This window comes from Streptococcus sp. DTU_2020_1001019_1_SI_AUS_MUR_006 (assembly GCF_032340315.1).
Taxonomy (GTDB): Bacteria; Bacillota; Bacilli; order Lactobacillales; family Streptococcaceae; genus Streptococcus.
Window position 1 is genome coordinate 1,346,545 of the sequence record NZ_CP135436.1, and the last position, 115,343, is coordinate 1,461,887.

Genomic DNA, 115,343 nt, shown 5'->3' on the forward strand with positions numbered 1-115,343 from the left:
TAAGTTGCCAGTTGTTCCTTCTAATATGCAGACGATCTTGGATGAAGATGTTGCTGAACAGCTTGCCAAGGGTGGCTATTTCTACATCATGCACCGTTTTGATGAAGCTGGACGCATTCCTTTTGTGAAACGCATGCATGAAAAAGGTTTGATTGCTTCTATCTCTGTTGGTGTTAAAGATTACGAATATGACTTTGTTAGTCAATTAAAGGAAGATGCTCCTGAGTACATCACTATTGATATCGCTCATGGTCATGCTGACAGCGTGATTTCTATGATTCAGCACATCAAGAAAGAATTGCCAGAGACTTTTGTAATCGCTGGTAACGTTGGGACTCCAGAAGCTGTGCGTGAACTTGAAAATGCTGGTGCGGATGCGACTAAGGTTGGTATCGGTCCTGGTAAGGTTTGTATCACCAAGGTCAAGACTGGTTTTGGTACAGGTGGTTGGCAATTGGCTGCTCTCCGCTGGTGTGCTAAGGCTGCACGTAAACCGATTATCGCTGATGGAGGGATTCGTACACATGGAGATATTGCTAAATCTATCCGTTTCGGTGCAAGTATGGTTATGATTGGTTCTTTATTTGCAGGCCATATCGAAAGCCCTGGTAAAACTGTCGAAGTCGATGGTAAACAATTTAAAGAATACTATGGTTCCGCTTCAGAATACCAAAAAGGTGCTTATAAGAATGTCGAAGGTAAAAAAATCCTTCTTCCTGCTAAAGGACATTTGCAAGATACCTTGACTGAGATGGAACAGGATTTGCAAAGTTCGATTTCTTATGCTGGAGGTCGTAAAGTTGCAGATCTTCGTCACGTTGACTATGTCATTGTGAAGAACTCTATCTGGAATGGAGATGCTCACTAAAAATATGATTACTTATTTATGCCGCGAATTGGCGTGGCGTTTCTACAAGGTACCGTAAATACCTAACAATGAGTAAGCTGCAGAGATATAAGAATAGGTGTTGAATCTATTTCTTTGTTTTCCAGAGGCTTACTTGGTAAGTCTCTTTTTATTTCGGAGGTTATTGTGAAATTATTAGAAGAACGAATTTTAAAGGACGGAAACGTTCTTGGTGAGAATATTCTTAAGGTGGATTCTTTCTTGACCCACCAAGTTGATTATTCCTTGATGCGAGAAATTGGTCGTACTTTTGCAGAGCATTTTAAAAATGCTGGTATTACTAAAGTCGTAACCATTGAGGCATCTGGAATTGCCCCAGCCCTTTATGTGGCTGAACAGTTAGATGTTCCCATGATTTTTGCTAAAAAGGCAAAAAATATTACTATGAATGAAGGAATTTTGACTGCTGAAGTTTATTCTTTCACTAAACAAGTAACAAGTACCGTATCTATTGCAGGTAAGTTCTTATCTCCTCAAGATAAAGTATTGATTATTGATGATTTTTTGGCTAATGGCCAAGCAGCTAAAGGTCTGATTCAGATTATCGAGCAAGCTGGAGCTACAGTTGAAGCCATCGGAATTGTGATTGAAAAATCCTTCCAAGATGGTCGTGAACTGCTAGAAAAATCAGGTCATCAAGTAGTATCACTCGCGCGATTAGAGCGTTTTGAAAATGGAAAAGTTATCTTCAAGGAGGCAGATATCTAATGAAGCAACAGGAAAACCACTCACAGGCAGCCGTTCTTGGTTTGCAACATTTGTTAGCCATGTACTCAGGTTCAATCCTGGTACCAATCATGATTGCAAGTGCTTTAGGGTATTCAGCTCAACAGTTGACCTACCTTATTTCAACAGATATCTTTATGTGTGGGGTGGCAACTCTTTTACAATTGCAACTCAATAAACATTTTGGTGTCGGTTTGCCTATTGTTCTTGGGGTAGCCTTCCAGTCTGTTGCTCCTCTTATCATGATTGGTCAGAGTCATGGTAGCGGTGCTATGTTCGGAGCTTTGATTGCTTCAGGGATTTATGTTATCCTGATTTCAGGTATCTTCTCTAAGGTTGCCAATCTTTTCCCTGCAATCGTAACTGGTTCTGTTATCACAACAATCGGATTGACCTTGATTCCAGTTGCCATCGGAAATATGGGAAATAACGTTGAAAAACCAACTGGTCAAAGTTTAGCCTTGGCAATGATTACTGTTCTCATTATTCTTTTAGTTAATATTCTTACAAAAGGATTTATCAAATCTATTTCCATTTTGATCGGTTTGATTGCAGGTACCATTATTGCTGCTACTATGGGCTTGGTTGACTTCTCTCCAGTAGCAGAAGCTCCACTCGTTCATATCCCAACTCCATTCTACTTCGGTGCTCCACAATTTGAGATTTCTTCTATTGTAATGATGTGTATCATCGCTACTGTATCTATGGTAGAATCAACTGGTGTGTATCTTGCCCTTTCTGATATTACTAAAGATCCAATCGATAGCACTCGTCTTCGTAATGGTTATCGCGCTGAAGGTCTTGCTGTCTTACTTGGTGGACTTTTCAATACCTTCCCTTATACAGGATTTTCACAAAACGTAGGCTTGGTGAAACTTTCAGGTATTCGTACTCGTTTGCCAATCTACTATGCAGCTGGTTTCCTTATCTTACTTGGTCTTTTGCCTAAGTTCGGTGCCTTGGCACAGATTATTCCAAGCCCTGTTCTTGGTGGAGCTATGCTCGTCATGTTTGGTTTTGTTTCGCTACAAGGGATGCAAATCTTGGCGCGTGTAGACTTCGAACACAATGAACACAACTTCCTCATTGCAGCAGTTTCTATTTCTGCTGGAGTGGGATTAAACGGAAGCAATCTCTTCAATACTTTACCGACTGAATTACAAATGTTCTTCTCAAATGGTATTGTCATTGCAAGTACAGTAGCCATCGTCTTGAATGCTATTTTGAATCGTAAAAAATAAAAATAAGTGAGAAGGATAGAAATATCCTTCTCATTTTCTTTTTTAGAGCTTGAGTATTGTTTATAGAGTCCTTTTTATGGTAAAATGGTTCTATGAATGAAAGAATGAAAGAGCTCGTTGAACTGCTCAATCGCTATGCGACAGAGTATTATACAAGTGATAATCCATCTGTATCTGATAGTGAGTATGACCGTCTTTATCGTGAATTGGTAGAGTTAGAAAAAGCTCATCCTGACCAAGTTTTACCAGAAAGTCCGACACATCGTGTTGGTGGAAAGATTCTTGATGGGTTTGAGAAATATAGTCATCAGTATCCTCTTTATAGTTTGCAGGATGCTTTTTCACGTGAAGAACTGGATGCCTTTGATGCGCGTGTTCGTAAAGAATTGGATGATGTCACTTATATTTGTGAGTTGAAGATTGATGGTTTATCGATTTCCTTGACTTATGAGCAGGGAATTTTTGTTGCTGGGGCAACTCGAGGTGATGGCTCCATCGGTGAAAACATCACTGAAAATCTTAAACGAGTGAAAGACATTCCGTTATCATTACCAGAAAAATTAGATATTACTGTTCGTGGTGAATGTTATATGCCGAGAGCTTCTTTTGACCAGGTCAATCAATCTCGTCAAGAAAATGGGGAGCCAGAATTTGCCAACCCAAGAAATGCTGCTGCAGGAACCCTTCGTCAGTTAGATACAGCAGTAGTATCCAAACGTAATCTTGCAACCTTCCTTTATCAGGAAGCTAGTCCTTCAACTCGGGATAGTCAAGAGAAGGTTTTGAAACATTTAGAACAATTAGGCTTTGTGGTTAATCAAAGACGTCTATTAGCTCATAGTATGGATGAGGTTTGGGCGTTTATTCAAGAAATTGGTCGAGAAAGAGATCAGTTGCCTTATGATATCGATGGAGTTGTGATTAAGGTCAATGATCTAGCTGGTCAGGAGCAACTAGGATTTACAGTCAAAGCACCTAAGTGGGCAGTCGCTTATAAATTCCCAGCAGAAGAAAAAGAAGCGAAACTTCTTTCTGTTGACTGGACAGTAGGACGTACAGGAGTTGTGACTCCGACTGCTAATCTTACTCCAGTGCAACTTGCAGGTACAACTGTAAGTCGTGCAACTCTTCATAATGTTGACTATATCGCTGAAAAGGATATCCGTAAGGATGACACAGTCATTGTCTATAAGGCAGGGGATATCATTCCAGCTGTTCTACGAGTGGTAGAATCCAAGCGAGTGTCAGAGGAAAGACTAGATATTCCAACAAACTGTCCAAGTTGTGACAGTAAGCTTTTGCATTTTGAAGATGAGGTTGCCCTTCGTTGTATCAATCCGCGATGCCCTGCTCAAATCAAGGAAGGCTTGACGCACTTCGCATCCCGTGATGCTATGAATATCTCTGGCCTTGGTCCATCAATCGTTGAGAAACTATTTGCAGCCGATTTGGTTAAGGATGTTGCAGATATTTATCATTTGACTGTGGAAGATTTGCTCTTGCTAGATGGTATCAAGGAAAAATCTGCTCAAAAGCTCTACCAGGCTATTCAAGCATCCAAAGAAAATTCTGCTGAAAAACTCTTGTTTGGTTTAGGGATTCGTCATGTTGGAAGTAAGGCAAGTCAGTTGCTTTTACAACATTTCCATTCAATCGAATCGCTAGCACAAGCCAATCCTGAAGAAATTGCAAATATTGAAAGTTTGGGGAGTGTCATTGCTCAAAGCTTACAGACCTATTTTGCTACAGAGGGTTCTGCAATTCTTTTAAGGGAATTGAAAGAATCAGGTGTTAATCTAGACTACAAAGGACAGACAGTTGCAGCTGATGCAGCCTTGTCTGGTCTGACTGTCGTTTTGACAGGTAAGCTAGAGCGTCTTAATCGCTCAGAAGCTAAAAATAAATTAGAAAGTCTAGGAGCCAAGGTTACTGGTAGTGTGTCTAAAAAAACAGACCTTGTTGTAGCAGGAGCAGATGCAGGAAGCAAGCTCCAAAAAGCACAAGAACTGGGAATAGAGATTCGTGATGAAGCTTGGCTTGAGAGTTTGTAAGCTATGAAAGAAGTAAAAAAACGCGCACGTCTCATTTATAATCCGACCTCAGGCCAGGAAATTATCAAGCAAAATATCGCAGAAGTTCTAGAAGTGTTAGAGAGTATAGGCTATGAAACAAGTGCTTTTCAGACCAAACCTGAATACTTATCAGCCCAGAAAGAAGCAGAAAGAGCTGCAAAAGCTGGATTTGATTTGGTTTTGGTAGCTGGTGGCGATGGTACTATCAATGAAGTGGTTAATGGAATTGCACCTCTGGAACATCGTCCAAAGATAGCCATCATTCCTACTGGAACTACCAATGATTATGCAAGAGCATTGAAAATCCCTATGGGGGATCCAGTTGCTGCAGCGAAGATCATTGCTAAAAATGAAACCAAGCAAATTGATATTGGTCGTGCCTTTGGTGATAAGTATTTCATCAATATTGCTGCGGCAGGAGCTCTTACGGAGTTAACTTTTAGTGTTCCGAGTGAACTAAAGACGCGTTTGGGTTATCTGGCCTACGTTGCTAAAGGCTTCGAGATGTTTCCAAAATCCAAAGCCCGTCCTGTTCGTATTTACCATGATTGGGGAATTTTTACAGGAGAAGTTTCTCTTGTCTTTGTTGCCTTGACCAATTCTATCGGTGGATTTGAGCAATTCGCACCTGATACCAAGCTGGATGATGGCAATTTCACGCTTATTCTAGTAAAGACGGATAAAATCCTAGATATGTTGAGTCTGCTAGTTCAGGCTATGAACGGAGGCCAACACGTTTCAGATGTCAATGTTGAATATCTGAAAACTAGTAAACTCCGAATTGAAACTTTGGATCAGAAAGAGCCATTTATGCTTAATCTTGATGGAGAATACGGTGGCGACACACCAGTAGATTTGGAAGTGTGCCATAATCACATTGAGTTTTTTGTGAATCGTGAGGCGATTGATCAAGAAATTATGATTAACATATAAAATCAAATTTAATTTAGAAATTAGGGAGAAACATGTACAATTATCCTGTACTTATTCATTACCATCGTAAGGATGAAGCCTATGATGCTTGCAGTTTCAGTAAAAAGCCTGTGGATTCAGTAGAGCTTATCAAAGAAGAAGAATATTTTGGAGCTAAATTTTCACTGACTCAACCTGGTGAAGTGGTACTTGAGACCATGACTTTTACTGTTGAAAAAGATGGTGTCAGCAAAGAATATCCTATTCGCTTCAATTATTATCCGCTTTTGACAGAGGTTTGGATTTTGGATGGAGATGATACTGTTTATTATTCTGAAAATCCAGCCATTGCAAGTCCCCACTATAAAGACCAAAATCCTTTTGCCTTCGACAAGGCTATTAATAGTGCTAGTTTTGACCATCACTGGGGTTATCAAGGAGACTTGGGATGTCAGGTTACTGAAACTGAAACAAGCTTTAGCCTATGGGCACCAACAGCTACAGCTGTCCAAGTAGTAGTCTATGAATCTGCAAGCAATGACGCCCCTATCCTTAAAACTTTTGAAATGGAGCGTGGAAATAGTTATTCCTATAGCCACAAGTATAATACCATTGGAGTTTGGGGTTTAACAGTCCCAGAAAGCCTAGCAGGACGTGCCTACCACTACCAGATTGATTTTCCTCATCACCAGTCATTAACTCGTGATCCTTACACCATTGCAACGAGTCCTGATGGAAAACGTTCAGCCATTGTCTCAAATCAAGATCGTCATGTCGAAGGTTTTGAGGTTAAGCATGGTACAGAAGCAACTTGGCGCTTGGAAAATCCTTGCCAGGCTGTAGTCTATGAAATGCATATCCGTGATTTGACTAAGTCTGAAACTTCTGGTGTTACACCAGAATTAAGAGGGACCTTTTTAGGTGCAGCGCAAACTGGAACGGTCAACCAATTTGGTCAGTCAACTGCGTTTGACTACATCAAAGAACTTGGTGTCAACTATGTTCAGCTACAACCAATTGCTGACCGTCATAAAGAATACGATGCTGATGGAAATGTAACTTATAACTGGGGATATGATCCACAAAACTACAATGCTCCAGAAACTAGCATGTCTACAAATCCAAATGATCCAGGTCAAGCTATCCGTGATTTGAAAGCCATGGTCCAAGCTTATCACGATGCTGGTATCGGCGTTATTATGGATGTTGTATACAATCATACCTTCTCAACCGTTGATGCACCATTTCAAACAACGGTTCCTGATTATTATTATCGAATGAACCATGATGGAACCTACCAAAATGGAACAGGAGTCGGTAACGAAACTGCCAGTGAGCATGAAATGTTCCGTAAATATATGATTGATTCTCTTCTCTACTGGGTAAAAGAATATAATATTGACGGTTTCCGCTTTGATTTGATGGGAATTCATGACGTCAAAACCATGCAAATGATTCGTTGGGCTATGGACGAAGTCGATCCGAAAATCATCCTGTATGGAGAAGGTTGGGATATGGGAACAGGTCTTGCTCCTTATGACAAGGCTAAGAAAGACAATGCCTACCAATTGCCAAACATTGGATTCTTTAATGATAATCAACGTGATGCGGTCAAAGGTTGTGAAGTCTATGGCTCTATCAAATCTGGCTTCGTCAGTGGAGCAGGTACTGAGCCGATTGTCGCAAAGGCTATCCTTGGAAGCCGAGAGCTTGGTTCATACCTTAGTCCAAACCAAGTCTTGAACTATGTAGAAGCCCACGATAACTACAATTTACATGATTTACTTAAAACCCTTCATCCGATGGAGGGTGATAAATGCATCATGAAGAAAGTAGAAACAGCAACGGCTATGAACCTCCTCATGCAAGGGATGGCCTTCATGGAACTGGGGCAAGAATTTGGCCGTACTAAACTCGTAGCTACAGGCGAAAATGGAGAATTGACTCACGCAGATCGTGAGCGAGCAATGAACAGTTACAATGCTCCTGATAGCGTCAACCAAGTCAACTGGAATTTGATCAATGAGCGTCAAGATAGTATCGAGTTTGTTCGTCAGATTATCCGACTTAAAACACAAACCAGTGCCTTTTCCTACCCTACTTATGAAGAAGTCTACCGTCATGTCTTTGTTCACACAGCCATTGAAAATAGTGGTTGGATTGTCTACGAGATTCATGGTGGCGAAGAGCACTTCTTGGTTGTATTCAATGCCAAAGGAGCTTCATATTACTATGAAAATGCAGGAAATCTTGAAATGCTAGTTACAAATAGCCGTTCTAACCAAGAAAATGTTATTGACGACGTCAGTGTGGCAGTTATGAATGTTTTATCCTAAAAAATAACCTAAAACTCAAGATTTATGCTTGAGTTTTTTAATATTTCTAGACATAAAAATAAAAATGGAACAATTACTAAAAATAGTTGAAAATTTCAGAAAATTTGGTAAAATTATATAAAAAGAGTTATCTACGAATATTATGTTATCAAAATCTAAAAATGTTCAGTTTTTAAGTAAGTTGTTTTATATATAGATAATGAGAGTTATTTTTGTAACAGTAGCTAATAGAAAATTCCATCGCTTATCATCATTTATGAAAATTTTAGAAATGTTAAGATAACTATATGAAGATTTTCGAAAAAAATTTTAGTAGAATTCGGAAATTAGTTGAAAGTTTTCTTAAAAGATAGTATAATAAAGACATAGAAAACGCTTACAATAAAAGGGGGATTCAATGGATAAATTTGAGGCTTTAAGAACTTTTACTAGTGGCGAAAATTTTCATCTTCAGCACTATTTGGGAGCGCATCGTGAAGAAAGAGACGGTGAGTATGGCTATACATTCCGTGTCTGGGCGCCAAATGCGCAGGCTGTCCATCTAGTTGGTGATTTTACTAACTGGGCTGAAAATCAAATCCCCATGGTTCGTAATGAATCTGGAGTTTGGGAAGTTTTTACAACTTTAGCTCAAGAGGGACATATTTATAAATATCATATTACTCGTGCTAACGGGCATCAGCTTATGAAGATTGATCCCTTGGCAGTACGCTATGAAGCACGTCCGGGTACAGGAGCTGTTTTAACAGAAATTCCTGAAAAAAAATGGAAGGACGGGCTCTGGTTAGCTCGCAGAAAACGTTGGGGATTTTTCGAAAGACCGGTCAATATCTATGAGGCACATGCAGGATCTTGGAAGAGAAATCCTGATGGAACACCTTATAGCTTTGCTCAACTCAAAGAAGAGCTCATTCCCTATCTCGTTGAGATGAACTATACTCACATCGAGTTTATGCCTCTGATGGCTCACCCTCTCGGTTTGAGTTGGGGCTATCAGCTCATGGGCTACTTCGCTTTAGAGCATGCCTATGGTCGTCCTGAAGAGTTTCAAGACTTCGTTGAGGAATGTCATATCAACAATATCGGTGTAATTGTGGACTGGGTGCCAGGTCACTTTACAATCAATGATGATGCTTTGGCATACTACGACGGTACACCAACTTTTGAATATCAAGATCATAATAAGGCTAACAACTACGGTTGGGGAGCACTCAACTTCGACCTTGGTAAAAATGAAGTCCAATCTTTCTTGATTTCTAGTATTAAGTTCTGGATTGATTTCTATCACCTAGATGGGATTCGTGTGGATGCCGTAAGTAATATTCTCTATCTAGATTATGACAATGCTCCATGGACACCAAATAAAGACGGTGGCAATCTCAACTATGAAGGCTATTATTTCCTACAACGTTTGAACGATGTGATTAAACTTGCTCATCCGGATGTTATGATGATTGCAGAAGAGTCTTCTTCAGGTACCAAGATTACTGGCATGAAGGAAATGGGTGGACTTGGATTTGACTACAAGTGGAACATGGGTTGGATGAATGATATCTTACGTTTCTACGAAGAAGATCCCATTTATCGCAAGTATGACTTTAATCTTGTGACCTTCAGCTTCATGTATGTCTTTAATGAAAATTATCTCCTACCATTCTCACATGATGAGGTTGTCCACGGTAAGAAGAGTATGATGCATAAGATGTGGGGGGATCGTTACAATCAATTTGCAGGCCTGAGAAATCTCTACACCTATCAAATTTGTCACCCAGGTAAGAAATTACTCTTCATGGGTAGCGAATTTGGTCAATTCTTAGAGTGGAAGTCAGAAGAGCAATTAGAGTGGTCTAACCTAGAAGACCCAATGAATGCTAAGATGAAATATTTCACATCACAGCTTAATCAATTCTACAAAGACCACCGTTGTCTTTGGGAAGTGGATACAAGCTATGATGGGATTGAAATCATCGATGCAGATAATAGAGACCAAAGCGTTCTATCCTTTATCCGAAAAGGTAAGAAAGGCGAGATGCTAGTCTGTGTCTTCAATATGGCACCAGTTGAACGTCCTGATTTTACAATTGGTCTTCCAGTTGCAGGGATTTATGAAGAAATTTGGAATACAGAGTTAGAACAATGGGGTGGTGTGTGGAAAGAGCATAACCAAACAGTTCAAACTCAAGAAGGATTGTGGAAGGATTATGAGCAGACTTTGACATTTACCTTGCCAGCTATGGGAGCAAGTATTTGGAAAATCAAACGTCGCATAAAACCTACTAAAAAAGTCGCTAATAAAACTCAAAAAGGAGTAGAAAATGAAGAATGAAATGCTAGCTTTAATCCTTGCTGGTGGGCAAGGAACTCGTCTCGGTAAACTCACTCAAAGCATTGCTAAACCTGCCGTGCAATTTGGTGGGCGCTACCGTATCATTGACTTCGCTCTTTCAAACTGTGCCAACTCTGGTATCCATAATGTTGGGGTTATCACACAGTATCAACCACTAGCACTCAACAGCCACATTGGTAATGGTTCTAGTTGGGGTCTAGACGGTATTGACACAGGTGTTTCTATCCTTCAACCCTACTCTGCAAGTGAAGGAAACCGTTGGTTTGAAGGTACAAGTCATGCCATTTACCAAAATATCGACTATATCGACAGCATCAATCCTGAGTATGTTTTGATTCTTTCGGGTGACCATATCTACAAGATGGACTACGATGATATGCTCCAATCACACAAGGACAATAATGCCAGCTTGACAGTTGCTGTCTTAGATGTGCCACTTAAAGAAGCTAGCCGTTTTGGTATTATGAATACAGATGCTAATAATCGTATTGTCGAATTTGAAGAAAAACCAGCTGAACCAAAATCAACTAAGGCGTCAATGGGTATTTATATCTTTGATTGGAAACGACTTCGCAATATGCTAGTTGCAGCTGAAAAGGCTAATATTGATATGTCAGATTTTGGTAAAAACGTTATTCCAAACTATCTTGAAACTGGTGAAAGTGTCTATGCTTATGAGTTCAATGGATACTGGAAGGACGTTGGTACTATCGAATCACTCTGGGAAGCAAATATGGAATACATCTCTCCAGAGAATGCTCTAGATAGCCGTAACCGTCAATGGAAAATTTATTCTCGTAACCTTATCGCTCCACCAAACTTCCTTGGAGAATTCGCTCAAGTAGAAGACTCTCTTGTAGTGGACGGCTGTTACGTAAATGGTACAGTGAAACACTCTATTCTTTCTACAACTGCTCAAGTTCGTAAGGGAGCAGAAGTTGTTGATTCTGTTATCATGAGTGGAGCAGTTATCGGTAGAGGTGCTAAAATTACACGTGCAATCATCGGTGAAGGAGCAGTCATCGCTGATGGTGTTGAAATTGATGGTACAGAAGAAGTACAAGTAGTCGGATATAACGAAGTAGTGGGGGTAGCAACAGATGAAGATTGATAAATATTCAGCGATTTTAGGAAATACCGTTGGTTTCCATGATATGTCAACCTTGACAAGTAACCGTCCAGTGGCAACTTTACCATTTGGAGGAAAGTATCGTTTGATTGACTTCCCGCTTTCAAGTTTAGCTAATGCAGGCGTTCGTAGTATCTTTGGAATTTTCCAACAAGATAACATCAGCTCTGTATTTGACCATATTCGTTCAGGTCGTGAGTGGGGCTTGAATACACTTCTTAGTCACTACTATCTTGGAATCTACAATACTCGTGTAGAAAGTAGCACTGTTGGTAAAGAGTACTATCAACAACTTTTGACTTACCTAAAACGTTCAGGTTCAGACCAAACCGTTTCCTTGAACTGTGATGTTTTAGTAAATATCGATCTCAATCAAGTTTTCCATTTGCATAATACAACAAAATCACCGATTACAGTAGTTTATAAGAAATTACCTAAGAAGGACATTTCAGAAGTAAATGCTATCCTTGATATTGATGAAACTGACCATGTAGTTTCCCACAAACTTTTTGATAAAAAATCAGACCAAGATTTCTACAATATGTCAACAGATATCTTTGTTGTAGACACTCAATGGTTGATTAAGCGTTTGGAAGAAGAAGCTCAAAAAGAGCATCCAGAAAAATTACGTTATGTTCTTCGTGATTTGGCAGCCAAAGAAGGTGCTTTTGCATATGAATATACAGGTTACCTAGCAAATATTCATTCAATAGAAACATACTATCAAGCGAATCTAGATATGCTGAATCAGCAAAAATTCTACTCTTTGTTCTCACCAAATCAAAAGATTCATACTAAAGTTAAAAACGAAGAACCTACCTACTACGCATCTGGTTCAAAAGTGAACACCTCTCAATTTGCTTCTGGTAGTATCATTGAAGGTGAAGTGGATAAATCTATTATTTCGCGTAATGTTCGTATCAATAAAGACAGCTTGGTTAAAGAGTCTCTTATCTTCCCTCGTGTTGTCGTTGGAAAAGGTGCACAAGTTGAGTATGCAATTGTTGATAAGGGAGCTGAAATAGCTGAGGGAGTTGTTATTCGAGGTACAGCAGAAAAACCTGTTGTTATCAAAAAAGGTGAAAAAGTAACAGAGGACATTCTTTCATGAAAATTTTATTTGTAGCAGCCGAAGGAGCCCCTTTTTCTAAAACAGGTGGCTTGGGAGATGTTATCGGGGCTCTTCCAAAATCATTAGTTAAAGCTGGTCATGAAGTTGCTGTTATCTTACCTTACTATGACATGGTAGAAGCCAAGTTTGGTGATCAAATTGAAGATGTTCTCCAATTTGAAGTATACGTTGGTTGGCGCAGACAATTTTGTGGAATTAAGAAAACTGTTTTAAACGGTGTTACTTTCTACTTTATTGACAATCAATATTATTTCTTCCGCGGACATGTGTATGGAGATTTTGATGATGGTGAACGTTTTGCCTTCTTCCAACTTGCAGCCCTAGAAGCTATGGAGCGTATCGGATTTATTCCTGATGTCCTCCACGCTCATGACTACCATACAGCAATGATACCTTTCTTATTGAAGGAAAAATACAGATGGATTCAAGCTTACCAAGGAATCAAGACTGTTTTGACCATTCATAACTTGGAATTTCAGGGTCAATTCTCTGAAAGCATGCTTTGGGACTTGTTCAGGGTTGGATTTGAGCGCTACGCTGATGGAACAGTTCGTTGGAATGATTGTCTTAACTGGATGAAGGCTGGTATTCTCTATGCAGATCGTGTATCAACTGTGTCGCCAAGCTATGCTTATGAGATTATGACTACAGAGTTTGGTTGCGGTATTGATCAGATTCTTCGTATGGAATCTGGTAAGGTTTCTGGTATTGTTAATGGTATTGATACTGATTTATACAATCCAGAGACGGATGCTTTACTTGAGTATCATTTTAATAAAACTGATCTGTCAGGTAAGGCTCAAAATAAAGCGAAACTTCAAGAAAGAGTTGGTCTTCCAGTACGTCCTGATGTGCCAATGATTGGTATCGTGTCACGTTTGACTCGTCAGAAGGGCTTTGATGTGGTGGTTGAAAGCCTGCATCGTATGCTTCAAGAGGATATTCAAATTGTTCTCTTGGGAACTGGAGATCCAGGATTTGAACAAGCTTTCTCTTGGTTTAGTCAAGTATTCCCAGAAAAACTTTCTGCCAATATTACTTTCGATGTGAAATTAGCTCAAGAGATTTATGCAGCATGTGATATTTTCCTTATGCCAAGTCGTTTTGAACCCTGTGGACTTTCACAAATGATGGCCATGAGATATGGTACGCTTCCTTTAGTAAACGAGGTGGGTGGACTTAGAGATACTGTTCAAGCCTTTAATCCAATTGAAGGAACAGGTACAGGCTTTAGCTTTAACAACCTAACTCCATACTGGCTCAACTGGGCATTGCAAACAGCTTTGGATGTTTATCACAACCATCCTGATGTTTGGAAAAATATGCAAGTTCAAGCGATGGAATGTGATTTCTCTTGGGATACAGCCTGCAAGTCATATCTTGATTTGTACCACAGTTTAGCAAATTAAATAGTTAAAATCGTATGATATCTTCATACGATTTTTTGAGATGATAAAAGTAAGGGACTTAAATGAAAAAATTGAGAGGACTTTGTGTACTGGATGTTGATGGGACACTGATAGAAGAGGAAGTTATTGATTTATTGGGGAAAGAGGCAGAGTGTGAAGAAGAAGTAGCCCTACTGACTGCCCAAGCTATGAGGGGAGAACTAGATTTTGAAGAAAGCCTGAGAAAACGTGTTTCTTTATTACAAGGACTATCTGTAGATACTTTTGATAAGATTTATCATGAACTACACCTTAGTAAAAATGCTGCGCAATTTATTAACACTCTGCAAAAAAATCAGATAGAAGTGGGTCTAGTTTCAGGTGGATTTACACCTGTTGTTGAAAGATTAGCAAAAGATTTAGGGATTTCATTATTTGCTGCTAATCAACTGGAAATCAGAGATGGTCATTTAACTGGAAATCTTGTTGGTCCTATTATCAGCAGAGAAGTTAAAAAAGAAACCCTAGTAAGATGGGCTGATGAATTAGAGGTACCAATTGATAGAACAATTGCTATTGGAGATGGAGCTAATGATTTAGCAATGTTGAAGAGAGCTGGAATCGGCATTGGCTTCTGTGCCAAAGAAATCGTGAAAGAGGAAATTCCCCTTCAAATTGAAGATAGAAATTTAACAAAAGTATTGAATCTGATAGATTTCCTTTGATTAGAAAGATGAGTGTATGAAAATTGTTATAGCACCTGACTCTTTTAAGGAGAGTCTCCCTGCAAGTGAAGTAGCTAAAGCTATTAAACGAGGCCTTAAAAAGGTTCTACCTGAATCGAAATGTTTGCTCTTACCTGTTGGCGATGGAGGAGAAGGAACAGTAGATGCCATTAAAAATTCACTTGGTCTTGTAGAAAAAACTGCTTTAGTGACAGGTCCCTTTGGAGATGAAGTTCAAATGACTTATGTTCAAAAAGGAGAACTTGCTCTGTTCGAGGTGGCCGATTTAGTTGGGCTTGCTAAAATTCCTATAGAAAAACGAAATCCACTGAAGATTCAAACAAAGGGGATTGGTCAACTGATCCTTTATTTAATCGAACAAGGAATGAAAGAGATCTATATCGGAGTTGGTGGGACATCCAGTAACGATGGTGGAATTGGGATTGCTGCAGGACTCGGATATCAGTTTTATAATGAAAACGGAATGGAACTTGAGGCTTGTGGCCAGTCCTTATTTGAAGTAAGTAAGATTTTGGACAAAAGTGTCGTTACCATCCCTGCAGATGTGCATATCAAAATCTTAGCAGATGTGACCAATCCACTCTGTGGAATTCGCGGTGCCACCTATATATTTGGGAAGCAAAAAGGGTTGGAACCAGCTAAATTCCAAGACGTTGATATTGCTATTGAAAACTTCTATCGTAAAGTTGCCCATGAAATTCTAAGTCTTGAAGGAGCTGGAGCAGGTGGTGGTATTGCGGCTGGATTGTGTGCCTTTGCTGGAGCAGAGATTGTATCTGGTATCCAAACTTGTTTGGATTTGATAAACTTTGATGAACAGGTTTCAGATGCAGATCTAGTTATTGTTGGTGAAGGTAGGTTAGATTCTCAAAGTTTATCTGGTAAGGCTCCAATCGGAGTAGCAAAAAGAACACCAAATGGTGTTCCAGTTATTGCTATTTGTGGTAGTTTAGCTGAGGATTTACCGCCCTTGCCATATGAAAATCTCGTTGCTGCCTTTTCAATACTAGAAAAAAGCGAACCGCTTGAGAATAGTCTAAAAAATGCAGCTATCTATTTAGAAGATACAGCTGCAAACATTGGTCAAATTTTAGCTTTGAAGAAAAATTAACCAAACCACTTTTTCCAAAGAGAAGTAGGAGCTTTTTTCATCTCTTTTTCCTGCCATAAGTCTGAAAAGGCCTTTCTGAGGTCTTTTTCACTTGTTTGAACAGGGGCATCGCTATGGATAACTAGGCCAAAAGGAGAAGAGTTATGATCTTCAGAAACGATGGTCGCTTGGCAGTCAGCATCTTTGGATTTTTTTAGATAAAAAACTTGTTTATCAAACTCTACCTGAGGAGAAATTTTGACAAATAGAAGTTGAGTCTCTTTTTTTAGACTCTCTAAAATAGATACATAACCCTTTTGAAATTTATCATCATTAGCTGTTTCAAGGTCTGCATATCCAAGGACACGTTCCTCGAAAGTTCCGAGAAAACGTCTCTGTTCATCTGGATTTAGTTTAAGCCCACCATGAGCTTTTTCTAGGATTTGTTTTGATACATCAGTCATAAAAATAGTATATCATAAAATAAAGGAGAAAACAGATGAAAGAAAGCGATTACTTTATAAACTTAAGGAAAATTTGCACAAAGATAACGTTTTTCCTTGAAAAAGGAGTCTTTTTAAGGTATCATAGAGGTGTAAAAAATTTAACTCAATAAGGAGAGTAAAAAATGTCAATTATTACTGATGTTTACGCTCGCGAAGTCCTAGACTCACGCGGTAACCCAACACTTGAAGTAGAAGTTTACACTGAATCAGGTGCTTTCGGACGTGGTATGGTTCCATCAGGAGCTTCTACTGGTGAACACGAAGCAGTTGAACTTCGTGATGGTGACAAATCTCGTTACGGTGGTCTTGGTACACAAAAAGCTGTTGACAACGTAAACAACATCATCGCTGAAGCAATCATCGGCTACGATGTACGTGACCAACAAGCTATCGACCGTGCTATGATCGCACTTGACGGTACTCCTAACAAAGGTAAATTGGGCGCTAATGCAATCCTTGGTGTGTCTATCGCTGTAGCTCGTGCTGCTGCTGACTACCTTGAAATCCCACTTTACAGCTACCTTGGTGGATTCAACACTAAAGTTCTTCCAACTCCAATGATGAACATCATCAACGGTGGTTCTCACTCAGACGCTCCAATCGCTTTCCAAGAATTCATGATCGTACCTGCTGGTGCACCAACATTCAAAGAAGCTCTTCGTTGGGGTGCTGAAATCTTCCACGCTCTTAAGAAAATCCTTAAATCTCGTGGTCTTGAAACAGCCGTAGGTGACGAAGGTGGATTCGCTCCTCGTTTCGAAGGAACTGAAGACGGTGTTGAAACTATCCTTGCTGCTATCGAAGCTGCTGGTTATGTTCCAGGTAAAGACGTATTTATCGGATTTGACTGTGCATCATCAGAATTCTACGATAAAGAACGTAAAGTTTACGACTACACTAAATTCGAAGGTGAAGGAGCAGCTGTTCGTACTTCTGCAGAACAAATCGACTACCTTGAAGAATTGGTAAACAAATACCCAATCATCACTATCGAAGATGGTATGGACGAAAACGACTGGGATGGATGGAAAGCTCTTACTGAACGTCTTGGTGGTAAAGTTCAATTGGTTGGTGACGACTTCTTCGTAACAAACACTGCTTACCTTGAAAGAGGTATCGCTGAAGGCGCTGCTAACTCAATCCTTATCAAAGTTAACCAAATCGGTACTCTTACTGAAACATTCGACGCTATCGAAATGGCTAAAGAAGCTGGTTACACTGCCGTTGTATCACACCGTTCAGGTGAAACTGAAGATTCAACAATCGCTGACATCGCAGTTGCAACAAACGCAGGACAAATCAAGACTGGTTCACTTTCACGTACAGACCGTATCGCTAAATACAACCAATTGCTTCGTATCGAAGATCAACTTGGTGAAGTAGCTGAATACCGTGGATTGAAATCATTCTACAACCTTAAGAAATAAAATAGTTCAGTGAACTATTTTATCCCGAACCTTGAAACTCAAAAGTTCGGCTCTTGATTAAACAAGATTTAAGCCCCTCGGATTTTATCCGAAGGGCTTTTTTTCTGTTCGAGGGGCAAAATTTTTGTAGAAACAAACTGTATTTTTGCCATTCTAAGTGGGAAATAAAGATTTTTAAGCATATTTTTGGTATAATAATACCCAGGAAAAACTAGAGAAAAGAAGGAGGTAGAGATGGAAAAGTATTTATCGGTAGCAACGTTGACCAAGTATTTAAAAATGAAATTCGATAAAGACCCCTACTTGGAACGGGTCTATTTAACTGGTCAAGTCTCTAACTTCCGCAAGCGTCCAACGCATCAGTATTTTTCTCTTAAGGATGATCGTGCAGTTATTCAGGCAACCATTTGGTCAGGTATTTATCAGAAACTAGGTTTTGATTTGGAAGAAGGGATGAAGATCAATGTAGTTGGTCGTGTTCAAGTCTATGAGCCAAGTGGAAGCTATTCGATTATTATTGAAAAAGCTGAACCAGATGGTGTTGGTGCCTTGGCTATCCAATTTGAACAACTTAAGAAGAAACTGGCAGAAGAAGGTTTGTTTCAAGAGCGATTTAAACAATCTTTACCACAATTTTCAAAAAAAATAGGTGTGGTGACCAGCCGTAGCGGAGCTGTCATTCAGGATATTATTACGACAGTTAGCAGACGCTTCCCTGGTGTGGAAATTGTCTTATATCCTACTAAAGTTCAAGGTGAGGGTGCTGCAGAGGAAATTGCTCGTAATATAACTCGAGCCAATGAACGTGAGGATTTAGATGTTCTGATTATTGGACGTGGTGGTGGATCCATTGAAGATCTTTGGGCCTTTAACGAAGAGATTGTAGTTCGCTCTATCTTTGAATCACCGTTACCCATCATTTCAAGTGTGGGTCACGAAACAGATGTCACTTTGGCTGATTTTGTTGCTGACAAGAGAGCGGCAACGCCGACAGCTGCTGCTGAACTCGCTACACCAGTAACTAAGTTAGATCTTTTGGCCTATCTTCAGAATCAAGAAAAACGAATGACTACAGCAGTTAAGCATACCTTGTCAAAGAAAAAAGAAGCTTTGAGAATCCTCAGTCAATCGGTCATCTTCAGACAACCAGAGCGTTTATATGACGGTTATCTACAACGCTTGGATCAGTTACAGCTGCGACTGAAGCAAGGATTGAATGCTGAATTGGTTCGTAATCAACAAAAGGTGCAAGAACAAGTCCACCGTTTGGAACAATTATCACCAATCATCAAAATCCAGCGTTATCAGGATCATATCCAGCAATTAAAGAAACTGCTGCGAAGCCAGATGGCTGTGACCTATGATGCAAAAGTAGCAGAAGTAAAACGTCTATCAGAAGCTCTCCTTATGCTAGATACTAGTCGAATTGTAGCCAGAGGTTATGCAATTGTCAAAAAAGGAGAAGTCGTAGTCGCTTCTGCGAAAGATTTGAAAGAAAATGACCAAGTATCACTGTTGATGCGGGACGGTCAGGTAGAATTAGAGGTTAAAGATGTCAAAACAAAAGAAATTTGAGGAAAATCTAGCAGAACTTGAAACGATTGTTCAAAGCTTAGAAAATGGTGAAATTGCTTTGGAAGATGCTATTTCAGTTTTTCAAAAAGGAATGCTCTTATCCAAAGAATTGCAGGCAACACTTGATAAGGCTGAAAAGACCTTGGTCAAGGTGATGCAAGAAGATGGAACAGAAAGTGAACTGGTATGAACAAGCAGGAAAAACTAGCTTTGGTCGAGTCAGCTCTTGAAGACTTTTATGGCAACCAACAATTTGCATCAAACTTAAGAGAAGCCGTTCTTTATTCCATACATGCAGGTGGTAAAAGGATTCGCCCCTATCTACTTTTAGAAGTTTTGGAGTCCTTGCAGGTATCTATTGCACCAGCCCATGCACAGGTTGCAGCGGCGCTAGAGATGATTCATACAGGAAGTTTGATCCATGATGATCTTCCTGCTATGGATAATGATGATTTTCGTCGGGGGCGTTTGACCAACCATAAGGTGTATGGTGAAGCTCTAGCTATTTTAGCAGGGGATGCGCTTTTTTTGGATCCCTATGCTTTAATTGCTCAAGCTGATTTGCCGAGTCAAACAAAGGTTGATTTAATAGCTAATTTATCACTTGCTTCTGGAAGTATGGGAATGGTGGCTGGACAAGTTTTAGATATGGAAGGCGAAGGAAAACACTTGAATTTAGAAGAACTTCAGACTATCCATGCTAATAAGACCGGTAAACTTTTAGCATTTCCTTTCCAAGCGGCTGGAATCATTGCTGAATTGGATGGAAATCTTCAGAAGCAGCTTAAAACAGTTGGCGAGTTGATTGGCCTGGCTTTCCAAGTGAGAGATGATGTGCTTGATGTTACAGCAAGTTTTGAGGAAATCGGCAAGACACCCCAGAAAGATTTGCAATCCGAAAAGTCAACCTATCCTGCTTTGTTGGGATTAGATCAGGCGATAGCATTTTGCAATCAAACCTTGGATCAAGCTAATGCGAAACTAGAAGAGATTAGCCGAGTTGTGAGCTTTGATAAGGAACCAATTGTGAAAATAGTAGAAAGTTTGAGAATCAATGGCTAAGGAAAGAGTAGATGTATTAGCTTACAAACAAGGTTTATTTGAAACGAGAGAACAAGCCAAACGAGGTGTTATGGCTGGTTTGGTAGTTGCTGTTATAAATGGCGAACGATTTGATAAACCAGGAGAAAAAATTCCTGACGATACAGAGTTGAAACTCAAGGGCGAGAAACTTAAGTATGTCAGTCGTGGTGGCTTGAAACTTGAGAAGGCGCTAGATATTTTTGATCTATCAGTTGAGGGAAAAACGACCATTGATATCGGAGCTTCAACTGGAGGTTTTACGGATGTCATGTTGCAAAATGGTGCTAAACAAGTTTTTGCAGTTGATGTTGGTACTAACCAACTGGCATGGAAATTACGTCAAGACCCTCGTGTTGTCAGTATGGAGCAGTTTAATTTCCGCTATGCTGAAAAGACCGACTTTAATCAGGAACCAAGTTTCGCAAGTATCGATGTCAGTTTTATTTCCCTAGGCCTTATTCTGCCAGCTTTGCACCGAGTTTTAGCTGATCAAGGGCAGGTTGTTGCTCTAGTTAAACCTCAATTTGAGGCTGGTCGAGAACAGATTGGTAAAAATGGCATTATCAGAGATGCCAAAGTTCACCAAAATGTTTTAGAATCAGTTACTAAAATGGCAGTTGATGAAGGATTTTCAGTCTTAGGATTGGACTATTCTCCTATTCAAGGTGGTCATGGGAATATCGAGTTTTTGGCCTATTTGCGAAAAGAAGATCACGCAATCAATCAGGTTACTTCTGAAATAGAAAAAATAGTGGAGAAAGCACATAGAGAATTTAAAGATGAATAAAAAAGAGAGACTTGAGAAGATTAGAAGATTTGTTACAGATTATCAAATCGGCACACAGGAAGAAATCGTTGAACACTTGAGAGAAGCGGGTATCTCTGCTACTCAAGCAACAGTCTCCCGAGATATTAAAGAATTAGGTATTGTAAAAATTCCATTGAAAGACAATACTTACATTTATGAATTACCAAAATCAATCGTTAGAAGCTTGCAATTGGCAGAAAACAATATTGTTCATGCTGAACGAATGGGATATATGATCAATTTGCAAGTCATTCCAGGAAATACTGTTTTCGTTAAGAGTCAGTTGATGGCTGTTTTTTCTGACCAAATTTTTAGCTGTATTGCTGATGATAATTCCATCTTGATGGTATTGAGAAGTGAAGAAACAGCCAAAGATATTTTTGAGCAAGTTAAAAATTGGTAGGATTATATGTTACTGGAAATTTCGATTAAAAATTTTGCTATCATCGAATCAATTTCTCTGAATTTTGAACAAGGGATGACAGTTTTAACTGGTGAAACAGGTGCGGGTAAATCAATCATTATTGATGCTATGAATATGATGTTAGGAGCTCGAGCTACAACAGAGGTTATTCGTCATGGGGCTCCCAAAGCAGAAATTGAAGGTCTTTTTTCAATTGAAAGTACTCGCGCGCTAGAAGAAATTTTTGATGAACAAGGATTAGAATTGAGTGATGAAATCATTATTCGTCGCGAAATTTTACAAAACGGTCGGAGCATCAGTCGTGTCAATGGACAGATGGTTAATCTTTCAGTATTAAGGACGATTGGTCAACAGCTAGTTGATATCCATGGTCAACATGACCAAGAGGAGTTAATGCGCCCACATCGACATATCCAGATGTTGGATGAGTTTGGGGACACTTCTTTCTTTGAAGTAAAAGAAGCCTATCAGATGAGCTTTGATAACTATCGCCGTATGCGTAAGCAAGTGCTTGACATCAAAAAAAATCAGCAGGAACACAAGGCTCGTATTGAAATGTTGGAATTTCAGATTGCTGAGATTGAAGCAGCTAATTTGAAAGCTGGTGAAGATATTGTCCTTAATCAAGAAAGAGACAAACTACTGAACCATAAACATATTGCCGATACTTTAACAAATGCTTATAGTATGCTTGATAATGAAGAATTTTCAAGCCTTGCAAATGTTCGTTCGGCCATGAATGATATGGAAAGTCTTGAAGAGTTTGATCCAGAGTATCGTGAGATTTCAAGCTCCCTTTCTGAATCCTATTATGTTCTAGAAGATATAACCAAGCGATTGGAATCCATTATCGATGATTTAGATTTTGATGGTAATCGTCTGATGCAGGTTGAAAGTCGACTAGATTTGATTCATACCATTACCCGTAAGTATGGTAGTAGTGTAGATGATGTCCTTGAATACTTTGCCAAGATTACAGACGAATACAATCTTCTAACAGGAAATAATCTATCTTCTGAAGATATGGAAATCGAACTCAAGAAACTTGAAAAAAATCTTGTGGACCTAGCAGGTCAAGTTGCTCAGGCTCGCCATAAAATAGCGAAGGACTTAGAAGCTGAAATCAAGCAAGAATTGCAAGACCTTTACATGGAGAAAGCACAATTTCAAGTTCGTTTTAGTCAAGGAAAATTCAGTCGTGAAGGTAATGAGAGTGTTGAATTTTACATTTCAACCAATCCTGGAGAAGATTTTAAACCTTTAGTAAAAGTAGCTTCTGGTGGAGAGTTGTCTCGTCTCATGCTAGCCATTAAGTCTGCCTTTTCTCGAAAGGAAGGCAAGACTAGCATTGTCTTTGATGAAGTAGATACGGGAGTTTCAGGTCGTGTAGCTCAAGCCATCGCACAAAAAATTCACAAAATTGGACAGCACGGTCAAGTATTAGCTATTTCTCACCTTCCTCAAGTTATTGCGATTGCAGATTATCAGTTCTTCATCGAAAAGATTAGCAATGAATATTCGACCGTTTCAACAGTTCGCTTGTTAACAGTTGAAGAAAGGATTGAAGAAGTCGCTAAGATGTTGGCTGGAGAGAATGTGACAGAAGCAGCATTGAATCAAGCGAGAGAATTATTACAAAGTAAGGAGAAATAAATGACAGACTATTATGTAATTGGTGATGTCCACGGAAAAGCTGGAATGTTAGAAGACTTACTAAAAACATGGGATGGCAAGACTCAATTGCTCTTTCTTGGAGATTTGATTGATAGAGGAGAAGATAGCCGCCGTGTTCTTGAAATGGTCAAGGACTTGGTAGAAAATCAAGGAGCGATTTGCATATCAGGAAATCACGAGTACATGTTTTTAACTTGGTTGGATAATCCTGAAGAAAGCTATGACCACTATCGTCGTAATGGCGGGGATACAACTATTAATTCTATTTTGGGGCGTCCACTGGATGCACCAGTAGATGGAGTAGCAGATGCTAAGCGTGTCGAGACTGAAGCAGCCGACTTAGTGGAGTTTATCCGTCAGATGCCTTTTGTGATTGAAACAGATAAGTATATCTTTGTTCATGCCGGTATTGATTTGACTTTGGATGATTGGCACGATACTACTGACTATAAGAAGGTATGGCTCAGAAAACCATTTCACGAAGCAGCCAATCATACTGGAAAAACCATTGTCTTTGGACATACACCAGTCTATGGTTTGTTGGATCAAAAACCTGGTACATCTGAACTTTGGATGACAGAAGACGGTAAGATTGGAATGGATGGAGGAGCTGTTTACGGCGGTGTCCTTCACGGTATTGTCTTTACCGACCAAGGTATGACAGAACACTATTTTATCGAAAATGACGGCTTTGTTGCTGAAGATTAGTACTCCTAACAGGGTATGGTCTTGTCAAAATGTTAAAAACAATTTATAATTAATAGATACCCTGAAAGGAAGAGAATGATGAACTTAGAAGAATTGAAAAAACGACAGGAGAAGATTCGTAACTTCTCTATTATCGCCCATATTGACCATGGAAAGTCAACACTAGCAGACCGTATTTTGGAAAAGACAGAGACAGTTTCCAGTCGTGAAATGCAGGCCCAACTTCTTGATAGTATGGATTTAGAGCGTGAGCGTGGAATTACTATCAAGCTTAATGCTATCGAGCTTAATTATACAGCTAAAGATGGTGAGACTTATATCTTCCACTTGATTGACACACCTGGACACGTGGACTTTACCTATGAGGTTTCACGTTCCCTAGCTGCTTGTGAGGGTGCTATCTTAGTAGTCGATGCCGCCCAAGGGATTGAGGCTCAAACACTGGCAAACGTCTATCTTGCTTTGGATAATGATTTGGAAATTCTTCCAGTTATCAATAAGATTGACCTACCAGCAGCAGATCCAGAGCGCGTGCGAACAGAAATTGAAGATGTTATTGGTCTAGACGCTAGCGAAGCAGTGTTGGCTTCAGCCAAGGCGGGTATCGGTATCGAAGAAATTCTCGAGCAAATTGTCGAAAAAGTACCAGCACCAACTGGTGACGTGTCAGCACCATTGAAAGCTTTGATTTTCGACTCAGTTTACGATGCTTATCGTGGGGTTATCCTCCAAGTTCGTGTTATGGATGGGGTAGTCAAACCAGGTGATAAGATTCAGCTAATGAGTAATGGTAAAACCTTCGATGTAACTGAAGTCGGAATCTTCACACCTAAAGCTGTAGGACGAGACTTCCTTGCGACAGGTGACGTTGGTTATATCGCGGCTTCTATCAAGACGGTTCAGGACACACGTGTCGGTGATACAGTAACCTTGGCGATAAATCCAGCGACTGAACCACTTTCAGGATACAAGCAGATGAATCCAATGGTTTTCGCAGGTCTCTATCCAATCGAGTCAAATAAATACAATGACCTTCGTGAAGCTCTTGAAAAATTGCAACTGAATGATGCTAGCTTGCAGTTTGAACCAGAAACATCCCAGGCTCTTGGATTTGGTTTCCGTTGTGGTTTCCTTGGACTTCTTCATATGGATGTTATTCAGGAACGTTTGGAACGTGAGTTTAACATCGACCTCATCATGACAGCTCCGTCTGTTATCTACAAGGTTAATCAGACTGATGGTGAGTCTATGGATGTGTCTAACCCATCCGAGTTTCCTGATCCTACAAAGATTGCAACTATCGAAGAACCTTATGTTAAGGCGCAAATCATGGTACCGCAGGAGTTTGTCGGAGCAGTAATGGAATTGGCTCAACGCAAGCGTGGGGACTTTGTAACTATGGACTATATTGATGATAATCGTGTCAATGTCATCTATCAAATCCCACTAGCTGAAATCGTCTTTGACTTCTTTGATAAGCTCAAATCTTCAACACGCGGTTATGCAAGCTTTGATTATGAATTATCAGAGTATCGTCCATCTAAGCTGGTGAAAATGGATATCCTTCTTAATGGTGCTAAGGTGGATGCTCTTAGCTTTATTGTTCACAAAGACTTTGCTTATGAACGTGGGAAACTCATTGTTGATAAGCTCAAGAAAATCATCCCTCGTCAACAATTTGAAGTGCCGATTCAAGCAGCTATTGGGCACAAGATTGTGGCTCGTACTGATATCAAGGCTCTTCGTAAGAACGTACTTGCTAAGTGTTACGGTGGTGACGTTTCTCGTAAACGCAAACTCCTTGAAAAACAAAAAGCTGGTAAGAAACGCATGAAAGCCATCGGTTCTGTAGAAGTACCACAAGAAGCCTTCCTCAGCGTATTGAGCATGGATGAAGAATAGTTGAGCTCTCAAGAAAAAATAAGATAAATATAAAATAATGATTTTTTAAGAGGCTGGGTAAAAAGTCAATTTTCTCCGAAAATGAAAAAATATAACGCATAGTATCAAGGTTTTCAACATCTGATATTATGCGTTTTTCTGATTTTAAAGATTTTTTGCCCATCCTCTTTTCTTAATGTTTGACAAACGCGTCAACCTCAAGTATAGCAGATTGAACTTGGAATAGTACACTAAAGATTCTAAAACATTTTTAGAAATTGATTTGACTTTCCTAATCTCTTTGTTCATGTCTTATTTCAATCAACTATACAAGTTTGGGAATCGGTATTTCTGGGCGGAAGGTTATTATGTGAGTACAGTAGGTCTCAATGAAGCCACAATTAAGAAATATATTCAAGATTAAAGAAATTATCCAGTGGATGATTTCTAAACGAGTATGAAAATTTGAAAATAAGTAAAGCATGATCTATCACTAGATAAATTGAGTGTAAAAGAATATGAGGATCCCTTTAGGGATAGTAGCAAGTAATACTCACGCCTTTTTAAGAGGCAAGTGACGAGTCAAGAGCAATGAGGCTTGAACAAGGTGAAAGCCAGCGTCTTTAGGCGCTGGCTGGTAATTTGGGCTTATAGCGTTAGTGCAAACCACCCGTTAGATGGGTGGTTATGTTTTTTTGATTTTTTTCAATTTTTATTCTACAATAAAATTATATGAAGAGAAGGCGGTAACAATATGCTTAATGCGAAAATTTTTTATATATTTTTATTTTTGATCGTTGTCGAAACTACAGGCTTGTTGTTGTTGAAAAGAGGTCTCGAAATGGGTTATTTAGACACAAAAGCTATTATCCTCGCAATTTTTTCATTTGCTTTTTACAACCTATGTTCATTCGTTTGGGTCTACTTTACAATAAAAAACAATAAAAAATAAATAGACGTATTTTTAGTCAGAACCTCTCAAAAAACGCATTTTCTTGCACCTGCTCCGTAAATGTGTTATACGGATTCTGCGAAAAAGTGATAGTTTTCTAAGCCATGAGCAATGGAAAAGCACCAGCAGTACGAATGCTGAGGCTTTTTTTACGTGGTTGCAAATCACGTCCGGCCCAGTGGCACTTAATCATCACCTTTCTTATCTAGCCAGACATAAGAAACTCAAATAGTAGGTTCAGATGATTATCGCTATGTAAAAATTCCTAAATCATGGGTTCATTTCAAAGAAATTGAAGGTGGAGATGATATTCAGTACTGTGATGGGACGGATGTCAATATTGTAACTCTCAATACCTTTAAACCTTAGCAGTTTGGTATTAGTGAAAGTGAATATGCAGCTCTTGAAACTGTTCAAATTTCAACTAGCATTTATGAATCTAAACAGAAAAGTCAAGACTTTTCCAAGGTATGGGGGTCAAAATCAACTATCGGAGGCTATGAGGCATACGTAGTAAACTGTATTGCGAAGAATGGTAAATATCTAATTATCTGGGTATTTAAATCCGATGATGGCAAGTTTAGATACGTTTCTCTCGAAGGTGTTCCAGAGGTATTAAAAAATCTCCTTCCAATGGTTGAAGAAAGTTGGACCAATAAAAAGAGTTAATATCGTGAAAACAGGAGGCATTCCTGTTTTTTGTTTTACTTATTAAGAAATTTATAAAAAATATGTTTGAAATTAGCAAATGTTTAAAACGTAAACAAAAAAACAAAAACCAAACAAAATACAACAAAAAAACATTGACAACGGTTTCATATAGTGTTATACTTATACCATAAAAGTTAAATGTGAAGGGAGAAGGTCATGGGATTAGATCATTTCTTTGACAAAGACTTAGTCTTTTGCTTAGAAGCAGATAATCAAAAGCAACTATTCGATCAAGTTGCAACCCTATTGGAAGAAAAGAAAGTTGTTACAGAGACCTATCGATCGGCCTTGATTGAACGTGAAAAATCGTTCCCAACTGGTTTGGATATGGAGTTTTTAGGGAAGGATTTGCCTAACGTAGCTATTCCTCATACTGATACAATTCATAATCTAACTGAAAATGTTGTCGTGGTTCGTCTGGAAAAACCAGTAACGTTCCACAATATGATTGCCCCTGATAAGGAAGTAGAAGTATCATTACTCTTCTTTATCATCAACAATTCAAGCTCAAGTCAAACAAATATTCTTGCGCAGTTGATGGACTTCTTTACAGGCAATGGTCATCTTGAAGCGCTCTCTAAGATTACGGAACCTGAAGCTTTGTTCCAATACATCTCAGAAGCGACTGCTTAATTTGTTAATAATTTTTATATAAAAACGGAGGAAATCCAAATGATTAAAATTCTTGCTGCTTGTGGTGCAGGTGTTAACTCAAGCCACCAAATTAAAAGTGCTCTTGAAGAAGAACTTTCTAACCGTGGGTACGATGTTCAATGTGATGCTGTTATGGTAAAAGATGTCAATGAAGACTTGATTAAAGGTTATGATATCTTTACACCAATCGCTGCTACTGATTTAGGTTTTGAACCAGGTATCCCAGTTGTTGAAGCAGGACCAATCTTGTTCCGTATTCCAGCTATGAGCGCTCCAGTTTATGACAATATTGAAGCAGCTATCAAAGAACATGGTCTAAGCTAATTATTAATTTGTAAATATTCCATAAAAATAAAGGGAGGAAAATTATGGATATCATTATCGAACTAGCCAATAAGCTGTTCAAACCTATCTTGGAAATGGGTGGACCGATCATCATGCTGATCATTTTGACATTATTGGCTCTACTTTTTGGAGTGAAATTCTCCAAAGCGCTTGAAGGTGGTATCAAACTTGCCATCGCTCTTACTGGTATCGGTGCTATCATCGGTATGTTAAATGGTGCTTTCTCAGCGTCTCTTGCAAAATTCGTTGAAAACACTGGTATTCAATTGAATATTACCGACGTTGGTTGGGCACCACTTGCTACAATCACTTGGGGTTCAGCTTGGACACTTTACTTCTTGCTTGTGATGTTGATCGTCAACATTGTCATGCTTGCAATGAAGAAAACTGATACACTTGACGTCGATATCTTTGATATCTGGCACTTGTCTATCACAGGTCTTTTGATCAAATGGTATGCTGACAACAATGGAGTTAGCCAAGGAGTTTCACTCTTCATCGCGACTGCAGCAGTTGTTCTTGTTGGGGTTCTTAAAATCATCAACTCTGACTTGATGAAACCAACATTTGATGACCTTCTTAACGCACCAAGTTCATCACCAATGACTTCAACTCACATGAACTACATGATGAACCCAGTTATCATGGTTTTGGATAAGATTTTTGATAAACTCTTCCCAGGTCTTGATAAATACGACTTTGACGCTGCTAAATTGAATAAACGAATCGGTTTCTGGGGATCTAAATTCTTCATCGGTTTCATCCTTGGTATCGTTATCGGTTTGATGGGAACTCCACATCCAGTTCCTGGTGTTGAAGGTGCTGATAAATGGGAACTTGTTATTAAAGGTTGGTTGTCACTTGGTTTGACTGCCGGTGTCTGCTTGGAGCTCTTCTCATTGATCGGTTCATGGTTTATCGCAGCCGTAGAACCACTTTCACAAGGTATTACAAACGTTGCTACTAAACGTCTTCAAGGACGTAAATTCAACATTGGTCTTGACTGGCCATTTATCGCTGGTCGTGCTGAAATCTGGGCTTGTGCTAACGTACTTGCACCAATCATGTTGGTTGAAGCTGTGCTTCTTTCAAATGTCGGAAATGGTATCTTGCCACTTGCTGGTATCATCGCAATGGGTGTAACTCCAGCTCTCTTGGTAGTTACTCGTGGTAAATTGCTCCGTATGATTATCTTCGGAACACTCTTGTTGCCACTCTTCCTTCTTTCAGGTACACTTATCGCACCATTTGCAACAGAACTTGCTAAAGGTGTAGGTGCCTTCCCAGAAGGTGTAAGCCAAACTCAGCTCATTACTCACTCAACACTTGAAGGACCAATCGAAAAACTTCTTGGTTGGACAATTGGTAACACTACAACTGGTGATATCAAAGCAATCCTTGGTGCTGTAGTATTCCTTGCTTTCTATATCGGTATCTTTGCTTGGTACAGAAAACAAATGATCAAACGTAATGAAGAATATGCAGCAAATGCAAAATAATTCGCTCCTAAAAATGTAAATTGTAAAAACTAGGTTGTCAGTTTCCAAGTATGGAGTCGGCAATCTAGTTTTTTTAGGGAAAAAATTAATGGAGGTAACCCTAGTGATTGAATTACAATCAGAACAGTTAAGTGTACAATTTCAGACCTTTGGAGGTGCTCTTACCTCAATAAAAGACAAGGATGGAATTGAGTACTTGTGGCAAGGAGATTCAACTTACTGGAGCGGTCAAGCACCTGTTCTATTTCCAATTTGTGGATCTGTTAGAAATGATACTGTCCTATATAATCAAGAAGATGGTAGTCAAGTAAAAGGTAAAATTCCACGTCATGGTCTAGTACGAAAAAAAGAATTTGAATTAGTGGATCAAACGGATAACTCGGTTACTTTTGCGATTGAAGACGATCAAGAAATGTATGAGAATTATCCCTATCATTTTCGCTTAGAAATAACTTATATAGTTACTGGAAAAACTATTCGTACACAGTATAAAGTTACCAATAAGGAAACAGATAAGAAAATGCCTTACTTTATTGGTGGACATCCTGGATTTAACTGTCCTTTATTTGATGATGAGGCTTATGAAGACTACTATCTTGAATTTGAAAAAGCTGAAACATGTACAGTTCCAAAACCATTCCCAGAAACAGGAATGTTAGATTTTCAAGATAGAAGTAGCTGGTTAAAAGACCAAAAAGAATTGGATCTAAACTATGATTTCTTTAGCTATGATGCTGTGACTTTAGATGAATTAGCATCTCGCTCTGTTTCTTTAAGATCACGCAAGCATGAAAAGGGATTGAAACTAGACTTTAAAGAGTTTCCAAACCTCATCGTTTGGTCAACTCTCAATAAAGGTCCCTTCCTTGCTCTTGAACCTTGGTCAGGTTTGTCAACATCACTCGAAGAGGGCGATCATCTAGAAGATAAGAAAAATGTTCGAATTTTAAATCCAAGTCAAAGTGATCAAATTGGTTTTGACATAGAAATTTTCTAAAAAATAAACAAAAACAAACACAAACTGTTGACTTTTTTAAACAATAGTAGTATATTATGTTTAGAAAGAACAATTTGTGTTTGTTTTAACAAGTTATTCTTCCAATTTCTCCAAGGAGAAGTTACAAAGAGTGATTAGATGAATCATTCTTAAACTAAAATAGTCAACAAAAACTACCAGTAACTACTTGGTAATGGTCATTTTCTTTCCAGAACCAAAAAATTTTTACTGGTCTATTATAAAAAAGGAGTATACAATATGTCTATTGTTATTGGTGCAGATGCTGCAGGTTTGAGATTGAAAGAAGTCGTTAAAGATTTCTTGGAAAAAGAAAACTTCCACGTTGTGGATGTTACAGCTGAAGGTCAAGACTTCGTTGATGTAACTCTTGCAGTTGCTGAAGAAGTTAAAAAAGAAGAACAAAACCTTGGTATTGTCATTGATGCTTATGGTGCTGGACCATTTATGGTTGCAACTAAAATCAAAGGAATGGTTGCTGCAGAAGTATCTGACGAACGTTCAGCTTATATGACTCGTGGTCACAACAACTCACGTATGATTACCATGGGTGCTCAACTTGTTGGTGACGAATTGGCTAAGAACATTGCTAAAGGTTTTGTAAATGGTAAGTATGACGGCGGTCGTCACCAAATCCGTGTCGACATGTTGAACAAAATGTGCTAATACTCTTCAAAAATCAAGATAATCTGTCGTCAGCTCACTTTAGCTAACCTCAGTTATGCTCGCAGCTCGCTTCCTAAGCTAATCTTGATTTTTCTTGAGTAAGGATAAATGATATTAGATTTATATAATTAATCGGAGGGAATAACTAATGAGAATTGCAATTGGATGTGACCACATCGTAACAAATGAAAAAATGGCGGTTTCAGAATTTTTGAAATCAAAAGGACATGAAGTCATCGACTTTGGTACTTATGACCACGCTCGTACCCACTACCCAATCTTTGGTAAAAAAGTTGGTGAAGCAGTAGTTAGTGGCCAAGCTGATCTTGGTGTATGTATCTGTGGTACTGGTGTAGGTATCAATAACGCTGTTAACAAAGTTCCAGGTGTTCGTTCTGCTTTGGTTCGTGATATGACAACAGCTCTTTACGCTAAAGAACAATTGAATGCCAACGTTATCGGATTTGGTGGTAAAATCACTGGTGAATTGCTTATGTGCGATATCATTGAAGCTTTCATCAATGCTGAATACAAACCATCTGAAGAAAATAAAAAATTGATCGCTAAAATCCAACACGTTGAAACTCATAACGATCATCAAACAGATGCCAACTTCTTTACAGAGTTCCTTGAAAAATGGGATCGTGGTGAATACCACGACTAAGAGGTGACTTATGATTTTAACAGTCACAATGAACCCATCCATTGATATTTCCTATCCTTTGGATGAATTGAAAATTGACACTGTCAACCGTGTTGTAGATGTAACTAAAACGGCTGGTGGTAAAGGTCTTAACGTTACTCGTGTCCTATCAGAATTTGGTGACTCCGTAGTCGCAACAGGACTTGTCGGTGGTAAACTTGGTGATTTTTTAGTAGAAAATATTGATGATAAAGTAAGCAAACGTTTCTTCTCAATTCAAGGTGAAACCCGTAACTGTATCGCAATTCTACATGGAGAAAACCAAACAGAAATCCTAGAAAAAGGTCCTGAAGTTCAAGAAAAAGAAGGTCAAGATTTCTTGGCTCATTTCAAAGAACTTTTAGAGACTGTAGAGGTAGTGGCCATTTCAGGTAGTCTACCTGCAGGACTTCCAGTTGATTACTATGCTAGTTTAGTTGAACTTGCGAATCATGCTGGGAAACCTGTTGTATTGGACTGTTCAGGCGCTGCACTTCAGGCAGTTCTTGAGTCTCCACATAAACCAACAGTCATCAAACCAAATAATGAAGAATTATCTCAACTTTTAGGAAGAGAAATTTCTAAAGACTTGGATGAATTAAAAGAAGTTCTTCAAGAACCACTATTTGATGGAATCGAGTGGATTATCGTTTCCTTAGGTGCTAACGGAGCATTCGCTAAACACGGTAACACTTTCTACAAAGTAGATATTCCAAGAATTCAAGTAGTAAATCCAGTCGGTTCTGGCGATTCTACAGTGGCAGGTATTGCTTCAGGTCTTTTCCATAAAGAAACGGATCAAGAACTGTTGATCAAGGCAAATGTCCTTGGTATGCTTAATGCTCAAGAAAAAATGACCGGTCATGTCAATATGGCTAACTATCAAGGTCTATATGACCAATTAATTGTAAAAGAGGTATAAAATGGTTTTAACAGAAAATAAACGCGCTTGTATGCAAAAACTCTCTGATGAGAATGGTATCATCTCAGCTCTTGCTTTTGACCAACGTGGTGCTTTGAAACGCCTTATGGCTCAATACCAAACAGAAGAGCCAACAGTAGCTCAAATGGAAGAACTTAAAGTTTTGGTAGCAGATGAGTTGACTAAATACGCTTCATCTATGCTTCTTGACCCTGAGTATGGACTTCCAGCTACAAAAGCTCTTGATCCAAAAGCTGGTCTTCTCCTTGCTTATGAAAAAACAGGTTACGACACAACAAGTACAAAACGTTTGCCAGACTGCTTGGATGTTTGGTCTGCAAAACGTATCAAAGAACAAGGTGCAGATGCTGTTAAGTTCTTGCTTTACTATGATGTAGACAGCTCTGACGAACTTAATCAACAAAAACAAGCCTACATCGAACGTATCGGTTCTGAGTGTGTGGCGGAAGATATTCCATTCTTCCTTGAAATTCTTGCTTACGATGAAAAGATTGCGGACGCAGGTTCTGCCGAATACGCTAAAGTAAAACCACACAAGGTTATTGGTGCGATGAAGGTCTTCTCAGACCCACGTTTCAATATCGATGTCTTGAAAGTGGAAGTTCCAGTTAACGTTAAATACGTTGAAGGATTTGGCGATGGAGAAATCGTTCATACACGTGAAGAAGCAGCTGCTTTCTTCAAAGCCCAAGACGAAGCTACTAACCTTCCTTACATCTACTTGAGTGCAGGTGTGTCAGCTAAGCTCTTCCAAGAAACTCTTGTATTTGCCCACGAATCAGGCGCAAACTTCAATGGTGTTCTTTGTGGACGTGCAACATGGGCTGGATCAGTTGAAGCTTACATCAAAGACGGTGAAGTAGCAGCTCGCGAATGGCTTCGTACAACTGGATTTGAAAACATCGATGAACTTAACAAGGTTCTTCAAACAACAGCTACTTCTTGGACTGAACGTGTCTAAATTTCCCCCCTTTTATGTCCTAAAACCTAGCTAAAAAACTTTTAAAAAAAGTTGTATGTAAAGGTTTACAAAAAATCATTCTTGTGATATACTAAAGTCACAAGTTAATACAAAGTGAGTGTTACTAAGTAATATTAGGCATGATCACAGATGACTCAGATGTATATTTTCTGAGTTCATTTGTGGTCATTTTTTATGCTCACAAAACTTAAATAATAGGGCAAGGAGGTTGCCATGTATCGGATATTAAATCCAATGAATAACAATGTTTCTCTCGTGCGTAATAGTAAGGGAGAGGAGTTGATCGTAATTGGTAAGGGGATTTCATTCGGTAAGAAGAAGGGAGATTTGATTTCTGAGGATCAGGTTGAAAAAGTTTTTCGGATGAAAACAGAAGAGTCGCGAGAAAATTTTATGGCTCTTCTCAAGGATGTACCGCTTGATTTTATTACGGTCACTTATGAGATTATTGATAATCTTTCTAAAAAATATCAATATCCTGTCCAAGAGTATCTATACGTCACTCTGACAGACCATATCTATTGTTCTTATCAGGCTATTAGTCAAGGACGCTATAAGGATAGTAACTTGCCTGATATTTCTACCAAGTATCCTATCGCTTTTCAAATTGCACAAGAAGCTTTTGAAATTTATCGTCAAAAACTGACAGAAAATTTTCCTGAAGACGAGATCATTCGTATCGCTTATCACTTCATCAATGCAGAAGGTGAAAATGAAGTCGAAGTTGTTGAGTCGATTGATAAGAGAAAGGAAATTTTAAAGAGAGTTGAAAGCGTTTTGAAGAGTTATAAAATCCAGCGAACACCTGAAAATAATAATTTCTACGATCGCTTTATGATTCATCTCAATTATTTTTTGGATTATCTGGATCGTAGTCGCGATGATAATCAATCCTTGCTCGATATGGAAGAACATATCAAGAATACCTATCCAGAAGCATTCGAGATTGGTAGCAAAATTTATGAAGTCATTGCTCAGGAAACTGGTCTTGATCTCTGTAAGAGTGAACGAGTTTACCTGGTTCTACATATCCAACGTTTATTGTCATAACATTTATTAAAAAATATATAAGGAGAAATCTATCATGAATAGAGAAGAAGTAACATTGTTAGGTTTTGAGATTGTTGCCTATGCTGGCGATGCTCGTTCAAAACTATTGGAAGCTTTGAAGGCTGCTGAAGCAGGTGATTTTGCGAAAGCGGATAGCTTAGTTGAGGAAGCTGGTAGCTGTATCGCTGAAGCTCACCACGCGCAAACTAGCTTGTTAACTAAGGAAGCTGCAGGTGATGATTTGGCTTATAGCGTGACTATGATGCATGGCCAAGATCATCTGATGACTACAATCTTGCTAAAAGATTTGATGCATCATTTAATTGAACTTTATAAAAGAGGAGCTAAATAATGAATAAGTTAATTGCCTATATCGAGAAAGGGAAGCCTTTCTTTGAAAAACTATCTCGAAATATCTATCTTCGTGCTATTCGTGATGGATTTATCGCTGGAATGCCAGTCATTCTCTTCTCAAGTATTTTTATCTTGATTGCTTTTGTTCCAAACTCTTGGGGCTTTAAATGGTCTGATGAAGTAGTAGCTCTTTTGATGAAACCTTACAGCTACTCTATGGGGATTCTAGCAGTCTTGGTAGCTGGTACCACTGCTAAATCTTTAACAGACTCCGTCAATCGTAGTATGGAGAAAACCAACCAAATCAACTATATGTCAACGCTATTGGCAGCTATTGTTGGTTTGCTAATGTTGGCAGCTGACCCAATCGAGGGTGGTTTTGCGACAGGATTCCTTGGAACAAAAGGGTTGCTTTCAGCCTTCCTGGCAGCTTTTGTAACTGTAGCTATCTATAAGGTTTGTGTGAAGAACAACGTTACTATTCGCATGCCTGACGAAGTTCCACCGAATATCTCACAAGTCTTTAAAGACGTTATTCCGTTTACGCTTTCAGTTGTTTCTCTTTATGCTCTTGACTTGCTCGCTCGTCAATTTGTTGGTGCAAGCGTTGCAGAATCAATTGGTAAATTCTTTGCTCCATTATTCTCAGCAGCAGACGGTTATCTTGGTATTACTATTATCTTTGGTGCTTTTGCCTTCTTCTGGTTTGTCGGTATTCACGGCCCATCTATCGTTGAACCTGCCATTGCAGCGATCACTTATGCAAATGCCGAAGTCAACTTGAACCTTCTTCAACAAGGTATGCACGCTGACAAGATTCTTACTTCTGGTACACAAATGTTTATCGTCACTATGGGTGGTACAGGAGCAACTCTTGTAGTTCCATTCATGTTTATGTGGTTGTGTAAGTCTAAGCGTAACCGTGCCATCGGACGTGCTTCAGTAGTTCCAACCTTCTTCGGTGTAAATGAACCAATCTTGTTTGGTGCACCACTTGTTTTGAACCCAATCTTCTTCATTCCATTTATCTTCGCACCTATTGCAAACGTATGGATCTTTAAGTTCTTTATCGAAACTCTTGGCATGAACTCATTTACTGCCAACCTTCCATGGACTACGCCTGGACCTCTAGGTATTGTTCTTGGTACAAACTTCCAGTTCTTGTCATTTGCTCTTGCAGCATTGTTAATCGTAGTGGATATTGCAATCTACTATCCATTCCTTAAAGTTTATGACGAACAAATTATTGAAGAAGAACGTTCAGGTAAAGCTAACGATGAATTAAAAGAAAAAGTAGCCGCAAACTTCAATACTGCTAAAGCTGATGCTATCCTTGAAAAAGCTGGAGTAGAATCAGCACAAAATACAATCACTGATGAAACAAACGTACTCGTTCTTTGTGCAGGTGGTGGAACAAGTGGACTTCTTGCAAGTGCTTTGAATAAAGCAGCAGCAGAATACAATGTTCCAGTTAAAGCTGCAGCAGGTGGCTATGGAGCCCACCGTGAAATGTTACCAGAGTTTGATTTGGTTATCTTAGCACCACAAGTTGCTTCAAACTTTGAGGATATGAAAGCTGAAACAGATAAACTTGGAATCAAATTGGCTAAGACTGAAGGAGCTCAATACATCAAGTTGACTCGTGATGGTAAAGGTGCTCTTGCATTTGTTCAAGCTCAATTCGATTAACGATAGGGACTATGAAATAGTTTCCTCTCGTTACGGAAATCGCTATGTCGAATTTCCTAATCGCCTTGTTAATATTCGTCGGTAAAAAGATATCGTTTTTACCTCCTCATGTCACAATTCGATTAATAATAGGGACTATGAAATAGTTTCCTCTCGTTACGGAAATCGCTATGTCGAATTTCCTAATCGCCTTATTAATTCGTCGGTAAAAAGATATCGTTTTTACCTCCTCATGTCACTATTTGGTGACTTGGTACAAGAAGTGAGATGGAGATGGATGGCTCACTAACTCCTCTCCCCTCACTTTTCATTTAATACAATCAAGAAATAGGTGAAAAAATGACAAAAACACTTCCTAAAGATTTTATTTTTGGTGGGGCAACGGCTGCCTATCAAGCGGAAGGAGCTACCCATACTGACGGAAAAGGACCAGTTGCTTGGGACAAATACTTAGCTGATAACTATTGGTATACAGCAGAACCAGCAAGCGATTTCTACCATAAATATCCAGTAGATCTTCAGTTAGCTGAAGAGTATGGCGTCAATGGTATTCGTATTTCAATCGCTTGGTCACGGATTTTTCCGACAGGATATGGTGAGGTAAATCCTAAAGGTGTCGAGTTTTATCATAATTTATTTGCTGAATGCCACAAGCGCAATGTAGAACCTTTTGTAACCCTTCATCACTTTGATACACCTGAAGCTCTTCACTCAAATGGAGACTTCTTAAATCGTGAAAACATCGAACACTTTGTAGATTATGCTGCATTCTGTTTTGAAGAATTCCCAGAAGTAAACTATTGGACAACCTTTAATGAAATTGGTCCAATCGGTGACGGTCAATACTTGGTCGGTAAATTCCCACCAGGTATTCAATATGACCTTGCGAAAGTCTTCCAATCCCACCACAATATGATGGTTTCTCATGCTCGTGCTGTGAAATTGTACAAAGACAAAGGCTATAAAGGTGAAATCGGGGTTGTTCACGCCCTTCCAACTAAGTATCCATTGGATCCTAAAAATCCTGCAGACGTTCGTGCTGCTGAGTTGGAAGATATCATCCACAACAAATTTATCTTGGATGCTACATACCTTGGACACTATTCAGATGCAACAATGGAAGGTGTAAACCACATCTTATCAGTAAATGGTGGTAGCTTGGATCTTCGTGACGAAGACTTTGCAGCACTTGAAGCAGCTAAAGATTTGAACGACTTCCTTGGAATTAACTACTACATGAGTGACTGGATGGAAGCCTTTGATGGTGAAACTGAGATCATCCATAATGGTAAAGGAGAAAAAGGAAGCTCTAAATACCAAATCAAAGGTGTTGGACGTCGTGTATCTCCTGACTATGTACCTCGTACTGACTGGGACTGGATCATCTACCCTCAAGGTTTGTATGATCAAATCATGCGTGTTAAGAAAGATTATCCAAACTACAAGAAGATCTACATCACTGAAAACGGACTTGGATACAAAGATGAATTTGTGGACAACACTGTTTACGATGATGGCCGTATTGATTATGTGAAACAACACTTGGAAGTATTGTCTGATGCGATTGCAGATGGTGCAAACGTCAAAGGATACTTCATCTGGTCATTGATGGATGTCTTCTCATGGTCAAATGGTTATGAAAAACGCTACGGTCTCTTCTATGTGGATTTTGAAACGCAAGAACGCTATCCAAAGAAATCGGCTCACTGGTATAAAAAATTAGCTGAGACGCAAGTGATTGAATAGTACAACTAGTTATTAGGTATAGAATTTAAGCGAGGAAAGTTTATGCTAAAAGATTTTATCAAATCAATCTATGAAAAAGTTTATATTATTAACTTTGAACATTGCTCTCATGTACCATCCTTGACCAAGGAGCAACTTGCAAGTCTTGGAAAATGGTATGTCTCGACGGGTAAGGAGTGGATTTGTCATTCAGACTATGAATTTGAAGAATTTCAAAAGCTATTTTTAAATTTTGTCAACGCAGAAGATAAGGATAACATTTCCTTTGTTTCGGATTTTATGCCATTTCAACACTAAAATATTATAAAGAGGAATCTATCTCATACTAGGGGATATTCCTCTTTTTTATCTAGATTTTACCTGAAAGACAAAAAAATTCTTGACAGATTTATGTTATAGGAGTAAACTATTAACTAGTTAAATAACTGGTTAAGTACATAAAAAGGTAACTCACTCGCTCAAATCTTGTTTGATAAATAGAAAATAGAAGGAGGAGTTTTAAAAGTGAGTTATTTTTCTAAATAGATATTTAACCGGTTAAGGAAGTCTTTTAGGAAAAAGTGTAGTTCTTCTTTAACGAATAAATGAAATAGGAAGTGTGTTTAGATGAAAATCAATAAAAAATATGTTCTTGGTTCCGTAGCTCTTTTAGCCTTAAGCCTTTCAAGTTATGAATTGGGGCGTTACCAAGCGGTACAGACTAGCAAAGAGTCTAATCGTGTGTCTTATATAGAAGGGAATCAGGCTAGTGCTAAGACTGAAAATCTGACACCAGATGAGGTTAGTCAGCGAGAGGGGATTAATGCTGAACAAATTGTTGTTAAAATTACCGATCAAGGCTACGTAACTTCACATGGAGACCATTATCATTACTTTAATGGCAAGGTTCCTTATGATGCTATCATTAGTGAAGAACTTCTGATGAAAGATCCGAATTATCAGTTGAAGGATTCAGACATTGTCAACGAAGTCAAGGGTGGTTATGTCATTAAGGTTGATGGTCGCTATTATGTATACCTCAAAGATGCATCCCATGCAGAAAATATTCGTAGTAAGGATGAGATCAATCGTCAGAAGCAAGAACACGGACATGGTAGTGGAACAAAAGTTAGCAATGAAGTCACTCTAGCAAGGGCTCAGGGACGTTATACGACGGATGATGGCTATGTTTTTAATGCAAGTGATATTATTGAGGATACTGGCGATGCTTACATCGTTCCACATGGCAATCACTTCCATTATATTCCTAAGAGTGACTTGTCTGCCAGTGAATTAGCTGCGGCCCAAGCCTTCCTATCTGGTAAAGGTGGCCAAACAAGCTCAGTTGGGTATCGTCCGTCAACAAATTCTTCTAGCAGCTCATCAGAGGCATCGAATAGTAGTTCATATGGACAAACAAATCATAGTAATGTTGAGACAAATATTAGAAGATGGGCTCCAACTGTTAGCCCACAAGTGGATAATAGTTATCAAGCAAGTCCAAGTGAAGACGTATCTAGTCTTTTGAAACAACTTTATGCCTTGCCACTCAGCCAACGACATGTGGAATCAGATGGGCTTGTCTTTGATCCAGCGCAAATTACAAGAAAAACTGCGAATGGTGTTGCAGTGCCACACGGGGATCACTACCATTTTATCCCATATAGTCAGATGTCAGCTTTGGAAGAAAAAATTGCACGGATGATTCCAGTTGGTAATCAAAAAAAAGTTTCTGTTCCTGGAGCTACTAGTTTACAGCCAAATCTTATTTTGAAGCCAGTCCCTCGGCCTGTCCCAAATTTGCAACCAGCACCAGTTCCACTTCCTGATAACCATTCTAATGAGGAGCTTGCCAAACAAGTAGTCAGAAAAGTTGGTCAGGGGTATGTCCTAGAAGAAAAGGGAGTTTTACGTTATGTCTTGATTAAGGATTTGTCTAAAGAGAATCTTATAGCTTTTGAGAAAAAAATAAATAAGGTGGTTACACCATCTCATACCTTGGCGGAGAAGAAAAGCACAATAGCTCCTCGAAATCAGGAATTCTATGATAAGGCTTATAGTTTGTTGGAGAAAACGCATAGGAACCTACTTGAAAATAAGGGACGGCTATCTGACTTCCAGACTTTAGATCAATTGCTAGAAAGATTAAATGATGAACATGTAAACAAGGTAGCCTTTGTAGATGATTTGCTTAAATTTATTGCACCGATTAATCATCCAGAACGTCTTGGTAAGCCAAACTCACAAATCGAGTATAGTGACGATGAAGTTCGTGTAGCTCAGCTAGCGGATAAGTACACAACATCGGATGGTTATATCTTTGATGCCCATGATATTATCAGTGACGAGGGAGATGCTTATGTAACGCCACATATGGGGCATAGTCACTGGATTGGTAAGGATAGTTTGTCCGATAAAGAAAAATCGGAAGCTCAAGTCTATACCAAAGAGAAAAATATCAACCCTCCATCTGAAGATAGTGCTACTCAAGCAAATCCAAATGGGGAAAGCGCAGCATCCATTTACGAACGCGTTAAAGGTGAAAAACGAATTCCATTGGTTCGTTTACCTTATAATGTTGAACATACTGTAGCAATAAAAAATGGTAATCTAATTATTCCTCACAAGGATCATTACCATAATATCAAGTTTGCTTGGTTTGACGACAAATCTTATAAGGCACCGAATGGTTATAGTCTTGAAGACTTATTTGCAACGATTAAGTACTATGTAGAACACCCAGATGAACGTCCACATTCAAATGATGGTTGGGGAAATGCTAGCGAGCATGTCTTGGGTAAAAAAGATAATAGTCAAGATCCTACTAATAACTATAAACCAGAGGAAGAACCTGAAGAGGAAAGTCCTGTTGAACCAGAAGAACCACAGGTTGAGACTGAAAAGGTAGAAGCTAAGCTCAAAGAAGCAGAGGAACTATTAAAGACAGTCACAGATGCAAACCTTAAATCCAATGCTAGCGAAACCTTGGTTGGTTTGCGAAATAATCTGACTTTGGGAACTATGGATAACAATGGTATTATGGCTCAAGCTGAAAATCTCACAGCCTTACTAAAAAATAGTAAGCCTAAAACAAGTCAAAACGATTAAAATTCGTGAGTTAAAAATAACCAGTGAGAACTGAAAATGAAATCTAGTTCTCACTTTTTTCATGAAAATGCACAAAAAATATTGACATTTTAAATTTTTAGGAGTAAAATGTTTACTAGTTAATTAAATGGTTAAATACTAGTTAAGGAGTTGTTATGAAAAAAAGAAGTATCCTATGGCTCATGCTTGCCTTCCTTGCTCTCGTTTTAGGAGCTTGTGGACAGAAGATCAGTCAAGATAAGAGTGATGAAACTAAAGGGATGAAAATTGTGACCAGTTTTTATCCTATCTATGCTATGGTCAAGGAAGTATCTGGTGACTTGAATGATGTTCGGATGATTCAGTCAAGTAGCGGAATTCACTCCTTTGAACCTTCAGCAAATGACATTGCTGCCATCTATGATGCAGATGTCTTTGTTTACCATTCTCATACGCTCGAATCTTGGGCAGGAAGTTTAGATCCCAATCTTAAAAAATCTAAAGTTAAGGTTTTAGAGGCTTCTGAGGGAATGACTTTAGACCGCGTCCCAGGGCTAGAAGATGTGGAAGCAGGGGATGGAGTTGATGAAAAAACGCTCTATGACCCTCACACTTGGCTAGATCCTGAAAAAGCTGGCGAAGAAGCTCAGATTATCGCTGATAAACTTTCAGAGGTGGATAGTGAGCATAAAGAAACTTACCAGAAAAATGCGCAAGCCTTTATCAAAAAAGCTCAAGAATTGACTAAGAAATTCCAGCCTAAATTTGAAAAAGCGACTCAGAAAACATTTGTAACACAACATACAGCCTTTTCTTATCTAGCGAAGAGATTTGGACTTAATCAACTTGGTATTGCAGGCATCTCTCCTGAACAAGAACCAAGTCCACGACAACTAACAGAAATTCAGGAATTTGTTAAAACTTATAAGGTTAAAACGATTTTTACAGAAAGTAATGCTTCTTCAAAAGTAGCTGAAACTCTTGTCAAATCAACAGGTGTGGGTCTTAAAACTCTGAATCCTTTAGAGGCAGACCCACAAAATGACAAGACTTATCTAGAAAATCTAGAAGAAAATATGAGTATTTTAGTAGAAGAATTAAAGTGAGGAAAGAATGAAAATCAATAAAAAATATCTAGCTGGGTCAGCAGCTGCACTTGTTTTAAGTGTCTGTGCTTATGAACTAGGTTTGCATCAAGCCCAAACTGTAAAAGAAAATAACCGTGTTTCATACATTGATGGTAAACAACCGAGTCAAAAGGCAGAGAACTTGACACCAGATGAAGTTAGTCAGCGAGAGGGGATTAATGCTGAACAGATTGTCATCAAGATTACGGATCAAGGCTACGTAACTTCACATGGGGACCATTATCATTACTATAATGGCAAGGTTCCTTATGATGCTATCATCAGTGAAGAATTGCTAATGAAAGATCCGAATTATCAGTTGAAGGATTCAGATATTGTCAATGAAATTAAGGGTGGCTATGTGATTAAGGTTGATGGTCGTTATTATGTATACCTCAAAGATGCATCCCATGCAGAAAATATTCGTAGTAAGGATGAGATCAATCGACAGAAGCAAGAACACGGACATGGTAGTGGAACAAAAGTTAGCAATGAAGTTACCTTAGCAAGGACTCAGGGACGTTATACAACGGATGACGGCTATGTTTTTAATGCAAGTGATATTATTGAGGATACTGGCGATGCTTACATCGTTCCACATGGCAATCACTTCCATTATATTCCTAAAAGTGACTTATCAGCTAGCGAACTTGCTGCGGCCCAAGCCTTCCTATCTGGTAAAGGTGGCCAAACAAGCTCAGTTGGGTATCGACCGTCAACAAATTCTTCTAGCAGCTCATCAGAGTCATCGAATAGTAGTTCATATGGACAAACAAATCATAGTAATGTTGAGGCAAATACTAGAATATGGATCCCAAGTGTTAGCCCACAAGTGGATAATAGTTATCAAGCAAGTCCAAGTGAAGACGTATCTAGTCTTTTGAAACAACTTTATGCCTTGCCACTCAGCCAACGACATGTGGAATCAGATGGGCTTGTCTTTGATCCAGCGCAAATTACAAGAAAAACTGCGAATGGTGTTGCAGTGCCACACGGAGATCATTACCACTTTATCCCTTATTCTCAAATGTCTGATTTAGAGCAGAAGATTGCGAGAATGATTTCTGAAAATTATCAAGGAAATCATACTACTGCAGGTGGTAAAGAATTAAAACCAATTCCGACTCCAATCCCTGCTCCAGAGCCTACCCCAATACCAAGTCCACAACCTGTACCAAATCCTCAACCAGCTCCAAGCAATCCAATTGATGGAAAATTGGTAAAACAGGCGATTCGAAAGGTGGATGATGGTTATGTCTTCGAAGAGAATGGAATTTCGCGTTATATTTCTGCCAAGGAACTTTCAGCAGAAACTGTTGCAGCCATTGATAATAAACTTGCCAAACAAGAAAGTTTGTTTCATGAGTTAGGAGCTAAGAAAACCAATCTTGCATCTGCTTATCAAAAATTTTACAACAAAGTTTATGATTTACTAGCAACAGTTCATCAAGATTTGATTTCCAATAAAGGGCGCCAAGCTGATTTTGACGCTTTGGATAGACTATTGGAACGTCTCAACGATGAGTCAAGTGATAAAGTCAAGTTAGTTGATGATATCCTTGCTTTTCTAGCGCCGATTCGTCATCCAGAACGTTTAGGAAAACCAAATGCACAAATAACTTACACAGATGATGAGATTCAAGTAGCCAAGTTGGCAGGCAAGTATACAACAGAAGATGGCTATATCTTTGATCCTCGTGATATCACCAGTGATGAGGGGGATGCCTATGTAACTCCGCATATGAGCCACAGTCATTGGATTAAGAAAGATAGTTTGTCTGAAGCTGAAAGAGCAGCAGGTCAAGCTTATGCTAAAGAGAAAGGTTTGACACCTCCTTCAACAAATCATCAAAGTTCAGGAAATACTGAAGCTAAGGGAGCAGAAGCGATTTACAATCGAGTAAAAGCAGCTAAGAAGGTACCACTTGATCGTATGCCTTACAATCTCCAACATACTGTGGAAGTTAAAAATGGAAGTTTGATTATACCTCATTATGACCATTACCATAACATCAAATTTGAGTGGTTTGACGAAGGACTTTATGAGGCACCTAAGGGGTATACTTTAGAAGAGCTATTTGAAACTGTGAAGTATTATGTCGAACATCCAAACGAACGTCCGCATTCAGATAGTGGTTGGGGCAATGCGAGCGACCATGTTCACAGAAACCACAATAGTCAAACTGCTAACAATCAAACAGAGAAACCAACAGAGGAGAAACCTCAGACAGAAAAAATTGAGGAGGAAAAACCTCGCGAAGAAAAACCGAAAAATGAGAAAGCAGAATCTCCAAAACCAAAAGGACCAGGGGAATCAGAAGAAGAATCACCATCGGAACCAGAGGAACCTCAGGTTGAAACTGAAAAGGTTGAAGAAAAACTGAGAGAGGCGGAAGAGTTACTTAAAAAGATTCAGGATCCAATTCTTAAGTCTAATGCCAACGAAACTCTCACAGGATTAAAAAATAACCTGTTATTTGGTTCTCAGGACAACAATACTATTATGGCAGAAGCTGAAAAGCTATTAATCTTGTTAAAGGAGAGTAAGTAACTATACAACTATTATAGAAGATAAAAAGGGAGCAGAATATGGATTCTGTTCTCTTTTTTATGAAATTGTGTAAAAATTCTTGACATATTTTCTAAATAAAGATAAACTATTTACTAGTTAATTAAATGGTTAAATACTAGTTAAGGAGTTGTTATGAAAAAAAGAAGTATCCTATGGCTCATGATTGCCTTATTTGCTCTTACCATAGGAGCATGTGGACAAAAGACCAGTCAAGACAAGAGTGATGAAACTAAAGGTATGAAAATTGTGACCAGTTTTTATCCTATCTATGCCATGGTCAAGGAAGTATCTGGTGACTTGAATGATGTTCGAATGATTCAGTCAAGTAGCGGAATTCACTCCTTTGAACCTTCGGCAAATGATATCGCAGCAATATATGATGCCGATGTTTTTGTCTATCATTCTCATACACTAGAGTCATGGGCGGGAAGTTTGGATCCAAGCCTGCAAAAATCCAAGGTAAAGGTCTTAGAAGCATCAGAAGGTATGACCTTGGAGCGCGTGCCTGGCTTAGAAGATATGGAAGCTGGAGATGGGATTGATGAGAAGACCTTGTACGATCCTCATACTTGGTTAGATCCTGAAAAAGCTGGCGAAGAAGCACAGATAATTGCTGATAAGTTATCCGAACTAGACAGTGCTAACAAGGATACCTATCAGAAAAATGCACAGAACCTTAGTGCCAAGGCTCATGACTTAACTAAGAAATACCAACCCATCTTTGAAAAAGCAAATCAAAAGACATTTGTGACCCAACACACAGCCTTTTCATATTTGGCAAAACGATTTGGACTCAATCAGCTTGGGATTTCAGGAATATCTCCTGATCAAGAACCAAGTCCAAGACAACTAACAGAAATTCAGGAATTTGTTAAAACCTATAAGGTTAAAACGATTTTTACAGAAAGCAATGCTTCATCTAAGGTAGCGGACACACTTGTCAAATCAACAGGTGTGGGTCTTAAAACCCTCAATCCTTTAGAGGCAGACCCACAAAATGACAAGTCCTACTTAGAAAATTTAGAAGAGAATATGGCTATCTTAGCTGAAGAATTGAAATGAGGAGATTATGAAGATTAATAAAAAATATCTAGCGGGATCTGCAGTGGTCCTTGCCTTAAGTGTTTGTGCTTATGCTTTAAATAAACATCAAGCACCTGAGAAAAAAGATGACAACCGTGTATCCTACGTTGATGGTAAAGAGTCTGAAGCTAAAAAGAATGAAACTCTGACACCAGACCAAGTTAGCAAGAAGGAAGGCATAGAAGCTGAACAGATTGTTACCAAAATCACTGATCAAGGTTATGTGACTTCACACGGCGACCATTTCCATTACTATAATGGTAAGGTGCCTTATGATGCTATCTTTAGTGAAGAACTGGTCATGAAAGATCCAAACTATCAGCTGAAGGATGAAGATATTGTCAATGAGATTAAAGGTGGCTATATCATCAAAGTTGATGGCAAATACTATGTCTATCTAAAAGATGCTAGCCATGCAGATAATGTTCGTACCAAAGACCAAATTGAGCGTCAGAAACGAGAAGGCACATCAGATAGAGGAAATGAAACTAAGGAAGTCCTTGCTGCACGAGCTCAAGGCCGATATACAACGGATGATGGTTATGTCTTTAATGTTGCAGATATCATTGAAGATACAGGTGATGCCTATATCGTTCCTCACGGTGGACATTATCACTACGTTCCAAAGAGTTCACTTTCCTCAAGCGAGTTGGCTGCTGCACAAGCCTATCTGGCTGGCAGGAGAAGTCAACCGAGTGTGACGGACTATAAACCGAATCCAAGTGTTGAACCAAGTCCTCAAGCAGATAACTCAGCTACAAACAAACCAGTAGCTCAAGTGGACGACCTTCAAAGTCTTCTTGCTCAGTTATATGCTTTACCAGTTAGTCAACGCTATCGAGAATCTGATGGTTTGGTATTTGATCCAGCTAAAATTACCAGTCGTACACCATCAGGGGTGGCAATTCCACACGGTAATCACTACCATTTCATTCCCTATAGTAGTATGTCTGCTTTGGAACAAAAGATTGCTCGTTTGATGCCACTTTCAGGTCTTGTAACACCATCAAATCCTTTAGAAACTCCAAGCAAACCTAGTGGAGATCATGAGCACAACCATGACCATGAAGATGCTAATCATGACCATCATAATGATGGAGAAGAACATGATCATGGATTTGCAGCTGAGCGAGTGATTAGTGAGGATGAGCAAGGTTTTGTGGTTTCACATGGAGATCATGCCCACTATTTCTTTAAAAAAGATTTGTCAGCAGAGCAGATAAAGGCAGCGCAAGAACATTTACATGGTCACCATCAGGCAGAGCCTGTAAAACCTCTTGCCAAGACTGTAGAAAGTTTCTCTCGAGATGCCAGCGATGAAGAAAAGATAGCTTATATCTCTAAAACCTATGGTGTTCCGCTTGAAGCTATCCGAATTTCAAATGGATTCTTTGTATTTGGAAATCCAGACCAGGCTTATGACCCAACTCACATTCACCCTTATGCAGTTCGAAAAGAACACGTTCGTATTCCGCTTCAAACAGGCGATGCAGAGCTTGATTTCCTAAACGAACTCTATACAACTGCACTTCGGGATGGTGTCTCTCCATATAGTTTGCAGGTGGAAAATGGCAGCTTCGTCATTCCTCACGGAGACCATAATCACTACATTAAAGTACAGACTAAAGGTTATGAAGTGGCTTTAAAACATAAGATTCCTGCCTTGCAATCCAACTACCAACCAGGTGCCTTTGATGAAGCTACTGTTCAGAATAAAATTGATCAACTTTTAGCAGAAAGTCGCGAAGTTTACAAGGATAAACCAATTTTACAAAGACAAATTGAGCTTGCCTTGGGACAATTCTCTGAAAATATGAAGAAGCTCTCAACAAACTCTACAGCTGGTTATCTGGCTGCTTTAGATCTCTTTGACAAGCAGTATATCCATGTTGATGCTAGCGTAAAACCAACAGAAATCAGTCCTTTAGATAAGAAATATCAAGCTTTAGTAGATAAGATTAATATCTTGGATACGGATGCTTATGGACTTCCTAAGAAGGATCTCTTGGCTCAGCTCCAAGAAAATAAATTGGCTCAAGATGAGGCTGGATTAGATGCAGTAGAAGCAAAACTAGAAGCCTTACAGGACTTTAATGATCGAACTGGAGTTACAACAGTCGAGTACATTAAGTATTTCTATCAACATCTGTCAGATGGTCGTTTAAATGATACTCTTAGAAATAAGGTTGCCAACTTAACTTGGACCCTTTATCAGTCACAATCCTTCCTTAAGGCGACTGACTTAAACAAACTCTTCCCTGAAATCTATCAAACAAAATTAGAGGTAGAAGAAGCAGTGAAGAATGAATCTGTTGCTCATAAACCTTCTGAAACAATTTTAGATACTGAAAAAGTGGATGGTCACAGTGCTAAAACGGCAGTCTATGAATTTTTGAAAGGTTTGTATGATGATATTAAACCTGAGGAACAAAGTAATCATGTTCGAAAAGGTCAAGTAGTAGAACTCTTAACGAAAGCTGAAGAGTTAGTGGCTCAAGTCAAAGAAGAGGGAGTCAAAGCTTCCCTTGCTGACGAAGTGAAAAATCTGAAAGCTGCTCTAGAAAAAGACGATGCAGACCTTGATGAACTAAACACACAAGTTCAAGATCTTCTAAAACGAATTTCACAAACCATTCAGACTGAACGTGAGAATGCCAACCAAGACCCAGAGGTTTTAGTTCTTTATCAAAAACTATACAACGGAGTTATTGCCCTTCATACTTATTTAGAAATGAATAATGGTTCTGATGCTGACTTTGAAAAAGTAGATGCCTTGTTTGATAAATTGTCAGCTGCAAGCAAAGACAAGCAAGCTCTTCTAGCTCTTGCTCAAGAAATTGTCTCATTAAACCAGGAATTTCAATCTAAAGTCAAGCCAGCTGAAGTTAACACCGAAACAGCCAATAAAGAAACAAACGATAAACAAGCTGAGTCAACCTTAACTCCTGCAACTACATCTTCAGAAACAAGAGAAAAAGTAGCAGAATAACAAAAAGTTCAGTCAACTACCGTGTCAAAAGTAGATGCTGATAAAAAAAGAGGTCGGGAATTTTTTCCCGATCTCTTTAGTCTTTATAAGCTACAATTCCAATGATAGTATCAACTGCACGCTCCATGGTTTGAAGACTAACATATTCAAAACGACCGTGCATATTTTCACCACCGGCGAAGATATTTGGCGTAGGAATTCCCATAAAGGAAATCTTAGACCCATCTGTTCCACCACGGATAGGCTCAATAATTGGAGTAATATCAAGACTTTCCATTACTGATTTAGCGATGGTGATTGGAGTCATATCCTTTTCAATGACTTCCTTCATGTTGTAATATTGGTCTGTCAAAGTCAAGGTTACACGATCGCTACCAAGTTCTTGGTTCATCTTATCAGCAATAGCTTGCATGGCAGCTTTACGCGCTTCGAAGCTTTCTTTTTCAAAGTCGCGAATGATGTAGCTAGCACGCGCTTCCTCAACAGTACCAGTTATATCCATGAGATGGAAGAAACCTTGGTAACCCTCAGTCAACTCAGGTCGGTCACCAGCTGGAAGTTGATTGTGGAAGTTGATGGCTAACTGGAGAGCATTGACCATTTGTCCTTTAGCTGTTCCTGGGTGAACATTACGGCCTTGGAAGTGAAGTTCAGCTCCTGCAGCAGAGAAGGTTTCATACTGCAATTCTCCAAGAGGTCCGCCGTCAACTGTATAAGCAAAGTCAACATTGAAGTCCTCTGCATCAAATTTGTTGGCACCAACGCCGATTTCTTCATCGGGACCAAAGCCGACACGGATTTCACAGTGCTTTATTTCAGGATGAGCGTTCAAGTATTCGATAGCTGTCATGATTTCAGCGATACCAGATTTGTCATCAGCGCCGAGAAGAGTAGTTCCATCTGTAGTAATTAAAGTTTGGCCATGGTATTTCTCTAAGCTCTTAAAATCTGCTGGATCAAGTTTGAAACCAGAATTCCCAAGCTCTATAACACCACCGTCGTAGTTTTCAATAACTTGCGGGTTAACACCTTCAGCATTAAAATCAGCTGTATCCATGTGGGAGATAAAACCAATCTTACGAGTCAAACTTGGGTCGTTGGCTGGTAAGGTTCCGATAGCAAAACCGTTTGGTAGATAGTAGACATTTTGCAAACCGACACGTTTCATCTCAGGGATGAGGACATTGGTTGCGAAGTCTACTTGACTTTGGGTACTTGGTGTAGTGGTTGAATGTTCGTCAGAACGAGTATTGACTTTGACATAAGTCAAAAAACGCTCCAACAATGTTGGATATTTCATCGTAACTCCTTTTTCCTTCTTTTAAAACCATTGTATCATAGAAAGAAGAGAAAAACAAAAGTCAGAAGGGAGGTAACATTCTTATGTTAGCGTTTACTTATGGCTGTTTTAGTGATACAATAAAAAAGATAAAAATATCACAAGGATGCAAATATGAAAAAAGCGATTTTAATGATGACATTTGGTTCCCCAGAAGAGATTACCTTTGAAGGAGTAGCCGATTTTTTTACCAACATTCGTCGTGGAGTTCGACCTCAAGATCACGAGATTCAAACACTTTATGATAATTATGTTCGAATTGGAGGAACTCCACTACAAAAAATTACCCGTGAAGAAGTTGCCTTAGTAGATGCTAGATTGGGAAATGAATATAGTGTCTATTTTGCCAATAAATTTTCAACCCCTTTTATTCCAGATGTGATTCGGCAAATGGAAGCAGATGGAATTGAAAAGTGTATTTGCTTGATTTTGGAACCACACTATTCCTTTTACTCTGTCATGGGGTACGAAAAGTTTCTGGAAAGCAAACAAATTCAGTTTTTAGTTATTAAGGACTGGTATCAAGAAGAAGCCCTCTTAAACTATTGGACAGATGAAATTGCTAGGATTTTAAAAGAAAAGGTGAAACAGGATAGCTTTAAAGTCATCTTTTCTGCCCACAGTGTGCCCATTTTTGCCTTAGATTTTGGTGATCCCTATATCGACCAGATTTTCGAAAATAGCAAGTTAATTGCTGAAAAATTAGGCTTGAAACCAGAGCAATATACCAACACTTGGCAGAGCGAAAGTGATATTGGTATTCCTTGGATTAAACCAGATGTCCTGGAATATCTTAGAGAGCAGAAAGAACATCCAGAGCATTATATTTTTGTACCCATTAGTTTTATTAGTGAGCACATTGAAGTCTTGTTTGACAACGATGTGGAATGTTATGACTTGTGTCAGGAATTGGAGGTGAACTACCATCGGCCACCAATGCCAAATACAGATTCTCGTTTGATTGATGCCTTGGTCAATATTGTCCGAGCTAACGAACATAAAGAATTTAGAGAATTCCTCCCAGAAGAAGAGACCTTTGATGAATTAGTCCCTTCGGATGAAACTAAGAATATTTTAGATGAATCACAAGACTTACAAATGCCAGAATTTGTTAAAAAATTAATAGAGAAAAAAGGTCGTGAAAATGTCAAGATGCCTTATTTAATCAAAAAAATGCTTGAAAAAGCTGGCAAATTACCTAAAGACTAAGTGAAAATAGAAAAGAACTGGTAATACTCTTCGAAAATCAAATTCAAACTGCGTCAACGTCGCCTTGCCGTACTCAAGTACAGCCTGCGGCTAGTTTCCTAGTTTGTTCTTTGATTTTCATTGAGTATAAGGTTTGTTTCAGATTTCTGCTAAGGCAGTATATAACTTAGAACGTGAAAGAAAAGGCGGTGGGACAGAAATCGATAGACAAAGTCTTGATTTCGTAGTCCCAGCCCCGCGAGGATGATTAGGAGCTTTTTGGAGTCTAAAAGACGAACAAAAAGTTCAATCAGCTACCGCGTCAAATTATGATTGATAATAAAAAGTGAGGTCGGGATCTTTTTGTCCCAACCTCTTTTTAGGTGACTAGCATTTTTTTTGACCTAGTTTTGATGTTATTTACCCAGACAAAATTGGCTGAACAACTGTGTAATGAGTTCATCTGGAGCAGCATCACCAGTGATTTCTCCGAGGATTTCCCAAGTACGTGTCAAATCAACTTGAAGCAAATCAACTGGCATCCCCAGCTCAAGACCTTCGTTAACTGCTTGTAAGCTTTCGACTGCCTTTTCAATTAATGAAATGTGACGGGCGTTGGATAGATAGGTAGCATCTTGTTCAACAAGTCCTGCATTTTCAAAGAAGAGGTTATTGATGCGATCTTCAATCTTATCAATGTTTTGATTTTTGAGGACCGAAATACGGATGACATCATCTGGAAGCTCAGCAGTTTCAATCGCTTCTGGGAGGTCAGTTTTGTTGATAAGAATGATTCGATTAGTATCTTGACTAATTTCAAGAAGTTGTCGGTCTTGGGCAGTTAGTGGTTCACTAGCATTTAGAACCAGTAGAACCAAGTCAGCTTCCTTGAGAGCTTTTTTGGAGCGCTCGACACCGATTTGTTCGACGATGTCATCTGTTTCACGGATACCAGCAGTATCAATCAACTTAAGTGGAACACCGTTGATATTGACGTATTCTTCAATGACGTCACGAGTTGTACCTGCAATATCCGTTACAATGGCCTTATCTTCACGCAGGAGGTTATTAAGAAGGCTAGACTTCCCAACGTTTGGACGACCAATGATAGCCGTTGAAATACCTTCACGGAGAATCTTCCCACGACGTGCCGTTTTTAAGAGATTGGTTAAGAGTTGTTCAAACTCCAAGGTCTTTTCACGGACAACAGCAGTAGTGGCTTCTTCAACATCGTCGTATTCAGGATAGTCGATATTAACCTCTACTTGTGCTAGTGTATTGAGGATTTCCTGACGAGTATTATTAATCAAGTCAGATAGAGAACCGTCTAATTGTTTGACCGCTATATTCATAGCCTTATCAGTCTTGGCGCGGATGATATCCATAACAGCTTCAGCCTGAGTCAAGTCCACACGACCGTTGAGGAAGGCACGCTTGGTAAATTCTCCAGGTTCAGCCATACGAGCCCCTTCACGGATAGCCAGTTGGAGAATTTCATTAGTTACGGCGATTCCACCGTGAGTGTTAATCTCGATAATATCTTCACGAGTGAAGGTCTTTGGAGATTTCATAGCCCCAATCATAACCTCGTCCATGACCTTACCAGTTTGAGGGTCAACAATGTGGCCGTAGTTAAGAGTGTGGCTAGCAACCTTGCTCAAGTCCTTGCCTTTAAAGATTTTCTGCGCAATGGCAAAACTATCCGTTCCGCTTAGGCGGACTATCCCAATAGCACCTTCACCAAGCGGTGTCGAGATGGCTGCAATGGTATCAAATTCCCGTGTAATCATTTCAATTCCTTTATAGTTTATTTGTTTGTATAGACTAATATCTCTTCAAATTGTAACAAATTTTAGTATTTTCTTCAATGAATGTTACTTATAAAGAAAAGCCTAAGCAGATTGCTTAAGCTTTACTTAGTGCGCATTTCGCCTTGTGGGAAATAGGTTCCTTCAGGCATATCGTTGATAATGACATGAACAGCAGATTGAGGTGCACCAGTGTTGCGAACAACAGCTTCCGTAACTTCCTTGGCTAGGGCTTTCTTTTGCTCTAGCGTGCGTCCTTCAAATAAATCGATGCGTACAAATGGCATAATTGCGTCCTCCACTAGTTATTTGATTTCTTCTATTTTACCACAATTTGCCGTTTAAAGCTTTGAGAAAATATGGTATACTAGAATGTAGCAAAAATTTAGAAATGGACGTGAAATAGAAGCATGGCACAGTTGTATTATCGTTATGGGACCATGAACTCAGGAAAAACGATTGAGATTCTCAAAGTAGCCTATAACTATGAGGAGCAAGGAAAGGGAGTTGTGATTATGACTTCGGCTCTGGATACGCGTGACGGTGTTGGCTATGTTTCAAGTCGAATTGGGATGAAAAGACCAGCAGTTGCTATTGAGGAAACAACGGATATCTTTGGATTTATCCGAGATTTACCTGAAATGCCTTACTGTGTACTTGTCGATGAAGCCCAGTTTTTAAAGCGTCACCATGTTTACGACCTAGCTCGTGTTGTGGATGAGTTAGACATACCTGTTATGGCATTTGGTTTAAAAAATGACTTTCGTAATGAACTATTCGAAGGTTCAAAATATCTTCTGCTCTTAGCAGACAAGATTGACGAAATCAAGACCATCTGTCAGTATTGCAAGAAAAAAGCAACCATGGTGTTGCGTACGCAGAATGGTCTGCCAGTCTATGATGGTGAGCAGATCCAGATAGGTGGCAATGAAACCTATATCTCGGTTTGCCGTAAACATTATTTTGCCCCACTGATAACATCTAAAAAGGAACAAGACTATGACAATTGAACTAAGAGATGTTACAATGAAAAATTATTTTGATGTTCTGAATTTGGATGTTAAGGAATATCAAAAACAATTTATTGCTACCAACGCAATTAGTTTAGCTGAAGCATATGTCTACACAAAAAATGGAGATTTTGTAGCTCCATTGGCAATTTACGATAATAATGCAATCATAGGTTTTGTGATGTTAGCTTATGATAAAAAAATCGGAATTAGTAATGGAAATTATTTACTTTTTCGTTTCATGATTGATAAGCATTTTCAAGATCAAGGATATTTTAAACCAATTATGGATAAGGTGCTAGACTATGTTCGGACAGCGCCAGCGGGTTTATCCAATAAACTGTGGTTGTCTTATGAACCAGAAAATGAACATGCAAGATCTTGTTACCTCAGTTATGGATTTAAAGAAACTGGGGAAAAATTTGAGAACGAAGTAGTAGCAATCTATGATTTAACAATTGAGAAATAAGGAGAAAAAATGAACATCTATGATCAACTACAAGCTGTAGAAGACCGTTATGAAGAGTTGGGAGAATTGCTGAGCGACCCTGATGTGGTCTCTGATACCAAGCGTTTCATGGAGCTTTCAAAAGAGGAAGCTTCTACTCGTGATACCGTAACTGCCTATCGCGAATACAAACAAGTTCTTCAAAACATTATCGATGCCGAAGAGATGATTAAAGAATCAGGTGGAGATGCGGACTTGGAAGAAATGGCCAAGCAAGAACTCAAAGATGCCAAGGCTGAAAAAGAAGAATACGAAGAAAAACTAAAAATCTTGCTTCTTCCTAAAGATCCAAACGATGATAAGAACATCATCCTTGAAATCCGTGGAGCTGCTGGTGGAGATGAGGCAGCCCTCTTTGCTGGTGACCTTCTAACAATGTACCAAAAGTATGCTGAAGCCCAAGGTTGGCGCTTTGAAGTCATGGAGGCTTCTATGAACGGTGTCGGTGGTTTCAAAGAAGTAGTTGCTATGGTTTCTGGTCAGTCTGTCTACTCTAAACTTAAGTATGAATCAGGTGCCCACCGTGTGCAACGTGTCCCTGTGACAGAAAGCCAAGGGCGTGTTCATACCTCTACAGCAACAGTTCTTGTTATGCCTGAAGTGGAAGAAGTAGAGTACGATATTGATCCAAAAGACCTTCGTGTGGATATCTACCACGCGTCAGGTGCTGGTGGACAGAACGTCAACAAGGTTGCGACTGCTGTTCGTATTGTTCACTTGCCAACCAATATCAAGGTTGAAATGCAGGAAGAACGTACCCAGCAGAAAAACCGTGAGAAGGCTATGAAGATTATTCGTGCGCGTGTTGCTGACCACTTTGCACAGATTGCTCAAGACGAGCAAGACGCAGAGCGTAAGTCTACTATCGGTACTGGTGACCGTTCAGAACGTATCCGTACTTATAACTTCCCACAAAACCGTGTAACAGACCACCGTATCGGCTTGACTCTTCAAAAACTTGATACTATCTTGTCTGGTAAACTAGATGAAGTTGTGGACGCCTTGGTTCTTTACGACCAAACTCAAAAATTAGAAGAATTAAACAAATAATGAAATTAGCTCAAATTTTTAAAGATTTTGAGGAAAAGTTAATAGCAAAGGGAGAGGAAGCTGAAAGCCTCTCCTTTGTCTATCGTAGTCTAAAAAATCTATCTTTTACTGACTTCGTCTTTGCTTTTCAGCATGAAGCTTCAGAGGAGGAAAGCAAGTTTTTAGAGGAGATTTACACGAAACTAGCAAATCATATACCTGCCCAGTACATTATCGGTCATGCTGAATTCTTTGGGATGCAGTTAAAAGTAGATGAGCGGGTCTTGATTCCTCGTCCAGAGACAGAAGAGTTGGTGGAGCTCATCCTAGCTGAGAATCCAGAGGAAAATCTCAAAGTTCTGGATATTGGAACTGGGAGTGGAGCTATCGCTCTTGCTTTAGCTAAAAATAGACCAGATTGGACAATCACAGCTAGCGATATCTCTCAAGATGCTCTTGATTTGGCGATGGAAAACGCTAAAAATCAAGGTCTAACATTATCCTTTATTAAATCTGACTGTTTCTCCGAAATTTCTTCAAAATATGATATAATTGTATCCAATCCACCTTACATATCTCGAGTAGATGAGGCAGAAGTAGGTTTGAATGTTCTCCATTCAGAGCCACATTTAGCCCTCTTTGCAGATGAGGATGGTCTAGCGATCTATCGCAGAATTGCGGAAGAATCAAAGGACTATCTAAATGATGGTGGTAAGATTTATCTTGAAATTGGCTACAAACAAGGACAATGCGTTCCAGTTCTTTTCAAGGAGAATTTTCCCGAGAAGAGAGTTCGAACGCTCAAAGACCAATTTGGCCAAGATAGGATGGTTGTCATTGATGATGGAGAAAATTAAGAAAGAGCTTGAAAATGGTGGAGCTGTAGTTTTGCCGACAGAAACAGTTTATGGTCTCTTTGCAAAAGCATTGGATAAAAAGGCAGTTGACCATGTTTATCAGCTTAAACGTCGCCCAAGAGACAAGGCACTTAATCTCAATGTCGCAAGTTTAGACGATATCTTGAACTTTTCTAAGAATCAGCCACCTTATCTCAATAAACTGGTTGAAAGTTTTTTGCCAGGCCCTTTGACCATTATCTTAGAAGCTAATGACAAGGTTCCTTACTGGGTCAATTCAGATTTGCCGACTGTTGGATTTCGCATGCCGAGTCATCCAGTAACTCTGGACTTGATTCGTGAATTTGGCCCCTTAATCGGACCTTCTGCCAATATCTCAGGTCAATCAAGTGGAGTTACTTTTCGAAAGATCCTTCATGATTTTGACCAAGAGGTCTTGGGACTTGAAGACGATGCATTTTTAACAGGTCAGGATTCGACTATTTTAGACCTATCTGGTGACAAGGTAAAGATTCTACGTCAAGGAGCGATTACTCGAGAAGATATCCTTGCCAAGATACCAACAATTCCTTTTGAGGAGGTATGATATGCTACGTGATTTGAAAACAACAGATGTTGCAGCTATTTGTGAGATTAACAAAGAAGCTTTAGACTATTCGTTTAGTTTAGAGGAAACGTCTAGTCAACTAGATAAGTTATCTCAAGACTCTCATCACTACTTACTGGGGTTTGAGGAACCAACCAGCCATGACTTAGTTGGTTATGTTCATGCCGAGGTTTATGAATCCCTTTATTCAAAACCAGGTTTTAATATCCTAGCTTTAGCTGTTTTGCCTCAAACACAGGGTCAGGGTATCGGAAAAACTTTGCTCCAAGGATTGGAACAAGAAGCAAAAAAACGAGGCTATAACTTTATTCGCTTAAATTCTGCAGACCATCGTTTAGGTGCGCATACTTTCTATGAAAAAGTTGGTTATACCTGCGATAAGACGCAGAAACGGTTTATTCGCATTTTTTAGTTTGGATTTTATATTCTTGTTGTAAAAACAAACTAAAAGACCTGTCACACTATAAAGGAGAAGACCTATGATTTTTGACAAAGATGATTTTAAAGCTTATGACGCAGATCTTTGGAATGCCATTGCCAAAGAAGAAGAACGCCAACAAAACAATATTGAGCTAATCGCCTCTGAAAATGTTGTTTCTAAGGCTGTTATGGCAGCTCAAGGGTCTATCTTGACCAATAAATACGCTGAAGGTTACCCAGGACGTCGTTATTACGGTGGTACTGATGTAGTAGATATCGTTGAAAGTCTAGCTATTGAACGTGCAAAAGAAATCTTTGGTGCCAAGTTTGCCAATGTCCAACCTCACTCAGGAAGTCAAGCCAACTGTGCAGCTTACATGGCTTTGATTGAGCCAGGTGATACGGTCATGGGAATGGATTTGGCAGCAGGTGGGCACTTGACTCACGGAGCTCCTGTCAGCTTCTCAGGTCAAACCTACAACTTCGTTTCATATAGTGTTGATCCTGAAACCGAACTTTTAGACTTTGACGCCATCTTGAAACAAGCTCAAGAAGTGAAACCCAAACTAATCGTAGCAGGGGCTTCAGCTTATTCTCAAATTATTGATTTTTCAAAATTTCGTGAAATTGCAGATGCTGTTGGTGCTAAACTTATGGTCGATATGGCGCACATTGCTGGTTTGGTTGCTGCAGGTCTTCATCCAAGTCCAGTCCCTTATGCACATATTACAACAACAACGACCCACAAAACCCTTCGTGGACCACGTGGTGGTTTGATTTTGACTAATGACGAAGATCTTGCCAAGAAGATTAATTCTGCTATTTTCCCAGGTATTCAAGGTGGGCCATTAGAGCACGTTGTTGCTGCTAAGGCTGTCGCCTTTAAAGAGGTATTGGACCCAGCCTTTAAGGAATATGCAGCAAATGTTATTAAGAACAGCAAGGCTATGGCAGAAGTCTTCTTGCAAGACCCTGATTTCCGTATTATCTCTGGTGGTACAGAAAATCACCTCTTCCTAGTGGATGTAACCAAGGTTGTAGAAAATGGGAAAGTTGCTCAAAACTTGCTAGATGAGGTCAATATTACCCTAAATAAAAACTCAATCCCTTACGAAACTTTGTCACCATTTAAGACAAGTGGCATTCGTATCGGAGCAGCAGCAACAACTGCACGTGGTTTTGGTGAAGAAGAAAGTCGTAAAGTGGCTGAGCTTATCATTAAAGCCCTTAAAAATGCAGAAAATGAAGCTGTCTTAGAAGAAGTGAGAAGCGAAGTCAAAGCCTTGACAGATGCCTTCCCATTATAAGAGGACTAAAATTTTTATGGACATTTATATTAAGAAAGCTATTATCCATCAGTTCAGCCCGGATGACACAGAGTTGTTTCTAGTGGATAAATTTCTCAATATCACTCCAAAAATCGAAGAATACTTACGTAAGAAAATCGAACGTGTGTATTCAGATGAAGCCAAGACTGGGATTTTCGAAGAAGAAAATCCCTTCTTCAATCACATTACAGACGATTTGTTGGAGACATCGGTGACGCTGGCTAACCTCTGGAAAGAGGAATTCAGCATTTCTGAAAATCTTAAGACCAATGACTTGATTTTTGTTCAGTTTTCTAAAGAAGGAGTGGAGCATTTTGCCTTCCTACGAATTGCTCTGCGAGAAACCTTGACCCATCTAGGCGGAGAAGTTGACAATCCAATCAAGCTAACACAAAACAATCTACCAGGATTTGGTACAGGGGCTGACGAAGCCTTGGTGGTCAATCTTCAAAGCCGAAAATATCACCTGATTGAGAAACGAATCAAGTATAACGGGACTTTTTTGAACTATTTTTCTGAGAATCTGATCCAGGCTCAGCCCAAAATTTCACCTAAGAAGTCAATCAAGGAACTGGAAAAAACGGCTCAGAGAATTGCTGAAACATTTAATACAGACGATTTTCAATTTCAATCTAAGGTCAAGTCTGCTATTTTCAATAACCTTGAAGAAAGCAATGAATTGTCTCCAGAAAAATTGGCAAATGACCTTTTTGACAACAATCTCACTGCACGTCTTAGCTTTATTGACCAAGTCAAGGAAGCAGTGCCAGAGCCAGTTCAATTTGATGAAATCGATGCCAGTCGTCAATTAAAGAAATTTGAAAACCAAAAGCTTTCTCTGTCAAATGGGATTGAATTAATTGTACCCAATAATATTTACCAAGATGCTGAGTCGGTCGAATTTATCCAAAATGACAATGGTACCTACTCTATCTTAATCAAAAACATCGAGGATATACAAAGCAAATAATGTTTAAATTTATAAGAAGGGTCTTGGTGCTTGTTCTTATCTTATTTACTGGTTATAAACTTTTTCATATGTATCGGGATGTGAAGCAGGTCATGACCTATCAATCCTTGGTACGAGAGGTTTTAAGTGAGCAAGATACACCCGCAAATGAAGAACTAGTCCTGGCCATGATTTATACCGAAACCAAAGGTAAAGAAAGTGATGTGATGCAGTCAAGTGAGTCTGCCAGCGGAACTACAAATACAATCTCTGACAATAGGAGTAGTATTCGTCAGGGAATTCAAACCTTGACAGAGAATCTTTATTTAGCTCAAGAAAAGGGTGTAGATGTTTGGACTGCTGTACAGGCCTATAACTTTGGACCTGCTTATATTGATTTTATCGCCCAAAATGGGAAAGAAAATACCCTTGCCCTAGCTAAACAATACTCAAGAGATACCGTTGCTCCGATTTTAGGAAATACAACTGGAAAAACCTATCGATATGTCAATCCAATTTCCATCTTTCAAGGTGGAGAACTCTATGTGGATGGTGGAAACTATTATTATTCTAGACAGGTTCAACTAAATCTTTACATTATTAAATTTTTTAATCTATTTTTAAGCACTTAGAAGAATCTAGGTGCTTTTATAAGCTTTCTTTAAGGCTAATCGACTATCCTAGATAGGAAAAGGAGGAGCGTCCAATGAGAAAGAAATTCTTTCTGACTAGTGCTGCAGTTCTTTTAGCAGTTGCAACTTTGCAAAGCGTTCAAGCAGCCACTGATGTTCAAAAAGTAATTGATGAAACTTATGTTCAACCTGAGTACGTCTTGGGTTCTTCTCTCACTGAAGATCAAAAAAATCAAACATTAAAAAAACTCGGTTATAATGCCTCTACAGATACCAAAGAACTGAAGACTATGACGCCAGATGTCTACTCAAAGATTATGAACGTCGCCAATGACTCTAGTCTCCAGCTCTATTCATCTGCAAAAATTCAAAAATTGGGTGAAAAATCTCCACTTGAAGTGAAGATTGAAACCCCTGAAAATATTACTAAAGTGACACAAGATATGTACCGTAATGCGGCTGTTACCTTGGGTGTGGAACATGCTCGTATCACCGTTGCTGCACCAATCCCTGTAACAGGTGAAAGTGCCCTAGCAGGTATTTACTATTCACTAGAAGCTAATGGTGTTCAACTTCCTCAAGAAAATAAAGACCTAGCTCAGGAAGAACTAAAAGCCTTGTCAGACATCAACGATGAAAATAAGGACAAATCAGGCTATGATGCCAATAAACTCAATGTAGCCCTTGCCGATATCAAATCTGCTATCGCTAAAGCAAAAGAGTCCAAAGGTGAGCTTACTGAAGATGATGTTCGTAAGATTGTTGAAGATACGTTGAAAAATTATAAGCTGGATCAGGTTATAACAGGAAACCAGATCAATGTCATCATCAACTTTGCCTTCAATCTTTCAAAGAGCGATATTCTTAATAACGAAGACTTTACTAAGACGCTAAAAGATCTGAAACAAAGTATTGTTGCCCAAGCAGGAGATAGTTTCAGCAATATTGACCTTAACTTTGATGCTAATAAAGCATTGGAGGACGGAGGTAATATTCTTAGTGCTATTTGGCAAGCAATTGTAAACTTTTTCAAGAGTTTTGGTGCTTAGGGTAATTCATGGTATAATAGATGGTAACAGAACAGTTGCCGTCTTTTTTTGTCGGCTGATAGAAAGTGAAAATTATGTTAAAGAAAAATGATATTGTAGAAGTAGAGATTGTCGATTTGACACATGAAGGATCAGGTGTTGCCAAGGTAGATGGCTTGGTCTTTTTTGTAGAGAATGCTCTACCGACTGAGAAAATCCTCATGCGTGTCCTTAAAGTCAACAAGAAAATTGGCTTTGGTAAAGTCGAGGAATACCTTACGCAATCACCACATCGCAACCAAGACTTAGATTTGGCTTACTTGCGTTCAGGGATCGCCGATCTAGGTCATCTAGCTTATCCAGAGCAACTCAAGTTTAAAACCAAGCAAGTAAAAGACAGTCTTTATAAGATTGCTGGAGTCAGGGATGTAGAGGTTGCTGATACTCTTGGTATGGAAAATCCTATCAAGTATCGTAACAAGGCTCAGGTTCCTGTTCGTCGTGTTAATGGTGTTTTAGAAACTGGCTTTTTCCATAAAAATTCTCATGACCTTATGCCATTGGAAGATTTTTACATTCAGGATCCAGTCATTGACCAGGTTATTGTAACTTTACGAGATTTGCTTCGCCGCTATGACTTAAAGCCTTATGATGAGAAGGAACAGTCAGGATTGATTCGTAACCTTGTCGTTCGTCGAGGTCACCATTCAGGACAAATCATGGTCATTTTGGTGTCAACTCGTCCTAAAGTTTTCCGAGTTGAACAGTTGATTGAACAAGCCGTCAATCAATTTCCTGAAATTGTATCTGTCATGCAGAATATCAATGACCAAAATACCAATGCTATTTTCGGGAAAGAATGGCGTACGCTTTATGGTCGAGATTACATTACTGACCAAATGTTGGGCAATGATTTCCAAATCTCTGGACCAGCCTTTTACCAGGTCAATACAGAAATGGCTGAGAAGCTCTACCAGACAGCTATTGACTTTGCGGAGTTAAGAGAAGATGATGTGGTGATTGACGCCTACTCAGGAATTGGGACTATTGGCTTATCCGTCGCTAAACACGTTAAGGAAGTATACGGCGTAGAGGTTATCTCAGAAGCAGTAGAGAATAGCCAGAAGAATGCTAGCTTAAATGGTATCAGCAATGCCCACTATGTCTGCGATACGGCTGAAAATGCCATGAAGAATTGGCTCAAGGAAGGCATCCAACCAACTGCTATCCTAGTCGACCCACCACGCAAGGGCTTGACCGAGAGCTTTATCAAAGCCAGCGCCCAAACAGGAGCTGACCGCATCGCTTATATCTCCTGTAATGTCGCCACCATGGCGCGTGATATCAAACTTTACCAAGAGCTAGGCTACGAATTGAAGAAAGTGCAGCCGGTTGATCTTTTCCCGCAAACGCACCACGTCGAGTGTGTAAGTTTGTTAGTGAAACGGAGTTAATCCTCAAAAGGTTCACCCAAACCTTTTGAGTCCCACAAACGCATCATGTTGAGGCAGTATCACTGCTTGTGCGAGATGAGGTATCAGCGAAGTAGAAGCAGATGTTACGCCCTTGGGATAGGTGTCGTAGAGTAAGGAGTATACGACGAAACGATACGGTAATAGCGAACCGCTGAATGTTTAAGCTTGTTTGTGAAATGTGGATAATCGTTCAAAAATCAGAAGGACTAGAGATGTATATGTTGGAATTATATCAAAATCCTTCTTATAAAGATCTAGTCGCATTTGGGACCTTAAAAGAAGAAAAAGAATTTGTATCTAAAATAACTGGATATACTCTAGAAAATGAAAATGATTTTGTTCAAGGTAATAAAGTAGAAATAACCAACATTTAGATGAAAGGTTTAGAGTAAACATGAGTCTCTTATTTGAAGAATTTAAAACCATTTGTTTCCATTTAAATCGAGTCGGAATTACACCGACACTGATGGGTTCTTTGGGATTGGAGTTTAGAACGAAAGAAAATTGGGGGCCGTCTGACATTGACATTCATGTGCCTGGTGACCCTAGAGGTTGGGAAGCGCCTGATCATCTCAGAATTTATGACTGGGACAAGATAATGAAAGTGATGAAAGACTTAGGCTACGTCTTAATAGATATTCATGAGCATGAATTCCAAAAGGATCGAGTGAGTGTTGAATTTGGAAGTATCGATTCCTTACTTGATTTTGCAGGAGTTTCGGAGTCGGATATAGAGCTTATTCACATTGAAGGCATCACTTTTCGTCTTCCAAGTCTGGAGCAGTATCGAAGTATTTACAAAGCTTCTTCTCAAGACTCCTATCGAAATGATCACAATAACAATAAGGATTTTAAAAAGATCGAGTGGCTGGAAAGACATTTGTAAATTATCATATGAAAAGTAGTAAGTTGTAAGACTGGCTGCTATGTTATTTTTATCATCATTTTTATTGGTCATTTAATTTATACTATATTGGCTAGTAATAGAATTAGTAAAGAAAAGGATTTTAAATTTTAGATCAGCTTATCCATTATTGAAAGTAACGATTTTATAATTAGATGATTAATGTTAGAGAATTATCAATTGTAATTCTAAGTGGAGTTATGGATGTCGTTTCTTTTGGAAGTGATGATAATCTTTCCGTTCCACAGTATCATTTTAAAATGATTTTCATTGCCTTTTGTTTACTAGTATAAAAGCAGAATATTACCACATGTTGAGTGTGTGAGTTTGTTAGTGAAACGGAGTTAATCCTCAAAAGGTTCACCCAAACCTTTTGAGTCCCACAAACGCATCACGTTGAGTGTGTGGCACTTTTGTCCAAACTCGACGTCGATAAGCATATAGATGGTGAAATTAAGCTTAATAAGCTCGATTTGACAAGTGCTGAAAGTAAAACAATCAAGGAATATATATATTGAAAAAGTTTGATTTAAAGGTTTCGACACATTTTATTGCACAGATTAAAAAGAAATTTGGTATTGTACTGAGGGAGCATTATAATAAATTGGAAAAAGAGAAATAGTTTATTCCACAATGCATACCGGAAAACGAGGAAACTATCATCGATGCTTTAAGGTATTTTAAGATGATTTAATAGAAAAGGTGCTAACTCAAGTTAAAAATTATATGAAAAAGGAGAGCGAATATATGGAAAGTATTAATATTGAATGTCAAGTGTTTACTCCTCACAATATTGTCGTTGAGATATTAAATCAAGTTGGGTATATAGAAAAGCTATATGGGAAAAAGGTTCTAGAAAATTCTTGTGGTGATGGAGCTTTTCTTGTTGAAATTGTTGATAGATATATTATTGACTGCTTGAAACAAAATTTTTCTAAAGATAGGATAATCTATGGATTGGAAAATGATATATACGGAAATGAAATAGATGAGAAGCACAAAGTGAATTGTATAGATAATTTAAATAGGGTTGCGAAAAAATATAATATTGATTGTGTTAAATGGAATATTGCACAGAATGACTTTTTAAAAAGTTCTATTATCGAAAAATTCGATTTTATTATAGGAAACCCTCCGTATATAACATATTCAGATTTAAATAAAACTACAAGATCTTTCATTAAAAAGAATTTTATAGTGTGTTCAGATGGGAAACCAGATTATTATTATGCTTTTATTGAAATGTCTATAAAGCTATTAGCTGATGATGGTAAATTAGCTTATCTGATACCTAACAACATTTTTAAAAATAGATTTGCAGATAGATTACGTATCTTTATGTTACCTCATTTGTCAGTAATAATTGATTATACAACAGAAAAACTCTTTGAAAATAAATTAATTTCTTCTGCTATTATTATTTGTAATGGCACACAGAACAATAACGATATTCAATATGTAAATAAGGTAAAAAACCGAGAAATAACATTGCATAAAAATAGTTTAACAAATAAGTGGATTTTTAGAAAAAAAGAAGTAGTTAAAAAAAAGGCAAAAAGAAAATTTGGTGATGATTTTAATGCAATGTGTTCGATTGCTACGTTATTAAATGAAGTATTTATAATAAAAAAATATGAAGAATATAATGAACATATATTGGTTAATGGGTATAAAATTGAAAAATCGGTATTAAGAGAAGCCGTTAGTCCAAGATCATTGCAGTATGCCCGAAAAGAATTTTTGATTTTTCCATACTCATATGGAGAAAATAATAGTATATTGCGCTTTGAAGAATCAGAGTTTATACAACAATTTCCAGGAGTGTACAACTATTTAAAATCCTTTAGTGAAAGATTAAATAAGCGTGATAAAGATAAAAATGCACAATGGTTCGAGTTTGGAAGATCACAAGCATTAAGCCATCTTAATCAAGAAAAATTATTGTTATCTACTTTGATAACAGAAAAAGTTAAAATACATCACATTACTAAAAATCAAGTACCTTATTCAGGGATATGTATATATCAAAAAGGAGATTTGTCATTAGAAATTGCAGAAAAGATTTTGAAAAGTGATGAATTTTTAAATTATGTTTATGATATAGGGATTAATGCTAGTGGAACAACAATGAGGATTACAGCAAGAGATGTTATGAATTTTGAATATACTTTGGATTAGGAAGAGAAATTACCATGGAGAAGATATCATTCAATGTAGATGCTTATACAGCTCGTTTAATAGGACGGGAAAATGTATCAAAATTAAACGGTGCTATAATTGAATTAGTTAAAAACACATATGATGCGGATGCTACGATTTGTGTCTTATATTATGAAAAAACAACTAATTCGCTATATATCGCAGACAATGGTTGTGGTATGACAAAGGATGTCATTATAAAACACTGGATGACTATTGGAAGATCGACAAAAAAGGATAGATTTATTAGCAAATCAGGTCGAATACAAACTGGAGCAAAAGGAATTGGAAGGTTTGCTTTAGATAGGATATCTGATACATGTGAAATGTTTACTGTTTCTGTGGAAGGAAAGTTAATTTGGAAGGTTGATTGGGAGGATTTTTCAAAGAGTGATAATATTACAGATGTAACAGCAGATTTGTATGAACCAACTGTATCAATAGATGGGTTTCTTGATGAAGTTATTAATTACGAAGTGAAAAATATAATGTGAAAAAAAAAAAAAAAAGGGTATTAAATAATTTAAAAAACACGGGAACTATTTTTAAGTTAACTTCTTTAAGAGACTCATGGAATGATAATGTTATAAAAAAAATCAAGGACGATTTAATAACATTAATACCATATGAAATGAAAAGTGAATTTCAAGTATATTTCTTTGATGAACAAAACTCAAGTGAAGATGCTGATGTATTAGATGTTGAGAATGCTTTTTCTTATGATTATAAAATTAAATTTAATGTTCTGAAAGATGGAAAAACTTATATTGAGATACATAGAAATGAATTTGACTTTGGTGATAGATTTGATGAAATAATTACACAAGCTGAATTTACTTCAGAAGATGAACAGTATTTTAAAGGCAAATATATTTGTATAGAAACAAACTTTGCACATATGCTACCAAAACGTGGGGAGCAGTTTAAAAATACAATAGGTGAATTTTCCGGAGTTTTGTATTTTGAAAAAGTGACTTCTTCAAAAACAGATGCTGAAAAATATTTCTATAAATTGTCGAATAATCGTAATAATAAGAGGGATATTTTTGGGGGAATAAAAATATATAGAGATAGTTTTAGAGTGAGACCTTATGGAGAACCCAAAACATCTGATTATGACTGGCTGTTATTAGCTGGTAGAAAAAACAAATCTCCTGCTGCACCTTCACATCAAACAGGTGCGTGGAGGGTTAATACTGATCAAATAATTGGATCAATTTTTATTTCTCGCATGAATATTACATTACCAGACCAATCTAATAGAGAAGGTATTGTAGAAACAAAGGAATTTGTATTATTAAAAGAATTTTTAATTAATGTGATTCAGGAATTTGAAAAAGATAGGCAATATGTCTTTCGTAAGTTAGATGCTCGCTATGATAAAATAATGGAAGCTGCAAGGATACAAGCTGAAATTAATAAGAAAGCAGAAGAAGCAAAGGCTGCTAGAGAAGATAAGAAATTTTTAGATGATAGCAGTGAACTCAATCAAAAATCAGAATCTGCTAAAAGTTTTATAGATCCAGAAGAAGCTAAAACCGTTTTAGATCATAAAGATACAGTTATTAAAAACTTAGAAGATGAGAATAGATTGCTAAGAACATTAGCTACAACTGGTATAGTTACTAACACTTATGTCCACGAAATTAAAGATATAACTCATAAGCTAAGCAGAAAGATTGTTATGGCTAAAGAAGCTTTGGAATTAGATAGAAACTTACAAGATGGGTTAAAATATGTAAATGAAGCTAATGTAATGAGAGATTCATTAAATTCATGGTTCAAGGTAACAATAGGTTCTGTAACACGTGATAAAAGAACTATGAAAAAAACAGATTTAATCTTTCTGATATCACAAACGGTAAAGTCATGGGAAGAAACACTTAAAAACGTTTCAATAGTTTTAGAATTTCAAGGTTCAGAAATACAATTAAAATGTTTTCCTTATGATATTGAAAGCATTTTTAGTAATCTGATTGCTAATAGTGTAAGTTCTTTTGAATCCTGTTTTTCAGATAATAAGAGTATAAAAATCGTAGTATCTGACTTAGAACAAGAAATTATTATCAAATACAGCGATTCTGGACGAGGGTTATCTCGTGCCTATAAAGATAATCCAAGAAAAATATTAGAACCTATGGAAAGTGATAGAAGAAATGAAATGGGAGAAACTATTGGCACTGGTATGGGTATGTGGATTATAAATAGAACGGTTGCTGACTATAATGGAAGTATAGATTTATCCGATAATATGAAATATACTTCTGGATTCTATGCCACTATAAAATTAATAAAGAAATAGAAGTGGAGGACTGACATGTATAGAATAGGATTTATTGATGATGATCGAGATTCATATGAGGATTATCAAGTACGTTTAGCAAGAAAAAATATTGAATTACTATATCCAGACGGCATTACTGAAATGCCAGAAATAATAGAATGGCTTTTATCTAACGGTATTAAATGTTTTATTATAGATTATAAACTTAATAATAAATTTAAGTTTTTGGGGACGGAATTAATTACTTATATAAATTTGAAAGTCCCTGATTTACCATGCTTAATATTAACTAATTACCCTGAAGAATCAATAAATGAAAATTTAGTAATTATAAATTTGATTGAAGATAGAAATGTTTTAGCTGCAAATGATATAGAAGAGTTTGTAAGAAAGATCAAACAGGCTGTTGATGTTTTTGAAACTAGGTTACATAAATATCATATCGACTATGAGAATCTTCTCAAAGCAAAGAAAAATGGTTCTATATCAGCAATAGAAGAAGAACAGTTTATAGATTTATATAAATTATTACGTGCATATGGTGAAGTAGATGACTTGCCAATTCATCTTTTAAGTAGCGAGGTTAATCAGAAAATTGATGAAATACTTGGAAGAGTAAATGTTTTGGTAGAGGAAATCGAAAACAGGTAAAAGTTATGCGAATACATGGAGAAAATGAAATTAGTAGAAGTATTGATGTGAATCAAGAAAATGACTATAAAAAATATGTTCCTCATTTGAGAGAAGACTTTAAACATATATGCGGTTATTGTGGAAAACCTGAAGAGGTTACAACAAAAGGTTTTGAACCAGATCATTTCGTTCCTGACAGAATAGATTCAAGTAGAAAACTTGATTATTCCAATTTAGTATATTCTTGTTTCACATGCAATAGAAAAAAACTCGGCAAATGGCCAACGGAAAATAAAGATAAACCCAATGATGGAGAGGTTGGCTTTGTAGATCCTGTATTAAAAGAATATGATACTCATTTAGGCAGAGATAAAGAAGGTAGTATTGAATTCTATACAAATATTGGTAAATACATGTATAAAAATGCATTTAGGTTTGATATACGGCCGATGAAGGAAATATGGAAAATTAGTCAATTGATTAATGCAAAGAAAAATTTACTTGAAATTAAGGATAAGCTCACATCAGAGGAATTGATGAAATATTTAGAATTAGATAAGGCTATAGAGGAGTTGAAGAAAATATTATTCGAAAAAAAAGAGTAATCAGATATTATTGCGGTTTTGACTAGATATTAAATCTATAAAATGATGTATCATGATATAAATTTATATAAAAACAAATGCTGATATATATAGTTCATATACGATATTCTGAAGCGGTAAGTTTATTAGAGAAGTGTAACTAATCCTCAAAAGTTCACTGAACCTTTTGAGTCCGTCCATGCGACAAATTGAGACAGAAGGTCGAGAAGGTTCCCTGGGGAATAGCTGTCGTAGAGTAAGGAGTTTACGACGAAATCATACGAAAACAGCAAACCTCTGAGTGCGTATGCTTGCTGGTAAAAAAGTATAGTTAATTGAAATAAGATATGAACAAAGAGGTTAGGAAAGTCAAAACAATGTCTAATAAATGTTTTAGAATCCAAGGCGTACTACTCTAAGTTCACTACACTATAAAAACTTTCATCTGAAGTGATTTAATAAACAGTTGGAATTTAAGGAGAAAAAATGATTTTAGAAACGGAAAGAATGATTCTTCGCCCATGGGAAGAAAGAGATGCCACTGATTTATTTCAATATGCCAGTGATCCCGAGGTGGATCCGATTGCAGGTTGGCCTGTACATATTAGCGTTGAAAATAGCAGGGAGATTATAAAAAGTTATTTTTCCGCGCCTGAGACATACGCTATTGTTTTAAAAGAAAGTGGGGAGCATAGGATTGATGATTGGCTCTGCAAATGATAAAGGCATTCCTGATACTGAGGCTGAGATTGGCTACTGGATTGGAGTTCCGTATTGGGGTAAGGGTCTGATACCAGAAGCAGTTCGTGAGATAATGAGACATGGATTTGATGACTTGAATCTGGAGAAATTGTGGTGCGGTTATTTTGACGGCAATACAAAGTCAAAGAGAGTTCAGGAAAAATGTGGGTTCCGTTATCATCATACAAAAGAGAACGTTCCATGTGCTTTGGAAGGTGTTCTTCGCACAGAACATATAACCTGTCTATCAAAGTCAGAGTGGATTTCATTTAAGTAAGGCATAGCTGTCGTAGAGCGATGCATAAACGACGAAACGATACGGTAAGTTCGAACCGCTAAGTGAGTTTCTCTGCTCTTAAAAGTGAACGAAAGGGATAATGAAAAGCCGTTAAGGTAGCTTCTTTACTAGAAAAGAGGAGAAGTATCAGAGTTATAGTTCAAGTTGGGCTTCTAGATACTATAGCCTGACATGCTATCCCTCTATTTCAAAAGTTCTTGGATGATGGAGTAATCAAGAATCAAGTTCTCAATCACATCAATATTTCAGAAACTGGACAAATTGTAATAACTTTCCTTGAAGGAACTGAGGTAGATTTATAAGAGACTGCGACTGTGAAGTTTCAGTCTTTTTCGGGTTTTAATGATATAATGAGATTATAAATGTGGATATTGTTTTAATTCTCTGGAGGATGTGTAATGTTGAATTTAGTAAAAGGTCACCGAGTTAGCTTGGTAGAAAACCTGTTTGAGTCATTTACAAAGTTAACCGAACATCATTTGATGGCGAATGTACACGCAGAAAAAATATTAGAGGTTTTTCACCACTTTATTGCGATTCATGACGAGCCCTTGTTTTTTATTTTGGAATTGCCTGTCAGTATTGATAGAGAAAAAGTGATAGCAAAGAATATTATCAAGGAATCCCATAAGGATGTTTATTATATTGATGATTGTGCAAGAGAGGAATGCCTAGCACTGTTGATTAGATACGGTGATTTGCTTGTTAATGATGGATTAAGTAAGTTTGGATTTGGTGGTCATCAAAGTCATGATGAGATTATGCTTGATAGCTATAATGTTGTGACAATTTATAGTAAAGAACTATCGAAATTTAATGACTTTTTTGAACCTCATAATATTCAATTTATAGAAGAACTAGTGACAGCTTGGAAAACTTTTTCTAAGACCTCACCAGGAATCTCTGAAATCTATGAAAGTAATGGAAAAACTGTTTATGACTTGCCTGAAGAATTAGCTGAATGGGGAATATATTTAGCTGAAACTCGAACAGAATAGGCATATCTATAGGATTACAAAGAGAATATTTCAATTCCTCTAATACCCCAAATTTAACTTTAATGAATTTATAGGAGTAAAAGCTAGATACAAACACACGTTGAGGTGGTATCACTCTTTGTACGATCTAAAAAAAGTAGAGTAGATTTTTAGTATATTTATAGATGTGACATTGGACATTAGGAGGAATCTTATGCTTGGAGCAATTGTTGGAGACATTGTAGGTTCTGTTTATGAATGGGACAATATTAAAACGAAAGATTTTCCATTATTTCGTGATGATTGTTTTTTCACAGACGATACGGTTATGACCTGTGCTGTTGCAGAAGCCATTATGAATGGCGGTCAGAAGGATGACTTTATTGACGCCATGAAGAAATATGGTAGGATGTATCCCGATGCAGGTTACGGTGCGAGATTTAGTAATTGGGTTAATGGCGACGATCGAGAACCATATAATAGTTTTGGAAATGGTTCTGCCATGCGTGTTTCTCCTTGTGCTTGGGTCCTGGATTGTAGTTTCTGTGCCAGAACAGGAGCCTGGCCGTCTAGGAGAGCTCTTGCACGACTTTCTGCCGAGGTGACTCATAACCATCCTGAGGGTGTCAAAGGAGCTATGGCGACGTCTGATGCTATCTTTATGTGTCGCTATTACTTTGGAGGCTACTGTGGGGATTATGAGCAACCAATCAATGATAACCCTATAGAGTGCAAGAGACTCATCAAGGAACACATAGAACAAGAGTATGGATATAATCTTTCTCAAACACTAGATGAAATTCGTCCTACTTATCGTTTCAATGAAACTTGCCAGAATACGGTACCTCAGGCCATCATTGCCTTTCTTGAAAGTACAGACTTCGAAGATGCTATCAGAAATGCTATTTCTCTCGGCGGAGATAGTGACACTCTTGCTGCCATCACAGGAAGTATAGCTGAGGCTGCTTATGGTATACCTGATTGGATTAAGGAAAAGGTCTATACCTATCTAGATGAGCCTTTAAAAGATGTGCTTAGACGGTGGGAAGAAACGATTGTAATAAAATAATAGTGTACTATTATAGTACGTAATTACTAATGTTAGAGTTGCAGTGATTAGATTTGAAGGAGGTGGGTTATCAATGGTTATATTAGAGTTATATCAAAATCATTATTCAAAAGATTTAGCCGCTTTTGATTCTTTCGAAGAAGGGAAAGCCTTTGTAGCTCAAATCCCAGGGTATACTTTAGAAAACGAAGATGGGTTTGAAGTGGAGTATGTGAATACTAAACACTTGCCGGATTATATGGAAATTGTGTTCAATGGAAATATTGTCCCTTTATCTAGGTTTTCGTTTAATTCTGAGGAAAATGTGGACATTATTTGGAAAGAGATTCCGAATCTATCGGTTAAAAACGATAAAGTGATCGAAGGAGATACAAAAGTAGACGCGTATGTCGTTAACAACGATGAAGTCAAAGCTTATATCGAAGTAAGAGAAGACAAGTATTGTCAGGCAAAAGACTTTTTAGAAGGCAGTGGATATGAAGTCGACAGAAGCTATTTTGGAAGTGAAGACGGTGAGGCGATTGTCTACAGAAAACGCGACACCGAAGATTGGCACTTCCTATGTCACTTAGACCCATCGTTTGTAGAGATTGAAGATGTAGAAGGATATGTGAAAGAAGCGATGGAGGAGCTACAATAGTCAACCAAAGTTCGTTTTGAATGTGTAGGATTGCTAGTTAAAGTAATTTGATATAGTGTTCAAATAATCAATAAAAAATGTAGTATTTTAGCAAATATAATATGGAGGTTTAAGATGCCAACTACAATAGAAGTTAATAAGCAGAGTGTTGAGGCACTACTTGGTAGTGGAAGAACAAAACCATTTGTTATTCCAGAATATCAGCGTCCTTATGCTTGGACAGATGAACAGGTTGAAACACTGTTTGAAGATTTATGGGAATTTACCGTCAGTAATGGAGGTACTGAACGCGAAGGTTCGTATTTTCTTGGAAGTATCGTTTCGTATGAAAATGATAATGGTGAACAGGAAATTATTGATGGTCAGCAACGTATTACCTCTCTGTTTTTATTGTTAAGAGCGATTTACACAAAGCTATTTAATTCTCCATTATCAGAACGAACTCCAGAAGCAAACAATTTTATTGGTAAGATTGAACCTTCAATCTGGCGCACTAATAAACTGACTGGAACAGTTGATTATAAGACTACTCTTCTAACATCACGTGTTGTTAATAATGAAGGTAATGAAATTCTTCGTAAAATTCTCGAAACTGGAAGAGCAAATAAAGATTCTAAAGATAATTATTCTAGAAATTATATTCATTTTCAGGAGTTACTTGATAAACATTCAAGTGATAATCCCTTAATGATTTATCAGTTCATTTATTCCCTATTAAATCAAGCTATTCTTTTACCAATAACTGCCGATACCCAAGATACAGCATTGACTATTTTCTCTACTTTAAATGACAGAGGTTTACCGCTATCTGATGCTGATATATTTAAAGCTAAGATTTATAACCATCTTGAGGGAAAAGATAAGGAAATATTTATTGAACGCTGGAAAGAGCTTGATGAACAAGCTACAGCAGCTAATGAAAGTATCCAACAATTATTTTATTACTATATGTTCTATCTTAGAGCTTTGGAAAAAGATACTAAAAGTACTACACCTGGTGTCAGAAAATACTATTCGAGTAACAAATTTGAGCGCCTTTATCAATCTGAATTATTAGATAATTTATTTGTAATGCTCGAATTATGGAAAGTAATCAATAAAGGTGAAGTGCTTGAATATGAGAGTTGGTCATCAAATATACAGATAAAACAAACATTAGATACACTTACTTCATATCCTAATGAGTTCTGGAAATATCCGGTGATTATATATTATATTTGTTATCGTAAGGATAAAAACTTTGAGGATAAATTTGCAAGATTCTTAAATAAATTACTCGCTGAACTAATGACAAAATACATTCTTATTCCAACTATCAATGCTGTTAAGGGTGATATTTTGAAATTAAATTCAGCAATTGTTGTATCAGATATTCCTAAATTTGATTTCAAAGAACTAGACCAAGCTCAACTTGAAGCAGGAATCCAAAATCCTCACCGTAATGTGGTGAGAATGTTGCTTAAAACACTTGCTTATAAACATCAGGATTCATTATTACCAAGTAAATGGGAAATCGAGCATATCTTCCCTCAAAAATGGCAAACTAACTATTTTATCGATGAATCAGATCATAAAATCCGAGAGAAAATCGAGCATATAGGCAATAAATTACCATTTGAAAAGAAGTTAAATATTATAGCAGGAAATGGTTACTTTGCTAAAAAGAAAAAAGAATATGCAGCTTCTAAGATCGAAATCACAAAATTTATGGGACTTTCTGAAATTCAAGAGTGGAATTTAGAATCAATTTCGAAAAGAGATATCAGGATTTCAGATTCTATTATTGCAATTCTTAAAAAATGGAACAAAGAGTATTCGGTTATTACAAAAGAAATTGTTTCCAATAAACCTTCAGATGAGGATTTAGCTCGTATTGCTGAATTTAAGGAAAAAGGATGGATTTAACGGTAAATCAATAACAAGTAGGTGTGCGTTTTTCAAACTACTTTAGATTTTTATAGAGAGAAAGCGTATGAGATGATTGAAAATAGTGGAGGGAGAGATTTAATGCTAGAGTGGAAATCTAATATTCCAGAAGATGAATATGAAGCTAGTGCAGCTTTTAGCGAAAATAGTCATTACGAGATTTCTACGATGACTTTGAAGGGAAAGAAACATCTGATTCGATTGAAATTTCCCTTCTGTCATTTTTACCAAATTACAGATAGAAACTTATATGATGTTCTTCATCAGATTCCTAGTTCGTCAGAGCTTGAATACTCTATTTATAAGCTAGAAACTAGTAGCTTAATTACAGAAGTGATTCATAGGGCGGGTGGAGTTTTGGCTGAAGAAGACTTGGTTCATTTTCGTATTTGTGCAAAGAATCTAGTTTTTGACTTAGTTCTCTATAAAAATCAAGAGAGTGATATAAGGATAGAAGAGGTTGGTTAAAAATGAAGTGGGTTCATATTGGTGAGGAAATAGAGTATGATTGGTATGAACTACGGTGTCAACTTTCTCAAGAAAATCACCTACAAATTTTTCTTGAGGGCTTAAAGAATCAAAAGCTCAAATACTGTATTGATTTTGGTAAGATTCTTTTTTGCAGATCCATCGATGAGGGGTGGGACCTGAATTTGCTCGAAGAAGATTTACTTAGTGGACCAGAAATTCCCTATTTATCAGATGGGATTTTACTTGAAATGATAGACACTCACCTTAAAAACAGAGTTCAAAAATTTTATCCTGATCCCATCTATCACTACCAAGTACAGGGAATTAATTTTGGGATAGACGTTCTTACAGAGGCATTTCCGATTATTAAAAAACTAGACTGAAACCAAGGTAAAAGCAACCCTTTTTCAACAATAAAATAGGCTCCATAATATCTATAGGGAATTTATCCACTAGAAATATTATAGAGCTTAAATCCTTACAGCTTTATCTACAGATTTTGGTAAGTTCTTTATAAAATATCCACCCTGAGGGAATCGAACCCCCATCTCAAGAACCGGAATCTTACGTGATATCCATTACACTAAGGGTGGAAACTTTAATTATTATATCAAAAAAGAGAGCTGAACTCAAGTTTTTTCTAAACTCAGCAAAAGGAGAATAAAAAAAGGATTCAGTATTGAAACGAATCCTCTATATGATTATTTTTTCTCAAGAAGTGCTTTGATTTCTTGAAGAACTTCCAATTCAGTTGGACCAGCAGGTGCTTCTTCAACAACCTCTTCTTTTTTAGTAAGGCTTTGAGCTTTTTCCATAGCTTTAATCACAAAGAATAGAACAGTACCAACTACAAGGAAGTTGATAATAGCACTCAAGAATTTACCGTAAGTAACACCATTCCATGCAAGCTCAGCGATGTTTTGTACTTTCGCAGCTTCCAAGGCTGGGTTCAATAGGAGTGGAGTGATGATATCATTAACAAATGAAGTTACGATAGCACCAAAAGCAGAAGCGATGATCACACCGACAGCAAGGTCTACAACATTACCGCGGAGCAAAAATTCTTTAAGATCTTTTAACATTTTCTTTTTCCTTTCGAAATTTTACAGTCTAAATTATATCTCAATCATCTGTTGAATTCAAGAAATATGCTTAGTGTTTTTTAAAAACAAAAACTTTACTGAAAATGTAATTGAGGACTATAATAGTTATTTGTGCCAAAATAGTCTCAATTGTATTGATAGTATTGAGATCATCACCTACAAATTGACCGATAATATGGGGGAAACTTGTCACAAAAATAAAGGTTAGGAGCAGGTCTAAGAGAAAGGTAATGAATCTTGCGGTCGTAAATTTTATCAGGCGCTTGAACCAATTTTTTCGTTTCTGTTTAAAAACAATGGTATCATTGGTGAAAAAAGCAAACAAAATTCCAGCTATATTTCCCAAAGCAGTCGCCAATAATTCTTGTTTGCAAAGATAAAAAATCGTGATGCGAACAATGATAGAAACAAGAGTAGTTGCAACTCCGAAAAATAAGTAGGAGAGAATTTCATTATCGAAGAATTTTTTTATGTATGTTTTCATAAAAATAGTATAGCATAAAGGAGATAAATGTGCTATACTTGAAAGGTTGACTTGTTCAACCCTTGGTGCTTAGCTTCTTTCACCAAGCATATTTTACGCGGGTTAATCGCTAAAGGAGAATAATAGATGAAAAAACTTACTGTCCGTGATTTGGCAGATATTGCCATTGTCGCAGCAATTTATGTGGTTTTGACAATCACACCACCCCTTAATGCTATCAGTTACGGTGCTTATCAGTTTCGTATCTCTGAAATGATGAATTTTCTTGCCTTTTACAATCCTAAGTACATTATCGGTGTTACTCTTGGCTGTATGATTGCTAATTTCTTCAGTTTTGGAATCATCGATGTTGCGGTTGGTGGAGGTTCTACGCTTGTCTTCCTAAGTTTGGGAGTATTGTTGTTTAGCAAATATAAAAAAGACTATCTTTTTAATGGATTGATTCGTAAAGATCATTTCTTATTTTCAATTCTTTTTTCGATTTCAATGATTACCATTGCTGCTGAATTGAACATCGTAGCAGAAGCACCTTTCTTCTTAACTTGGTTTACAACTGCTATCGGAGAATTCGCTTCACTCATTGTTGGTGCTATTCTTATCGGAAAAATCGGTAAACGTCTTGATTTGACCAGATAAAGATATCACATCAAATATTTGTGAAAAGGGCTGAACTTTGTTCAGTCTTTTTCTTCGTCCATAAAACTAGTTGTTCAATAAAAGTGATATAATAAAGAAAAAAGGGATTATTTTAATATGTATGGTTATCGTATTTCAGTTTTTGAAGTCCTTTGGAAAAATCAGGTCATTAGATTTTTGTTAATTTTTTTAGCACTATTTTATTTCTATCTTTTTTTCCAAAGAGTTAAGACATCTTTAAAAAGTGGTGGGAGTATGTTGGATCCTTTTCATATTGCAAAGGGAAGATTATACATTCACACGATTATTCTTTTTAGAAAAAGGATTGTTCCTCTAGCTGAAATTAGACAGATTGATATTGATTACGTTCGAGGGAGAAGAATGAATGGGGACAGGTATCATCTGTACTTTACAAGGAAAGATGGAAAATCTTTTACTTTTCATTTTGGAAAAAGCAAAAGAAACGAGGAGTTATTGAAAAATCTTGCCAATGTGGCCAAGAAGTGCCATATTAAAATCTATTATTATTAAGAGTCGATTGCTAAAATTGGATTGTTGTCACTTGTGACAGTTGTCAAAGCTAGGAGAGTAGCTAATATGAATCAACTACAAGTAATAAGAGAAGATAAACAACTAAGAATTTTATTGATGCAAGAATGCGATATTCTCTTTTATGACCAGTTTAAAGAGGTTGAATTTTCTAAGAACAATGAAGTTTATTCTCTTTCGCCCATAGCCTTTGCTAAAGACGGCAGCGGGGGAGAATATGTAATTCTTGAGGATGATAGTATCGGCTTTATAGGGAGTGAAGGCCAAGTTGGTCGGGTAGCAGAAAGCCTTGATGACTTGCTTACCTTCTTACTTCATGCTGGTTATATCTCTGATTTTTCTTGTCGTTTGCTCTATCAAAACAAGGATTTGTTGGTAAAATTCTGTCAAGGATTTCTCAATAAAGTACGAGAAAACTATCAGTCAAAAGGGGAAGTGTGGGATAAAGTGAGAGCTGGGCTTGCACAAGAGTTGGGACTTGAATTTAAGCCAGAAAAACTACAAGAGTTAGCCTTCAATTTTTATCAATCAGCGATAAGAACCCCTCAATTCACTTGTAAATATGGTCATGGTGAGAATGAATATGTCTGTGATTCTGTTTTGTCAGATATTGTCGGCTTGTGGGTTTCAGAGCTGGTAGGGTTGACTGCAGAAGAAATTGAAGCTTTTGCAAGCACTAAAAACAATCAAATGTAAAGGACAAAAATTTATTTCCACTTAAAATATTTTATGTTATACTATTAACAATGATATTTTAAGGAGTTTATATGAGTTCGTCAGAATTTATTTCAAAGATTGATTATTATTGCCATAAGAAAGAGAGTCTATTTGACCAAAGCAAGTTTAAATATTCCATTCGCTCGATGTTTGCAGGTGCTTTCTTAACCTTTAGTACAGCCGCTGGGGCCATAGGTGCTGATCTACTCAATAGCATCGTTCCAAGTGCTGGCTATTTTCTTTTTCCCTTTGTATTTGCTTGGGGACTTGCCTATATCGTTTTCTTAAATGCTGAATTGGTGACCTCAAATATGATGTACCTGACAGCTGGAACATTCTTGAAGAAGATTGATTGGAAAAAAGCCTTTGTCATTTTGCTCTATTGTGCCTTTTTCAACTTAGTTGGTGCTCTGTTAGCAGGTTGGTGCTTTGCTAATTCATCGGCTTTTTCACACCTGACACACGACAGTTATCTTCCAAAGATTGTAGCTAAGAAGTTGGCACGACCTAGTGAGTTGGTCTTGTTGGAAGGGATTTTGGCAAATATGTTCGTAAATATTGCCATTCTATCTTCAATTTTGGTTAAGGATAGCAATGCCAAACTCTGGATTATCTTGTCAGCTATTTCTATGTTTGTTTTCTTATCTAACGAGCATATTGCAGCCAATTTTTCGTCTTTTAGTATTATTAAATTTAGTATTGTAGCTGATCAGATTGCAAACTTTGATATTCCAAATATCCTACGCCATTGGGGAGTTACCTTTATCGCCAACTTGATTGGTGGAGGATTCTTGATAGGCTTACCATACGCTTATCTTAATAAAAATGAAGAGACTTATGTTGATTAGCACTTAGCTCTTACTAAATAAAATGAAAATCAATAATATAGGAGGTCGGGGAAAAAATCCAGACCTCGATTTTTTTCCAAAGAAGCTTTTGATAAAAACGTTATTTTCTCTGTCTATAAATTCAAACATATTATTAGTTCATGGACTTTAGCTGAAAACTAAAGAGGCTTTTTTGTAAATTCAATATAGATTAAAGTGAAAACACATATTAAATATATAGAATAGAGAGTTTGAAAATAAAGGGTTGAAAACATTAAAGATACTGATACAAAGCAAATGGAAACGATTGCTACAAGTGATAAAAATATTGTAAATAGAATTAAGAAAGCCTTTCCATAATTTCGATTTTATGTTATAATATTCACAAATAAAAGTTTTAGGAGTTTATATGGTTTCTTCAGAATTTATCTCAAAAATTGAATTTGCTTGTAAGAAAAAGGAAAGTCTTTACAGTCAAAGTAAATTCAAGTATGCTATCCGTTCAATGTTTGCTGGTGCATTCTTAACATTTAGTACAGCAGCTGGTGCAGTTGGAGCTGACTTGATTAATAAGCTTGCTCCTGGTAGTGGACGTTTCCTCTTCCCATTTGTTTTCGCTTGGGGATTGGCTTACATTGTCTTCTTGAATGCTGAGTTAGTAACATCTAACATGATGTTCTTGACAGCTGGTAGCTTTTTGAAAAAGATTAGCTGGAGAAAAACTGCTGAAATCCTTCTATACTGTACACTCTTTAATTTGATCGGTGCTCTTATAGCAGGTTGGGGATTCGCCCATTCAGCAGCTTATGCAAACCTTACCCATGATAGCTTTATTTCTGGAGTTGTGGAAATGAAGTTGGGCCGTTCAAATGAACTTATCTTGCTTGAAGCTATCTTGGCTAATGTCTTTGTAAATATCGCGATTCTTTCATTCGTTTTAGTTAAGGATGGTGGAGCAAAACTTTGGTTGGTTCTTTCAGCCATTTACATGTTTGTATTCTTAACAAACGAGCACATCGCCGCAAACTTTGCTTCATTTGCGATTGTGAAGTTCAGTGTTGCTGCTGATTCAATCGCAAACTTCGGTATTGGAAATATCCTTCGTCACTGGGGTGTGACCTTTATCGGTAACCTTATCGGAGGTGGTCTACTGATGGGATTACCTTACGCCTTCTTAAATAAAAACGAAGATACATACGTAGATTAAAAGTTGGATTCATTCCAACTTTTTCTTTTTGTTTATCCATGCTATAATGAATGTAGAATAGTTAAATATAGAGGAATAACATGAACGAGATTAAATGTCCCAATTGTGGCGAAGTATTTACAGTCAATGAAAGCCAATATGCAGAACTACTTTCTCAAGTTCGCACTGCAGAGTTTGATAAGGAATTGCATGAACGAATCAAACAAGAATTGACATTGGTGGAACAAAAAGCCTTAAATGAACAACAGGCAAAACTAGCTCAAAAAGATCAAGAAATTGCCCAGCTTCAAAGTCAAATTAACAACTTTGATACAGAAAAAGAATTGGCCAAAAAGGAAGTGGAGCAAAGTGCAAGTCAAAGCTTGCTAGAGAAGGAAAAAGAAGTCCAAGCTCTCGAAAATCAATTGGCTACCTTGCGTTTAGAGCATGAAAATCAACTACAAAAAACACTATCTGATTTAGAGAAAGAACGTGATCAGGTCAAAAACCAGCTCCTTTTACAAGAAAAAGAAAATGAGTTGTCTCTAGCCTCTGTAAAACAAAATTATGAGGCCCAGCTTAAGGCGGCTAATGAGCAGGTTGAGTTCTATAAGAATTTCAAAGCCCAACAATCAACAAAGGCTATTGGTGAAAGTCTGGAACACTATGCGGAAGGTGAGTTCAACAAGGTTCGTAGCTTTGCCTTCCCAAATGCTTACTTTGAAAAGGACAACAAGGTTTCAGCACGTGGTTCTAAGGGCGATTTCATTTTCCGTGATTTTGATGAAAATGGACTAGAATTCATTTCCATCATGTTTGAGATGAAAAATGAAGCAGACGGGACAGAGAAGAAACATAAGAATGCAGACTTTTACAAGGAATTAGATAAAGACCGCCGTGAGAAAGACTGTGAGTATGCTGTTTTGGTAAGTATGCTTGAAGCAGAAAACGACTACTTTAATACAGGAATTGTTGACGTTAGCCATGAATATGAGAAGATGTATGTCATTCGTCCCCAGTTCTTTATTCAACTAATTGGACTCTTGCGCAATGCTGCCCTTAATTCCCTAAAATACAAGCAGGAGTTAGCGCTTGTTCGTGAGCAAAATATCGATATCACGCATTTTGAGGAAGATTTGGACGCTTTCAAGGTAGCTTTTGCAAAGAATTATAATTCAGCTTCGGTCAACTTCGGAAAGGCCATCGATGAGATTGATAAAGCCATTAAGCGTATGGAAGAGGTCAAGAAATTCCTGACAACATCAGAAAACCAACTCCGACTGGCTAATAACAAGCTGGATGATGTTTCTGTCAAAAAATTAACCCGCAAAAATCCAACCATGAAAGCAAAGTTTGAAGCATTGAAGGGGGAATAGAAAGCAAGACATGAACGGTATTATCAACTTAAAAAAAGAGGCGGGGATGACCTCGCATGATGCAGTTTTCAAGCTGCGTAGGATTTTAGGAACTAAGAAGATTGGTCATGGAGGGACTTTAGACCCTGATGTTGTCGGTGTTTTACCGATTGCCGTCGGTAAGGCAACCCGCATGGTCGAGTTTATGCAGGACGAGGGTAAAGTCTATGAAGGTGAAATCACCCTAGGCTATTCAACAACAACCGAGGATGCTAGTGGTGAGGTAGTTGCAGAGACACCAGTTTTGTCACCTCTGGATGAGGATCTTGTTGATGAAGCAATCGCTAGTCTGACAGGTCCTATCACTCAGATTCCACCTATGTACTCTGCTGTCAAGGTCAATGGTCGCAAACTCTATGAATATGCGCGTGCTAGTCAGGAAGTGGAGCGTCCAGAACGTCAGGTGACGATCTATAGTTTTGAAAGAACTAGCCCTATTTCCTATGAAAATAATCTTGCACGCTTTACCTTCCGTGTAAAATGCAGTAAGGGAACCTATATTCGTACCTTGTCGGTTGACTTGGGAGAAAAACTTGGCTATGCAGCTCATATGTCTCATTTAACACGAACAAGTGCAGCGGGCTTGCAGTTAGATAATGCTTTGACCTTGAATGAAATTGAGGAAAAGGTTCAAGCTGGTGAATTAGACTTTCTTCATCCCCTAGAGATTGGGACAGGTGACTTGGTCAAGGTATATTTGACTCCAGAGCAGGCAGAAGAAGTGCGTTTTGGTCGCTTTATTGAATTGGAACAAACCGAGAAGGAATTGGCTGGTTTTGAAGGTGAAAAATTACTAGCCATTTTAGAGAAACGTGACCAACTCTATAAGCCTAGAAAGGTTTTCAATTGATTAGGACTGGTGGTAAAATCGCAAACTGATTTTTAGTTTTAAAAAATGCTAAAAGACAGTTCAGTTTGGACCCGAAAAAGTTATGAAAAAGGGTTGAAAACACGGTGATATTTGACAGTTTTGCTTGCTTATGATAATATTTAAATAAAGAAAAGCTAGAAAACTTTCAGAGGATATTATGAGTATTGAGATGACTGTTAGTGAGATTGCTGAGGTCTTGGGCTTGTCCCGCCAAGCAATCAATAACCGTGTCAAGGAATTACCTGAAGAAGATACGACTAAAAATGATAAAGGAGTCACTGTGGTAACTCGCAGTGGCTTGATTAAGCTTGAAGAAATCTACAAAAAAACCATTTTTGAAGATGAACCTGTTAGTGATGATGTGAAGCAACGTGAGTTAATGGAGATTCTTGTTGATGAAAAGAACGCTGAAATCATCCGTCTTTATGAGCAGTTAAAGGCCAAAGACAAACAGTTAGCTGAAAAAGATGAACAGATGCGTGTTAAAGACCGTCAAATCGCAGAAAAAGATAAGCAATTGGATCAACAACAACAGTTAACTCTACAAGCTATGAAGGACCAAGAAAACCTTCAGTTGGAGTTGGATCAGGCTAAGCAAGAAGTACAAGCAACGAAGAAAGGCTTCTTTGCTCGCTTATTTGGAGGATAAGAAAAAACTGCTTGGTTTCTAGGTATAACCAAGTAGTTTCTTTTTCAAATACAATAAGGAATGGATAAGATGGAAAAATTAAGAGATTATATTTCATTTGATTTGGAATTTAATAAACACCAAGATAAAACTCACTTGATTCAGGTATCTGCGGTCCGTTTTAAAGATGGTGAAGAAGTAGGAGCATTTGACTCATATGTTCATACCGATGTGCCTTTGAAAAGTTTTATTAATGGTTTAACGGGTATCACGTCTGAAACCTTGAAAGATGCACCGATGGTGGAGGAAGTTCTTAAGAATTTTCAAGACTTTGTGGGTGAGTTACCCCTTGTTGGTTATAATGCAGCCAAGAGTGATTTACCGATTTTGTTGGAGCATGGTTTGGATTATAGTAGCCAATATCTAGTGGATCTCTATGATGAAGCATTTGAGCGACGCAGTTCTGATCTTCATGGTATTGCCAATCTCAAGTTACAAACTGTTGCAAGTTTTCTAGGATTTAAGGGACAATCTCATAACAGTTTAGAGGATGCTCGTATGACTGCGCGTGTTTATGAAGCATTCCTAGAGTCTGACGAAAGTAAAATCTTACTGGACGTCAAGAGTAGTCTTAACTCTAATCCTTTTGGTGGTTTAGATTTATCACAACTGTTTGATTAGGAGCTTTTATGAAACCTGAAAAGCCTAAAAAATTGGGTTTTAAAAAGATTTACCTCAATCTTGATAAAATCCTCTTTCTATTTTTTTTAATATTTATGTTGGTCGACTATATTTGGTTACCTTTGAATTCATTGATAGCGGGTTTTTTGCTAAGTCAGACGGGCTATTTGTTTATTTCTTACAATAACATTTTTGCCATTATCAAAAATGCTCCTATAGTCAGTATTGGCTTCTTAATCTTAATCATTCTTAACCTTTTAGTTGCTTATTTTCAACTCAGTCTTCTCTTTATAGGGGCGCGTCATCTTCTCTATCATGAGAAAAGAACACTGATAGAATACAGTCGTAAGGTCTTTCGTGAGAGTCTTGTCTTTATGAAAGGTCTGACAATTACAAAAGCCTTATTTATCTTCTTCTATGTTGCCATGCTTTTTCCTTTTATCAGGAAGATTTTAAAGATTTATTATTTTAATAAAATCGTAATCCCAGAGTTTATTCAGACCTACATGGAAGATAAATACTGGATGTGGTGGCTAGGTATTATCATCTTGTCAATCCTCTTCCTCTACGTTTCTGTTAAGTTAGTATTTGTTCTTCCAAAAATCTTTTATGATAAGATGACAGTCAAGGAAGCTGTGCTCTATAGTCTTGAAAGAACTAGAAATCAATTCTGGTTTTACGCTTGGCATCTCTTTCTCATTGTTGTCAAAACAAATCTTTTCTTTTACTTGCTTCTAATCCCACTATTGATTGTCCAGTTTTTAGTGGATGGTCTCACACATCGAGAATCTTTGGTTCTTGCTATTTCGAACTATATATTGATTAAAAATATCCACTATATGGCTTTGACTTACTTCTTGGTTAAGTTTACCTCCTTTTTAACTGGTGAGGAGTTGGATATTATGCCAAGACGAAAGAAAGATCATATCATGAGATGGGGTGTAATGGGGTGCGCCAGTGTCTTCTTTGCGATTGAGGGTTATGTTTATCTAGAGGCACCCGTAGTCAATCCTCCACTTGTCATCTCTCACAGAGGTGTTTCTAATGGAAATGGTGTCCAAAATACAGTTGAATCCTTAGAAAAAACAGCTCAGTTAAAACCAGATTTAGTTGAGATGGATGTACAAGAAACCAAGGATGGTCAGTTTGTCATGATGCATGATGCTAACCTAAAAAGTTTAGCGGGATTAAATGTAACACCACAAGACTTAACTTTAGATGAGTTGAAGCAATTAGATATTTATGAAAATGGTTATCAGACCAAAATATCCAGCTTTGATGATTATATAAATCGTGCCAATGACCTTCATCAGAAATTGCTGATCGAAATTAAAACGAGTCGAAAAGATAGTGCTCAGATGATGGATCATTTTCTAGATCAATATGGAGCAAAAATTAAAGTCTATGGGCATCAGATGCAATCTTTGGATTATCATGTTATTGAAAAAGTAAGTCAGTATGATAAGGAAATTCCAGTCTATTTCATTCTGCCCTACAATTCCGTTTTTCCAAGAACGAATGCTACAGGTTATACCATGGAATATTCTACCTTAGATGAATATTTTGTAACCAAGCTTTGGAATACAAAACAAAAGCTCTATGTTTGGACGATTAACGGTTCGGAATCCTTTAACAAGTCGCTTCATCTAGGAGTAGATGGTATGATTACGGATAATTTGGAAATGGTACAAGAAGAACTTGAAACTGCCCAGGAAGACCCAGAATACGCTGATTTACTTTTAAAGAAGGCAACGGAATTCTTTACTTTTTAGATAAGACAAAAGAGGCTGAATTCAGCCTCTTTTTATGCTATTAGAATGGTAATTTTCCTGCAAAAGCACCGAGTTTCTTTTTGGTTGTCTCATCGATTTGTTCAAGAGCTGCATTGACTGCTTGAACAGTCATGTCAGAAAGAGTTTCGATGTCTTCAGGGTCAACAACCGCAGGATTGAAATCAATTTTTACAACTTTCTTATCTCCAGTTAAAGTAGCAGTTACAAGGTTTTGAGCAGAAGTGCCAACAAATTCTGTAGCAGCAAGTTCAGCCTGACTTTGCTCCATTTGTTTTTGAAGTTTTTGAGCTTGACGCATCATGTTTTGCATATTCATCATGGTGGTATATAGCTTCCTTTTCTATTATTTTCCTTATTATTTTAACAATTTTAACTATAAAAGTCTATTCAAATTTTCAACGATAAAACATTAAATTTTCTGACAATTTATTGAATAATTAGAAAAACTATGATATAATAAATTTTAAAAATGGGATTCCCATGATTTAATAGGAGTGTTATATGAAAAAACTTGGTTTTATCCTTTTATCTTCGGCATTGTTGTTATCTGCTTGTGCAGTTCGTTTTGAACAATCGTCAACTACAAGTGATTCATCTCAGGTTACAAAATTGTCAGAAGATAACCAAAAACTATTGGATCAGGCAAGCAGAAGTGCCAACAAATTCTGTAGCAGCAAGTTCAGCCTGACTTTGCTCCATTTGTTTTTGAAGTTTTTGAGCTTGACGCATCATGTTTTGCATATTCATCATGGTGGTATATAGCTTCCTTTTCTATTATTTTCCTTATTATTTTAACAATTTTAACTATAAAAGTCTATTCAAATTTTCAACGATAAAACATTAAATTTTCTGACAATTTATTGAATAATTAGAAAAACTATGATATAATAAATTTTAAAAATGGGATTCCCATGATTTAATAGGAGTGTTATATGAAAAAACTTGGTTTTATCCTTTTATCTTCGGCATTGTTGTTATCTGCTTGTGCAGTTCGTTTTGAACAATCGTCAACTACAAGTGATTCATCTCAGGTCGCAAAATTATCAGAAGATAACCAAAAATTATTGGATAAGGCAACTAGTGACTACAAAACATTTGTAGAAGAACAGATAGATAAACTTTTAACAGATACAGAAGGTTTTGTTAAACTTTTGAAGGATGGTAAGTTAGAGGAAGCTAAAAAGGCATACCCTTTAATCCGTATGTCTTATGAACGTTCAGAGCCGATTGCAGAGAGCTTCGGAGAATCTGATGTGAAGATTGACTTTCGTTTGGCAGACTATCTAGATGAAAACAAGACCGAAGAAGGTTGGTCAGGTTTTCACCGTATTGAGCGCATTCTTTGGGAGGAAAACACAACTAAAGGAACTGAGTCTTATGGTGACCAACTGGTAAATGACATTAAGGAATTGAAGGCTAAGATTGCAACTGTAGATGTTGATTACAAGATTATGCTAACTGGGGCTGTCGACCTTCTAAATGAAGTAGCGACAAGTAAGATTACTGGTGAAGAGGAGATTTATTCTCATACAGATTTGTATGATTTTCGTGCCAATATCCAAGGTGCTGAAAAGATTTTCCAACTCTTTAAACCTTTACTTGAAAAATCAGATGCAGCCTTGGTTAAGGAGTTAGAGGAAGATTTCAAATCTGTCAATAGTTTGTTAGACAAACACATGACGGACAAGGAACACTATAAGCTCTATACAGACTTAACGAAAGAAGACACTAAAGAATTGTCTGAAGCAGTGACAAAACTTGGTGAACCATTATCACAAATGGGTAAATTTCTTGGTGGAGAATAAGTAATATGACAAACAAAGGCGAAAAATTTTTTGAACAAAAAATGGACCGTCGAGAATTTCTAAAAAAAGCAGGTATCGGAGGGGCTGGTCTCGCACTTGGACTCTCTGGTGCTTCTGCTTTTTTCGCACCTAAGCTTGATGGTCAGGAGAAAATCTCGTACGGGGATGAAAAAATAGCCTTCTATGGCAAACACCAAGCTGGCATTACAACTGTCATGCAGAAAAACATTTATTTTGTGGTTTTAGATTTGCATACAACTGACAAAGAGAAAATCATCCAGTTATTTAAGGATTGGACGGATTATAGTGCCAAACTTGTAGAAGGAGAATTGGTTAAAAAAGATGGTAACAATAGCCTCTTGCCTCCAAGTGATACTGGAGAAACAGTTGGACTTAATCCTCATCGTTTGACCCTGACCTTTGGAATTTCGGCTAGTTTCCTAGAAAAGATGAAACTAGAGAACAAACGTCCCAAACTTTTCAGAGATTTACCTCCATTTCCAAAGGAACAGTTACGAGAAAAGTACACGGGTGGAGATATAGTTATCCAAGCTTGTGCTGATGATGAGCAAGTTGCCTTTCATGCCATTAGAAATCTTATCCGAAAAGGAAGGAATGCAGTTACTCTTCGTTGGAGTCAATCAGGTTTTGCAGCTATCGGTAATCGTATGGAAACTCCTCGGAATCTCTTTGGATTTAAAGACGGGACTGCTAATGTTACCACTGAGAAAGAATTTGATCAGGTTGTTTGGGCTGACAGTAAGGATTGGATGGAAAATGGTTCCTACATGGCAGTTCGTCGCATCCAGATGTTCCTTGATACTTGGGATCGAACCAATCTGGAGGAGCAAGAAAATACCTTTGGGCGCTATAAGGAAAGTGGAGCTCCTTTTGGTAAGAAAAACGAATTTGATGAGGTGGACTTGAGCCTTCTTCCTGACGATTCTCATGTACGCTTAGCAAAAGAAGTGGATAAACCTCTCCTGCGTCGATCCTATTCTTATTCTGATGGAATTGATGAAAAGACTGGCCAGTTTGACACAGGATTACTGTTTATTTCCTTCCAAAAGGACCCAGATAACTTTGTTAAGGTGCAGACCAATCTGGGGGCTACGGATAAAATGAATGAGTACGTTACCCATATAGGCAGTGGACTTTTTGCCTGCTTTGGTGGAGTAGAGAAGGGAGGTTACATTGGGCAGAAATTATTGGAATCTTAAAAGTATTATCCTCCTATTTGTTTGTTTCTTCCTGTTGATTTTTCCGGTAGGAGCTAAGGAAAATTTGAGTCCCTACTTTGTGAAAATAACTGATGCAACTAAAGCTGTTAAAGAAGGCAAACAAGACCAGGCAAGAAAAATAATCGATGAAATGACCAAAGACTTCGAGAAAGTCGAGAATTCTGACTCTGAAGCAGGACGTAAAGTTCAAGAAAAGTTGGCCTTAACTGGTGATATTACTGAAGACCAGCTAACTCAGATTTCTTTAGCCCTTTTGACATTTGAGAAAGAGCAAAATCCAGTCGACCTAGATGCAGAAAAAGAGAAACTTGTTTCACGATTAGAACCTCGTTTTGAAGCCTTAGATAAGGCAATCGCTTCTCAAGATCTGGAAGCAGTAAGAGAAGCCTATAAAAAAATGAATTCAACCTGGACCATCAATGAAGCAGTGGTTCGCGACCATAGTACAGCTCATTATGGGCAAGTAGAAAAAGCAATTTCCTTTCTGCGTAGTAGCATTGAAACTGAACCAACGAACTTTGATACTATTCAGGCATCGTTTGATGATTTGAAGACAGCCATTTCTAACTTTGTTGAAGGTACAGAAATAGCGACTACATCTTCGAATCTGACCCTAAAGGATGGAATCGATCTTTTAAAAAAGGCTTTGACCCAATTTCAAGCTGGTCAAGATAGTGATGCAGCTGCGACGATGAAGGAGTTTATTACTATTTGGCCCACCATCGAGGGTTCTGTAAGTACAACCAATCCTTCGCTTTATACCAAGGTTGAAAATGAAAGTCCTGTCATCATGGTTAAGGGAAAGGAAAGTGAATATCAAGAAAAGCTTTCTAGCTTGATTGCAGAGCTATCTCAAATTGATACTAGCGCTTCCTATAATGCATTTGATGCCATGCTCATATTGCTCCGAGAAGGTGTAGAAGCCCTCTTGATTGTCATGGCGCTTGTGACAACTTTGAAAGCTGCTAAGATGAGAAAGGGCCTCAAGTGGGTCTATGGTGGTGCATTTGCTGGTATAGTTGCTAGTCTTTTAATTGCCTATATCCTACAGATTGCCTTTCCAGCAGTTACCTCAGGAACTAACCGTGAAATCATCGAAGGAGCAGTCGGGATTTTTGCAGTTATCATGATGATTTTAATCGGTATTTGGCTTCATAGCAAATCTTCTGTTAAAAAATGGAATACTTTTATGGAATCACAAATGCAAACTGTCACGAAAACAGGCTCTTTCCTTTCTATGTTCGCTCTGAGTTTTCTAGCCGTATTCCGTGAAGGTGCTGAGACGATTTTATTCTACGTAGGGATTCTGCCAAGGATTTCTAGTTTTGACTTTGTCCTAGGAATTTCTCTGGCCCTCTTAGTCTTAGTCGTGATTGCCTTTGTGATGAACAAGGCCAGTCAATTTTTCCTACCTCACAAGGTTTTCTTTATCCTGACTTGGATGATTTATGTCTTAGCTTTTAAGATGACGGGAGTCAGTATCCATGCCTTACAGTTGACAAATATGATTCCAAACCATCTGATCTCAGGAATACCAAGTATTGATATATTGGGAATTTACCCTAGTTGGGAAGGGTTAGCAGGTCAGATTATCTTTATCCTCGTAGTTTTTCTAATTACCATTAGACAGGGTGAAAAATGATGGATCAAAAGGAATTGACAATTATTGAACATTTGGTAGAATTTAGAAAGAGATTGCTAGCAGTAGTTGTTTGCTTCTTTCTAGTTTTCTGCGTTTCAATATTATTTGCCGATCAGGTTTATCAGTATATCACACAAGGTTTTAGTCAGAAGTTAATCGTCTTAGGGCCGAATGATATTTTATGGATTTATCTCCGTTTAGCAAGTTTAATGGCCTTTAGCCTTACCTTACCTTTTACGGTCTATCAAGTCTGGAGTTTTGTTCGACCAGCCCTTAAAACTGAAGAAGCAGGGGCGATTTTTGCTTATATACCTGCAACATTTCTTTGTTTTATCTTGGGATTAGCCTTTGGCTTTTATTTTGTAACACCAGCTATACTTCAGGTCTTACTGGGACTAGGTGAAAACTTATTTGAGACGCAACTGACAGCACAAAATTATCTAGCCTTTGTCTTTCAAACAACTGTACCACTAGCGTTTATCTTTGAATTGCCAGTTATCATTGCTTTTTTTACCTCAATTGGTTTGATTGGACCTGGCCTACTCATTTCTTATAGACGTTATGCCTACTTCATTTTATTGGTATTGGCAGTTATATTGACGCCGGCCGATTTTATTAGCGATTTAGCGATGACTGTTCCCCTAATCCTTTTGTATGAGGTTAGTATCGCTATTAGTAAATGGATAATTAAGAGAAAAAGGAAAGGAGAAAAAGATGGGAATCTTACGTGATATTGGTGCACCGGGCTTGATAGTCATTGTCCTTGGAGCATTGTTGATTTTTGGACCAAAACGCTTACCAGAGTTAGGCGAGTCAGTAGGAAAAATGCTTGCCGAGTTTAAGAAAGCCGTTAAGGGCATCGGTGAGCAAGAAGAAAAATAAACGAAAAATGATTGAATAGAGTTGAGAATTGTTGGATTGGAATTATCTCTGGCTACAATCTCAACTTTTTTATTTAGTTTAAGGTTTTTTTAAGGTTTCTATACTATTCTGAAGAACTCTATATTTGTTGAAAATAGAGTTGAGATTTTTTTATCATTCAAGTTACTTTCCCTAAAGGTATGCCTAGGCTCTTTCTGACTAGAGAATTCTAGTATTTATTTCGATAAAAGGCTAGGTTGTGATATAATGGTAAAGAATGAGTTTTTTAGAACAGACTAAAGGAGTATTAAAATGATCTACGCTGGAATTTTAGCAGGTGGAACTGGCACGCGCATGGGGATTAGTAATTTACCTAAACAATGCTTAAAGCTAGAAGAACCAGTCAGAGAAATCAAAGATATTCACCGAGTTTTTGCAACTGACTTAAATACCGCATTTAAGACAGTCTTTAAGTGGGAAGTCTAATGGAGGATGATTGTGGAAAAGATTATTAAGGAAAAACTGACATCTTTACTATCAACTGATGAAGATATTTTAAGTGTTGAACAACTAGGAGGAATGACTAATCAAAACTATTTGGTTAAGACAACCTCAAATCAGTATATCGTTAAGTTTTTCGGAAAAGGCACAGATAAATTGATCAACCGCCAGAATGAGAAATTTAATCTGGACTTGTTAAAAGATTTAAAACTTGATGTGGAAAATTATCTTTTCGATATTGAAGCAGGTATCAAGGTTAATCAGTACATTAAATCTGCGAATACTCTTAATTCCACTACTATCAAGACTAAGTTTGAAAAGATTGCGCCTATTTTACAAACGGTTCATGCTTCGGGTAAGGAATTAAAAGGGGAGTTTGCTCCCTTTGAGGAAATCAAAAAATATGAAACCTTGATTCAAGGGGAGATTTCCTATCCGAACTATGAAGCTGTCAGAAAGTCTGTGTTTTCTCTGAAAGACCAACTTGAAAAAATTGGTATCGATAAGAAATCATGTCACATTGATTTGGTTCCTGAAAATTTCATAGAAGGACCAGATGGTCACCTTTATCTGATTGATTGGGAATATTCATCTATGAATGATCCTATGTGGGATTTGGCAGCTCTCTTCCTAGAATCTGAGTTTACCAGTGCAGAGGAAGAAGATTTTCTAAGTCATTATAAGAGTGACAAGACTCCCGTTTCAAGAGAGAAAATTCGTATTTACAAAATCTTGCAAGATATCATTTGGAGTCTTTGGACTATTTACAAAGAAGAAAATGGTGCAGATTTTGGAGATTACGGAATCTCTCGTTACAATAGAGCAGTAAAAGAATTAGAGTCTGAAGGAGATTTAAATGAAAACTAAAAATGGAGTTTCTTTTGGGCTACTATCAGGTGTGTTCTGGGGATTAGGCTTAACGATTAGTGCTTATATCTTTTCAATATTCACGGATTTATCGCCTTTTGTAGTAGCAGCAGCACACGATTTTCTAAGTATTTTTATCTTGCTAGGATATCTTCTAGTTAAAGAAGGAAAGGTACGTTTTTCAATCTTCTTGAACATTAGAAATGTCAGTGTCATCATTGGAGCCTTACTTGCTGGTCCTATTGGCATGCAGGCCAATCTTTATGCGGTTAAGTATATTGGTAGCTCCTTAGCTTCGTCTGTTTCAGCGATTTATCCTGCAGTTTCTGTTCTTCTTGCCTTCTTTATTCTAAAGCATAAGGTTTCAAAGAATACAGTATTTGGAATTTTGTTAATCATTGCAGGCATTATTGCTCAGACCTACAAGGTTGAACAAGTCAATTCCTTCTATATCGGAATTCTTTGCGCCTTGATTTGTGCGCTTGCTTGGGGGAGTGAAAGTGTTCTAAGCTCTTTTGCAATGGAAAGTGAACTCAGTGAACTCGAAGCCCTCTTGATTCGACAAGTAACTTCCTTCCTGTCCTATCTTGTAATTGTTCTCTTCTCACATCATTCATTTGCAGAAGTGGCAAATGGACAATTGTTGGGACTTCTGATTGTCTTTGCGGCATTTAATATGATTTCTTATCTAGCCTATTATATGGCTATTAATCGATTGCAGCCGGCAAAAGCTACTGGTCTAAATGTGAGTTATGTAGTATGGACTGTTTTGTTTGCAGCAATGTTCTTGGGAACACCTCTGACTGTCTTAACAATCATTACTTCATTTGTTGTAATGGCTGGTGTTTACATTATTATTAAAGAATAAAGGAGAAAGCGCGTGAAAGCGATTATCTTAGCAGCTGGCTTGGGAACTCGTTTGAGACCTATGACAGAAAACACTCCCAAAGCCTTGGTTCAAGTTAACCAAAAACCTTTGGTTGAATATCAAATTGAATTTTTAAAAGAACGTGGTATTGATGATATTATCATCGTTGTAGGTTATTTGAAAGAACAATTCGATTACCTTAAAGAGAAGTATGGAGTTCGTTTGGTCTTCAACGATAAGTATGCTGATTACAATAATTTTTACTCACTTTACTTGGTAAAAGAAGAGTTGGCTAATAGCTACGTTATCGATGCGGATAACTATCTTTTCAAAAATATGTTCCGTAATGATATCGAGCGTTCAACATATTTCAGTGTTTATCGTGAAGACTGTGACAATGAATGGTTCCTAGTTTACGGAGAAGATTACAAAGTTCAAGATATCATCGTTGATAGTAAGAATGGTCGCATCCTGAGTGGAGTTTCATTCTGGGATGCTCCAACAGCTGAAAAGATTGTTGGATTTATCGATGAGGCTTATGCAAGCGGAGAATTTGTAGATCTCTACTGGGACAACATGGTTAAAGATAATATCAAAGAACTAGATGTATATGTAGAAGAGTTGGAAGAAAACTCTATCTATGAAATTGACAGTGTTAAAGATTATCAAAAATTGGAGAAGATTCTCTCTTCACAAAATAAGTAAACTAAAATACGTCAGACACCGTACCTATTTTTGCTTGACTTTTTAGGGTTGATACAGTATACTAGTAAAAATTTAACCTTTAAGGGAAGTCCAGAGAGGCTCACAAGGTGTCAGATAGAAAATAGATTACACAAACTTCGAATAAACACAGTTTATTTGATTCTTTTCTGTAAGTATCTTACTGAAACCTTGCGATTGCAAGGTTTTTCTTTTTCTGAACCCCTTAAAATTTAAGGAGGAAACGGTATGAATCCAAATTGTAAAAAACGCATGGGTGCTATTCGCTTGGAAACCATGAAAGTAGTGTCTCAAAAGGAAATCGCACCAGCAATCTTTGAACTCGTACTTCAAGGAGAAATGGTTGAAGCTATGAAAGCTGGACAATTTCTACATTTGCGTGTACCTGATGATGCCCATCTCTTGCGTCGTCCGATTTCAATCTCGTCTATAGATAAGGCTAAAAAACAATGCCATCTTATTTATCGTATCGAAGGTTCTGGTACAGCAATTTTTTCAACCTTAAAAACAGGTGATAGCTTAGATGTTATGGGACCTCAAGGAAATGGATTTGATTTGTCTGATTTAGACAAGCAGAGTCATGTTCTCCTAGTCGGTGGTGGAATTGGTGTTCCTCCTTTACTTGAAGTAGCTAAACAATTAGATGAACGTGGTGTAGATGTCACAACAGTTCTAGGATTTGCTACTAAAGATGCAGTTATTTTGGAAGATGAATTAGCCCAATACAGTAAAGTCTTTGTAACGACTGATGATGGTTCTTATAGAACCCAAGGAAATGTATCGGTAGTGATTAATGAATTTGATAACGAATTTGATGCCATCTACTCATGTGGTGCACCTGGTATGATGAAATACATCAATCAAACATTTTACGACCATCCAAGAGCTTATCTATCACTAGAATCCCGCATGGCCTGTGGTATGGGAGCTTGCTACGCTTGCGTATTGAAAGTACCAGATAGTGAAACAGTTAGTCAACGTGTATGTGAAGATGGGCCTGTATTTAAAACAGGAACAGTTGTTTTATAAGGAGAGTGTCATGACTACAAATCGATTACAAGTTTCTCTACCAGGCTTAGAATTAAAGAATCCTATCATTCCTGCTTCAGGATGTTTTGGCTTTGGTCAAGAATATGCCAAATACTATGATTTAGACCTTTTAGGCTCTATCATGATTAAGGCGACTACCCTAGAACCCAGGTTTGGAAATCCAACTCCACGAGTGGCAGAAACACCTGCTGGTATGTTGAATGCCATTGGTCTACAAAATCCAGGACTAGATGCCGTTCTCTCTGAAAAATTACCTTGGTTGCAAAGAGAGTATCCCAATCTCCCTATAATCGCAAATGTGGCTGGATTTTCAAAGCAAGAATACGCAGCAGTTTCTAGTGGTATTTCCAAGGCACCTAACGTGAAAGCCATTGAGCTCAATATTTCTTGTCCAAACGTTGATCATGGGAATCACGGACTTTTGATTGGGCAAGACCCAGATTTGGCTTATGATGTGGTAAAAGCAGCCGTAGGGGCATCAGATGTGCCAGTTTACGTTAAATTGACACCAAGTGTTACTGACATCGTAACCATTGCTAAAGCTGCAGAAGATGCTGGAGCTAGTGGACTCACCATGATCAATACCCTTGTAGGGATGCGTTTTGATCTCAAAACTAGAAATCCGATTATTGCAAATGGGACAGGTGGCATGTCTGGACCTGCAGTATTTCCTGTAGCCCTAAAACTAATCCGTCAAGTAGCTCAAACAACTAATCTTCCAATCATTGGTATGGGAGGAGTGGATTCAGCTGAAGCTGCCTTAGAAATGTATCTGGCTGGTGCATCAGCTATCGGAGTGGGTACAGCAAACTTTACGAATCCTTATGCCTGTCCTGATATTATCGAAAATCTACCAAAGGTCATGGATAAGTACGGGATCGAAAGTCTAGAAATGTTGCGAAATGAAGTCAAAGAAAGTTTACTTTAAGTTTTATATGCTGAATTCAGTCTAAATTGTTTTGAAAGCGCCATTTTTTTGGTATAATAAATACTATGATTATTACAGTACCTATTAAAACAGAAAAAGATATTGCAACACCAGGACCAAACGTCCTTGTACTTGGTTATTTTGATGGAGTTCATCTTGGACATCAAAAATTATTTGATATAGCTTCTAACATTGCCGCTGAAAAGCGCCAGGGAGTAGCTCTAGTAACTTTTAACGAATCACCAAAGCTAACTCTGAATCAATACTCACCTGAACATTTATTGCATATTTTGAATGCTAGTGAACGTGAACGTAGATTGAAGAGAGCTGGAGTTGAGAGCTTGTATTTGATGGATTTCACTAGTCGAGTAGCAAATATGACTGCAAAAGAATTCATTGATACCTACGTTAAGGAAGCAAAGGCAGATACGATTGTAGTTGGTTTTGACTATACTCTTGGTTCAGATAGAAAAACAGCTGAGGATTTAAAAGAACTTTTCCATGGCGAAGTGGTTGTTGTTCCACCAGTTGAGGACGAAAAGGGGAAAATTAGTTCAACGCGCATTCGCCAAGCCATTCTAGAAGGAGATGTAAAAGAGGCAGGCAAACTTTTGGGATTCCCTTTACCAACGAGAGGTGTAGTGGTTCACGGAAATGCTCGAGGTCGAACTATTGGCTTCCCAACAGCTAATCTAGTCAACTTGGATCGGACATATATGCCAGCTGATGGTGTTTATGCTGTTGACGTTGAAATTCAAAGAAAAGTCTATCGTGGTATGGCGAGTCTAGGTAAAAATGAAACCTTTGATGGTGAAGAAGAGCGTTTTGAAGTTCATATCTTTGATTTTTCTGACGATATCTATGGGGAAACTGTCATCGTTTCCTGGTTGGACCGTATCCGTGATATGGTAAAATTTGATAGCGTTGATCAATTGGTTAAGCAACTAGAAGAAGATGAAAAGATAGCAAGAAAATAAAATCAAAAAATAGTAGAGTTTGGGATTTTCTCAAACTCTTTTTTTATTTGTATTTTTAGCTTAAGTTTGGGGAATCATCATAACTATTATAGTAGGCTAAATAAAGAATAGTTCATTTCGACTTCTAAAACATTGCTAGAAATTGATTTGACTTTCCTAACCTCTCTATTCATATCTTATTTCAATCCACTATATTTAACTTAAATCAACATTTTTAAATTAAAACTGACAAGTAGCTATATAAAAATTAGAGTATTATGAATAGAATAAATCTTTTCTACTTTTGTTTCCGGACATCCTAGACTCTGATAAACTTTTTTAAACTATATGTTTATTCAAATTTTAAACAAGATAATCTTTAGATTTCCTTTTTCTTCCTTTTAGTCTTATAGTCTTTGTTTTATTGAATGTCTATCTTGAATTTTTGAGTATCATTAAAGGTTATGCTATACTAGAAATATGTTAGATTTGGAGAAATATGGTGTGATCATGTGGGAAGAGGACAAGATTCTCTCTTTCCGTCAAAAATTATTAGCTTGGTATGACGAAAACAAGCGGGATTTACCCTGGAGACGAAGCAAGAATCCTTATCATATCTGGGTATCTGAAATTATGTTGCAGCAGACTCGAGTTGATACCGTCATTCCCTATTATGAGCGTTTTTTGGACTGGTTTCCGACCGTAGAAAGCTTAGCAAATGCTCCTGAGGAGCGCTTATTAAAAGCCTGGGAAGGACTTGGCTATTATTCTCGTGTCCGCAATATGCAAACAGCTGCTCAACAGATTATGAATGAATTTGAAGGTAAGTTCCCGTCTACTTACGAAGGTATTTCAAGCTTGAAAGGGATAGGTCCTTATACAGCTGGTGCAATTTCTAGTATTGCCTTTAATCTTCCCCAGCCTGCAGTAGATGGCAATGTCATGCGTGTTTTGGCTCGTCTATTTGAAGTCAATCATGATATTGGAAATCCTAGCAATCGCAAGATTTTTCAAGCGATGATGGAAGTTCTAATAGATCCTGATCGTCCAGGTGATTTCAATCAGGCACTGATGGATTTAGGTTCAGATATTGAGGCTCCTGTTAATCCAAGACCGGAGGAGAGTCCTGTTAAGGACTTCAGTGCTGCTTACCAACATGGGAGCATGGATCGCTATCCCATTAAGGCTCCAAAGAAAAAGCCAATTCCTATTTTTCTAAAGGCTCTTGTAGTGCAAAATAGTCAGGGTCAGTTTCTATTAGAGAAGAATGAGAGTGAAAAACTCTTGGCTGGATTTTGGCATTTTCCCTTGATTGAAGTTGATGAATTCTCAGACCAAACTCAAGACTTGGATCTTTTCAGTCAAGTAGCGGAGCCAATTCTAGAACTGGGCCCATCTCCACAGGAGAGTTTTGAACAGGACTATGATCTTGAAGTTGATTGGCAAGATCTACGTTTTGAAGAGGTTAAGCACATTTTTAGCCATCGAAAATGGCATATCCAGATAATTGCAGGGCGAGTTGCTGAGTCGCAGGAATACGCTGATAGAGAAGTCCTTTGGTTAAGTCCAGAAGAATTTAGCAATTATCCCCTAGCCAAACCTCAGCAAAAGATCTGGCAAGCCTACTTGAAAAGAAGCTGCTAGCATCGGTCTTGCGTGTCTTCTTTACATTTTTTTGGTATAATGAGATAAGGAAAAAGGTGACTAAATGAAAAAAATACTAATTGTAGATGATGAAAAACCCATCTCAGATATTATAAAATTTAATATGACCAAGGAAGGTTATGAAGTTGTAACTGCTTTTAATGGTCGTGAAGCACTTGAACAATTTGAAGCTGAGCAACCAGATATTATTATCTTGGATTTGATGCTTCCAGAGATTGATGGACTTGAGGTCGCAAAAACTATTCGTAAGACAAGTAGTGTTCCTATTATCATGCTTTCAGCAAAGGATAGCGAATTTGATAAGGTTATTGGGCTTGAGCTTGGGGCGGATGACTATGTAACCAAGCCATTTTCAAATCGTGAACTACAGGCTCGTGTTAAAGCTCTTCTCCGTCGTACAGATCTTGTTTCAGTTGATAACCAAGAACCTGAAACGAAATTACAAAGTTTGCAGATTGGCGATTTGGAGATTTTACCAGATGCCTACGTGGCTAAGAAATATGGTGAAGAGTTAGATTTAACCCACCGTGAATTCGAACTCTTGCATCATTTAGCTTCTCATCTTGGACAAGTTATTACCCGAGAACATCTTCTTGAAACCGTTTGGGGATATGACTATTTTGGGGATGTCCGTACAGTAGATGTAACCATTCGACGCTTGCGTGAGAAGATTGAAGATACACCAAGCAGACCTGAATACATCCTAACTCGTCGTGGAGTAGGATATTATATGAGAAATAATGATTGAAGTAATTAGACAAACAATTTTGACGAGCGACTTTATCTTTATCCTCATCTTAATTGGCTTTATTCTGTTAGTGTCTTTTCTCTTGCTTGAGAGTCGTCGTGATAATATTCGTTTGAGGCAGATCAATCAGAAAATAAAAGATTTGATTGATGGTGATTATTCTCAGGTTTTGGATATGCAGGGAAGCTCAGAGATAACTAATATCACTAACAATCTTAATGATTTGTCTGAAGTCATTCGTCTGACTCAAGAAAATCTGGAACAAGAGAGTAAAAGGTTGCATAGTATCCTGTCCTACATGACAGATGGAGTGCTTGCAACCAACCGTCGTGGGCAAATCATCATGATCAATGATATGGCCAAGAGACAACTTGGAGTTGAAAGGGATGATGCTCTTAATCAAAATATCTTAGAGTTACTCAAGATTGAAGAAGAGTATGAGCTGAGAGAACTTATTACTCAGAGCCCTGAGCTGATGATTTATTCGCAGAATCTTAATGGCGAATATATCAGTTTGCGCGTTCGTTTTGCCTTGATTCGTAGAGAGTCTGGCTTTATCTCTGGTTTAGTAGCAGTTCTACATGATACGACTGAACAAGAGAAGGAAGAACGTGAGAGAAGGCTTTTCGTTTCGAACGTTAGTCATGAGTTGCGTACCCCTTTGACAAGTGTAAAATCCTATTTGGAGGCCTTGGACGAAGGAGCGCTGACAGAACCAGTTGCTCCAGATTTTATCAAGGTTTCTTTGGATGAAACCAACCGTATGATGCGGATGGTGACGGATCTCTTGCATCTATCACGGATTGACAACGCAACTAGTCACTTAGATGTTGAATTGATTAACTTTACGGCCTTTATCACCTTTATCCTTAATCGTTTTGATAAAATGAAAAGTCAAGATGAGGAGAAGAAGTACGAGTTGGTGAGAGACTATCCGATTACTTCTGTTTGGATTGAGATTGATACAGATAAGATGACCCAGGTGATTGACAATATCCTGAATAACGCTATCAAGTATTCACCAGATGGTGGAAAAATCACTGTTAACATGAAAACTACAGATGATCAGATGATTTTATCTATTTCAGATCAAGGACTTGGGATTCCTAAAGAAGATTTACCAAAGATTTTTGACCGTTTTTATAGGGTTGATAAGGCTAGAAGTCGTGCTCAAGGAGGAACAGGACTAGGATTGGCTATCGCCAAGGAAATCATCAAGCAACATAAGGGATTTATCTGGGCTAAGAGTGAGTATGGCAAGGGATCTACCTTTACTATCGTACTTCCATACGATAATGATGCCGTGAAAGAAGAGATTTGGGAGGATGAACTAGAAGACTAGAATGAGTGATATCGGTTTTAAATACAGTATTTTAGCATCGGGGTCCAGTGGAAATTCATTTTACTTGGAAACACCAAAAAAGAAAATTTTAGTAGATGCAGGACTATCTGGTAAAAAAATTACAAGCCTATTGAGTGAAATCAATCGTAAACCAGAGGATTTGGATGCTATCTTGATTACGCATGAGCATTCAGACCATATCCACGGCGTGGGCGTTCTGGCTCGTAAGTACGGCATGGATCTTTATGCTAATGAGAAGACCTGGCAGGCTATGGAAAATAGTAAGTATCTCGGTAAGATTGACTCGTCTCAAAAGCATATTTTCGAGATGGGAAAAACTAAAACCTTTGGCGACATCGATATCGAAAGTTTCGGTGTGAGTCATGATGCAGTAGCGCCCCAGTTTTATCGTTTTATGAAGGATGATAAGAGTTTTGTCATGCTGACGGATACGGGCTATGTTAGTGATCGCATGGCTGGCATTGTCGAGAATGCAGATGGCTATCTGATCGAGTCAAATCATGATGTGGAAATCCTGCGAGCAGGATCTTACGCATGGCGACTCAAACAACGCATCCTGTCTGACCTTGGTCACCTCTCAAACGAGGATGGAGCAGACGCCATGATTCGTACACTAGGTAATCGTACCAAGAAGATTTACCTAGGCCATTTGTCCAAGGAAAATAATATCAAAGAGCTGGCTCACATGACCATGGTCAATCAGTTAGCTCAAGCAGATCTGGGAGTAGGAGTAGACTTTCAAGTTTACGATACTTCACCAGATACTGCAACACCATTGACTGAGATATAGAGGCTCTTTGTCAACTGTAGTGGGTTGAATAAAAACTAACATCTGGAGAGGACAATTGATGTCCTCTTCATTTTTATATTCAGAGCGATGAAAATTCGTTTCTTAAAGTTGTCAAAGTTCCGAAATCCAAAGGCATTTCGTTTGATAAGTTTAACGAGATTATTGGTCGCTTCCAATTTGGCGTTGGAATAGGGTAGTTGAAGGGCGTTGACAATTTTCTCTTTGTCCTTGAGAAATGTCTTAAAGACAGTCTGAAAAAGAGGATGAACCTGTTTAAGATTGTCCTCAATGAGTCCGAAAAATTTGTCTGGCTCCTTGTTCTGAAAGTGAAAAAGCAAGAGCTGATAGAGATTATAGTGGTGTCTCAAGTCTTCTGAATAGCTCAAAAGCTTGTCTAGAATCTCCTTATTTGTTAAGTGCATGCGAAAAGTAGGGCGATAAAAACGTTTATCACTTAGTTTACGACTATCCTGTTGAATGAGCTTCCAGTAGCGCTTGATAGCTTTGTATTCATGGGATTTTCTATCAAATTGATTCATGATTTGAACACGGACACGACTCATAGCACGGCTAAGATGTTGCACAATGTGAAAACGATCTAGAACGATTTTAGCATAAGGAAAAAGCTGTTTAGCCAAGTTATAGTAAGGACTAAACATATCCATAGTAATGATTTTCACCTGACAGCGAACCGCTCTATCGTAGCGAAGAAAGTGATTGCGGATGATAGCTTGTGTTCTGCCTTCAAGAACAGTGATGATGTTGAGATTATCAAAATCTTGTGCAATGAAACTCATTTTTCCCTTAGTGAAGGCATACTCGTCCCAGGACATAATCTCAGGAAGACGAGAAAAATCATGCTTAAAGTGGAAATCATTGAGCTTTCGAATGACAGTTGAAGTTGAAATGGATAGCTGATGGGCAATATCAGTCATAGAAGTCTTTTCAATTAACTTTTGCGCAATTTTTTGGTTGATAATACGAGGAATTTGATGATTCTTCTTGACGATAGAAGTCTCAGCGACCATCATTTTCGAGCAATGATAGCACTTGAATCGACGCTTTCTAAGGAGGATTCTAGTAGGCATACCAGTTGTTTCAAGATAAGGAATTTTCGACGGTTTTTGAAAGTCATATTTTTTCATTTGACTTCCACAATCAGGACAAGATAGAGCATCGTAGTCCAGTTTGGCGATGATTTCCTTGTGTGTATCCATATTGATGATATCTACAATCTTGATGTTTGGGTCTTTAATATCAAGGAGTTTTGTGATAAAATGTAATTGTTCCATATGAATCTTTCTAATGAGTTGTTTTGTCGCTTTTCATTATAGGTCATATGGGACTTTTTTTCTACAACAAAATAGGCTCCATAATATCTATAGGGGATTTACCCACTACAAATATTATAGAGCCGATATAGAAAGGAACGCCGAGAGGTGTTCTTTTTATATTGACTGGGTTCTTAAAAAGTAATACTATGGTATTACCAATAATTCTAGGAGAATAAACATGCCGACTATTACATTAAAAGTTTCCGAAGCAGATAAAACATTTATGAAAGCCATGGCTAAGTTTGAAGGAGTTTCTCTATCCGAGTTGATACGAACAAAAACTTTAGAAGCTTTAGAGGATGAATATGATGCTCGTGTAGCAGATTTAGCTTATCAAGAGCATTTAGAAGACTTGGAAAAAGGACTTAAACCCATTACTTGGGAAGAAATGATGCATAATCTAGGTCTGGAGGAAGATTAACTTGTACAAGCTAGTTCCAACAAGACGATTTATCAAACAACTAAAGAAATTAGATCGTTATACGCAGATACTAATTAAAAAGTATCTAGAAAATAACGTTTTAGAGGATCCAAGAAGGCATGGGAAAGCTTTGGTGGGGAATCCATGTGGGCAATGGCGGTACCGGATTGGTAATTATCGAGTTATTGTGCACATTGTAGATGATGAACTGATAGTCTCTACTCTGGAAGTTGGTCATCGTAGAGATATTTATTAGAAATCCCATTAAACTATTTTATTTACTTTTTATAACAAGAGGAGTTTACAGATTGCAGAACAAGTGGAAGATAAAGGCCTATTACGATACTAGTATTATAATATTAGCTTTAATATCAGTTGTTTTAGTCATACTTGGTTTTACAGATTTAATTGATCTTGAGAAACCTCCATACAGTATTATAGACTTAGTCATATGGTTTGTTTTTCTTGTCGATTATATTTGGAGATTTAGTATTTCCAAAAGTAAATGGTCATTTATTATAAACAACATTTTTGACTTGCTTGCAATTCTTCCTTTGAATGCTATTTTTACAGTTTTTCGTTTAGGGAGGATCTTCCGTCTTGCACGCTTAACAAAGTTAGTAAAACTAACTCGGTTATTAAGAATTATAGGTCTTACTGGCAAATTAGAGAAAAAGCTAAAAATTTTTCTAAGAACAAATGGATTAATTTACATTCTGTATGTCAATTTGTTTATTGTTCTAGTTGGTAGTTCAATCTTATCAGTTGTTGAAGATAAGACATTTTCTGATAGTGTATGGTGGTCACTTGTTACTGTTACAACTGTTGGATATGGGGATATTGTTCCAAGTAGCCTATTTGGGAAATGGCTAGCTGTATTATTGATGCTAGTTGGAATTGGAACAATAGGAATGCTAACAAGTTCTTTAACTAATTTTTTTGTTAAGGATGAATCTAAAACTCAAATAAATCTTGATAAACTTTATAAGGAAATTGAGAATCAAAGACAATTAATAGAATCACAAGATAAAAAGCTTGAGGAGCTGAATCAGATGGTTAAAGAATTGCTGAAAAAAAGTTAGCAAACAAATAGTTCTTCAACAGTCTATAAAATCAAAAAACGCATAATATCAGGTGTTCATAAACCTTGATATTATGCGTTTTAACATGAAAAAAATTATTGGATTATCTCCTAAAATTCAATTTAAACTAAGTTTCTTACAATTCTGCAAATTCTTTGATTTCTTGTGCTGACATTGAAGAGTCGCAACGGACATTGATTTGTCCATCTGCAATGTGAACAAAGCCTGGTACAGTTGGGATTCCGTAGCGTGAGCGGAAGTCTTGTAAAGCTTCAAGTTGACTTGGTTCTTCGCTATTGATGAAGTAGATGTGCGCTTTAGTTTCAGCCACCACACCAGCCAATGTACCAGCAAATTTACGGCAGTAAGGACAAGTTTTGCGTCCGATGAAGAAAGTTGCTGTTTCTTGCTTGTCAAGTGCTTCTTGAGCACGCGATACAGTTGTCACTTCAAGATCTTTGATGTTTTCTAAAAATTGTTCCATGAGATTACCTCGCTTTCATTGATATGTCTAGTATGCCATAAAGTTTCTAAAATTGCTTAGATTTGATACGCGAATAGATGGTGGTGCAGAAATCAGTAGACTAAGTCTGATTTTCTAGTCCTATATTTCTGTGTCATTAAAGATATAGAAACTGAAGTTTCGGTCAAAAGAGTAAAAAGAAGACATAATCTCTTTGTTCACATCTTATTTCAATCCACTATATAGTCAGTTTTTACTTTATCATCAAAAATAAAGGTCAGGAATTTTCCCGACCTTTATATAGTTGCTTATTTTACAAAAGCATTGATTTCTGCTTCGATGTTAGCAATCTTAGCTTGTGATTCTTCGTTGCTTTCACCTACAACTGCAATGTAGAACTTGATTTTTGGTTCTGTACCTGAAGGGCGAACGGCGATCCATGAACCGTCAGCAAGTGTGTATTTCAACACATCACTTGGAGGAGTAGTTAAGGCTGTTACAGTGCCATCAGCGGCAGTAGATGTTTGTGCTTTAAAGTCTTCAACGACAGTGATAGTTGTTGCATTCCATTCTTTTGGAGCATTGTTACGGAATTTAGCCATAATCGCTTTGATTTGTTCAGCACCGTCAACACCAGAAAGAGTAACAGAGATAGTCTTTTCAGCGTAGTAGCCATATTCTTTGTAGATTTCTTCGATACCATCAGCAAGTGTCAAACCACGAGAGCGGTAGTAGGCAGCAAGTTCAGCAACGACAAGAACTGCTTGGATTGCATCTTTATCGCGAACGAATGGTTTAATCAAGTAACCGAAGCTTTCTTCAAACCCCATCATGTAAGTGTGATTGTGTTTTTCTTCGAATTCTTGGATTTTTTCAGCGATAAATTTGAAACCAGTCAAGACGTTGAACATAGTTGCACCGTAGCTTTCAGCAATCTTAGTTACCAAGTCAGTTGATACGATAGATTTGCAAAGAGCTGCGTTTTCTGGAAGTGTCCCAGCATTTTTGTGGGCTTCCAAAATGTATTTTGCCATGATGGCACCGATTTGGTTCCCTGAAAGGTTAAGGTAGCTACCATCTTTTTGAAGAACTTCAACACCAACACGGTCAGCGTCAGGGTCAGTTGCAACAAGAACATCAGCGCCTACTTGGCGACCAAGTTCTTCTGCAAGAGCAAAGGCTGCTTGACTTTCTGGGTTTGGAGATTTAACAGTTGAGAAGTCTGAGTCTGGAGTTGCTTGAGCTTCAACGACTTGAACAGAGTCAAATCCTGCTTGAGCAAGAGCACGACGAGCCAACATTTCACCAGTACCGTGAAGTGGTGTATAGACAATCTTCATGTCTTTACCAAATTCTTCAATCAAGGCTGGGTTGATGTTTACGTCCTTAACCTCTTTAAGGTATTCTACGTCAACAGCTTCACCGATGACTTCAATCAAACCAGATGCTTTTTCAGCTTCCACATCAGCAACTTCAACTGCAAATGGATTTTCGATAGCACGGATGTAAGTTGTCAAAGCATCAGCATCGTGTGGAGGCATTTGACCACCGTCTTCTCCGTAAACCTTGTAACCATTAAATGGAGCAGGGTTGTGGCTAGCAGTAATCATGATACCTGCGAAGCAGTTGAGGTGACGAACTGCAAATGAGAGTTCTGGAGTTGGACGAAGGCTTTCAAATACGTAAGATTTGATACCATGTTTGGCAAGAACTGCTGCAGATTCAAAGGCAAACTCAGGTGAGAAGTGACGGCTATCATAGGCAATCGCAACACCACGTTCTTTTTCATTTCCACCTTTTGACTCAATCAAACGAGCCAAACCTTCAGTTGCTTGACGAACAACGTAGATATTAATGCGGTTAGTCCCAGCACCAATCAATCCACGCATACCTGCAGTACCAAACTCAAGATTTGTATAGAATGCGTCTTCCTTAGTTTTTTCATCCATATTTTCCAAATCATGACGAAGATAGTCTGGAAGTTCTGCGAAATCAACCCATTTTTGGTAGTTTTCTTGGTAAGACATAGGAAATCTCCTTTAATATATAATCTAATCGCTTACATTATATCACGATTTGAAGTTTTAGTAAAACGTTAGCATGAGTTTCTGAAAAAGTTATGAAATAGAGCTAAACCACAAGTCTTGAATGGCTTAGAGAAACATGCTATACTAACTGTATGATTATTTTACAAGCTAATAAAATTGAACGTTCTTTTGCAGGAGAGGTTCTTTTTGATAATATAAACCTACAAGTGGATGAAAGAGACCGAATTGCCCTCGTTGGAAAAAATGGTGCAGGAAAGTCTACATTACTCAAGATATTGGTTGGAGAAGAGGAGCCAACCACTGGTGAAATCAATAAGAAAAAAGATATTTCCCTCTCTTATCTCGCACAGGATAGTCGCTTTGAGTCTGAAAACACTATTTACGATGAAATGCTACATGTATTTGATGACTTGCGTCGTACTGAAAGACAACTTCGACAGATGGAGTTGGAAATGGGGGAAAAGACTGGTGCAGAATTAGACAAACTTATGTCTGACTATGATCGCCTATCAGAAAATTTCCGTCAGGTTGGAGGATTTACCTATGAAGCCGATATTCGCTCTATCTTAAATGGTTTCAAGTTTGACGAATCTATGTGGCAGATGCGAATCGCTGAGCTTTCCGGTGGTCAAAATACCCGTCTAGCGCTAGCCAAAATGCTTCTTGAAAAGCCTAATCTCTTGGTCTTGGACGAGCCGACTAACCACCTAGATATTGAAACTATTGCCTGGTTAGAAAACTATTTGGTCAACTACAGTGGTGCCTTGATTATCGTCAGCCATGACCGTTATTTCCTCGATAAGGTTGCGACCATAACACTCGACTTAACCAAACATTCTTTAGATAGATATGTAGGAAACTACTCAAGTTTTGTGGAGCAGAAGGAACAGAAGCTCGCAACTGAAGCCAAAAACTACGAAAAGCAGCAGAAGGAAATTGCTGCCTTAGAAGACTTTGTTAACCGAAATCTTGTTCGAGCATCGACAACCAAACGAGCCCAATCTCGACGCAAACAATTAGAAAAAATGGAGCGTTTGGACAAGCCTGAAGCTGGGAAAAAGTCAGCTAATATGACCTTCCATTCTGATAGGGTATCTGGTAATGTCGTTTTGACAGTTGAAAATGCTGCTATTGGCTATGATGGTGAAATCTTATCAGAGCCAATCAACCTTGATCTTCGTAAGATGAATGCCATTGCTATAGTTGGTCCTAACGGTATTGGAAAATCAACCTTTATAAAATCCATTGTGGACCAGATTCCCTTTATCAAGGGTGAGAAGCGCTTTGGTGCTAATGTTGAGGTTGGTTACTATGACCAGACTCAGAGTAAACTGACACCGAGCAATACAGTCTTAGACGAACTCTGGAATGATTTCAAGCTGACTCCTGAACTAGAAATTCGTAATCGTCTAGGTGCCTTCCTATTCTCAGGTGACGATGTTAAAAAATCAGTTGGAATGCTCTCAGGTGGTGAGCGAGCTCGTTTGCTTCTGGCAAAACTTTCCATGGAAAACAACAACTTCTTGATCCTCGATGAGCCCACAAACCACTTAGACATCGATAGCAAGGAAGTCTTGGAAAATGCCCTGATTGACTTTGATGGGACTTTACTTTTTGTTAGCCATGACCGTTACTTTATCAACCGAGTGGCCACTCATGTGCTGGAATTATCTGAGAATGGCTCAACTCTTTATCTAGGTGATTATGACTATTATGTTGATAAAAAAGCAGAGCTAGTAGCTAGTCAAGTGGAAGAAGCGGCAGCTGTTAACCAAGAAAAAGAAGTTTCTCCAGTTAATGACTACCAAGCACAAAAAGAGAGTCAAAAAGGACTGCGTAAATTGATGAGAAAAATTGAAAGTCTTGAGACAGAAATAGAAGAACTGGAAACTCAAGCCCAAGCTATCTCTGAACAAATGCATACCACCAATGATGCAGATGAACTCATGCAATTACAAGCAGAACTGGATAAAATTAGCCATCGTCAGGAAGAAGCTATGTTGGAGTGGGAAGAATTGTCGGAGCAGGTGTAAGATGGAAAGGAATGTAATATTTTGTTTAAGATAAATTGGGATGATGCTTCTTATCATAATAATTCAGAAAAAAAAGAAAAAGATGTAGATACTTTTGTATTTTATTTAAATGATTGGAATGATTATAATTATTTAATAACATATACTGTTTGCTATTATGATCAAAATTTGCAAGAGATACTTTTGGGAAACTATAGGATTTATAATCATAAAATAGAAGAACAAAAAGAGAGAAAGTTCGTCTTCTTTCAAATTGAAAATGATATATCAGAAAATAATTTTTATATTTTTGATAGTAATAATCAAATAGAATCCTTAAATAAGATGTATTATTCGTTAGCTCAGAATATTTCTTTTTACCAAAAATTATATAATTTAGGTTCAGAATATTATGAGAAGTTTTTGAAAGTATTTCGAGATTTAACAGTTACAACTTTACCTGAAGAAATTAAAGAGAATGAAGGAGTAAAGTATGCTCTCTTAAGAAATGATGGAACAACAAAAAGTGCGGAAATTATTAATTTAAATGAATTCCTCAAAGAAATTGATGAAAATTTGAATATTGGAAATTTTTCTGAAGATAATTCAGTTACGACCATATTTCAAAAGTTTATAAAAGATGAGACTTTTGAGAGGTATGAGAGATTATTCAATCAGATAAAACTTTTTAGTACTTGGAGTAAAGATTATCTTACTTCTATTCTTAAGAAAATAATTGAAGAGATTAAAAACTATGGAAGTAATCAACAATTAAACGAGGAACAACTAGAATGTTTTATAAAATATCTTAATAATAACAAAACCGAATTAGACCGTGATTTATATTTAGATAAAGAACCTATCAAAGAGATTAAAGAAGCGGTTGAATGCATAAAAGATTTTTTAAGGATTGACCTAGAAAATTTTTCTGTAGATTATAACTTAGTTCATTATACCTCTCTCTCTACACTTGATGTTTTGGTGAAGAAAAGCCAAAATACTGAAAATAATTATTCCAGATTGAGATTGAGCAATGCTAGGCAATTAAATGATCCTACCGAAGGTTCTGTCTTTTTAAATCAGGTTGGATTTGATTTGGATACATTGTCGCAACTAGACTATGAACCGACAAATATTTTTTTATCCTCTATGTCAAAATCTTCGGATGAAAATGGTTTAAGTGATAGTTTACCAATGTGGAAACAATATGCCGATAATGCAACCGGAATTTGTCTCACCTATGATAGAGATTATTTAAAAAGTTTAATTAAGAAGAAATCAGATACTGATGGTTCTAAAGTAGAATTCTATCGAGTGTGCTATACTAAAGAATTAGAATCTGATGATAATAAAGCTATTTTAGAACAAATTAACAAAATAAAAAACAAGCTTAAAGAAATCGATTTGAAGGATTCTCTAGGCAGAATATTGTTAGAATTTGATATAGTTAGATATTTATTTAAAGGATCTGAGTATGAATATGAGCAAGAATATAGACTGATTAAAGAATGTAATGATGACGAAATCCAAATTGAAAAATATGGAGAAATGAAAGTTCCAAGACTGTTCACTTATCTGAGTGAGGAACTAAAATATTCAAAAATTAAACTTGGTCCTAAATGCGATGATATTGATTTTATTGCTCCCTATATAAAATACGTTGATCGAAATATTGAAGTAACTAAGTCACAAATTTCTTATCGTTAATTTAAAGTGTTTTATTTTTGAAAAAGGGGAGTAAATAATGGAACATCTTGGAAAAGTATTTCGTGAATTTCGAACAAGTGGAAATTATTCTTTAAAGGAGGCAGCAGGGGAGTCCTGTTCAACCTCTCAGTTATCTCGCTTTGAGCTTGGGGAGTCTGACCTAGCAGTCTCACGTTTCTTTGAGATTTTGGATAACATTCATGTCACAATCGAAAATTTCATGGATAAGGCTAGGGATTTCCATAATCATGAACATGTTTCTATGATGGCACAAATTATACCTCTTTACTACTCAAATGATATTGCAGGTTTTCAAAAGCTTCAAAGGGAACAACTTGAAAAGGCTAAGAGTTCGACGAATCCCCTTTATTTTGAGCTGAACTGGATTTTATTACAAGGTCTGATTTGTCAAAGAGATGATAGCTTTAGTATGAAGCAAAGTGCGTTGGATAAGGTGGCAGATTATCTTTTCCAAACAGATGAATGGACCATGTATGAGTTGATTCTCTTTGGCAATCTCTATAGCTTCTATGATGTTGACTATGTTGCTCGACTTGGTAGAGAAGTGATGGAGAGGGAAGAATTTTATCAAGAAATTGGTCGCCATAGAAAACTGGTCTTGATTTTAGCACTTAATTGTTACCAGCATTGTTTAGAGCATCTTTCTTTTGAAAATGCAAGCTATTTTGAGATTTATACAGAGAAGATTATTGGTAAAGGGATCAAACTGTATGAGCGTAATATTTTCCATTATCTAAAAGGCTTTTCCTTGTACCAAAAAGGACAGTGTAAAGAAGGCTGTAAGCAGATGAAAGAGGCCATGCGTATTTTTGACCTACTAAGTCTTCCAGAGCAAGTAGCCTACTATCAGGAACATTACGAGAAATTTGTCAAAGATTAATTTTCCCAAATAAGGGAAAAATGAGAAACTCCTTCAAGTTTTGATACAATAGTTTCAAAATTTGAGAGGAGTTTTTATGAATCGATATGCAGTACAGTTGATTAGTCGTGGAGCTATTAACAAACTAGGAAATATGCTCTATGATTATGGGAATAGTGTTTGGTTAGCATCGATGGGAACGATTGGGCAAACCGTTCTAGGGATTTATCAGATCTCTGAACTCGTTACATCCATACTAGTTAATCCCTTTGGAGGCGTGATTTCAGACCGTTTTTCGCGTCGCAAGATTTTGATGACAACAGACTTGGTTTGTGGGATTCTCTGTCTGGCCATTTCTTTTATCAGAAATGATAGCTGGATGATTGGCGCTTTGATCTTTGCTAATATTGTTCAGGCCATTGCCTTTGCATTTTCCCGCACTGCCAATAAAGCTATCATAACGGAAGTTGTAGCAAAGGACGAGATAGTGACCTATAACTCTCGCTTGGAGTTAGTTTTACAGGTTGTAGGAGTCAGTTCTCCGGTGCTTTCTTTCCTTGTTTTACAATTTGCAAGTCTCCATCTGACGCTCTTATTAGATGCTTTGACCTTTTTCATCGCTTTTGCCCTAGTCGCTTTACTTCCCAAAGAAGAACCAAAGGTTCAAGAGCAGAAGAGTTTTACAGGGAAAGATATTTTTGCAGATATCAAAGATGGCTTGCACTATATCTGGCATCAAAAAGAAATTTTCTTTCTCTTGTTAGTGGCTTCCAGTGTGAATTTCTTTTTTGCAGCTTTTGAGTTTTTGCTCCCTTTTTCAAATAAACTTTATGGTGTAGACGGAGCCTATGCAACTATCTTAACCATGGGTGCAATTGGCTCAATCGTCGGAGCACTGATTGCAAATAAATTTAAATCCAGTATGAATACACTTTTGTTCTTATTGATTCTCACAGGAGTAGGAGTTTTCATGATGGGCTTACCACTGCCTAATTTTCTCACTTTTTCAGGAAACCTAGTTTGTGAATTATTTATGACAATTTTTAATATTCACTTCTTTACTCAGGTACAAACTAAGGTTGATGGAGACTATCTGGGGAGAGTATTGAGTACCATTTTTACACTAGCGATTCTCTTTATGCCGATTGCGAAAGGTGTAATGACATTTTTACCAAGTGTGCAATTAGTTTCCTTTTTAATTATCGGACTTGGAGTTATTTTACTTTCGTTGATATCGATAGTCTATATTCAAAGACGGAAGAAGGATTCGAGTGAGAAAAACCAAAATTGAAGATAAAATTGAGTAAATCTTTTCATTATAAAATGTATCGTATCAGTTCATTGAAGTCTTTGAACT

The 115,343-nt window shown here is 37.6% G+C and carries 106 protein-coding genes, 1 tRNA gene, 6 pseudogenes and 2 riboswitches (1 of these 115 running past the window's edge); of the genes and pseudogenes, 101 read left to right on the forward strand and 12 right to left on the reverse strand.

Features of this window, described 5'->3' with window-relative positions:
* From guaC to RRU92_RS06525, 12 genes are all read left to right on the forward strand, one after another.
* Positions 1 to 868, forward strand: the 3' portion of a protein-coding gene (gene guaC, locus RRU92_RS06470) for a GMP reductase (protein WP_075229023.1). It extends 116 nt beyond the left edge of the window; only the last 868 of its 984 coding nucleotides appear in the window; its start codon lies beyond the left edge, outside the window; the stop codon is at positions 866 to 868.
* Positions 861 to 957, forward strand: a riboswitch (purine riboswitch). (Overlaps the previous gene by 8 nt.)
* A 76-nt stretch (positions 958 to 1,033) precedes the next feature.
* Entirely contained in the window at positions 1,034 to 1,615 is a 582-nt protein-coding gene (locus tag RRU92_RS06475; protein WP_248034374.1) for a xanthine phosphoribosyltransferase, read from the forward strand.
* A complete protein-coding gene (locus tag RRU92_RS06480) occupies positions 1,615 to 2,874 on the forward strand; it encodes a nucleobase:cation symporter-2 family protein (RefSeq protein WP_049504130.1) in 1,260 nt (419 codons plus the stop codon). The genes RRU92_RS06475 and RRU92_RS06480 overlap by 1 nt, the downstream gene beginning before the upstream one ends.
* Positions 2,875 to 2,966: 92 nt before the next feature.
* Positions 2,967 to 4,925: an NAD-dependent DNA ligase LigA gene (ligA, locus tag RRU92_RS06485; RefSeq protein WP_315639022.1), complete on the forward strand. Its 1,959-nt coding sequence runs from the start codon at positions 2,967 to 2,969 to the stop codon at positions 4,923 to 4,925.
* A gap of 3 nt (positions 4,926 to 4,928) precedes the next feature.
* A complete protein-coding gene (locus RRU92_RS06490) occupies positions 4,929 to 5,879 on the forward strand; it encodes a diacylglycerol kinase family lipid kinase (RefSeq protein ID WP_248034372.1) in 951 nt (316 codons plus the stop codon).
* A gap of 32 nt (positions 5,880 to 5,911) precedes the next feature.
* A complete protein-coding gene (gene pulA / locus RRU92_RS06495) occupies positions 5,912 to 8,194 on the forward strand; it encodes a type I pullulanase (protein ID WP_315639025.1) in 2,283 nt (760 codons plus the stop codon).
* 397 nt (positions 8,195 to 8,591) lie between these two features.
* Entirely contained in the window at positions 8,592 to 10,520 is a 1,929-nt protein-coding gene (glgB, locus tag RRU92_RS06500; protein ID WP_315639026.1) for a 1,4-alpha-glucan branching protein GlgB, read from the forward strand.
* Complete coding sequence (locus tag RRU92_RS06505; RefSeq protein ID WP_315639027.1) at positions 10,510 to 11,652, forward strand: glucose-1-phosphate adenylyltransferase; 1,143 nt, start codon at positions 10,510 to 10,512, stop codon at positions 11,650 to 11,652. The genes glgB and RRU92_RS06505 overlap by 11 nt, the downstream gene beginning before the upstream one ends.
* Positions 11,642 to 12,781: a glucose-1-phosphate adenylyltransferase subunit GlgD gene (gene glgD / locus RRU92_RS06510; protein WP_315639029.1), complete on the forward strand. Its 1,140-nt coding sequence runs from the start codon at positions 11,642 to 11,644 to the stop codon at positions 12,779 to 12,781. Before RRU92_RS06505 ends, glgD begins: the two co-directional genes overlap by 11 nt.
* Complete coding sequence (glgA, locus tag RRU92_RS06515) at positions 12,778 to 14,211, forward strand: glycogen synthase GlgA (protein WP_045763411.1); 1,434 nt, start codon at positions 12,778 to 12,780, stop codon at positions 14,209 to 14,211. Before glgD ends, glgA begins: the two co-directional genes overlap by 4 nt.
* Before the next feature lie 62 nt (positions 14,212 to 14,273).
* Positions 14,274 to 14,915 (forward strand): phosphoserine phosphatase SerB, encoded by a 642-nt coding sequence (serB, locus tag RRU92_RS06520; RefSeq protein ID WP_315639031.1) that lies wholly within the window; start codon positions 14,274 to 14,276, stop codon positions 14,913 to 14,915.
* Between the two features lie 16 nt (positions 14,916 to 14,931).
* Positions 14,932 to 16,047: a glycerate kinase gene (locus tag RRU92_RS06525; RefSeq protein WP_315639033.1), complete on the forward strand. Its 1,116-nt coding sequence runs from the start codon at positions 14,932 to 14,934 to the stop codon at positions 16,045 to 16,047.
* Here RRU92_RS06525 and RRU92_RS06530 read toward each other — a convergent pair.
* Complete coding sequence (locus tag RRU92_RS06530; RefSeq protein WP_315639035.1) at positions 16,044 to 16,490, reverse strand: DUF1694 domain-containing protein; 447 nt, start codon at positions 16,488 to 16,490, stop codon at positions 16,044 to 16,046. The two genes, RRU92_RS06525 and RRU92_RS06530, sit on opposite strands and share 4 nt — an antisense overlap.
* A gap of 164 nt (positions 16,491 to 16,654) precedes the next feature.
* Here RRU92_RS06530 and eno point away from each other — a divergent pair, with 164 nt between their 5' ends.
* The 29 genes and pseudogenes from eno (at position 16,655) to RRU92_RS06675 (ending at position 50,237) form a co-directional block, all read left to right on the forward strand.
* Positions 16,655 to 17,959, forward strand: coding sequence for a surface-displayed alpha-enolase (gene eno, locus RRU92_RS06535; protein WP_000022825.1), 1,305 nt, complete (start codon positions 16,655 to 16,657; stop codon positions 17,957 to 17,959).
* Positions 17,960 to 18,193: 234 nt separating this feature from the next.
* The gene (gene xseA / locus RRU92_RS06540; RefSeq protein WP_248034363.1) at positions 18,194 to 19,534 is read left to right on the forward strand and encodes an exodeoxyribonuclease VII large subunit; all 1,341 of its coding nucleotides are present in this window, start codon (positions 18,194 to 18,196) and stop codon (positions 19,532 to 19,534) included.
* The gene (locus RRU92_RS06545) at positions 19,512 to 19,724 is read left to right on the forward strand and encodes an exodeoxyribonuclease VII small subunit (protein WP_315639036.1); all 213 of its coding nucleotides are present in this window, start codon (positions 19,512 to 19,514) and stop codon (positions 19,722 to 19,724) included. The genes xseA and RRU92_RS06545 overlap by 23 nt, the downstream gene beginning before the upstream one ends.
* Positions 19,721 to 20,596 (forward strand): farnesyl diphosphate synthase, encoded by an 876-nt coding sequence (locus tag RRU92_RS06550; RefSeq protein ID WP_315639038.1) that lies wholly within the window; start codon positions 19,721 to 19,723, stop codon positions 20,594 to 20,596. The genes RRU92_RS06545 and RRU92_RS06550 overlap by 4 nt, the downstream gene beginning before the upstream one ends.
* Positions 20,589 to 21,404: a TlyA family RNA methyltransferase gene (locus RRU92_RS06555; RefSeq protein WP_315639039.1), complete on the forward strand. Its 816-nt coding sequence runs from the start codon at positions 20,589 to 20,591 to the stop codon at positions 21,402 to 21,404. Before RRU92_RS06550 ends, RRU92_RS06555 begins: the two co-directional genes overlap by 8 nt.
* Positions 21,397 to 21,828, forward strand: coding sequence for an arginine repressor (locus RRU92_RS06560; protein ID WP_315639040.1), 432 nt, complete (start codon positions 21,397 to 21,399; stop codon positions 21,826 to 21,828). Before RRU92_RS06555 ends, RRU92_RS06560 begins: the two co-directional genes overlap by 8 nt.
* Before the next feature lie 6 nt (positions 21,829 to 21,834).
* The gene (recN, locus tag RRU92_RS06565; RefSeq protein ID WP_315639042.1) at positions 21,835 to 23,502 is read left to right on the forward strand and encodes a DNA repair protein RecN; all 1,668 of its coding nucleotides are present in this window, start codon (positions 21,835 to 21,837) and stop codon (positions 23,500 to 23,502) included.
* Positions 23,503 to 24,231 carry a metallophosphoesterase family protein gene (locus tag RRU92_RS06570; protein WP_315639043.1) on the forward strand — a complete coding sequence of 243 codons (729 nt, stop codon included), beginning with the start codon at positions 23,503 to 23,505 and terminating at the stop codon, positions 24,229 to 24,231.
* A gap of 78 nt (positions 24,232 to 24,309) precedes the next feature.
* Positions 24,310 to 26,133 (forward strand): translation elongation factor 4, encoded by a 1,824-nt coding sequence (lepA, locus tag RRU92_RS06575; RefSeq protein WP_315640915.1) that lies wholly within the window; start codon positions 24,310 to 24,312, stop codon positions 26,131 to 26,133.
* Between the two features lie 298 nt (positions 26,134 to 26,431).
* Positions 26,432 to 26,662: pseudogene (locus RRU92_RS06580) on the forward strand (hypothetical protein); the annotation flags it as partial.
* Positions 26,663 to 27,283: 621 nt separating this feature from the next.
* Positions 27,284 to 27,733: pseudogene (locus tag RRU92_RS06585) on the forward strand (hypothetical protein); the annotation flags it as partial.
* Between the two features lie 198 nt (positions 27,734 to 27,931).
* The gene (locus tag RRU92_RS06590) at positions 27,932 to 28,408 is read left to right on the forward strand and encodes a PTS sugar transporter subunit IIA (protein ID WP_311522730.1); all 477 of its coding nucleotides are present in this window, start codon (positions 27,932 to 27,934) and stop codon (positions 28,406 to 28,408) included.
* A 39-nt stretch (positions 28,409 to 28,447) separates the two neighbouring features.
* Entirely contained in the window at positions 28,448 to 28,753 is a 306-nt protein-coding gene (locus tag RRU92_RS06595; RefSeq protein ID WP_000590576.1) for a PTS sugar transporter subunit IIB, read from the forward strand.
* 44 nt (positions 28,754 to 28,797) lie between these two features.
* Entirely contained in the window at positions 28,798 to 30,273 is a 1,476-nt protein-coding gene (locus RRU92_RS06600) for a PTS galactitol transporter subunit IIC (protein WP_315639044.1), read from the forward strand.
* A gap of 88 nt (positions 30,274 to 30,361) precedes the next feature.
* Entirely contained in the window at positions 30,362 to 31,270 is a 909-nt protein-coding gene (locus RRU92_RS06605; RefSeq protein WP_315639045.1) for an aldose 1-epimerase family protein, read from the forward strand.
* Between the two features lie 258 nt (positions 31,271 to 31,528).
* Positions 31,529 to 31,954, forward strand: a complete 426-nt coding sequence (gene lacA, locus RRU92_RS06610) for a galactose-6-phosphate isomerase subunit LacA (protein ID WP_000029280.1) — start codon at positions 31,529 to 31,531, stop codon at positions 31,952 to 31,954.
* 148 nt (positions 31,955 to 32,102) lie between these two features.
* Positions 32,103 to 32,618: a galactose-6-phosphate isomerase subunit LacB gene (gene lacB / locus RRU92_RS06615; RefSeq protein WP_001216925.1), complete on the forward strand. Its 516-nt coding sequence runs from the start codon at positions 32,103 to 32,105 to the stop codon at positions 32,616 to 32,618.
* Between the two features lie 10 nt (positions 32,619 to 32,628).
* Complete coding sequence (locus tag RRU92_RS06620) at positions 32,629 to 33,558, forward strand: tagatose-6-phosphate kinase (RefSeq protein WP_223339540.1); 930 nt, start codon at positions 32,629 to 32,631, stop codon at positions 33,556 to 33,558.
* A 1-nt stretch (position 33,559) separates the two neighbouring features.
* Positions 33,560 to 34,540 carry a tagatose-bisphosphate aldolase gene (lacD, locus tag RRU92_RS06625; protein WP_315639046.1) on the forward strand — a complete coding sequence of 327 codons (981 nt, stop codon included), beginning with the start codon at positions 33,560 to 33,562 and terminating at the stop codon, positions 34,538 to 34,540.
* 234 nt (positions 34,541 to 34,774) lie between these two features.
* Positions 34,775 to 35,611, forward strand: a complete 837-nt coding sequence (locus RRU92_RS06630) for a transcription antiterminator (RefSeq protein ID WP_315639047.1) — start codon at positions 34,775 to 34,777, stop codon at positions 35,609 to 35,611.
* 34 nt (positions 35,612 to 35,645) lie between these two features.
* Positions 35,646 to 35,963: a PTS lactose/cellobiose transporter subunit IIA gene (locus tag RRU92_RS06635; protein ID WP_045763395.1), complete on the forward strand. Its 318-nt coding sequence runs from the start codon at positions 35,646 to 35,648 to the stop codon at positions 35,961 to 35,963.
* Complete coding sequence (locus tag RRU92_RS06640; protein WP_315639048.1) at positions 35,963 to 37,654, forward strand: lactose-specific PTS transporter subunit EIIC; 1,692 nt, start codon at positions 35,963 to 35,965, stop codon at positions 37,652 to 37,654. The genes RRU92_RS06635 and RRU92_RS06640 overlap by 1 nt, the downstream gene beginning before the upstream one ends.
* A 339-nt stretch (positions 37,655 to 37,993) precedes the next feature.
* On the forward strand, positions 37,994 to 39,400 hold the full coding sequence (gene lacG / locus RRU92_RS06645) for a 6-phospho-beta-galactosidase (protein WP_315639049.1): 1,407 nt from the start codon (positions 37,994 to 37,996) through the stop codon (positions 39,398 to 39,400).
* Positions 39,401 to 39,442: 42 nt separating this feature from the next.
* On the forward strand, positions 39,443 to 39,697 hold the full coding sequence (locus RRU92_RS06650) for a DUF3884 family protein (protein WP_075231579.1): 255 nt from the start codon (positions 39,443 to 39,445) through the stop codon (positions 39,695 to 39,697).
* Between the two features lie 309 nt (positions 39,698 to 40,006).
* Positions 40,007 to 42,487 carry a pneumococcal-type histidine triad protein gene (locus RRU92_RS06655; protein ID WP_315639052.1) on the forward strand — a complete coding sequence of 827 codons (2,481 nt, stop codon included), beginning with the start codon at positions 40,007 to 40,009 and terminating at the stop codon, positions 42,485 to 42,487.
* A gap of 155 nt (positions 42,488 to 42,642) precedes the next feature.
* The gene (locus RRU92_RS06660) at positions 42,643 to 43,572 is read left to right on the forward strand and encodes a metal ABC transporter substrate-binding protein (RefSeq protein ID WP_315639053.1); all 930 of its coding nucleotides are present in this window, start codon (positions 42,643 to 42,645) and stop codon (positions 43,570 to 43,572) included.
* A 7-nt stretch (positions 43,573 to 43,579) separates the two neighbouring features.
* Positions 43,580 to 46,144, forward strand: coding sequence for a pneumococcal-type histidine triad protein (locus RRU92_RS06665; RefSeq protein WP_315639054.1), 2,565 nt, complete (start codon positions 43,580 to 43,582; stop codon positions 46,142 to 46,144).
* A 153-nt stretch (positions 46,145 to 46,297) separates the two neighbouring features.
* Entirely contained in the window at positions 46,298 to 47,227 is a 930-nt protein-coding gene (locus RRU92_RS06670; RefSeq protein ID WP_315639055.1) for a metal ABC transporter solute-binding protein, Zn/Mn family, read from the forward strand.
* A 7-nt stretch (positions 47,228 to 47,234) separates the two neighbouring features.
* On the forward strand, positions 47,235 to 50,237 hold the full coding sequence (locus tag RRU92_RS06675) for a pneumococcal-type histidine triad protein (protein WP_315639056.1): 3,003 nt from the start codon (positions 47,235 to 47,237) through the stop codon (positions 50,235 to 50,237).
* A 76-nt stretch (positions 50,238 to 50,313) separates the two neighbouring features.
* On the opposite strand, the gene pepT is transcribed toward RRU92_RS06675, so the two are convergent.
* Complete coding sequence (gene pepT, locus RRU92_RS06680) at positions 50,314 to 51,537, reverse strand: peptidase T (protein ID WP_248034346.1); 1,224 nt, start codon at positions 51,535 to 51,537, stop codon at positions 50,314 to 50,316.
* Positions 51,538 to 51,690: 153 nt separating this feature from the next.
* Here pepT and hemH point away from each other — a divergent pair, with 153 nt between their 5' ends.
* Positions 51,691 to 52,785, forward strand: a complete 1,095-nt coding sequence (gene hemH / locus RRU92_RS06685; RefSeq protein ID WP_248034345.1) for a ferrochelatase — start codon at positions 51,691 to 51,693, stop codon at positions 52,783 to 52,785.
* 395 nt (positions 52,786 to 53,180) lie between these two features.
* On the opposite strand, the gene mnmE is transcribed toward hemH, so the two are convergent.
* Together mnmE and RRU92_RS06695 are read right to left on the reverse strand one after the other, a co-directional pair.
* Positions 53,181 to 54,554, reverse strand: a complete 1,374-nt coding sequence (mnmE, locus tag RRU92_RS06690; protein ID WP_315639057.1) for a tRNA uridine-5-carboxymethylaminomethyl(34) synthesis GTPase MnmE — start codon at positions 54,552 to 54,554, stop codon at positions 53,181 to 53,183.
* Between the two features lie 122 nt (positions 54,555 to 54,676).
* The gene (locus tag RRU92_RS06695) at positions 54,677 to 54,859 is read right to left on the reverse strand and encodes a 4-oxalocrotonate tautomerase (protein WP_001117401.1); all 183 of its coding nucleotides are present in this window, start codon (positions 54,857 to 54,859) and stop codon (positions 54,677 to 54,679) included.
* 123 nt (positions 54,860 to 54,982) lie between these two features.
* Here RRU92_RS06695 and RRU92_RS06700 point away from each other — a divergent pair, with 123 nt between their 5' ends.
* The 26 genes and pseudogenes from RRU92_RS06700 to RRU92_RS06830 all read left to right on the forward strand — a co-directional run bounded on the left by RRU92_RS06700 (position 54,983) and on the right by RRU92_RS06830 (position 77,524).
* Entirely contained in the window at positions 54,983 to 55,582 is a 600-nt protein-coding gene (locus RRU92_RS06700; protein ID WP_049504679.1) for a thymidine kinase, read from the forward strand.
* Positions 55,572 to 56,051, forward strand: a complete 480-nt coding sequence (locus tag RRU92_RS06705; RefSeq protein WP_315639059.1) for a GNAT family N-acetyltransferase — start codon at positions 55,572 to 55,574, stop codon at positions 56,049 to 56,051. Before RRU92_RS06700 ends, RRU92_RS06705 begins: the two co-directional genes overlap by 11 nt.
* Before the next feature lie 9 nt (positions 56,052 to 56,060).
* On the forward strand, positions 56,061 to 57,140 hold the full coding sequence (gene prfA, locus RRU92_RS06710) for a peptide chain release factor 1 (RefSeq protein ID WP_001028810.1): 1,080 nt from the start codon (positions 56,061 to 56,063) through the stop codon (positions 57,138 to 57,140).
* Positions 57,140 to 57,976, forward strand: coding sequence for a peptide chain release factor N(5)-glutamine methyltransferase (prmC, locus tag RRU92_RS06715; RefSeq protein WP_315639060.1), 837 nt, complete (start codon positions 57,140 to 57,142; stop codon positions 57,974 to 57,976). Before prfA ends, prmC begins: the two co-directional genes overlap by 1 nt.
* Positions 57,960 to 58,562 carry an L-threonylcarbamoyladenylate synthase gene (locus tag RRU92_RS06720; RefSeq protein ID WP_315639061.1) on the forward strand — a complete coding sequence of 201 codons (603 nt, stop codon included), beginning with the start codon at positions 57,960 to 57,962 and terminating at the stop codon, positions 58,560 to 58,562. Before prmC ends, RRU92_RS06720 begins: the two co-directional genes overlap by 17 nt.
* Before the next feature lies 1 nt (position 58,563).
* Positions 58,564 to 58,995: a GNAT family N-acetyltransferase gene (locus RRU92_RS06725; protein WP_315639063.1), complete on the forward strand. Its 432-nt coding sequence runs from the start codon at positions 58,564 to 58,566 to the stop codon at positions 58,993 to 58,995.
* Between the two features lie 67 nt (positions 58,996 to 59,062).
* The gene (gene glyA / locus RRU92_RS06730; RefSeq protein WP_315639064.1) at positions 59,063 to 60,310 is read left to right on the forward strand and encodes a serine hydroxymethyltransferase; all 1,248 of its coding nucleotides are present in this window, start codon (positions 59,063 to 59,065) and stop codon (positions 60,308 to 60,310) included.
* Between the two features lie 16 nt (positions 60,311 to 60,326).
* A complete protein-coding gene (locus RRU92_RS06735; protein ID WP_315639065.1) occupies positions 60,327 to 61,301 on the forward strand; it encodes a nucleoid-associated protein in 975 nt (324 codons plus the stop codon).
* Positions 61,301 to 61,912: a lysozyme family protein gene (locus tag RRU92_RS06740; RefSeq protein ID WP_315639066.1), complete on the forward strand. Its 612-nt coding sequence runs from the start codon at positions 61,301 to 61,303 to the stop codon at positions 61,910 to 61,912. The genes RRU92_RS06735 and RRU92_RS06740 overlap by 1 nt, the downstream gene beginning before the upstream one ends.
* A 74-nt stretch (positions 61,913 to 61,986) precedes the next feature.
* Complete coding sequence (locus tag RRU92_RS06745) at positions 61,987 to 62,961, forward strand: DUF1002 domain-containing protein (protein ID WP_315639067.1); 975 nt, start codon at positions 61,987 to 61,989, stop codon at positions 62,959 to 62,961.
* A gap of 74 nt (positions 62,962 to 63,035) precedes the next feature.
* The gene (rlmD, locus tag RRU92_RS06750; protein ID WP_315639068.1) at positions 63,036 to 64,394 is read left to right on the forward strand and encodes a 23S rRNA (uracil(1939)-C(5))-methyltransferase RlmD; all 1,359 of its coding nucleotides are present in this window, start codon (positions 63,036 to 63,038) and stop codon (positions 64,392 to 64,394) included.
* Positions 64,395 to 64,570: 176 nt separating this feature from the next.
* Positions 64,571 to 64,789, forward strand: a complete 219-nt coding sequence (locus RRU92_RS06755; RefSeq protein ID WP_194251840.1) for a hypothetical protein — start codon at positions 64,571 to 64,573, stop codon at positions 64,787 to 64,789.
* Positions 64,790 to 64,809: 20 nt separating this feature from the next.
* Positions 64,810 to 65,301: a phosphoribosylanthranilate isomerase gene (locus RRU92_RS06760; protein ID WP_153225366.1), complete on the forward strand. Its 492-nt coding sequence runs from the start codon at positions 64,810 to 64,812 to the stop codon at positions 65,299 to 65,301.
* 398 nt (positions 65,302 to 65,699) lie between these two features.
* Positions 65,700 to 66,013: pseudogene (locus RRU92_RS06765) on the forward strand (23S rRNA (uracil-5-)-methyltransferase RumA); the annotation flags it as partial.
* Between the two features lie 53 nt (positions 66,014 to 66,066).
* Positions 66,067 to 67,497 (forward strand): Eco57I restriction-modification methylase domain-containing protein, encoded by a 1,431-nt coding sequence (locus tag RRU92_RS06770; protein ID WP_281334861.1) that lies wholly within the window; start codon positions 66,067 to 66,069, stop codon positions 67,495 to 67,497.
* Positions 67,498 to 67,511: 14 nt separating this feature from the next.
* Positions 67,512 to 68,012 (forward strand): ATP-binding protein, encoded by a 501-nt coding sequence (locus tag RRU92_RS06775; RefSeq protein ID WP_315639069.1) that lies wholly within the window; start codon positions 67,512 to 67,514, stop codon positions 68,010 to 68,012.
* On the forward strand, positions 68,009 to 69,820 hold the full coding sequence (locus RRU92_RS06780; protein ID WP_315639070.1) for an ATP-binding protein: 1,812 nt from the start codon (positions 68,009 to 68,011) through the stop codon (positions 69,818 to 69,820). The genes RRU92_RS06775 and RRU92_RS06780 overlap by 4 nt, the downstream gene beginning before the upstream one ends.
* A gap of 15 nt (positions 69,821 to 69,835) precedes the next feature.
* On the forward strand, positions 69,836 to 70,453 hold the full coding sequence (locus RRU92_RS06785) for a chemotaxis protein (protein ID WP_153225500.1): 618 nt from the start codon (positions 69,836 to 69,838) through the stop codon (positions 70,451 to 70,453).
* Between the two features lie 5 nt (positions 70,454 to 70,458).
* Positions 70,459 to 71,040 (forward strand): HNH endonuclease, encoded by a 582-nt coding sequence (locus tag RRU92_RS06790; protein ID WP_153225501.1) that lies wholly within the window; start codon positions 70,459 to 70,461, stop codon positions 71,038 to 71,040.
* A 465-nt stretch (positions 71,041 to 71,505) separates the two neighbouring features.
* Positions 71,506 to 72,037, forward strand: a pseudogene (locus RRU92_RS06795) (GNAT family N-acetyltransferase).
* Positions 72,038 to 72,456: 419 nt separating this feature from the next.
* Positions 72,457 to 73,056 carry a hypothetical protein gene (locus RRU92_RS06805; protein ID WP_315639071.1) on the forward strand — a complete coding sequence of 200 codons (600 nt, stop codon included), beginning with the start codon at positions 72,457 to 72,459 and terminating at the stop codon, positions 73,054 to 73,056.
* A 193-nt stretch (positions 73,057 to 73,249) separates the two neighbouring features.
* Positions 73,250 to 74,104 (forward strand): ADP-ribosylglycohydrolase family protein, encoded by an 855-nt coding sequence (locus RRU92_RS06810; RefSeq protein ID WP_315639072.1) that lies wholly within the window; start codon positions 73,250 to 73,252, stop codon positions 74,102 to 74,104.
* Positions 74,105 to 74,177: 73 nt separating this feature from the next.
* The gene (locus RRU92_RS06815) at positions 74,178 to 74,744 is read left to right on the forward strand and encodes a hypothetical protein (RefSeq protein ID WP_315639073.1); all 567 of its coding nucleotides are present in this window, start codon (positions 74,178 to 74,180) and stop codon (positions 74,742 to 74,744) included.
* Positions 74,745 to 74,858: 114 nt separating this feature from the next.
* Complete coding sequence (locus RRU92_RS06820) at positions 74,859 to 76,649, forward strand: DUF262 domain-containing HNH endonuclease family protein (RefSeq protein ID WP_315639074.1); 1,791 nt, start codon at positions 74,859 to 74,861, stop codon at positions 76,647 to 76,649.
* A gap of 72 nt (positions 76,650 to 76,721) precedes the next feature.
* A complete protein-coding gene (locus RRU92_RS06825) occupies positions 76,722 to 77,138 on the forward strand; it encodes a hypothetical protein (RefSeq protein WP_315639075.1) in 417 nt (138 codons plus the stop codon).
* A 2-nt stretch (positions 77,139 to 77,140) separates the two neighbouring features.
* Positions 77,141 to 77,524, forward strand: a complete 384-nt coding sequence (locus RRU92_RS06830; protein WP_315639076.1) for a hypothetical protein — start codon at positions 77,141 to 77,143, stop codon at positions 77,522 to 77,524.
* A 138-nt stretch (positions 77,525 to 77,662) separates the two neighbouring features.
* Here the strand turns inward: RRU92_RS06830 and RRU92_RS06835 are convergent.
* The 3 genes from RRU92_RS06835 to RRU92_RS06845 form a co-directional block, all read right to left on the reverse strand.
* A tRNA-Arg gene (locus tag RRU92_RS06835) sits at positions 77,663 to 77,734 on the reverse strand.
* Positions 77,735 to 77,842: 108 nt separating this feature from the next.
* Positions 77,843 to 78,223, reverse strand: coding sequence for a large conductance mechanosensitive channel protein MscL (mscL, locus tag RRU92_RS06840; RefSeq protein WP_075231750.1), 381 nt, complete (start codon positions 78,221 to 78,223; stop codon positions 77,843 to 77,845).
* 70 nt (positions 78,224 to 78,293) lie between these two features.
* Positions 78,294 to 78,728, reverse strand: a complete 435-nt coding sequence (locus RRU92_RS06845) for a GtrA family protein (RefSeq protein ID WP_315639077.1) — start codon at positions 78,726 to 78,728, stop codon at positions 78,294 to 78,296.
* Between the two features lie 28 nt (positions 78,729 to 78,756).
* Positions 78,757 to 78,854: riboswitch (PreQ1 riboswitch) on the forward strand.
* Between RRU92_RS06845 and RRU92_RS06850 the strand changes: the two genes are divergently transcribed.
* The 10 genes from RRU92_RS06850 to RRU92_RS06895 all read left to right on the forward strand — a co-directional run bounded on the left by RRU92_RS06850 (position 78,855) and on the right by RRU92_RS06895 (position 88,010).
* Positions 78,855 to 79,364, forward strand: coding sequence for a QueT transporter family protein (locus tag RRU92_RS06850; protein ID WP_315639079.1), 510 nt, complete (start codon positions 78,855 to 78,857; stop codon positions 79,362 to 79,364).
* A 117-nt stretch (positions 79,365 to 79,481) separates the two neighbouring features.
* Positions 79,482 to 79,895, forward strand: a complete 414-nt coding sequence (locus RRU92_RS06855; protein ID WP_315639080.1) for a hypothetical protein — start codon at positions 79,482 to 79,484, stop codon at positions 79,893 to 79,895.
* A 66-nt stretch (positions 79,896 to 79,961) separates the two neighbouring features.
* On the forward strand, positions 79,962 to 80,609 hold the full coding sequence (locus RRU92_RS06860; protein ID WP_315639081.1) for a hypothetical protein: 648 nt from the start codon (positions 79,962 to 79,964) through the stop codon (positions 80,607 to 80,609).
* 71 nt (positions 80,610 to 80,680) lie between these two features.
* On the forward strand, positions 80,681 to 81,478 hold the full coding sequence (locus RRU92_RS06865) for a formate/nitrite transporter family protein (protein ID WP_315639082.1): 798 nt from the start codon (positions 80,681 to 80,683) through the stop codon (positions 81,476 to 81,478).
* A gap of 388 nt (positions 81,479 to 81,866) precedes the next feature.
* A complete protein-coding gene (locus RRU92_RS06870; protein ID WP_075230562.1) occupies positions 81,867 to 82,664 on the forward strand; it encodes a formate/nitrite transporter family protein in 798 nt (265 codons plus the stop codon).
* Between the two features lie 80 nt (positions 82,665 to 82,744).
* Positions 82,745 to 84,019: a DUF2130 domain-containing protein gene (locus tag RRU92_RS06875; RefSeq protein ID WP_315639083.1), complete on the forward strand. Its 1,275-nt coding sequence runs from the start codon at positions 82,745 to 82,747 to the stop codon at positions 84,017 to 84,019.
* A gap of 10 nt (positions 84,020 to 84,029) precedes the next feature.
* Positions 84,030 to 84,908, forward strand: a complete 879-nt coding sequence (gene truB / locus RRU92_RS06880) for a tRNA pseudouridine(55) synthase TruB (protein ID WP_315639084.1) — start codon at positions 84,030 to 84,032, stop codon at positions 84,906 to 84,908.
* 178 nt (positions 84,909 to 85,086) lie between these two features.
* Positions 85,087 to 85,578, forward strand: coding sequence for a chromosome segregation protein RocS (gene rocS, locus RRU92_RS06885; RefSeq protein ID WP_000021254.1), 492 nt, complete (start codon positions 85,087 to 85,089; stop codon positions 85,576 to 85,578).
* A 69-nt stretch (positions 85,579 to 85,647) separates the two neighbouring features.
* Entirely contained in the window at positions 85,648 to 86,238 is a 591-nt protein-coding gene (locus RRU92_RS06890) for a 3'-5' exonuclease (protein ID WP_248034317.1), read from the forward strand.
* A gap of 8 nt (positions 86,239 to 86,246) precedes the next feature.
* Positions 86,247 to 88,010 carry a glycerophosphodiester phosphodiesterase gene (locus RRU92_RS06895; RefSeq protein ID WP_315639085.1) on the forward strand — a complete coding sequence of 588 codons (1,764 nt, stop codon included), beginning with the start codon at positions 86,247 to 86,249 and terminating at the stop codon, positions 88,008 to 88,010.
* A 40-nt stretch (positions 88,011 to 88,050) separates the two neighbouring features.
* On the opposite strand, the gene RRU92_RS06900 is transcribed toward RRU92_RS06895, so the two are convergent.
* Positions 88,051 to 88,350, reverse strand: coding sequence for a YbaB/EbfC family nucleoid-associated protein (locus RRU92_RS06900; protein ID WP_315639086.1), 300 nt, complete (start codon positions 88,348 to 88,350; stop codon positions 88,051 to 88,053).
* 326 nt (positions 88,351 to 88,676) lie between these two features.
* Positions 88,677 to 88,781 (reverse strand): annotated as a pseudogene (locus tag RRU92_RS06905) (YbaB/EbfC family nucleoid-associated protein); the annotation flags it as partial.
* Between the two features lie 182 nt (positions 88,782 to 88,963).
* Here RRU92_RS06905 and efeO point away from each other — a divergent pair.
* From efeO to RRU92_RS06985, 16 genes and pseudogenes are all read left to right on the forward strand, one after another.
* A complete protein-coding gene (efeO, locus tag RRU92_RS06910) occupies positions 88,964 to 89,836 on the forward strand; it encodes an iron uptake system protein EfeO (protein WP_315639087.1) in 873 nt (290 codons plus the stop codon).
* A 5-nt stretch (positions 89,837 to 89,841) separates the two neighbouring features.
* On the forward strand, positions 89,842 to 91,056 hold the full coding sequence (gene efeB / locus RRU92_RS06915) for an iron uptake transporter deferrochelatase/peroxidase subunit (RefSeq protein WP_315639088.1): 1,215 nt from the start codon (positions 89,842 to 89,844) through the stop codon (positions 91,054 to 91,056).
* Entirely contained in the window at positions 91,031 to 92,719 is a 1,689-nt protein-coding gene (locus RRU92_RS06920) for an FTR1 family protein (protein ID WP_315639089.1), read from the forward strand. Before efeB ends, RRU92_RS06920 begins: the two co-directional genes overlap by 26 nt.
* Complete coding sequence (gene tatC, locus RRU92_RS06925; RefSeq protein ID WP_315640916.1) at positions 92,719 to 93,450, forward strand: twin-arginine translocase subunit TatC; 732 nt, start codon at positions 92,719 to 92,721, stop codon at positions 93,448 to 93,450. Before RRU92_RS06920 ends, tatC begins: the two co-directional genes overlap by 1 nt.
* Entirely contained in the window at positions 93,434 to 93,601 is a 168-nt protein-coding gene (locus RRU92_RS06930) for a twin-arginine translocase TatA/TatE family subunit (protein ID WP_000512114.1), read from the forward strand. Before tatC ends, RRU92_RS06930 begins: the two co-directional genes overlap by 17 nt.
* 291 nt (positions 93,602 to 93,892) lie before the next feature.
* Positions 93,893 to 93,973, forward strand: a pseudogene (locus RRU92_RS06935) (2-C-methyl-D-erythritol 4-phosphate cytidylyltransferase); the annotation flags it as partial.
* 105 nt (positions 93,974 to 94,078) lie between these two features.
* Positions 94,079 to 94,948 carry a phosphotransferase family protein gene (locus RRU92_RS06940; protein ID WP_315639090.1) on the forward strand — a complete coding sequence of 290 codons (870 nt, stop codon included), beginning with the start codon at positions 94,079 to 94,081 and terminating at the stop codon, positions 94,946 to 94,948.
* On the forward strand, positions 94,938 to 95,816 hold the full coding sequence (locus RRU92_RS06945) for a DMT family transporter (RefSeq protein ID WP_315639091.1): 879 nt from the start codon (positions 94,938 to 94,940) through the stop codon (positions 95,814 to 95,816). The genes RRU92_RS06940 and RRU92_RS06945 overlap by 11 nt, the downstream gene beginning before the upstream one ends.
* A 12-nt stretch (positions 95,817 to 95,828) precedes the next feature.
* Entirely contained in the window at positions 95,829 to 96,521 is a 693-nt protein-coding gene (locus tag RRU92_RS06950; protein ID WP_315639092.1) for a sugar phosphate nucleotidyltransferase, read from the forward strand.
* Positions 96,522 to 96,767: 246 nt separating this feature from the next.
* Positions 96,768 to 97,568 (forward strand): dihydroorotate dehydrogenase electron transfer subunit, encoded by an 801-nt coding sequence (locus RRU92_RS06955; protein WP_315639093.1) that lies wholly within the window; start codon positions 96,768 to 96,770, stop codon positions 97,566 to 97,568.
* Complete coding sequence (locus RRU92_RS06960) at positions 97,531 to 98,517, forward strand: dihydroorotate dehydrogenase (protein WP_315639094.1); 987 nt, start codon at positions 97,531 to 97,533, stop codon at positions 98,515 to 98,517. The genes RRU92_RS06955 and RRU92_RS06960 overlap by 38 nt, the downstream gene beginning before the upstream one ends.
* A gap of 65 nt (positions 98,518 to 98,582) precedes the next feature.
* Entirely contained in the window at positions 98,583 to 99,494 is a 912-nt protein-coding gene (locus RRU92_RS06965) for a bifunctional riboflavin kinase/FAD synthetase (protein WP_315639095.1), read from the forward strand.
* A 459-nt stretch (positions 99,495 to 99,953) separates the two neighbouring features.
* Positions 99,954 to 101,117, forward strand: coding sequence for an A/G-specific adenine glycosylase (gene mutY / locus RRU92_RS06970; RefSeq protein WP_315639096.1), 1,164 nt, complete (start codon positions 99,954 to 99,956; stop codon positions 101,115 to 101,117).
* Positions 101,118 to 101,181: 64 nt separating this feature from the next.
* Positions 101,182 to 101,886: a response regulator YycF gene (gene yycF / locus RRU92_RS06975; RefSeq protein WP_049508493.1), complete on the forward strand. Its 705-nt coding sequence runs from the start codon at positions 101,182 to 101,184 to the stop codon at positions 101,884 to 101,886.
* Positions 101,879 to 103,228, forward strand: a complete 1,350-nt coding sequence (gene vicK / locus RRU92_RS06980) for a cell wall metabolism sensor histidine kinase VicK (RefSeq protein WP_153225530.1) — start codon at positions 101,879 to 101,881, stop codon at positions 103,226 to 103,228. The genes yycF and vicK overlap by 8 nt, the downstream gene beginning before the upstream one ends.
* 1 nt (position 103,229) lies before the next feature.
* Positions 103,230 to 104,039, forward strand: a complete 810-nt coding sequence (locus RRU92_RS06985; protein ID WP_315639097.1) for an MBL fold metallo-hydrolase — start codon at positions 103,230 to 103,232, stop codon at positions 104,037 to 104,039.
* Positions 104,040 to 104,074: 35 nt separating this feature from the next.
* Here RRU92_RS06985 and RRU92_RS06990 read toward each other — a convergent pair whose 3' ends face one another.
* Positions 104,075 to 105,331 carry an ISL3 family transposase gene (locus tag RRU92_RS06990; RefSeq protein WP_315639098.1) on the reverse strand — a complete coding sequence of 419 codons (1,257 nt, stop codon included), beginning with the start codon at positions 105,329 to 105,331 and terminating at the stop codon, positions 104,075 to 104,077.
* A gap of 220 nt (positions 105,332 to 105,551) precedes the next feature.
* On the opposite strand from RRU92_RS06990, the gene relB reads away from it, so the two are divergent.
* Genes relB through RRU92_RS07005 form a run of 3 tightly spaced genes read left to right on the forward strand, consistent with a single transcriptional unit; the run spans position 105,552 to position 106,876 of the window.
* A complete protein-coding gene (relB, locus tag RRU92_RS06995; protein ID WP_248034299.1) occupies positions 105,552 to 105,794 on the forward strand; it encodes a type II toxin-antitoxin system RelB family antitoxin in 243 nt (80 codons plus the stop codon).
* Between the two features lies 1 nt (position 105,795).
* On the forward strand, positions 105,796 to 106,050 hold the full coding sequence (locus tag RRU92_RS07000) for a type II toxin-antitoxin system RelE/ParE family toxin (RefSeq protein WP_315639101.1): 255 nt from the start codon (positions 105,796 to 105,798) through the stop codon (positions 106,048 to 106,050).
* A 52-nt stretch (positions 106,051 to 106,102) separates the two neighbouring features.
* Positions 106,103 to 106,876, forward strand: coding sequence for a potassium channel family protein (locus RRU92_RS07005; RefSeq protein WP_315639103.1), 774 nt, complete (start codon positions 106,103 to 106,105; stop codon positions 106,874 to 106,876).
* A 136-nt stretch (positions 106,877 to 107,012) separates the two neighbouring features.
* On the opposite strand, the gene RRU92_RS07010 is transcribed toward RRU92_RS07005, so the two are convergent.
* Complete coding sequence (locus tag RRU92_RS07010; protein ID WP_315639104.1) at positions 107,013 to 107,360, reverse strand: GxGYxYP domain-containing protein; 348 nt, start codon at positions 107,358 to 107,360, stop codon at positions 107,013 to 107,015.
* Between the two features lie 287 nt (positions 107,361 to 107,647).
* Positions 107,648 to 109,366, reverse strand: coding sequence for a phospho-sugar mutase (locus RRU92_RS07015; RefSeq protein ID WP_315639105.1), 1,719 nt, complete (start codon positions 109,364 to 109,366; stop codon positions 107,648 to 107,650).
* A 152-nt stretch (positions 109,367 to 109,518) separates the two neighbouring features.
* On the opposite strand from RRU92_RS07015, the gene RRU92_RS07020 reads away from it, so the two are divergent.
* The 4 genes from RRU92_RS07020 (at position 109,519) to RRU92_RS07035 (ending at position 115,277) form a co-directional block, all read left to right on the forward strand.
* Positions 109,519 to 111,420: an ABC-F family ATP-binding cassette domain-containing protein gene (locus RRU92_RS07020; RefSeq protein WP_315639106.1), complete on the forward strand. Its 1,902-nt coding sequence runs from the start codon at positions 109,519 to 109,521 to the stop codon at positions 111,418 to 111,420.
* Between the two features lie 21 nt (positions 111,421 to 111,441).
* A complete protein-coding gene (locus tag RRU92_RS07025; RefSeq protein WP_315639107.1) occupies positions 111,442 to 113,106 on the forward strand; it encodes a DUF2971 domain-containing protein in 1,665 nt (554 codons plus the stop codon).
* Between the two features lie 37 nt (positions 113,107 to 113,143).
* Positions 113,144 to 114,007, forward strand: coding sequence for a MutR family transcriptional regulator (locus tag RRU92_RS07030; protein ID WP_315639109.1), 864 nt, complete (start codon positions 113,144 to 113,146; stop codon positions 114,005 to 114,007).
* A gap of 76 nt (positions 114,008 to 114,083) precedes the next feature.
* On the forward strand, positions 114,084 to 115,277 hold the full coding sequence (locus RRU92_RS07035; protein ID WP_315639110.1) for an MFS transporter: 1,194 nt from the start codon (positions 114,084 to 114,086) through the stop codon (positions 115,275 to 115,277).
* Positions 115,278 to 115,343 lie beyond the last annotated feature (66 nt).

What these genes read in the sequence shown, in the direction of transcription:
- RRU92_RS06480 (WP_049504130.1), top strand. Translation starts at nt 1,615, where the DNA reads ATGAAGCAACAGGAAAACCACTCACAGGCAGCCGTTCTTGGTTTGCAA.
- ligA (WP_315639022.1), top strand. Translation starts at nt 2,967, where the DNA reads ATGAATGAAAGAATGAAAGAGCTCGTTGAACTGCTCAATCGCTATGCG.
- RRU92_RS06490 (WP_248034372.1), top strand. Translation starts at nt 4,929, where the DNA reads ATGAAAGAAGTAAAAAAACGCGCACGTCTCATTTATAATCCGACCTCA.
- pulA (WP_315639025.1), top strand. Translation starts at nt 5,912, where the DNA reads ATGTACAATTATCCTGTACTTATTCATTACCATCGTAAGGATGAAGCC.
- glgB (WP_315639026.1), top strand. Translation starts at nt 8,592, where the DNA reads ATGGATAAATTTGAGGCTTTAAGAACTTTTACTAGTGGCGAAAATTTT.
- RRU92_RS06505 (WP_315639027.1), top strand. Translation starts at nt 10,510, where the DNA reads ATGAAGAATGAAATGCTAGCTTTAATCCTTGCTGGTGGGCAAGGAACT.
- glgD (WP_315639029.1), top strand. Translation starts at nt 11,642, where the DNA reads ATGAAGATTGATAAATATTCAGCGATTTTAGGAAATACCGTTGGTTTC.
- glgA (WP_045763411.1), top strand. Translation starts at nt 12,778, where the DNA reads ATGAAAATTTTATTTGTAGCAGCCGAAGGAGCCCCTTTTTCTAAAACA.
- serB (WP_315639031.1), top strand. Translation starts at nt 14,274, where the DNA reads ATGAAAAAATTGAGAGGACTTTGTGTACTGGATGTTGATGGGACACTG.
- RRU92_RS06525 (WP_315639033.1), top strand. Translation starts at nt 14,932, where the DNA reads ATGAAAATTGTTATAGCACCTGACTCTTTTAAGGAGAGTCTCCCTGCA.
- RRU92_RS06530 (WP_315639035.1), bottom strand. Translation starts at nt 16,490, where the DNA reads ATGACTGATGTATCAAAACAAATCCTAGAAAAAGCTCATGGTGGGCTT.
- eno (WP_000022825.1), top strand. Translation starts at nt 16,655, where the DNA reads ATGTCAATTATTACTGATGTTTACGCTCGCGAAGTCCTAGACTCACGC.
- xseA (WP_248034363.1), top strand. Translation starts at nt 18,194, where the DNA reads ATGGAAAAGTATTTATCGGTAGCAACGTTGACCAAGTATTTAAAAATG.
- RRU92_RS06545 (WP_315639036.1), top strand. Translation starts at nt 19,512, where the DNA reads ATGTCAAAACAAAAGAAATTTGAGGAAAATCTAGCAGAACTTGAAACG.
- RRU92_RS06550 (WP_315639038.1), top strand. Translation starts at nt 19,721, where the DNA reads ATGAACAAGCAGGAAAAACTAGCTTTGGTCGAGTCAGCTCTTGAAGAC.
- RRU92_RS06555 (WP_315639039.1), top strand. Translation starts at nt 20,589, where the DNA reads ATGGCTAAGGAAAGAGTAGATGTATTAGCTTACAAACAAGGTTTATTT.
- RRU92_RS06560 (WP_315639040.1), top strand. Translation starts at nt 21,397, where the DNA reads ATGAATAAAAAAGAGAGACTTGAGAAGATTAGAAGATTTGTTACAGAT.
- recN (WP_315639042.1), top strand. Translation starts at nt 21,835, where the DNA reads ATGTTACTGGAAATTTCGATTAAAAATTTTGCTATCATCGAATCAATT.
- RRU92_RS06570 (WP_315639043.1), top strand. Translation starts at nt 23,503, where the DNA reads ATGACAGACTATTATGTAATTGGTGATGTCCACGGAAAAGCTGGAATG.
- lepA (WP_315640915.1), top strand. Translation starts at nt 24,310, where the DNA reads ATGAACTTAGAAGAATTGAAAAAACGACAGGAGAAGATTCGTAACTTC.
- RRU92_RS06590 (WP_311522730.1), top strand. Translation starts at nt 27,932, where the DNA reads ATGGGATTAGATCATTTCTTTGACAAAGACTTAGTCTTTTGCTTAGAA.
- RRU92_RS06595 (WP_000590576.1), top strand. Translation starts at nt 28,448, where the DNA reads ATGATTAAAATTCTTGCTGCTTGTGGTGCAGGTGTTAACTCAAGCCAC.
- RRU92_RS06600 (WP_315639044.1), top strand. Translation starts at nt 28,798, where the DNA reads ATGGATATCATTATCGAACTAGCCAATAAGCTGTTCAAACCTATCTTG.
- RRU92_RS06605 (WP_315639045.1), top strand. Translation starts at nt 30,362, where the DNA reads ATGGAGGTAACCCTAGTGATTGAATTACAATCAGAACAGTTAAGTGTA.
- lacA (WP_000029280.1), top strand. Translation starts at nt 31,529, where the DNA reads ATGTCTATTGTTATTGGTGCAGATGCTGCAGGTTTGAGATTGAAAGAA.
- lacB (WP_001216925.1), top strand. Translation starts at nt 32,103, where the DNA reads ATGAGAATTGCAATTGGATGTGACCACATCGTAACAAATGAAAAAATG.
- RRU92_RS06620 (WP_223339540.1), top strand. Translation starts at nt 32,629, where the DNA reads ATGATTTTAACAGTCACAATGAACCCATCCATTGATATTTCCTATCCT.
- lacD (WP_315639046.1), top strand. Translation starts at nt 33,560, where the DNA reads ATGGTTTTAACAGAAAATAAACGCGCTTGTATGCAAAAACTCTCTGAT.
- RRU92_RS06630 (WP_315639047.1), top strand. Translation starts at nt 34,775, where the DNA reads ATGTATCGGATATTAAATCCAATGAATAACAATGTTTCTCTCGTGCGT.
- RRU92_RS06635 (WP_045763395.1), top strand. Translation starts at nt 35,646, where the DNA reads ATGAATAGAGAAGAAGTAACATTGTTAGGTTTTGAGATTGTTGCCTAT.
- RRU92_RS06640 (WP_315639048.1), top strand. Translation starts at nt 35,963, where the DNA reads ATGAATAAGTTAATTGCCTATATCGAGAAAGGGAAGCCTTTCTTTGAA.
- lacG (WP_315639049.1), top strand. Translation starts at nt 37,994, where the DNA reads ATGACAAAAACACTTCCTAAAGATTTTATTTTTGGTGGGGCAACGGCT.
- RRU92_RS06650 (WP_075231579.1), top strand. Translation starts at nt 39,443, where the DNA reads ATGCTAAAAGATTTTATCAAATCAATCTATGAAAAAGTTTATATTATT.
- RRU92_RS06655 (WP_315639052.1), top strand. Translation starts at nt 40,007, where the DNA reads ATGAAAATCAATAAAAAATATGTTCTTGGTTCCGTAGCTCTTTTAGCC.
- RRU92_RS06660 (WP_315639053.1), top strand. Translation starts at nt 42,643, where the DNA reads ATGAAAAAAAGAAGTATCCTATGGCTCATGCTTGCCTTCCTTGCTCTC.
- RRU92_RS06665 (WP_315639054.1), top strand. Translation starts at nt 43,580, where the DNA reads ATGAAAATCAATAAAAAATATCTAGCTGGGTCAGCAGCTGCACTTGTT.
- RRU92_RS06670 (WP_315639055.1), top strand. Translation starts at nt 46,298, where the DNA reads ATGAAAAAAAGAAGTATCCTATGGCTCATGATTGCCTTATTTGCTCTT.
- RRU92_RS06675 (WP_315639056.1), top strand. Translation starts at nt 47,235, where the DNA reads ATGAAGATTAATAAAAAATATCTAGCGGGATCTGCAGTGGTCCTTGCC.
- pepT (WP_248034346.1), bottom strand. Translation starts at nt 51,537, where the DNA reads ATGAAATATCCAACATTGTTGGAGCGTTTTTTGACTTATGTCAAAGTC.
- hemH (WP_248034345.1), top strand. Translation starts at nt 51,691, where the DNA reads ATGAAAAAAGCGATTTTAATGATGACATTTGGTTCCCCAGAAGAGATT.
- mnmE (WP_315639057.1), bottom strand. Translation starts at nt 54,554, where the DNA reads ATGATTACACGGGAATTTGATACCATTGCAGCCATCTCGACACCGCTT.
- RRU92_RS06695 (WP_001117401.1), bottom strand. Translation starts at nt 54,859, where the DNA reads ATGCCATTTGTACGCATCGATTTATTTGAAGGACGCACGCTAGAGCAA.
- RRU92_RS06700 (WP_049504679.1), top strand. Translation starts at nt 54,983, where the DNA reads ATGGCACAGTTGTATTATCGTTATGGGACCATGAACTCAGGAAAAACG.
- RRU92_RS06705 (WP_315639059.1), top strand. Translation starts at nt 55,572, where the DNA reads ATGACAATTGAACTAAGAGATGTTACAATGAAAAATTATTTTGATGTT.
- prfA (WP_001028810.1), top strand. Translation starts at nt 56,061, where the DNA reads ATGAACATCTATGATCAACTACAAGCTGTAGAAGACCGTTATGAAGAG.
- prmC (WP_315639060.1), top strand. Translation starts at nt 57,140, where the DNA reads ATGAAATTAGCTCAAATTTTTAAAGATTTTGAGGAAAAGTTAATAGCA.
- RRU92_RS06720 (WP_315639061.1), top strand. Translation starts at nt 57,960, where the DNA reads ATGATGGAGAAAATTAAGAAAGAGCTTGAAAATGGTGGAGCTGTAGTT.
- RRU92_RS06725 (WP_315639063.1), top strand. Translation starts at nt 58,564, where the DNA reads ATGCTACGTGATTTGAAAACAACAGATGTTGCAGCTATTTGTGAGATT.
- glyA (WP_315639064.1), top strand. Translation starts at nt 59,063, where the DNA reads ATGATTTTTGACAAAGATGATTTTAAAGCTTATGACGCAGATCTTTGG.
- RRU92_RS06735 (WP_315639065.1), top strand. Translation starts at nt 60,327, where the DNA reads ATGGACATTTATATTAAGAAAGCTATTATCCATCAGTTCAGCCCGGAT.
- RRU92_RS06740 (WP_315639066.1), top strand. Translation starts at nt 61,301, where the DNA reads ATGTTTAAATTTATAAGAAGGGTCTTGGTGCTTGTTCTTATCTTATTT.
- RRU92_RS06745 (WP_315639067.1), top strand. Translation starts at nt 61,987, where the DNA reads ATGAGAAAGAAATTCTTTCTGACTAGTGCTGCAGTTCTTTTAGCAGTT.
- rlmD (WP_315639068.1), top strand. Translation starts at nt 63,036, where the DNA reads ATGTTAAAGAAAAATGATATTGTAGAAGTAGAGATTGTCGATTTGACA.
- RRU92_RS06755 (WP_194251840.1), top strand. Translation starts at nt 64,571, where the DNA reads ATGTTTAAGCTTGTTTGTGAAATGTGGATAATCGTTCAAAAATCAGAA.
- RRU92_RS06760 (WP_153225366.1), top strand. Translation starts at nt 64,810, where the DNA reads ATGAGTCTCTTATTTGAAGAATTTAAAACCATTTGTTTCCATTTAAAT.
- RRU92_RS06770 (WP_281334861.1), top strand. Translation starts at nt 66,067, where the DNA reads ATGGAAAGTATTAATATTGAATGTCAAGTGTTTACTCCTCACAATATT.
- RRU92_RS06775 (WP_315639069.1), top strand. Translation starts at nt 67,512, where the DNA reads ATGGAGAAGATATCATTCAATGTAGATGCTTATACAGCTCGTTTAATA.
- RRU92_RS06785 (WP_153225500.1), top strand. Translation starts at nt 69,836, where the DNA reads ATGTATAGAATAGGATTTATTGATGATGATCGAGATTCATATGAGGAT.
- RRU92_RS06790 (WP_153225501.1), top strand. Translation starts at nt 70,459, where the DNA reads ATGCGAATACATGGAGAAAATGAAATTAGTAGAAGTATTGATGTGAAT.
- RRU92_RS06805 (WP_315639071.1), top strand. Translation starts at nt 72,457, where the DNA reads ATGTTGAATTTAGTAAAAGGTCACCGAGTTAGCTTGGTAGAAAACCTG.
- RRU92_RS06810 (WP_315639072.1), top strand. Translation starts at nt 73,250, where the DNA reads ATGCTTGGAGCAATTGTTGGAGACATTGTAGGTTCTGTTTATGAATGG.
- RRU92_RS06815 (WP_315639073.1), top strand. Translation starts at nt 74,178, where the DNA reads ATGGTTATATTAGAGTTATATCAAAATCATTATTCAAAAGATTTAGCC.
- RRU92_RS06820 (WP_315639074.1), top strand. Translation starts at nt 74,859, where the DNA reads ATGCCAACTACAATAGAAGTTAATAAGCAGAGTGTTGAGGCACTACTT.
- RRU92_RS06825 (WP_315639075.1), top strand. Translation starts at nt 76,722, where the DNA reads ATGATTGAAAATAGTGGAGGGAGAGATTTAATGCTAGAGTGGAAATCT.
- RRU92_RS06830 (WP_315639076.1), top strand. Translation starts at nt 77,141, where the DNA reads ATGAAGTGGGTTCATATTGGTGAGGAAATAGAGTATGATTGGTATGAA.
- mscL (WP_075231750.1), bottom strand. Translation starts at nt 78,223, where the DNA reads ATGTTAAAAGATCTTAAAGAATTTTTGCTCCGCGGTAATGTTGTAGAC.
- RRU92_RS06845 (WP_315639077.1), bottom strand. Translation starts at nt 78,728, where the DNA reads ATGAAAACATACATAAAAAAATTCTTCGATAATGAAATTCTCTCCTAC.
- RRU92_RS06850 (WP_315639079.1), top strand. Translation starts at nt 78,855, where the DNA reads ATGAAAAAACTTACTGTCCGTGATTTGGCAGATATTGCCATTGTCGCA.
- RRU92_RS06855 (WP_315639080.1), top strand. Translation starts at nt 79,482, where the DNA reads ATGTATGGTTATCGTATTTCAGTTTTTGAAGTCCTTTGGAAAAATCAG.
- RRU92_RS06860 (WP_315639081.1), top strand. Translation starts at nt 79,962, where the DNA reads ATGAATCAACTACAAGTAATAAGAGAAGATAAACAACTAAGAATTTTA.
- RRU92_RS06865 (WP_315639082.1), top strand. Translation starts at nt 80,681, where the DNA reads ATGAGTTCGTCAGAATTTATTTCAAAGATTGATTATTATTGCCATAAG.
- RRU92_RS06870 (WP_075230562.1), top strand. Translation starts at nt 81,867, where the DNA reads ATGGTTTCTTCAGAATTTATCTCAAAAATTGAATTTGCTTGTAAGAAA.
- RRU92_RS06875 (WP_315639083.1), top strand. Translation starts at nt 82,745, where the DNA reads ATGAACGAGATTAAATGTCCCAATTGTGGCGAAGTATTTACAGTCAAT.
- truB (WP_315639084.1), top strand. Translation starts at nt 84,030, where the DNA reads ATGAACGGTATTATCAACTTAAAAAAAGAGGCGGGGATGACCTCGCAT.
- rocS (WP_000021254.1), top strand. Translation starts at nt 85,087, where the DNA reads ATGAGTATTGAGATGACTGTTAGTGAGATTGCTGAGGTCTTGGGCTTG.
- RRU92_RS06890 (WP_248034317.1), top strand. Translation starts at nt 85,648, where the DNA reads ATGGAAAAATTAAGAGATTATATTTCATTTGATTTGGAATTTAATAAA.
- RRU92_RS06895 (WP_315639085.1), top strand. Translation starts at nt 86,247, where the DNA reads ATGAAACCTGAAAAGCCTAAAAAATTGGGTTTTAAAAAGATTTACCTC.
- RRU92_RS06900 (WP_315639086.1), bottom strand. Translation starts at nt 88,350, where the DNA reads ATGATGAATATGCAAAACATGATGCGTCAAGCTCAAAAACTTCAAAAA.
- efeO (WP_315639087.1), top strand. Translation starts at nt 88,964, where the DNA reads ATGAAAAAACTTGGTTTTATCCTTTTATCTTCGGCATTGTTGTTATCT.
- efeB (WP_315639088.1), top strand. Translation starts at nt 89,842, where the DNA reads ATGACAAACAAAGGCGAAAAATTTTTTGAACAAAAAATGGACCGTCGA.
- tatC (WP_315640916.1), top strand. Translation starts at nt 92,719, where the DNA reads ATGGATCAAAAGGAATTGACAATTATTGAACATTTGGTAGAATTTAGA.
- RRU92_RS06930 (WP_000512114.1), top strand. Translation starts at nt 93,434, where the DNA reads ATGGGAATCTTACGTGATATTGGTGCACCGGGCTTGATAGTCATTGTC.
- RRU92_RS06945 (WP_315639091.1), top strand. Translation starts at nt 94,938, where the DNA reads ATGAAAACTAAAAATGGAGTTTCTTTTGGGCTACTATCAGGTGTGTTC.
- RRU92_RS06955 (WP_315639093.1), top strand. Translation starts at nt 96,768, where the DNA reads ATGAATCCAAATTGTAAAAAACGCATGGGTGCTATTCGCTTGGAAACC.
- RRU92_RS06960 (WP_315639094.1), top strand. Translation starts at nt 97,531, where the DNA reads ATGGGCCTGTATTTAAAACAGGAACAGTTGTTTTATAAGGAGAGTGTC.
- RRU92_RS06965 (WP_315639095.1), top strand. Translation starts at nt 98,583, where the DNA reads ATGATTATTACAGTACCTATTAAAACAGAAAAAGATATTGCAACACCA.
- mutY (WP_315639096.1), top strand. Translation starts at nt 99,954, where the DNA reads ATGTTAGATTTGGAGAAATATGGTGTGATCATGTGGGAAGAGGACAAG.
- yycF (WP_049508493.1), top strand. Translation starts at nt 101,182, where the DNA reads ATGAAAAAAATACTAATTGTAGATGATGAAAAACCCATCTCAGATATT.
- vicK (WP_153225530.1), top strand. Translation starts at nt 101,879, where the DNA reads ATGATTGAAGTAATTAGACAAACAATTTTGACGAGCGACTTTATCTTT.
- RRU92_RS06985 (WP_315639097.1), top strand. Translation starts at nt 103,230, where the DNA reads ATGAGTGATATCGGTTTTAAATACAGTATTTTAGCATCGGGGTCCAGT.
- RRU92_RS06990 (WP_315639098.1), bottom strand. Translation starts at nt 105,331, where the DNA reads ATGGAACAATTACATTTTATCACAAAACTCCTTGATATTAAAGACCCA.
- relB (WP_248034299.1), top strand. Translation starts at nt 105,552, where the DNA reads ATGCCGACTATTACATTAAAAGTTTCCGAAGCAGATAAAACATTTATG.
- RRU92_RS07010 (WP_315639104.1), bottom strand. Translation starts at nt 107,360, where the DNA reads ATGGAACAATTTTTAGAAAACATCAAAGATCTTGAAGTGACAACTGTA.
- RRU92_RS07015 (WP_315639105.1), bottom strand. Translation starts at nt 109,366, where the DNA reads ATGTCTTACCAAGAAAACTACCAAAAATGGGTTGATTTCGCAGAACTT.
- RRU92_RS07020 (WP_315639106.1), top strand. Translation starts at nt 109,519, where the DNA reads ATGATTATTTTACAAGCTAATAAAATTGAACGTTCTTTTGCAGGAGAG.
- RRU92_RS07030 (WP_315639109.1), top strand. Translation starts at nt 113,144, where the DNA reads ATGGAACATCTTGGAAAAGTATTTCGTGAATTTCGAACAAGTGGAAAT.
- RRU92_RS07035 (WP_315639110.1), top strand. Translation starts at nt 114,084, where the DNA reads ATGAATCGATATGCAGTACAGTTGATTAGTCGTGGAGCTATTAACAAA.